Raw genomic sequence first — 115,343 nt, 5'->3', positions numbered from 1 at the left:
CGGTGGATATTTCCCAGGACGCGCTGGCCGTAACCGAGCTGAACGTCGAAGAGCATGGTTTAATTCACAATGTTACGCCGATTCGTTCCGATCTTTTCCGCGACCTGCCGAAGGTGCAATACGATCTGATCGTAACCAATCCGCCGTACGTTGATGAAGAAGATATGTCCGACCTGCCGGGCGAATACCGTCATGAACCGGTGCTAGGCCTGGCTTCCGGCAGCGATGGTTTGAAATTGACTCGCCGGATTCTGGCCTGCGCGCCGGATTATCTCAGCGATGACGGTATCCTGATTTGTGAAGTCGGTAACAGCATGGTACATCTGATGGAGCAGTATCCTGATGTACCGTTTACCTGGCTGGAGTTTGAAAACGGCGGCGATGGCGTCTTTATGCTGACCAAACCGCAGCTGATTGCCGCCCGCGCGCATTTCGGCATCTATAAAGACTAAAAACAACACGCAAACATAACGACAAGAACGGAGCCGTGATGGCAGGAAATACAATAGGACAACTCTTTCGCGTGACCACTTTCGGCGAGTCGCACGGCCTGGCGCTTGGCTGCATCGTCGATGGTGTGCCGCCGGGCATTCCTTTAACCGAAGCCGATCTGCAGCACGATCTCGATCGTCGTCGTCCGGGAACGTCACGCTATACCACCCAGCGCCGCGAGCCGGATCAGGTTAAGATCCTTTCCGGCGTATTTGAAGGCGTGACGACCGGGACCAGCATTGGTCTGCTGATTGAGAATACCGATCAGCGCTCTCAGGACTACGGCGCTATTAAGGATGTTTTCCGTCCCGGACACGCTGATTATACCTACGAACAAAAATACGGTCTGCGCGACTATCGCGGAGGCGGTCGTTCCTCCGCGCGCGAAACCGCTATGCGCGTGGCCGCCGGGGCGATAGCCAAGAAGTTCCTCGCTGAAAAATTTGGCATCGTGATCCGCGGCTGCCTGACCCAGATGGGCGATATTCCTCTGGCTATCAAAGACTGGGAGCAGGTAGAACAAAACCCGTTCTTTTGTCCGGATCCGGACAAAATTGAAGCGCTTGATGAACTGATGCGCAGCCTGAAAAAAGAGGGCGACTCCATTGGAGCGAAGGTGACCGTCGTGGCCGACGGCGTACCGCCGGGGCTCGGCGAGCCGGTGTTCGACCGTCTGGATGCCGATATCGCGCACGCGCTGATGAGCATCAATGCGGTGAAGGGAGTGGAAATTGGCGATGGTTTTGAGGTGGTCAAGCTTCGCGGCAGCGAAAACCGCGACGAAATTACCAATGCGGGTTTCCTGAGCAATCATGCGGGCGGTATTCTCGGTGGTATCAGCAGCGGTCAGCAGATCGTCGCGAATATTGCCCTGAAGCCAACCTCCAGCATTACCGTTCCGGGGCGCACGATTAATCGCTTTGGCGAAGAAGTTGAGATGATCACCAAAGGGCGTCACGATCCTTGTGTCGGTATTCGTGCAGTACCTATTGCCGAAGCGATGCTGGCGATCGTGCTAATGGATCACTTTATGCGTCAGCGCGCGCAAAACGGCGACGTGACGACATCAATTCCACGCTGGTAACAGATGAAAAAAACCGTTATCGCACTGCTGGCGCTCCTCGCCAGCGGTACCAGCCTGGCGGCGACGCCGTGGCAGAAAATCACCCAGCCCGTCAGCGGGAGCCCGCAGTCCATCGGCGCATTTGCGAATGGCTGTATCGTTGGCGCGCAGGCGCTGCCGCTAAACGCTACCGGCTATCAGGTCATGCGTACCGATCAGCGTCGCTACTTCGGTCATCCGGATCTCGTCCAGTTTATTCAGCGTCTGAGCGATCGGGTGCACAATAAAGGCATGGGAACGGTACTGATTGGCGATATGGGAATGCCGGCAGGTGGCCGTTTCAACGGCGGGCATGCCAGCCATCAGTCCGGGCTGGATGTCGATATTTTCCTGCAACTACCGCAATCCCGCTGGACTTCCGCACAGTTGCTGAAACCGCAGGCGCTGGATTTGGTGGCCCGCGACGGTAAACGCGTGGCGCCGTCTCTGTGGAGCCCGCAAATCAGTCAGCTGATTAAGATGGCGGCGCAGGATAGTGAAGTTACGCGCATTTTCGTCAACCCGGCGATTAAACAGCAATTATGCCTGGATGCCGGTGGCGATCGCGACTGGTTACGTAAAGTGCGCCCGTGGTTCCAGCACCGGGCGCATATGCACGTGCGTCTGCGCTGTCCGGCCGGCAGCCTCGAATGTGAAGACCAGGCTCCGCCTCCGGCAGGAGACGGCTGTGGTGCCGAATTGCAAAGCTGGTTTGAACCACCTAAGCCAGGATCAACCCCTCCTGTGAAGAAGGCGCCGCCTCCGCTGCCGCCTTCCTGCCAGGCGCTACTGGATGAGCATATTCTTTAATGGATAGTTTTATCGACCTTTTTATGGTGTCACCGACGGTTCTTGTCGTGCTGTTCTTTGTGGCTATTCTGGCGGGATTTATTGATTCGCTGGCGGGCGGCGGTGGGCTATTAACCGTCCCGGCCCTGATGGCGGCGGGCCTGCCTCCCGCGCAGGCGCTGGCAACTAACAAGCTGCAGGCCTGCGGCGGGTCGCTGTCCGCTTCGCTTTATTTCATTCGCCGCAAGGTAGTGAATCTGGCCGATCAGAAGCTTAATATTCTGATGACCTTTCTCGGTTCGACCGGCGGCGCGCTGCTGGTCCAGCACGTCCAGTCCGACGTTCTTAAGCAAATACTGCCTATTCTGGTGATCGGCATCGGTCTCTATTTTCTGCTGATGCCGAAGCTCGGTGAGGAGGACCGGCAGCGCCGTCTGTACGGACTGCCGTTCGCCCTGGTCGCTGGCGGCTGCGTTGGTTTTTACGATGGTTTTTTTGGCCCGGGGGCCGGATCTTTTTACGCGCTGGCTTTCGTCACGCTGGCCGGGTTCAATCTGGCGAAATCGACCGCGCATGCCAAATTGCTTAACGCGACCTCTAACGTTGGCGGCCTGCTGCTGTTTATCATTGGCGGCAAGGTGATTTGGGCTACTGGTTTTGTGATGATGGCCGGGCAGTTTATCGGCGCGCGCGCGGGATCGCGTCTGGTGCTGAGCAAAGGACAGTCACTGATTCGACCGATGATCGTTGTGGTGTCGGCGGTGATGAGTGCAAAACTTCTCTATGACAGCCATGGACAGGAGATCCTCCACTGGTTGGGGATGAGCTAATGAACAGTACGCATAATTACGAACAGCTGATTGAAATTTTCGACGGCTGTTTTGCCGATGAATTTAATACTCGTCTGATCAAAGGCGATGACGAACCGATCTATCTTCCGGCAGATGATGACGTGCCTTACAACCGCATCGTCTTTGCCCATGGTTTTTATGCCAGCGGGCTACATGAGATATCGCACTGGTGCATTGCCGGGAAGGCGCGCCGCGAGCTGGTTGATTTCGGTTACTGGTACTGCCCGGACGGGCGCGACGCGATGACCCAGTCAAAATTTGAAGACGTCGAGGTGAAGCCTCAGGCCTTCGACTGGCTGTTTTGCGTGGCGGCGGGATATCCGTTTAACGTTAGCTGCGACAACCTGGAAGGAGATTTTGAGCCTGACCGGATAGCTTTTCAGCGGTGCGTGCATGCCCAGGTAATGACCTATCTGGAGCAGGGTATCCCCGAGCGTCCCGCACGTTTTATTCAGGCGCTGCAAGAATATTACCAAACGCCGCCTTTGACGGCAGAACAGTTCCCGTGGCCGGAAGACCTGCACTAAGGCCACGCTTTATATACTATGAGGAAAGATGATGATCGCGGAGTTTGAATCACGCATTCTGGCGTTAATTGACAATATGGTAGACCACGCCAGTGATGATGAACTGTTTGCCGGCGGTTATCTGCGCGGCCACCTGACGCTGGCGGTGGCCGAGCTGGAGGGAGAAGAAGCGCATACCGCGCAGGCGGTACACGAGAAAGTGGCCCAAAGCCTGGAAAAAGCCATCAGCGCAGGTGAACTGTCGCCGCCGGACCAGATTCTGGTGCAGGGAATGTGGGAAAGCTTGTATCAGAAAGCGATGCAGCAGTAGTACTCCTCAGCTGCAGCCCGGTGTTTGCTCCGCCGGGCCGATTTTCCCCGCTTATTTCACCGCCTTACCTTTCAGCAGCTTTCTTACCCATAAACGGTTCGGATTCAGCGCCGCTAGCGTTTCTTTGTCCATTGGTAATGGCTCATTGCTCATTTGCGCCGCCAGAATCTCTGCTGCCAGCGGAGCGGAGCATAGGCCGCGTGAACCCAGCGCTCCCAGCATAAACAGATTGTGGTAAACCGGCGCTTCTCCTGCCTGTTCATGATGTTCGGCCAGCGAGGCGTATTCACTTAAGGTGGCGTCATAATCCGGCACGTTACCCACCATCGGCAAATGATCGCGGGTTGCACAGCGCACGCCGCTGCGGGCTTCATTCGCGCTAACGTCAACCTCCCGCGCCCATTCCGCCTGCGGGAAACAGTCTATCAAGCGCTGCCGATTCTGTTGCTGATCGTCGGCGCTAAACGCGGTATCCGTCTGTCCGCGATGGTAGCTTGCGCCAATGCAGTGCTGCCGGTTGTGCGGGTTTTGCGGCGTCAAATAGCCGTTGTAGCACAGGACCTGCCGCAGTGATGATAGCCCGGGCGTGGTCGGAATATGGCTGACCTGGCCGGAGACCGGATACATGGGGAGATGCTCCGTCTGGCTGAAGCTGGTCAGCTGATGGCCATTAGCCAGCACGACTACCTCATGGTACTGACGCTGGTTTAATTGCCAACCGCTATTCTCAGCGCAGATTGCCTCTACAGGATGATTATAGTGAACGCGCAGTCCGCGAGCCGCGGCAAGAGCCAGTAGTTCAGTCGTTAACTGCTGAGGACAGAGCCAGCCTCCGGCAGGATAGGTTATTCCTCCGCAGCCGGTTTCGACGCCGGTTTGTTCGGCTGCGGCCTGTGCGTTAACGGCAACGGCGATTTCCGCAGGTAGATTCAGCTCAACCATCTGGGCGATTTTCTGCGCGCTTTTGACATCCCAGCCCAGCTGCGTCACTCCGCACCAGTCATGATCGAACATGACCGGAAGATGGTCGTAGAGGCGGCGGGCGAAAGTAAACGCCGCCGGGAAAAATTGAGCCAGAGCGGGATCGTGCTGGCTGAGCAGCGGATAGAGCGCTCCCTGGCGGTTTCCGGATGCCCCTTCTGCCGGAGCGCCGTCGGCGCAATATAGTGTCACCTGCCATCCGCGGCGCAGCAGCGACAGCGCGAGCAGGGCGCTGGCGATCCCCCCGCCGATAATCGCCGCATCGCGCTGCTCCGTGCCGCTGCGGGTAAACCACGGCGTACGCCCGGGAAAGGTCAGCTGCTGGTTCATTTCGCCGATGAGCATTTCGCGCTTGCGGCCAAAACCTTTGCGTTTCTGCATACTGAAACCGGCTTCCTGCAGGCCGCGGCGCACAAAGCCTGCGGAAGTGAAGGTGGCCAGGGTACAGCCGGGTCTTGCCAGACGAGCCATTGCCGCAAAGAGTTCCGCCGTCCACATATCCGGATTTTTTGCTGGTGCAAAACCATCAAGAAACCAGGCATCCACCTGCTGGTTCAGCGAATCATCAAGCCGATCGGTCAGCTCGTTGATATCGCCAAACCATAAATCCAGCGTTATGCGTCCGTCGTCCAGCAGCAGACGATGGCAGCCGGCGACAGGCAGAGGCCACTGCGCCTGAAGCTGCTCGGCCCATGGCGTCAGTTCTGGCCAGCTCTGATGCGCAAGGCGCAGGTCGTCTGCTTTCAGCGGAAATTTTTCGAAACTGATGAAATGTAATCTTTGCAGGGTAGCTTGTGGATGATGGCGAAGAAAAACGTCAAATGCCTGCCATAGCGTCAGGAAATTTAATCCGGTGCCGAACCCGCTTTCGGCCACGATAAATAACGGGCGTGAATGAGTTGGGAAGCGTTCATTGAGCTGGTTTCCGTCAAGGAAAACGTAACGGGTCTCTTCCAGACCGTTGTCATTGGAAAAATAGACATCGTCAAAATCTCGGGAAACAGGTGTACCCTCAGCGTTGAATTCCAGGTTGGCAGGTTGTATGGCGTTTTGTTTCACGTAAGTTACTCGAATCACAAGGCGTAGAACGATCTTAACGATGTGTGTCTGAGGGCGCAAATTTATACACAAATTGGCTGATCGGACTTGTTCGGCGTACAAGTGTACGCTATTGTGCGACTCGAAACTTAATATAGTGCGACTTACAGAGGTATTGAATGAAACGTGCAGTGATTACTGGCCTGGGCATCGTTTCCAGTATTGGTAATAACCAGCAGGAAGTCCTGGCATCTCTGCGTGAAGGACGCTCCGGGATCACTTTCTCTGAAGAGTTTAAAGATTCAGGAATGCGCAGCCACGTATGGGGCAACGTCAAACTGGATACCGCCGGTTTGATCGACCGTAAAGTGGTTCGTTTCATGAACGATGCCTCTATCTATTCCTATCTTTCCATGCAGCAGGCAATTGAAGATGCTGGCCTGAAAGATGAGGTCTATCAGCAAAACCCACGCGTGGGCCTGATTGCCGGTTCTGGCGGTTCTTCGAAATCTCAGGTTTTCGGCGCTGATGCTATGCGCAGTCCGCGCGGTCTGAAAGCCGTTGGTCCTTATGTGGTCACCAAAGCGATGGCGTCAGCGGTATCCGCTTGCCTGGCCACACCGTTCAAAATCTACGGCGTGAACTACTCTATCAGCTCCGCATGTGCGACTTCCGCGCACTGCATCGGTAACGCAGTTGAACAAATTCAGCTGGGCAAACAGGACATCGTGTTTGCTGGCGGCGGTGAAGAACTGTGCTGGGAAATGGCGTGCGAATTCGATGCGATGGGCGCACTGTCTACCAAATACAACGAAACGCCGGATAAAGCGTCCCGTACTTATGATACCCACCGTGATGGTTTCGTTATCGCGGGCGGCGGCGGTATGGTCGTGGTTGAAGAACTGGAACATGCCCTGGCGCGCGGCGCGCACATCTATGCGGAAATCGTTGGCTACGGCGCAACGTCCGATGGCGCAGATATGGTTGCCCCATCAGGTGAAGGCGCGGTTCGCTGCATGAAGATGGCGATGCACGGCGTTGATACTCCGATTGATTACTTGAACTCACACGGTACTTCAACGCCGGTTGGCGACGTGAAGGAGCTGGGTGCGATCCGTGAAGTCTTTGGCGATAACAGCCCGGCAATCTCCGCCACGAAAGCGATGACCGGCCACTCCCTGGGCGCAGCTGGCGTACAGGAAGCAATCTACTCCCTGCTGATGCTGGAACACGGCTTTATCGCTCCGAGCATCAACATTGAAGAGATGGACGAACAGGCCGCCGGTCTGAATATCGTGACCGAGACTACCGAGCGCGCGCTGACTACCGTAATGTCTAACAGCTTCGGCTTCGGCGGTACTAACGCCACGCTGGTAATGCGTAAATACAGCGCATAACGAGCATGCTTTGCAAGAGGGGGCCTGTTGGCCCCCTTTTTTGTATTCTTGACAGACCCCTGCGGGAAAAGGCAAACTCCTGCCACATTATTATGTTCCCAGATAATGCGTAAGCGTTTAACGTCATCCAACGCGCCTTAACCCTGATTATCAGGTGGAGAGGACGTGGCTATCACCTCGCCTTACTCTGCGAACTGGAGTAAAGCATGTCCGCAGTCACTGAAACAAAAAATTCCCCTTCAGCGAATGGTTCCCTGTTTCGGATCACTTTCGCCGTTTTTCTGACCTATATGACCGTTGGGTTGCCGTTACCGGTTATCCCCTTGTTCGTCCATCATGAACTGGAATTCGGCAATACTATGGTAGGCATCGCCGTCGGTATCCAGTTTCTGGCGACCGTATTAACCCGCGGCTACGCCGGTCGTCTGGCCGATCAGTACGGCGCGAAGCGCTCTGTGCTACAGGGGATGCTGGCCTGTGCGCTGGCGGGAGGCGCCTGGTTATGCGCCGCGCTGCTGCCGGTGCCCGTTATGGCAAAGTTTGGCCTGCTGGTACTGGGGCGCCTGATCCTCGGTTTTGGTGAGAGCCAGCTGCTTACCGGTAATTTAAGCTGGGGAATGGGCCTGGTAGGCCCCATGCGTTCCGGGAAAGTGATGTCGTGGAACGGCATGGCGATATACGGCTCGCTGGCGGCGGGGGCTCCGCTGGGGTTGCTGATTTACAGCCATTTTGGCGTCGCGGCGCTGGCCGGCGTCACCATGGTACTGCCGCTTGTGGCCTGGGCGATTAACGGCACGGTGCGTAAAATTCCGGCCCATGGAGGCGAGCGCCCGTCGCTGTGGAGCGTGGTGGGCATGATCTGGCGGCCCGGTATCGGTCTCGGATTACAGGGCGTCGGTTTCGCGGTGATCGGTACATTCGTCTCTTTGTATTTCGCCAGCAACGGCTGGGCGATGGCCGGTTTTACGCTGACCGCGTTTGGCGGAGCGTTTGTGCTGATGCGCATACTGTTTGGCTGGATGCCGGATCGCTTTGGCGGCGTGAAAGTGGCCATCATTTCACTGGTGATTGAAGCAATAGGGCTGGCTCTGCTGTGGCAGGCGCCAAATGCCTGGATTGCGCTGGCTGGGGCCGCACTAACCGGCTGCGGTTGTTCGCTTATTTTCCCGGCGCTGGGCGTTGAGGTCGTAAAACGGGTACCGCCGCAGGTACGAGGTACGGCGCTTGGCGGATACGCTGCGTTTCAGGATATCTCCTACGGCATCAGCGGCCCGCTTGCCGGGCTGCTCGCCACTTCTTTAGGCTACTCTTCCGTTTTCCTGGCTGCGGCAATATGCGCAGTACTGGGGATTCTGATTACGCTGCTTTCGCTGCGCAAATAGGTCACCGCTTCGGCCCGACACGCGGGCCGACTCTCGATGTCTAAATCACCAGCCACAGCAGAATAAGCACCACGAGCAACGCCAGCGCGATAGCCCACGGCTTTTTAAACGCTTGCCACGGTGATGAAGGTGGCTCCTGAACCGGCGGAATTGCCAGCGTCTCCTGCGCTCTGGCGACCCTGAGCACGAAAATTTTGTTAAGCAGCGTCAACAACTGCGCGGCGCTGAGCGGCGTTTGCGCCGTCGCATGCCAGCTGGTTTGCGCAAAATCCATCACTTTTTGCCACTCTGCGGCTTCAAGCGGCTGCTTCAACGCAGCCTGCAATGACGTCAGCGTCGGCGTAGCCTGCGTGCTGAGCGTTTGCCGCGCGTGGAGCCAGTAAGAGAGGGGGGTGAAATGGGTCGCCGGGATCAGCTCTCCGCTTTTGACGCCGCTTAGTTCCAGCATCGACTGCCAGATAAGCTTGCTGGACTCGCCGGTGGCAGCGGCAAGTTTGGTCACCTGTTGATTGAGCGTATTGTGCTCCGCTGGCAGCAGCGGGCGATGGGTTGGCGGACGCTGCTGGGGCTGAGGAATCGAGAGTTGACCGCTTTGCAGCAGCTGCAGAATATTCTCCAGCTGCGGCAGGGTTAAGCCGTGCAGCGCGGTTTGACCGTCATGCTGACGAATGTAATCGCTAACCGCCTGACGGTTGTTACCCTGATTCAGCAGATCGCTCAGCTGCGCCAGAATTTGCCGACGGTGATGATTTTGTTGGGCGAGGATTAAGCGCTGATTCAGGCTGGACTCGGCGGCGGCAAAATGGCTTGCCAGCAGCGGGGCGTCATTTTTCAGGCTCAGATCGTGTCTCACGCAGGCCCATACTTCCGCATTCTGCTGCGATGTTAAGGCCACCAGGCGCGTAATAAGGCGCTCAAGCGCGGTACGCTGCTGAGTGGTGAGCGGAGGTTCGCCTGTCCCCGGAGGGCGATCGGACATACCTGAAACGGGATGCGTCATGATTAATCCTTTGCGTATTGCTGTACTAAATTACTGTACTAAGGGCCGGGTGGTGATGTTCCTGGCGGGCAGATTATGGCACACTTCCCCGGTTTACTCTCGCTCTCAGACAGGTACTGAACCGTGAAAATCCTCGTTGATGAAAATATGCCCTATGCGCGTGAGCTTTTTAGCCGCCTGGGGGAAGTGAAGGCCGTTGCTGGTCGTCCTGTCCCGGTCGAAGCGTTGAATAATGCCGATGCGCTGATGGTTCGCTCGGTCACAAAAGTTAACGAAGCGCTGCTCTCCGGCAAGGCTATCAAATTTGTTGGCACTGCGACGGCAGGTACCGATCACGTCGATCAGGCGTGGCTGCAGCAGGCGGGAATCGGCTTTTCCGCGGCGCCGGGCTGTAACGCTATTGCGGTGGTGGAATATGTCTTTTCAGCGCTGCTCATGCTGGCTGAACGCGATGGTTTCGCGCTGAACGACCGTACCGTCGGGATCGTGGGCGTCGGCAACGTGGGCGGGCGTTTGCAAAAACGCCTTGAGGCTTTGGGAATTAAAACGCTGCTTTGCGATCCGCCGCGTGCCGATCGTGGCGATGAAGGCGATTTCCGTACCCTTGACGAGCTGGTGCAGGAAGCGGACATCCTGACTTTCCATACGCCGCTTTATAAAGAAGGGCAGTATAAAACGCTACACCTGGCGGATGAGGCGCTGATAAGCCGCCTGCAGCCGGGGACGATTTTAATCAACGCCTGCCGTGGGGCGGTGGTGGATAACGCCGCGTTGCTTAAACGATTACAGGCAAATCAGTCGTTAAGCGTGGTACTGGATGTCTGGGAGCCGGAGCCGCACTTAAATACCGAATTGCTCCAGCGGGTTGATATCGGTACTCCGCATATTGCCGGTTACACCCTTGAAGGAAAAGCGCGCGGTACGACGCAGGTTTTTGAAGCCTATAGCGCGTTTATTGGCCACCCGCAGCAGGTGGCGCTGGACACGCTGCTACCGGCGCCGGAGTTTGGCCGCATTACGCTGCACGGGCCGCTCGATCAGGCAACGCTAAAACGGCTGGCGCATTTGGTGTATGATGTGCGCCGCGATGATGCGCCGCTGCGAAAAGTCGCGGGCGTTGCGGGCGAGTTCGACAAGCTGCGCAAGAATTACCAGGAACGCCGAGAATGGTCTTCGCTGTACGTGCAGTGCAGCGATGCCCAGGCGGCGACGCTGCTGCGCCAGCTGGGCTTTAACGCCGTACATCATCCTGTTCGTTAATATCATCTTAATGCTCCTGCCGGATAATCCGGCAGGGCCGCTTTTTTCTGGAGTACACCACCATGTCTGAAGGCTGGAATATTGCCGTACTGGGCGCAACGGGCGCCGTAGGCGAAGCCCTGTTCGAAACGCTTGCCGATCGTCAGTTCCCGGTGGGGGATATTTATGCCCTGGCGCGTAGCGATAGCGCCGGTGAACATCTGCGTTTTTCAGGCAAGTCGGTTATCGTTCAGGACGCCGCCGAGTTTGACTGGACCCAGGTCCAGTTGGCCTTTTTTGCCGCCGGTGTCGAAGCGACTGCCGCGTATGTTGAAGAGGCTACGAATGCGGGCTGCCTGGTCATTGATTTAAGCGGTCTGTTTGCGCTGGAGCCGGACGTGCCGCTGGTGGTGCCGGATGTTAACCCATTTGTATTGGCGGATTACCGCAATCGTAACGTTATTGCTGTGCCAAACAGTCTGACCAGCCAGCTGCTGTCGGCGTTGAAACCGCTGATCGATCGGGGCGGCCTGGCGCGCATCAGCGTGACCAACCTGCTGTCTGCCTCCGCTCACGGAAAAAAAGCGGTTGATGCGCTGGCGGGTCAGAGCGCCAAATTGCTTAACGGCATTCCGATCGATGAAGATGATTTCTTTGGTCGCCAGCTGGCGTTCAATATGTTGCCGCTGCTGCCCGATCGTGAAGGAAGCGTGCGCGAAGAGCGCCGTATCGTCGATGAAGCCCGCAAAATTTTGCAGGATGACGGCCTGATGATCTCCGCAAGCGTCGTTCAGTCGCCGGTGTTCTACGGCCACGCGCAGATGGTGAGTTTTGAAGCGCAGCGGCCGCTGGCGGCCGAAGAGGCGCGCGATGCCTTTAGCCGCGGCGAAGATATCGAGCTGTCCGAAGAAGGCGAATTCCCGACTCAGGTTGGCGATGCTTCCGGTAACGCGCGTCTTTCCGTCGGCTGCGTACATAATGATTACGGTATGCCGGAGCAGGTACAGTTCTGGTCAGTCGCCGATAACGTCCGTTTTGGCGGCGCGCTGATGGCGGTGAAAATTGCTGAGAAGCTGGTTCAGGAGTATCTGTACTGATGTCGGAGATGGAGCTGCCGCCGGTTTATAAAATCGCGCTGGGCATCGAATATGATGGCAGCAAGTACTATGGCTGGCAGCGGCAGAATGAAGTACGCAGCGTGCAGGAGAAGCTGGAAAAGGCCCTTTCGCAGGTGGCGAATGAGCCAGTGAACGTCTTTTGTGCGGGCCGTACGGACGCCGGCGTTCATGGTACCGGTCAGGTAGTGCATTTTGAAACGCGCGCGCAGCGTCAGGATGCCGCATGGACGCTGGGCGTCAATGCGAATCTACCCGGCGATATCGCGGTTCGCTGGGTGAAGCGTGTTCCGGAAGATTTTCACGCCCGCTTCAGCGCCACGGCGCGGCGCTATCGTTATGTTATCTATAATCATCGTCTGCGGCCGGCGGTATTAAGTCGCGGCGTAACCCACTATTATCTCCCGCTGGATGCTGAGCGAATGCAGCGCGCCGCGCAGTGTCTGCTGGGAGAAAATGATTTCACCTCGTTTCGTGCGGTGCAGTGCCAGTCGCGCACGCCGTGGCGTAACGTGATGCACATTAACGTCACTCGTTATGGTGCATATGTGGTGGTGGACATCAAAGCAAACGCTTTTGTACATCATATGGTAAGGAATATTGTTGGCAGTCTGATGGAAGTAGGTGCCGGTAACCAGCCAGAGAGCTGGATTGCAGAACTTCTGGCGGCAAAAGACAGGACGCTTGCCGCCGCAACGGCAAAGGCGGAAGGATTGTATCTGGTGTCGGTGGACTACCCGGCACGCTACGACCTCCCGGTGATGCCGATGGGCCCGCTGTTTTTGGCGGACTAACCGGGTTATTAAGGGCTAACGCAAACTATGGACCTGATTCACTTTGTAATTGATTTTATCCTGCACATTGATGTGCATCTGGCTGAACTGGTCGCGGAGTACGGTATTTGGGTATACGCGATTTTGTTTTTGATTTTGTTCTGCGAAACCGGTCTGGTGGTCACGCCGTTTCTGCCGGGAGACTCTCTGCTGTTTGTGGCGGGCGCGATCTCTGCGCTGCCGACTAACGATCTCAACGTACATTTAATGGTGCTGTTGATGGTCATTGCGGCGATTATTGGCGATGCGCTGAACTACACGATTGGCCGGTTGTTTGGTGAAAAGCTCTTCAGCAATCCCAATTCGAAAATTTTCCGCCGCAGCTATCTCGATAAGACCCACAGCTTTTACGAACGTCACGGCGGTAAAACCATCATTCTGGCGCGCTTTGTGCCGATCGTCAGAACTTTTGCGCCGTTTGTGGCGGGAATGGGGCATATGTCCTATCGTCATTTTGCGATGTATAACGTCGCCGGCGCGCTGCTTTGGGTACTGCTGTTCACCTATGCGGGTTACCTGTTCGGCGATTTGCCGATCGTTCAGGAAAACCTTAAGCTGCTGATTGTGGCGATTATCGTCCTGTCCGTATTGCCTGGCGTCATTGAAGTCATCCGCCACAAGCGGGCGGCAGCAAAACAGGCCAAATAACGCGACAATTAACTTCGGACGGTATGCCGCCGTCCGAAGAGTGAAGTGTGAGCGGTTCGACCACTTTTTTATCCCATGTTACGGGATGTTATGATTTAATGTGCAACATTCATGGTCTGTGAGGGGCAAAAATGGCATTATGCGCCCCTTGCGACAAAACTGGCATCGACCAGGTTCAGGTAGAAAGGTTATCAATGAGCTGGATTGAACGAATTAAAAGCAATATAACCCCCACCCGTAAGGCAAGTATCCCTGAAGGTGTATGGACCAAGTGCGACAGCTGCGGTCAGGTATTGTACCGCGCAGAGCTGGAGCGCAACCTGGAGGTTTGCCCTAAGTGCGATCACCACATGCGTATGACGGCGCGCAACCGCCTGCATAGCCTGCTGGACGAAGGTTCCCTTGTGGAACTGGGAAGCGAGCTCGAGCCGAAAGATGTGCTGAAGTTCCGCGATTCGAAAAAGTATAAAGACCGTCTGGCATCAGCCCAGAAAGAGACTGGCGAAAAAGACGCGCTGGTGGTGATGAAAGGCACCCTGCATGAGATGCCGGTTGTTGCCGCTGCTTTCGAATTCTCCTTTATGGGTGGTTCAATGGGTTCCGTGGTCGGCGCGCGCTTTGTTCGTGCGGTTGAACAGGCACTGGAAGACAACTGCCCGCTGATTTGCTTCTCTGCATCCGGCGGCGCGCGTATGCAGGAAGCGCTGATGTCGCTGATGCAGATGGCGAAAACCTCTGCTGCGCTGGCGAAAATGCAGGAGCGCGGGCTGCCATATATCTCCGTGCTGACCGACCCAACCATGGGCGGCGTATCGGCGAGCTTTGCGATGCTGGGCGATTTGAACATCGCGGAGCCGAAAGCGCTGATCGGTTTTGCCGGTCCTCGCGTTATCGAACAGACCGTTCGTGAGAAGCTGCCGCCGGGATTCCAGCGCAGTGAGTTCCTGATTGAGAAAGGGGCGATCGATATGATCGTTCGCCGCCCGGAAATGCGTCTGAAGCTGGCCAGTATACTGGCGAAGCTAATGAACCTTCCGGCGCCAAATCCGGAACCCGTTCACGAAGGCGAGGTGGTGCCACCGGTGCCGGATCAGGAACCAGAGGCCTGATAATGGAGAGGGCAGGCCTGACGGCGCTGCCCTTTTTTATACGCATAGTTATCTTAACGCTTGCCGGACATCATGGAAAAACAACCTATTCCTCAGGCCACGTCGCCCCTGGCTACGTGGCTTTCTTATCTGGAGCATCTGCACAGCAAAACTATCGATCTCGGGCTGGCGCGCGTCAGCGAGGTAGCGAAGCGGATGGCGGTGTTAAAACCGGCGCCGTTTGTGTTTACGGTGGCGGGAACCAACGGTAAAGGCACCACCTGCTGTACCCTGGAATCGGTACTGATGGCGGCGGGTTTTAAAGTTGGTGTGTACAGCTCACCGCATCTGGTGCGCTACACCGAGCGGGTGCGCATACAGGGGGAAGAGCTGTCGGAGCTGGCGCATACGACCTCTTTTGCCGAAATTGAGGCCGCGCGCGGCGAGATTTCCCTGAGCTATTTTGAGTTTGGTACGTTATCCGCGCTGTGGCTGTTTCAGCAGGCGCAGCTGGATGTGGTGATTCTTGAGGTGGGCCTTGGCGGCCGGCTTGATGCGACCAATATCGTCGATGCTGATACGGCGGTAGTGACCAGTATCGCGCTCGATCATACGGACTGGCTGGGGCCCGATCGCGAAAGCATCGGCCGGGAAAAAGCGGGTATTTTCCGCGCCGGTAAACCGGCTATCGTCGGTGAGCCCGATATGCCGCAGACCATTGCCGAGGTGGCGAGCGAAAAAGGCGCGCAGCTCCTGCGCCGCAACGTTGACTGGCGGTATGACGCCGGGGAACAAAGCTGGTCCTTCCACGATAGGCTCGGCGCGTTGAACGACCTGCCGCTGCCGCAGGTGCCGATGCCGAACGCGGCAACCGCGCTCGCCGCTATACGCGCCAGCGGGCTTAAGGTGAGTGAGCAGGCGATTCGCGACGGCATTCAGAATGCGATGCTGCCGGGACGTTTCCAGATAATCAGCCACCATCCGCGGCTGATCCTTGACGTTGCCCATAACCCGCACGCGGCGGCATATCTCGCCGGCCGTCTCAAAACCTTATCGAAAACGGGGCGCGTGCTGGCGGTTGTTGGTATGCTGCATGATAAGGATATCGCAGGTACGCTGGCAAATTTGCAGGCGGAAGTTGACGCGTGGTACTGCGCACCGCTGGAAGGGCCGCGCGGCGCTACGGCGGAGCAGCTGCTGGAACATTTACGCGCAGGCAAAGCTTATATCAGCGTTGCGCAGGCGTGGCATGCCGCAATGGCGGATGCCAGGCCTGAAGATACGGTGCTGGTCTGTGGTTCATTCCACACGGTAGCGCATGTAATGGAAGAGATAGACGCGGGGAGAATCGGTGGCGAGTAAGTTTCAGAACCGTTTAGTCGGGACAATTGTACTGGTGGCGCTGGGGGTGATTATCCTGCCAGGGCTGCTGGATGGGCAGAAAAAACATTATCAGGATGAGTTCGCTGCGATCCCTCTGGTGCCAAAGCCGGGGGACCGCGATGAGCCGGATATGCTACCAGCAGCGACTCAGGCGTTGCCTTCTCAGCCTCCGGAAGGGGCGGCTGAAGAGGTAAGAGCCGGCGATGCCGCCGCGCCATCGCTGGATCCGTCGCGGATACCGGTGAACAACAATAGTTTTGCAGTGGCCCAGGAGCCGGTTGTGACGCCTAAGCCACAGCCGAAACCTAAGCCGAAGCCGGTTGAGAAAGCGCAGCCACAGCCGCAGCAGCAGGTCGCGGCGCAGACGCCGCCGCCTAAACCACAGCAGCAGGCCGAAATTCCGGCGCCGACCGGTAAGGCCTACGTTGTACAGCTGGGGGCGCTCAAGAACGCCGATAAGGTCAACGAGATTGTGAGTAAACTGCGCGCTTCCGGCTTTAAGGTTTACACGTCGCCTTCAACGCCGGTGCAGGGTAAAATCACCCGTATCCTCGTGGGGCCAGATACCTCGAAAGATAAGCTGAAAGGCCAGCTTGGTGAACTGAAGCAGCTTTCGGGACTCAGCGGTGTGGTCATGGGCTATAGCCCAAACTAACGCTCTCTTTTTTAAAACGGAAGAGTGCTGAAACCCCTGTCTGACGCGCCCTGAAGAGGCGAAAGGCAGTATGGCGTTGAATGTTTTTTCAGCGCCATTTTTATTTATGTAGGGCACGGAAATCCCTACGCAAACGTTTTCTTTTTCTGTTAGAATGCGCCCCGAACCGGACGACAGGGCGTAAAATCGTGGGACGTATATGGTCTGGATTGATTACGCCATAATTGCGGTGATTGGTTTTTCCTCTTTGGTCAGCCTGATCCGCGGCTTTGTTCGTGAAGCTTTATCACTGGTAACCTGGGGATGCGCTTTCTTTGTTGCCAGTCATTACTACACTTACCTGGCTGTCTGGTTCACGGGCTTTGAAGACGAACTGGTCCGAAATGGGATTGCTATCGCGATACTGTTTATCGCGACGCTTATCGTCGGCGCTATCGTTAACTTTGTGATAGGCCAGCTGGTGGAAAAAACCGGCCTGTCGGGTACCGACAGGGTGTTAGGGATCTGCTTTGGCGCCCTGCGTGGGGTACTAATCGTCTCAGCGATTCTGTTCTTTCTCGATAGCTTTACCAGCATGGCGAAAAGCGAAGACTGGCAAAAGTCTGAGCTTATCCCGCAGTTCAGTTTCGTTATCAGATGGTTCTTTGACTATCTGCAGAGCTCGTCAAGTTTCTTGCCCAAAGCATAAGCGTTGGGATGTAGCTTAACGAGGAAAAGACGTATGTGCGGTATTGTCGGTATCGCCGGTGTTATGCCGGTAAACCAGTCGATTTATGACGCGTTAACGGTGCTTCAGCATCGTGGCCAGGATGCCGCAGGCATCATTACCATTGATGCGAACAACTGTTTCCGTTTGCGTAAGGCGAACGGACTGGTGAGCGACGTATTTGAAGCTCGTCATATGCAGCGTATGCAGGGCAATATGGGTATTGGTCACGTTCGTTACCCGACGGCTGGCAGCTCCAGCGCCTCCGAAGCTCAGCCTTTTTACGTCAACTCGCCGTACGGCATTACGTTGGCGCACAACGGTAACCTGACTAACGCTCACGAGCTGCGTAAAAAGCTGTTTGAAGAAAAACGCCGCCACATCAACACCACCTCTGATTCCGAAATTCTGCTGAATATCTTCGCCAGCGAGCTGGACAATTTCCGCAATTATCCGCTGGAAGCAGACAACATTTTTGCGGCGATTGCCGCCACTAACCGTCAGATTCGCGGCGCTTACGCCTGCGTGGCGATGATTATCGGCCACGGTATGGTCGCCTTCCGCGACCCGAACGGCATCCGCCCGCTGGTGCTGGGCAAGCGCGATATCGGCGATGGCCGCACCGAGTATATGGTCGCCTCGGAAAGCGTGGCGCTGGATACGCTGGGCTTTGAATTTCTGCGCGACGTAGCGCCTGGCGAAGCGGTGTATATCACCGAAAAAGGCCAGCTGTTTACTCGCCAGTGCGCAGAGAACCCGGTCAGCAACCCGTGCCTGTTCGAGTACGTCTACTTTGCGCGTCCGGACTCCTTCATCGACAAAATTTCCGTTTACAGCGCCCGCGTCAATATGGGCACGAAGCTTGGCGAGAAGATTGCCCGCGAGTGGGAAGATCTGGATATCGACGTGGTTATTCCTATTCCGGAAACCTCCTGCGATATCGCGCTGGAAATTGCCCGTATCCTCGACAAGCCGTATCGCCAGGGTTTTGTTAAAAACCGCTACGTTGGCCGCACCTTTATCATGCCGGGCCAGCAGCTGCGCCGTAAGTCCGTGCGCCGTAAGCTGAACGCCAACCGCGCCGAATTCCGCGATAAGAACGTGCTGCTGGTGGACGACTCCATCGTCCGCGGCACTACTTCTGAGCAGATTATCGAAATGGCGCGCGAAGCCGGAGCGAAGAAAGTGTATCTGGCTTCCGCTGCGCCGGAAATTCGCTTCCCGAACGTGTATGGCATCGATATGCCGACCGCCAACGAGCTGATTGCTCACGGGCGTGAAGTCGATGAGATTCGCCAGATCATCGGTGCAGATGGCTTGATTTTCCAGGATCTGGACGATCTGATTGACGCGGTTCGCGCTGAGAATCCGGATATTCAGCAGTTTGAGTGCTCGGTGTTCAACGGTATCTACGTGACTAAAGATGTCGATCAGCAGTATCTGGATTATCTCGACTCCCTGCGTAACGACGATGCGAAAGCGGTTCAGCTGCAGAACGAAGTCGAAAATTTAGAGATGCACAACGAAGGGTAATCCTTTGATTTGTTAAAAGCCCGCGGTCTGATGGCCGCGGGCTTTTTGTTTATAGAGGTCAGGCCTCGTTGAGCCAAATCCGCATTTCGCCTTCGCCACGGTTGGCCCAGCTGAACCATGGAATGAAGGTTAAGGTCTGTTTCTCCACCTCCGTCTGGCGCTGGTCGAAGCTGTACAGCGGTTTATCCTCCTGCGCGGTCAGCAGGCGAAGTCCCTCCGCCTGCAGCACTATTTTGTCCTTTAGTAAGCCTGTGCCCCGGGTTGCATGCAGTACGCTCTCTTTCGGCAGCGACAGATTGTGCAGTTCGGCACCGTTATCCGCCTCTTCCAGGCAGTAAACCAGCGGTCCGCGCTGAATGGCGACTTTACCCGCATTGTGGCGCACCAGCGGGTTAGCGTAGACGCGGCGAATAGTCATCGGCAGACGCAGCGTAATAACGTCTCCCTGTCGCCACTGGCGTGTAATATGCAGATAGCCTTTCAGCGTTTCGCCCTGTGCGGCATCCCCGTTGACGAGCACCAGCGGGGCTTCGCACCACTCCGGCAGACGCAGCGCCAGCGTATGCTGAACGGCCTGCGGGTGGCTGAATGTGATGTTAACCTCGTCATCCCACGGATAGTTACCGCTGATTTTTAGCATCAGCCGCTGGTCGTTAATGGTGAACTGCGCTTCGCTCCTGGCGTAGAAATTGATAAACAGCGCGTCACGGCGTGGCGTAAACAGGTAGTGACCGATTGCCACCAGCGTGCGTGCGATGTTCGGCGGACAGCAGGCGCAGCCAAACCAGCGCTGGCGAACCGGTTTGATATGGTCATAAATATGATTATGCGGGATGCTTTTCGGGTAAGTTTCCAGCGGGTTAACATAAAAAAAGTGTTTACCGTCCAGCGCCATCCCGCCGAGTACCGTATTGTAAAAAGCGCGTTCCATCACGTCGGCATAGTGCGCATCGCCTTTCATTTCCAGCATCCGACGGGCGAACATCATCAGGCCAATTGATGCGCAGCTCTCGCCGTAGGCAGTATCGTTGGGTAAATCGTAGTCGCTGGTAAAAGCTTCGCCGATCCCCTGCGAGCCGATTCCTCCGGTGATATACATCCGCCGCTGTACCATGTTGTTCCAGACTCGCAGGCAGGTCTGTCGTTTCTCTTCGTCACGCGTTATGCGGGCGATATGCGCCAGGCCGGTCATCAGGTAGACCGAACGTACGGCATGGCCGACCGCTTCGTGCTGTTCGGAGAGCGGTTTGTGCGCATGAGTGTAAGTTTTATCTTTTATCATTCCCGGCCAGGCGTCGCCCCAGCCGATCCAGTGCCGGGTGCCGCCGCGTTTTTCGAACTCAATATCGTAATAGTAGGGCTGCTTGCCACGCTCCTCGACGAAGAAGCAGGCCAGTGCCTGATAGCGGGGTTCCCGGGTGACTTCATACAGGCGCATCAGCGCCAGTTCGATTTCCGGGTGTCCGGGATAGCCGCGAAGCTGTCCGGGATTAGGCCCGAAGACGGTAGCAATGTAGTCGGCAAAGCGGCAGGCAATTTCCAGCAAACGTCGTTTACCGGTGGCGTTGTAAAAAGCGACCGCGGCTTCAAAAAGATGCCCGGCGCAGTAGAGCTCGTGGCATTCCGCAAGGTTAGTCCAGCGCTGACCCGGTTCTTTGACGGTGTACCACGTATTTAAGTAGCCATCTTCGCACTGCGCTTGCGCCAGCAGTTCAATCACTTCGTCAGCGGTCTGTTCCAGAGTTGCGTCAGGTTTTTGGCTTAACGACCAGGCAACCGCCTCCAGCCATTTAGTGACATCACTATCCTGAAAAACCATACCGTAAAATTGGCCATCCTCAAATCCCGCGGCAATGCGGTAGTTGGCCAGCGCGTGGCTTGGCTCCGCATCGGGAATGTTGTCGTTCAGCGCTTGCCACTGATAAGGAATGACGACATCGCGAATCAGACGCTGATACTCCCCCAGGAAAGGGTCGGTCACGGTAATTCGGTTCAGGTCGGCTTCAATTACATCGGACTGCATCATGTTTACCTCAGGAGATTTGGCTATGTCTTTGGTTAAGATCGGTAGAGATACGTTTCATCATTGGGCCGTTCAGTCGGCACTTCAGCAGGCACAGAGCCAGAATCAGATGGAAAATCGCGGGTACGACGCTTTGCAGCAGGGTGATGGCCTGAATCGAAGCGGCGGTCTGGTTTTCCAGGCCAGGACGGTAGGCGACCAGCAGCAATAGCAGGCTGATAATGCCGCCGGATGAGGCCCAGGAGAGCTTGATAAAAAAGAGATTAAAGGCGAAGTTCATACCTGAAGAGCGCACGCCGTTCTTCCATTCGCCGTAATCATCGGCGAAGGCCATGATTGAAAAGTGCAGCGGTAGGGTGAAACCCAGCACAATGTTGTTGGTAAGGATACAGACCAGCCAGAGCGTCTGGTGCTGCGGACCGGTGGGCAGGAACCACATCGCCAGACCAAAAACAACCAGAACCAGGTTGGTGTGAAAGTAGAGTTTGACCATATCGACGCGGCGGGAAAGCGGGTTAACGATTACCGCGCCGATAATCGCAGCCAGCGTGACGATGGCAAAAAACAGCGACATAAAGCCTGCGCTCCCCTGTAGAGCGTAGGAGATAAAGTACATGTAGCCACCGCCGCGAATACACAGAATATTGACCAGCAGAAAGGACATCACCAGCATCAGCAGTAGCTGGTCGTTCTTACGCAGTCCTTGCAGATGCTGGCGCAGGGTGAATTTTCCGGCAAGCGATAGAGGGATCCGCTCTTTAACCCAGAAGAAGCACAGTAAAAACATAATCATGCCGGCGCAGAGCACGGCCACGCCGTACTGATAGCCCTTAGCCAGATTACCCTGGCCAAAAAATTCAACCATCCACGGCAGCCCAACGGAGACCAGGAAGCCGGCGATACCGCTTAAGACGAAGCGCCAGGACTGGCAGGACATCACCTGATCGTGACGGTTGGTCATGGCGTTAATAAGCGCGCAGTAGGGGACGTTGTTGGCGGTATAGCCCACGGAGAGCAGGAAGTAGGTGCCGAAGGCCCAGGCGATTTTCATATTTGGGCTCATTTCCGGGACGGTAAACGTCAGGATGCCGATAACCGCGAGCGGAGCGGCAGTCCATAGCTGCCACGGTCGAAAGCGGCCCCAGCGGCTACGGGTTCTGTCAGCGATAACGCCCATAACCGGGTCTGATACCGCATCAACAATTCTTAAGGTAAAAAACATCGTACCGACGATGGCTGGGCTCAGACCGAACACATCGGTGTAGAAAAAAAGTAGAAAGCCGCTGATCAAATCTGAGATGCAATGCCCGCCGGCATCTCCCAGCCCATAGCCTATTTTTTCGCGGGTGGAGAGCGTTTCGCCCGCATCAACTATCTGCACATCAGTGTCCAGATTATCGACTGTAGCCATAACCAATCCTTCTTTGCTTAGCAGGGTCTTAGGGATCAAAATTCATTACGACGTATTTTGATTTTTTTAGTAAACGTATAGCGATGGAAAGATTAGATCTGAACGCTTTTTGAGGTACATGCTTCATTTCATCATGTGTGATTTCGATCTTTATTTTTACTAAAAATAAATTTTTAATGTCGATTTGAGTCACATTTATTTGTTGTGGCAACAATGCCAGCGCCTGTTATTGAATAAAGTAAACGTGCTTTTTACGAGAAAAAGTCAGACGGGAATGCCTTCACGAGTAGAGGTTGGCGGTACTCACATTGAGGGCGTTCCGCTGAGCAGAGCGGGAGAGTGACGCCGAAAGCGAGCGTTGAACTCTTCTTACAGGCCATCAGAAGTGAAATTTTGCGTGTGCAGAATGGTACGGTAGAGGTCCGGTATGGTTTTTTTCCGCAAATATTAATTTTTTTTAGTAAAAAAAGATATTCAGATTGTGAATGGGCATCTATTGCGAGATATTCTTAGTGAATAATCGTTAATGCGCTCGAGCCGAATGTGTTTGTGCCCGGTGGACATTTTTCAGGCGTTGACAAGCGAGATAGCGATCTTGCGGCTGAGATGGCAAAGTACTTACTCGACATACGCGGCGCGGGCTGGCGATCGGGTACTGTATGGATAATTGGTATAAATCCCCGTACATCAGGTGAAAACGAACGGAATGGTAAAAAAGACCAGAATTAAAGATATTGCAGCGGCCTGCGGTGTGTCGATTGCCGCGGTCTCAAGGGCATTGAAAGGACAGCCAGGGCTTAGCGAAGAGACTCGCCAGCGTATACTGTCAATAGCGGAAGCTGAAGGCTATGATTTCAGCCGCTTACGCAGCGGGCGTATTAAGCGACTGCTTTTTTTAATGCACCGGGAACACAATATCGCCAGCGCGCTACCGTTCTATTCGAGCGTGATGCTCGGCGTTGCCGATGCCTGTAGAGAACATGAAATTGCCATGAGCTTCCAGCCCGTGGGGCCGGGGGATTCAGTTAGCGAGTTAATTACCCTTCACCAGCCTGATGCGCTTATTGGCGCCGGTTATCTGGAAGCGGAGGTTCTGGCGGAGCTGAGCAAAACGGCGCTACCCGTTGCGCTGGTTGATCTGTGGGCGGCTGATTTCCCCTGCGTCAATCCCGACAACTATCACGGCGGTTTTATCGCCACCCGTCATCTGCTTGAACAGGGAAGAAAGCGCATAGCATTACTTGGCCATTCACAGCGTCATTACAGTATTCGTCAGCGCACAGAAGGGTATCAGCAAGCGCTGTTTGATGCAGGAATCACTCTTTCTGCGGATTATAAGGTTGAGGTTCCGCCGGTTAAGGAGATAGAACAGGCGCTGATCGAGGGGATGGATAAACTGCTGGCGTTGCCGCAGCCGCCGGATGCTATCTTTGCTTATAACGATATGGCGGCGCTGGTGGCTATGCGGGTTTGTATGCGTAAAGGTATTAAGGTTCCCGACGAGATGGCGATTGTTGGTTTTGACGACATTGAGGCCGCTGCCTGGGCCTGGCCGCCGTTAACTACAGTGGCGATTGATAAGCGTGAGCTTGGTCGCGATGCGTTCCGCCTCTTGCTAAGCGATGAGGGGGAGCGAAATTTGTTGCTGCCGGTGCGGCTGGTGGTGCGTGAAAGTTCGTTGCGGTTGCGCCCGGAGGCATAATCCGGCAAAGTCTGCGCCATTGTGTAAGGGGGCAATTATCGTGAAGCGACTCATTATTGGGATTTCTGGCGCCAGCGGCGCAATTTACGGGGTACGCTTGCTCCAGGTTTTGCGCGATGTCCCTGATGTCGAAACCCATCTTATTTTAAGCCAGGCGGCGCGACAGACGCTGGCGCTGGAGACGGATTTTTCGCTGCGCGAGGTGCAGGGGTTAGCCGATGTGGTGCACGATGCGCGTGACATCGCCGCCAGCGTCTCTTCCGGTTCTTTTAAAACCGCCGGAATGGTCATTTTACCGTGCTCAATGAAGACCCTTTCAGGCATTGTTCATAGCTATACCGATGGGCTGCTAACCAGGGCGGCAGACGTGGTGCTTAAAGAGCGCCGTCCGCTGGTACTTTGCGTCAGGGAGACGCCGTTCCACCTTGGTCATTTGCGTCTATTGGTTCAGGCGGCAGAAATGGGCGCGGTGATTATGCCGCCGGTTCCTGCCTTCTATCATCGCCCAAAGACCCTTGATGATGTGATTAACCAGACGGTCAATCGCGTTATCGATCAGTTCGATATTTCCCTTCCGCAAGAGCTCTTTACCCGCTGGCAGGGGGCGTAGGGCGCACTGACATAGTGCGCTTTATTCACATCTGCGCTCCCGCAGTGCAATTTTGTCGCCTCGATCAAATCCTCAACATTTAATTTGTTTTTTTGCGCTCCGGCACTGCGGTTTATCCGTTATTGCTGGTATCTTCCCTCTTAAGACAAACTTGCAACCTTTATTTAACAAATTTAACGCCGTTTCCAGCACGCACTGAGAAAATGGCATAAAAGATGCAGCACAAAACGGACAAGCTTTGTCGGCAGTACACATAACAAGACAACGCACCACATAACAACATCACGACACTTAAGGGTAACCTATGAAGAAGACGGTTCTGGCTCTCTCTTTAATGATGGGAATTTGCAGCACATCCAGCGCCTTCGCCGCGCTGCCGCAGAGTATTCGCATTGGTACCGATGCCACCTACGCGCCATTCTCTTCTAAGGATGCGAAAGGGGATTTTGTGGGTTTTGATATTGATTTAGGCAACGAGCTTTGTTCGCGTATCAAAGTGAAATGTACCTGGGTCGGTAGCGATTTCGATTCGTTGATCCCGTCGCTGAAGGCTAAGAAAATCGACGCCATCATCTCTTCGCTGTCGATTACTGAAAAACGCCAGCAGGAAATTGCGTTCTCTGACAGGCTTTACGCGGCTGATTCCCGTCTTATCGCCGCCAAGGGCTCGCCAATTCAACCGACCCTGGAGTCCCTGAAGGGTAAACACGTCGGCGTGCTCCAGGGCTCCACCCAGGAAGCCTATGGTAACGAGCGCTGGCGTAGCCACGGCGTGGATGTTGTGGCTTATCAGAACCAGGATTTAATCTACTCAGACCTCGCCGCTGGTCGTCTGGACGCCGCATTGCAGGATGAAGTGGCGGCGAGCGAAGGTTTCCTCAAGCAACCCGCCGGTAAAGATTTTGCGTTTGCCGGTCCTTCCGTTAAAGACAAAAAATTCTTCGGTGATGGTACCGGCATCGGCCTGCGTAAGGACGAGAGCGAGCTGAAAGCCGCTTTTGATAAAGCGCTGGCTGAAGTTCGTAAAGACGGCACCTATGACAAAATGGCGAAGAAATACTTCGACTTCAACGTTTACGGTGATTAAGACGCCCGTGGCCCGGACTCCGGGCCACGCGTATGTATTGCTGCACATTATTGGTGCAGCATTGGTGCGGCCGCGTTTTTTATGGATCAATTTGGTGCAAGAAAGCCCGTGCGGCACGATAAAAACTGCATAGTTAAGCGTTTCTGATGCGAGAAAATTTGCTTTCCAGCGTAGAATGTTTTGCCTTTCCGGGGCTAATAATGGCACGATAACTGCCGTAAGTACTTCTAATAAATCCGTTAGAATGACAGTCTGTTGAGGATAGTTATGAAAAAACTGGCGTTGTCTCTCTCTTTAGCGCTGGCCCTTTCCAGCGTTTCCACTGTATTCGCAGCAATTCCGCAAAAAATCCGCATCGGTACCGATCCTACTTATGCCCCGTTCGAATCGAAGAATGCACAGGGTGAATTGGTTGGTTTTGACATCGAACTGGCGAAAGAGCTATGTAAGCGTATCAATACACAATGTACCTTCATTGAGAACCCGCTCGATGCGCTGATCCCATCTTTAAAAGCGAAGAAAATCGACGCCATTATGTCTTCGCTGTCGATTACTGAAAAACGCCAGCAGGAAATTGCTTTCACCGACAAACTTTACGCGGCTGATTCTCGTCTGGTGGTGAAAAAAGGCAGCGACATCACGCCAGACCTTGCGAAGCTGAAAGGTAAACGCGTTGGCGTTCTGCAGGGGACGACTCAGGAAACCTACGGTAATGAACACTGGGCGCCGAAGGGGATTGAAATCGTTTCTTATCAGGGGCAGGACAATATCTATTCCGACCTGACCGCCGGACGTATTGATGCAGCCTTTCAGGATGAAGTTGCCGCCAGCGAAGGTTTCCTCAAACAGCCGATCGGCAAAGATTATCAGTTCGGCGGTCCGTCGATTAAAGACGTGAAGCTGTTTGGCGTCGGCACCGGTATGGGGCTGCGCAAAGAAGACAACGAGCTGCGTGAAGCATTGAATAAAGCCTTTGCCGAGATGCGCCAGGACGGCACTTACGACAAACTGGCGAAGAAATATTTCGATTTTAACGTGTACGGCGACTAATCATCACGCGTACCCCATTGCGCGTCACTCGGCGCGCGATGGCAGATGACAGACAGGGCAGACAGCATGCTGTACGGGTTTTCACAGGTTATTTTTCAGGGCGCGCTGGTCACCCTTGAGCTGGCGTTAAGCTCGGTCGTTCTGGCGGTGCTTATCGGCCTGGCGGGCGCCGGGGCGAAACTTTCCAGCAATCGTCTTTTAGCGCTGATTTTTGAAGGTTACACCACCTTAATCCGCGGCGTACCCGATCTGGTGCTGATGCTGCTGATTTTCTACGGGCTGCAGATTGCGCTTAACGGCGTGACCGATGCGCTTGGCCTGGCGCAGTTCGATATCGACCCAATGGTGGCGGGGATCATCACGCTGGGCTTTATTTATGGCGCCTACTTCACCGAAACTTTCCGTGGAGCTTTCCTGGCGGTGCCGAAGGGGCATATTGAAGCGGCTACGGCTTTTGGTTTCAGCGGCGGGCAAACCTTTCGTCGCATTCTGTTCCCGGCAATGATGCGCTACGCGCTGCCAGGAATAGGCAACAACTGGCAGGTTATCCTCAAAGCGACCGCGCTGGTCTCACTGCTGGGGCTGGAAGATGTGGTGAAGGCAACCCAGCTGGCGGGTAAAAGCACCTGGGAGCCGTTCTACTTCGCTATCGTCTGCGGCCTGATTTATCTCGTATTTACCACGGTTTCCAATGGTGTGCTGCTCATGCTCGAACGCCGTTATTCTGTAGGCGTGAAGAGGGCTGACCTGTGATTGAAATTATTCAGGAGTACTGGAAATCTCTGCTGTGGACCGACGGCTACCGCTTTACCGGGGTGGCGATTACGCTCTGGCTGCTGATCTCTTCAGTGGTGATGGGCGGCATACTCGCGGTTTTTCTGGCGATAGGCCGGGTATCGAGCAATAAATTTATCCAGTTTCCAATCTGGCTTTTTACCTACGTCTTTCGCGGCACGCCGCTGTATGTGCAGCTGCTGGTGTTCTATTCCGGGATGTACACGCTGGAAGTCGTTAAGGGGACTGAACTGCTGAACGCTTTCTTCCGCAGCGGCCTGAACTGTACCGTGCTGGCGCTGACGCTGAATACCTGCGCTTATACCACGGAGATTTTCGCCGGCGCGATTCGTTCGGTGCCGGCCGGAGAGATTGAGGCCGCGCGGGCGTACGGCTTTTCATCGGTGAAAATGTATCGCTGCATTATTTTGCCTTCCGCGTTGCGGATTGCTCTACCTGCGTACAGCAATGAAGTGATTTTGATGCTGCACTCCACCGCGCTGGCTTTTACCGCCACGGTGCCGGATTTGCTGAAAATTGCCCGCGATATTAACTCGGCAACCTACCAGCCGTTTACCGCCTTTGGTATTGCCGCAGTACTCTATTTAATTATTTCGTATGTGTTGATTAGCCTGTTCCGCAGGGCGGAAAAGCGCTGGCTGCAGCATATCAAACCTTCTTCGACGCACTGAGAACGCCATGTCCGACAATAAATTAAATGTAATCGATCTGCATAAACGCTACGGCGAGCATGAGGTACTGAAAGGCGTCTCACTGCGGGCGAAAGCCGGAGATGTGATCAGTATTATTGGCTCATCCGGTTCCGGGAAAAGCACCTTTTTGCGCTGCATTAACTTTCTTGAAAAACCCAGCGAAGGGACGATTGTTGTTAATGGGCAAAACATTGGCCTGGTCCGCGATAAAGACGGTCAGTTAAAGGTGTCTGATAAGAACCAGCTGCGTCTGTTGCGCACTCGTCTGACGATGGTGTTCCAGCATTTCAACCTGTGGAGCCACATGACGGTGCTGGAAAACGTGATGGAAGCGCCAATTCAGGTGCTGGGGCTAAGCAAACCGGAAGCGCGCGAACGGGCGGAAAAATACCTGGCGAAGGTGGGTATTGACGAACGCCAGCAGATTAAATATCCGGTGCATCTCTCCGGCGGCCAGCAGCAGCGCGTTTCAATTGCCCGCGCGCTGGCAATGGAACCTGATGTACTGCTGTTTGATGAGCCCACCTCGGCGCTTGATCCTGAACTGGTTGGCGAGGTTCTGCGTATTATGCAGCAGCTGGCGGAGGAGGGGAAAACCATGGTTGTGGTCACCCATGAGATGGGCTTTGCCCGCCACGTCTCTTCGCACGTGATCTTCCTGCATCAGGGGAAGATAGAAGAAGAAGGGCACCCTGACGACGTCTTCGGCAATCCAAAAAGTCAGCGCCTGCAGCAGTTCCTGAAAGGCTCTTTGAAGTAAAAGCTGCCCATGTCCCGGCGGAACATCCGCCGCCGGGAAGGCTAACGTTCCAGCCGGTATACCCAGTCGTCATAATCCACTCCATTCAGATGATAAGCTTTTTCAAGCACCTGAATGCGAATGAAACCGTGTTTTTCCAGCAGTCGGGAAGAGCCGAGGTTGTTGCCCAGCACCCAGGCGTTTATCGCGTGAACGCCGAGCTGGCTAAAGCCGTAGTCGCAAACCGCCTTCAGCGCTTCGCTGGCGTATCCCATTCCCTGAGCCTCGGGCAGAAGGGCGTATCCAACATCCGCTTCGTGCGGGTTTTTGCTGCTGATACGCAGGCCGATATCGCCAATCGCCGCGCCGCTGACGTCACGCAGTACGAATACGCCAGAGTCAGCGCAGCGTAACTCAAACACAGTCCGCAGCGCTGACTCGTTAAGAACCTCGCCCATGTAACGCATCACTTGCGGATCCCGTCGTAAACGCAGGAAAAAAGGCCAGTCGGATGCGTTAAACGACGAGAGGCGCAGGCGCGGGGTGGTAAGCGTAATCATAAAGCAGGCCATAAAGATGAATTGTTTAGCCACCTTAACACCATAAGGCACCGGGTTGTATGGCCTCAGAAAACAGGGTTAGCCAGCCGTCAGCGAAGACTGCTGCTGATTTTCGAGCCCGTGAAGATAATGCAGCACGGTTTTGCTCTGTCGCGTAGCCCTCAGCTGCAGCGCCAGATTGAGATCGTCCAGCACTTCGGCGTGGGCCACCAGCGGTGAGTCTTCGGCAAGCCGTCCCTCCGTTACCAGCCAGCCAACGATGGTTTTCCAGCGCCACAGCGGCGAATTGCCTTTTACGCGCTGCACCGGTCCCGGAAACTGGCCCGATCCTCGTGCGCCATCTTTCAATAAGGCGACGGCCTGTCGCGTCAGGCCGGTGAGTTCAGCAATATCGCTTAACCCTACCAGCGCGGAATCGACGGATTCGACTCGCGCATTCAGAGCCGGAGTGGATTCGATATCAGCAATGGCTGACAGAATAGCCTGATCGAGAGAGTCGCTTTCGCGATCGAACTCCAGATAGACCGCCGTTCCGTAAAAACAGACCAGGGCGTCAGAGCAGCCTGCGGCATATAGCGCATCTTCCAGACCCACGGTACGAGCAGTAACGCCGGAGAGAGTGAGCGTAAAATTATACAGCGCCATCGTTTAATCCTTCTTGTGGTTAATCTGACCTGAGGCAGGCGGCTGGCAGCGGTCGACCATTCTGATAATTTGCCTGGCGTGGTTAATGGGTACCGCAGGCGTTGACCAGATGCTCATCATATGTTCCCGGTGCCGGGCCGTCCCGCACATCAACCTGCCAAAACAGTGAGCGCTTTTGCCGCCAGTGATAAAAATCCAGCCTCGTGCCAGCGCGTAGTCAATAGCTGCTCTGATATGTTTATCCGGATGTTCCTTCATTAATTAGTCCTGGTAATATGAATAGATCGTTGACGAATGTCAACGGTTTGATGATGTTAAATTACACACAGGGGTTATGGCAGAGTGAAAGGCATATCACTGGAATGAGATTCACAGTTAAGGCGACACAGGATGGGGAATTGGCGAGCGTTGCGAGGCGGGTTCCATATCATAATAAATCAGGGAGCTCGCTACGATCTCCCTGCTGGTTCTGAACTACTTGAGTACATCCGCAAGCGCTTCTTCCAGGTCATACCACCGAAAGCCAAAGCCGGCGGCTTCCAGCCTTTTTGGCAGCGCGCGCTGGCCGCCGAGTACCAGAACGGAAGACTCGCCCATCAGCAGGCGAATCGCCGCCGCCGGGACGCGAAAAATAGCAGGACGATTGAGCGCATGCCCCAGCGCGTGGGCGAACTGCTCGTTGCGCACCGGATAAGGGGAGACCATATTAAACGGTCCGCGCAGGTCGTTATCCAGCAGCCACAGAATGCCGTTGACCATGTCGTCGATATGGATCCAGGGCAGATACTGCCTGCCGCTGCTAATAGGGCCGCCGAGACCAAGTTTAAATGCCGGCGTCATTTTGGCCAGGATACCGCCTCGCGGAGCAAGCACCACCCCGGTTCGCAGCAGGCAAACGCGGGTGCGTTCGCTCTGCGCTTCGCAGGCAATTTGCTCCCAGCGGGCGCAAAGTTTGTGGGTAAACTCGTTATGCGGCGGTTCTTCCTCGGTGACCACGACCTCGCCGGAATCGCCATAATAGCCGGTGGCGGAACCGCTAATCAGCACCGAGGGTGGATTATCGCTGGCGTTGATTAACTTGACCAGCCTTTGGGTGATATCCCAGCGGCTGTGGCAAAGGCGCTGTTTCTGCTCTACCGTCCAGCGTTTGTCGGCGATGGGCTCGCCTGCGAGGTTAATGACGGCGTCAAAGCCGTTAAGGTTTGCCTGATGCTCGAAATCGCGCCACAGAGTGACGCGAGAGTCGAGGCGGGTTTTTGCCTTTTCAGGGCTGCGCGTCGAAACCGTAACATGATGCCCCAGTTCAAGTAGCCGAGGTATCAAATGTCGGCCAATCAGGCCGGTACCGCCAGTAAGCAGAACGTTCATCGCGCCTCCCTAAGATGCGTCTAACGCCTCCAGCTCATGGTCATGGATACTGAATCGGCGTAGCGCAGTGCATGTAGTTTATCGATCTCTACTTCAGCATATGTGACCCAGTGATGTTCGCGTGCGATGTCGAGTACATCCTGAGTTAATTTTTCCAGTAGAGAGAAACGGTTATTCTCAATGTGGCTAATAATGCGTTTGGTGATGGTGCGGTAGTTCAGCGCGTCGTTAATATCTTCGCTGTTGCGTGATTTCTCCGCCGGATAGTGGATAGCGACGTTGACCACCACGTCCTGGCGGTTGGCGATCTCTTCCTCTTTAATTCCGATAAAAGTACGCAGGCGCAGGTTCTTAATTCGAATAATAGCGTCTGGTTGTGACATGGCAGGCTTCCTCCGTGTAATTATTTCCGCAATCATACATCAAAGCTTCCCGGGCGAGCAGGGGGTTAATGAGCTTCAGTTTTCAGCAGCGCCTCAACGGTGGCCGGGCGCTGGCGAATGCGTTCAAACCAGTTGTGTACCGCCGGATACAGGGCCAGATCGATGCGCTGGCGCTGATGCGCATTAACCCACGGCCAGCAGGCTATATCGGCGATGCTGTAATGGTTTCCGCCAAGCCAGGGGCTCTCGCCAAGGCGCCGATTGAGGACGCCATAAAGACGCTGTGTTTCTACCTGATAGCGCTCAATGGCGTAGGGAACCGCCTGCGGAGCGAAATGATTGAAATGGTGATTCTGACCGAGCATCGGCCCTAGTCCACTAACCTGCCAGAACAACCACTGTAACGTCATGTGGCGCTCACGGAATTCACCACTCAGTAGCTGGCCGGTTTTTTCTGCCAGATACAGCAGGATCTCCCCGGATTCAAACAGTTTTAACGGGCCGCCGCCGTCAACCGGATCATGGTCAACGATCGCCGGGATCTTGTTATTCGGTGAGATGGCGAGAAACTGCGGTTGAAACTGCTCTCCTTTACTGATGTCGACGCGGAGTAGACGGTAGGCCAGCTGTGCCTCTTCAAGGAAAAGCGTAATTTTGTGGCCGTTAGGGGTGGGTGCGTAGTAAAGATCGATCATGGAATCTCCCGCCATCACAGGTCGCAAACCTTTTGAGTATAGGTGAAGCTGGACGATTCGCAGTTTGGCTCGCCGTGAGATGGCTTTTTTCCGGTAAAACCTGCAGCTTAAGAGAAATGCAAAATCCCATGGCGGCGGCAAGTGACTTCGCCGAAAAGACAGGATATGTTGACTCATCGCCCCATTACCTTAGCCATTGAGGAAGCTATGAGCCAGCCCGCTATTACCCTGTGGTCCGATGCCGATTTTTTCTCGCCGTATGTGATGTCCGTTTACGTTGCCCTGCAGGAAAAGAGCCTGCCTTTTAGCCTGAAAACCGTCAACCTCGACCGCAGCGAGCATCTGCAAGATGTCTGGAAAGGCTACAGCGCGACGCGACGCGTGCCGTTGCTGGAGATTGGCGAGTTCTCCCTGAGTGAATCTTCCGCGATTACTGAATATCTCGATGAGCGCTTTGCGCCGCCGGAGTGGGAGAGGCTTTATCCACATGACCTGCAAAAGCGCGCGCGGGCGCGTCAGATACAGGCGTGGCTGCGTAGCGATTTGATGCCGATTCGGGAAGAGCGCTCAACAGACGTGGTCTTTGGCGGAGCAAAGAAACCTCAGCTTAGCGAATCCGGGCAAAAAAGCGCCGCGAAACTGTTTGAAATCGCTGGCGTGCTGCTGTCCCATGGCGGGCAGAATTTATTTGGCGAGTGGTCTATTGCCGATACCGACCTGGCGTTAATGATCAATCGACTTGTGCTTAACGGCGATGAGGTCCCCGCGGCGCTGGCGGATTACGCTACTTTTCAGTGGCAGCGCGCATCGGTTCAGCGCTACGTCGCACTCTCAGCCAAACGAGCGGGCTGATAACCCTCAGCGCTTCCGTTATCATAGGCATCTCGTTATGCGTGGAGATGAAATGTATGAAGCTGATGTTTGCCTCGGATATCCACGGTTCGCTGCCCGCCACCGAACGCGTTCTTGAACTGTTCGCACGGAGTGGGGCGCAGTGGCTGGTTGTCCTTGGCGATGTACTCAATCACGGGCCGCGCAACGCCCTTCCCGAAGGCTATGCTCCCGCCCAGGTTGCTGAGAAGCTAAATAGTGTGGCGGAGCGGGTGATTGCCGTACGCGGCAACTGCGACAGCGAGGTCGATCAGATGCTGCTCCATTTCCCCATCACCGCTCCCTGGCAGCAGGTTTTGCTCGAGCGAGCCCGCCTGTTTTTGACCCACGGACATCTGTACAGCCCTGAGAATTTGCCTCCGCTTGCCGCTGGCGATGTGCTGGCTTACGGCCATACTCATATTCCGGTAGCCGAGAAACGCGGCGAGATTTTTCTCTTCAACCCCGGCTCGGTCAGTATCCCTAAAGGGGGATATACCGCCAGCTACGGGCTTCTGAACGGTGGGCAATTGCAGGTTTTAGCACTTGATGATCATCAGGTTATTGCAGAGGTCGCAATTTACCCGTAATTTACCCCTCAACCGAATATACGCGCCGCGAGAGCGCTTTAAAAAAGTAAGGTTTCCTGATGGCGGAACAGAATCATTTGGCAAGCACAGAATGGGTCGATATTGTTAATGAAAACAATGAGGTGATAGCACAATCCAGCCGCGAACAGATGCGTGCTGAGTGTTTGCGTCACCGCGCGACCTACATTGTTGTTCATGATGGGATGGGCAAAATCCTGGTGCAGCGTCGTACCGAAACTAAAGATTTCCATCCGGGAATGCTGGACGCTACCGCCGGCGGCGTGGTGCAGGCTGATGAGCAAATGCTGGAGTCTGCGCGCCGTGAAGCGGAAGAGGAGCTCGGTATTGCCGGAGTGCCGTTCGCTGACCACGGGCAATTCTACTACGAAGATAAGCATTGCCGCGTCTGGGGCAGTCTGTTCAGCTGCGTATCGCACGGGCCGTTTGCTCTGCAGGAAGAAGAGGTGAGCGAAGTGTGCTGGCTGACGCCGGAAGAGATCACCGCCCGCTGCGATGAGTTCACCCCTGATTCACTGAAAGCGCTGGCCCTGTGGATGACCCGCAATGCCAATAATGAGTCGGCAAAAACCGAAAAAGAGGAAGAGGCGGAGTAGCTTTTAGCAGCTATCCCGCATACATAAGCTGGAGGCGATAGGCCTTCTGTCGCTCCAGTTTCCCTCATTAAGACGCTCCAGAAGGGCCCGACCGGCTTCGATGCCAATCTTCTGGTGCGGGACCGCCATTGTGGTTAACGGCGGCTGGCAGACCCGGCTCACATCATTGTCCCCAAAGCCGACGACGGCTAAATCATCAGGCACTTTAATGCGCCGACGCTGGCATTCATACAGCGCTCCGCATGCCAGCTCATCGGAAACGCATACCAGAGCATCCAGTTCCGGCCAGGCCAGCAAAAACTCCGGCAGCTGTGAAGCGCCGGTAGAAAAGTTGGCAGGCAGCGCGGCGTTAATTACCCGGTTAGGCGACATATGATGGCGCAGCATCGCTTTGTACCAACCCTGTAAATGCTGCTGAAAAATCCACTGTTCCTGATTAGCGCACAGCAGGCCAATATTCTGATAGCCACGGTGGATGAGCATCTCCGTCAGTTCGAACATCGCCGCCACGTTATCAATGCCGATATTCATGTCGATGGGGTCGGCGCGCATCGCGCCCATCTCCACTACTGGAATTGAGGCGTTCTTCAGCCAGTTTCGTACGGTATCGCTGTGTTCAACGCTCAGCAGAATGGCGGCCGCAATATTAGAGGCGAGCAGCGTTTCCAGCAGCTTTTCTTCCTGCTCCAGACGGTGCTGCGATTCCGCCAGCATGATTTGATAACCCGCTGGCTGTAGGATCTGCTGAAGTCCGGCAAACATCGCCGAACAGCCCGCTTCGGCAAGATTCGGTACCACCATGGCGATGGTTCTTGACGAGGCAGACGCCAGCGCGCTGGCGGCGAGATTAGGCATGTAGCCCAGCTCCTGCACCGCCGCTTCGATTTTTTCACGTAGCTTCTCGGAAACCTGCTCCGGCGTGCGAAGCGCGCGGGACACGGTCATCGTACCGACACCAGCCAGCTGGGCAACATCGGCGATCGTGACTTTGCCGGTACTACGTCGTTTTCGGGTAAGAGACATACATGTTCCTGCTAAACAGACGTTTTTATTATCATCCATTACTTCACGTGTCAGCGAGTATACGCCTTAAAAGGGGGTTTTTGCTGCGTTTTCATATGATGATTGCGAATTGATAGCGCTATCACAAATCTGAATGTTATCTGTTGATAGCGCTATCTTTGTGATCGCTCTCGCAGATAACTCTTGCCTGCTTGCATAAAGTTTGCCCATCTTTTGCTAACAGAAGAGGGACAAAATGCTCAACACATGGCTATCTGACGCCACCATCGCGCTGCGACAGAATGTCGAAACCTGGCAACAGGCGCTGGATATCTGTGCTCGACCGCTGCTTGAGGCTGGCGTGATTAAACCTGAATACGTCAAAGCTATCGTGGAGCAGCACCACCGGCTGGGGGCGTACTATGTGCTGGCTCCGGGTCTGGCGATGCCGCATGCGCGGCCAGAGGAGGGGGCGAAGGGCTTAGGGTTATCGTTGTTGAAACTGGAACAGGGCGTGGCCTTTGGCGCTGAGGAGTTCGACCCGGTTGATATTATCATTATGCTTGCGGCGCCGGATAAACATAGCCATATCGAAATGATCTCTGCGCTGGCGGAATTATTTTCCAGCGACGAAGATATGAATAAATTACATCAGGCTTTAAGCCTCGAGGAGATTAAAACAATCATCGCACGTTTCTGATTCAATTTTATTATCCGACTAATAACACATTACGCGTCAGCGTAATGCGGACGTACTCTACCCAAAAAAGGTGATAACAATGAAAATTATGGCAATTTGCGGTTCTGGCCTGGGCAGTAGTTTTATGGTTGAGATGAATATTAAAAAGGTGCTTAAAAAACTTGATATTGAGGCCGAGGTGGAGCACTCCGATCTGTCATCGGCGACCCCTGGCGCGGCAGATTTATTTGTGATGGCAAAAGATATTGCCGCCAGCGCCAGCGTACCGGAAAGCCAGCTGGTGGTGATTACCAACATCATCGATATTAATGAACTCGAAGCGCAGCTGCGCGCGTGGTTCGCCAGACAATAACTATTTATAGCGAGGCGGATATGTTTATCCTTGAAACGCTGAATTTTGTTGTTGATATTCTAAAAGTACCTTCTGTGCTGGTCGGTTTAATTGCATTGATTGGCCTGGTGGCGCAAAAGAAATCATTTTCCGATGTTGTCAAAGGAACGATTAAAACTATTCTCGGCTTTATTGTTCTCGGCGGTGGCGCGACGGTATTAGTTGGCTCGCTAAACCCACTGGGCGGAATGTTTGAGCACGCTTTTAATATTCAGGGAATTATTCCTAATAATGAAGCGATTGTTTCTATTGCGCTGGAAAAATATGGTGCTTCAACCGCGCTGATTATGGCGTTTGGCATGGTAGCAAATATTCTGGTCGCCCGGTTTACGCGCCTTAAGTACATCTTCCTGACCGGCCATCATACTTTTTACATGGCCTGTATGATTGGCGTGATTCTTACCGTGGCGGGCTTTGAAGGCATTGGGCTGGTCTTTACCGGCTCCCTGATCCTCGGGCTGGTGATGGCGTTTTTCCCGGCGCTGGCCCAGCGCTATATGAAGCGTATTACCGGTACCGATGATATCGCTTTCGGCCACTTCGGTACCCTGGGATATGTGCTTTCGGGGTGGATTGGTAGCGTCTGTGGTAAAGGTTCTCGTTCAACCGAAGAGATGAACCTGCCTAAAAATCTGAGCTTCCTGCGCGACAGCTCCATCTCTATTTCGCTGACCATGATGATTATCTACCTGATTATGGCGGTAAGCGCTGGCCGGGAATACGTTGAGAGCACCTTCAGCGGCGGTCAGAACTACCTGGTTTACGCCATCATTATGGCGATTACCTTCGCGGCCGGGGTATTTATCATTCTGCAAGGGGTACGTCTGATCCTCGCGGAGATCGTACCGGCCTTTACCGGATTTTCGGAAAAGCTGGTGCCTAATGCCCGTCCGGCGCTGGACTGTCCGGTGGTGTATCCCTATGCGCCAAATGCGGTGCTGATTGGCTTCCTGTTTAGCTTCCTTGGTGGCCTGGTCGGGCTATTTCTCTGCGGGCAGTTTAAGTGGGTGCTGATTCTGCCGGGCGTGGTGCCGCATTTTTTTACCGGGGCGACCGCAGGCGTGTTCGGCAATGCCACCGGTGGACGGCGCGGGGCGATGATCGGCGCGTTTGCTAATGGTCTGCTGATCACCTTCCTGCCGGTGCTCCTGCTGCCGGTGCTGGGAGCGATTGGCTTTGCCAACACCACTTTCTCGGATGCTGATTTTGGCGCCGTCGGTATCGTGCTGGGCAACCTGGCTCGCTATCTGTCGCCGTATGCGATTACCGGACTTATTGTGGCGTTGTTCGTGCTGTTGGTGGCGTACAACGTTTTTGCAAAAAAGAAATCTGTGGGCGGTGGCGCGCAGGAGAACAGCGGAGCTAAATCATGAATGTGCAAGAAGTGACCAGACTGGCGCGCGATATCCGCATCGCCACTCTTAAATCGCTGACCAATCTTGGTTTTGGTCACTACGGCGGCAGCATGTCGGTGGTGGAAACCCTGGCGGTGCTGTACGGCGCGGTGATGAAAATTGACCCCGCAGACCCGGACTGGCCGGATCGAGACTACTTTGTGCTGTCGAAAGGCCATGCCGGCCCGGCGCTGTACAGCACATTAGCGATTAAGGGATATTTTCCGGTAGAGGAGCTGAATACGCTGAACCAGAACGGTACGCGGCTGCCAAGCCACCCGGACCGACTGAAAACGCGCGGCGTGGACGCCACTACCGGCTCGCTGGGGCAGGGGATTTCTATCGCCGCCGGGATAGCGCTGTCGCATAAGCTGGCGGGACGTGTGAATCGCGTATTCTGCATCGTTGGCGACGGTGAGCTGAATGAAGGCCAGTGCTGGGAGGCATTCCAGTTTATTGCCCATCATCGCCTGAATAACCTGACCGTGTTTGTTGACTGGAACAAGCTCCAGCTTGACGGCAAGCTGGACGAAATCATTCGCGCTTTCAATCTGGAAGATAAATTCCGCGCCTTTGGTTTTGACGCCGTTATCGTAAAAGGCGATGACATTGCCGGGCTGCTGGCTGCGGTACAGCCCGTTCCGCCCGCCGATGCGCGGCCGAGGGTAGTCATTCTCGATAGCGTGAAAGGCCAGGGCGTGGCGTATCTCGAAAATCTCAGCAACAACCACCATTTGCGCCTGACGGGCGAGATGAAAGAGACGCTAAACGAGGCTATTCGCCAACTGGAGGCCGAACATGATTAAGGTTGCACCCGCAGGACAAAAAGACGCTATTGAGATGCGCAAAGTGTATGCCGGATTTGTGGCGCAGCAGATTGCCGACGGGAGCCCGATTATCGCTCTGGAAGCGGACCTGATGAGCTCGATGGCGATGGACAGCGTGGCGCGGGAGTATCCCCAACACGTCATCAACTGCGGCATTATGGAAGCCAACGTGGTTGGCACCGCCGCCGGACTATCGTTGACCGGACGCAAGCCGTTTGTGCACACCTTTACCGCGTTTGCCAGCCGCCGCTGTTTCGACCAGCTGTTTATGTCACTGGATTATCAGCGCAATAACGTCAAGGTGATTGCCTCTGACGCGGGGATTACCGCCTGCCATAACGGCGGAACCCATATGTCGTTTGAAGATATGGGGATTGTCCGCGGTCTGGCGCATTCGATAGTGCTGGAAGTGACCGATGCGGTGATGTTTGAGGATATTCTCCGTCAGCTTATCGATCTCGAGGGCTTCTACTGGGTACGTACGATCCGCAAACAGGCGCCGAGCGTCTATGCCGAAGGGGCAACGTTTACCATTGGCAAAGGTAATGTGCTGCGCGAAGGTGAAGATATCACGCTGATTGCCAACGGGATTATGGTAACGGAAGCGCTGGAGGCGGCCCGTCAGCTTGAGCAAGAAGGAGTCAGCGCGGCGGTAATTGATATGTTTACCCTGAAGCCTATAGATCGCATGCTGGTGAAGAACTATGCCGAAAAAACCGGGCGTATTGTGACCTGCGAAAACCACAGTATTCATAACGGACTCGGCTCTGCGGTGGCGGAGGTGCTGGTGGAAAACTGTCCGGTACCGATGCGTCGCGTGGGGGTAAAAGAGCGTTACGGTCAGGTGGGAACGCAGGATTTCTTGCAGAAGGAGTATGGCCTGACGGCGTATGACATTGTTTCGGCGGCGCGGGAGCTGCTGTAAATAAAAAGGCGACCAGATGGTCGCCTTTTTTCACGCTACAGGCAGATTATGCTTGTTGCTGAGAAGACTGAATCGCGGTCAGGGCGATGGTATAGACGATATCGTCAACCAGCGCGCCGCGGGACAGGTCGTTCACCGGCTTACGCATTCCTTGCAGCATCGGCCCGATGGAGATCAGGTCGGCAGAGCGCTGTACGGCTTTGTAAGTGGTGTTACCGGTGTTCAGATCCGGGAAGATGAACACGGTAGCGCGGCCGGCAACCGGAGAGTTCGGCGCTTTGGACTTCGCTACGTCGGCCATTACCGCAGCATCGTACTGTAGCGGGCCATCGATCATCAGGTCAGGACGTTTTTCCTGCGCCAGACGAGTTGCTTCACGTACTTTCTCTACATCGCTGCCTGCGCCAGAGGTGCCGGTGGAGTAGGAGAGCATCGCAACGCGCGGCTCGATGCCGAAGGCAATCGCCGAGTCCGCAGACTGGATAGCGATTTCAGCCAGCTGTTCAGCGGTCGGATCCGGGTTGATCGCGCAGTCGCCGTAAACGTAAACCTGTTCCGGCAGCAGCATGAAGAACACGGAAGAGACCAGAGAGCTGCCCGGGGCAGTTTTGATCAGCTGCAGCGGTGGACGGATGGTGTTGGCGGTGGTGTGAACCGCGCCGGAGACCAGACCGTCGACTTCGTCCTGTTCCAGCATCAGCGTGCCGAGAACCACGTTATCTTCCAGCTGCTCGCGGGCAACCGCTTCGGTCATACCCTTGCTCTTACGCAGTTCGACCAGGCGAGCCACGTAGCTTTCACGAACCACTTCTGGATCGACGATTTCGATACCGGCACCCAGTTCGACGCCCTGAGAGGCGGCAACGCGGGTGATTTCATCCGGGTTCCCCAGCAGAACACAGGTTGCGATCCCGCGCTCGGCGCAGATAGCCGCCGCTTTTACGGTACGCGGTTCGTTGCCTTCCGGCAGAACCACGCGCTTGCCTGCTTTACGCGCCAGCTCGGTGAGCTGATAGCGGAAGGCTGGCGGGGAGAGACGACGGCTGCGCTCAGAAGTTGCGGTCAGAGATTCGATCCAGTCGGCGTTAATATAGTTAGCCACGTATTCCTGAACTTTCTCGATGCGCTCGTGATCGTCAACCGGAACTTCCAGGTTGAAGCTCTGCAGGCTCAGGGAGGTCTGCCAGGTGTTGGTGTTGACCATAAATACCGGCAGGCCGGTAGCGAAAGCACGTTCACACAGTTTGCTGATGCGCTCGTCCATTTCATAGCCGCCGGTCAGCAGAATGGCGCCGATTTCCACGCCGTTCATCGCAGCCAGGCAGGCGGCGACCAGCACGTCAGGACGGTCTGCGGAAGTCACCAGCAGAGAGCCCGCGCGGAAGTGCTCCAGCATGTGCGGGATGCTACGGGCGCAGAAGGTCACGGACTTCACGCGGCGGGTATTGATATCACCTTCGTTGATGATGGTGGCGTTCAGGTGATGCGCCATATCAATCGCACGAGTAGCGATCAGATCGAAGCTCCACGGCACTGCGCCCAGAACCGGTAACGAACTTCCTTTCTGCAGCTGAGCCGGATCGATCTTCACAACTTTCGCTTTAGAAGAGTCGTCAAAGATTTCAGACAGGTCAGGACGAGTGCGGCCCTGTTCGTCAACCGGCGCGTTCAGCTTGTTGACGATAACGCCGGTAATATTGGTATTTTTCGCGCCGCCGAAGCTGCTGCGAGTCAGTTCGACGCGCTCGTTCAGCTGTTCCGGGGTATCAGTACCCTGGGACATGACGAAAACGATTTCAGCGTTCAGCGTTTTAGCGATTTCGTAGTTCAGAGACTGGGCAAACTGATGCTTACGAGTCGGGACCAGACCTTCAACCAGTACCACTTCGGCATCCTGAGCGTTGGCGTGGTAGTTGGCGATGATCTCTTCCATCAGCACGTCTTTCTGGTTGCTGGAGAGCAGCGACTCAACGTGGCTCATCTTCAACGGTTCTGCGGCTGGCAGACCGGAGTTCGCGCGAATGATGGTAGTGGTCTGGTCTGGCGCATCGCCACCGGCGCGCGGTTGAGCGATGGGTTTAAACACGCTCAGGCGAACGCCTTTGCGTTCCATAGCACGGACAACACCGAGGCTGACGCTGGTCAGGCCGACGCTGGTTCCGGTAGGGATAAGCATAATTGTACGGGACACGATATATCCTCTTTCGTTACCGCCTGTATCAGGCGGGAGACAAAACTGCACCACCAGCTTCCCGTCATACTTCAAGTTGCATGTGCGTTAGCTTTGTTACTTGGCTCATCCATGAGCCTCGCCCTTACGGGCCGCCATACACGGCGTTCAAATCTGTTTCAGACAGATTTGTCGCTCACCCCAGTTACGTACTACTCGTACGCTCCTGGGGATTCTCTGCGTTGCCGCCTTCCTGCAATTCGAATTATTTAGGGTTATCGCTGGCGGTGTGGAATCAGGCGGTCAGACGGTGGGCGTCTTGCGCGATGACCAGCTCTTCGTTGGTCGGAATGACGACAGCCGGGCGAGTGCCTTCTTTGTTGATGAAGCCAGACTTGCCGAAACGGGCTGCCAGGTTACGTTCGTGATCAACTTCGAAGCCCAGTACGCCCAGTTTGCCCAGAGACAGTTCGCGTACCATCGCTGCGTTCTCACCGATACCGCCGGTGAACACCACGGCGTCCAGACGACCGTCCATCAGCGCGGTGTAGGAGCCGATGTATTTTGCCAGGCGATGGCAGTAAACGTCCATTGCACGTTTCGCATCCGCTTTTTCCTGGTAGTTGTCTTCAACGTAGCGGCAGTCGCTGGTCACTTCGGTCAGGCCGAGCAGACCGGACTCTTTGGTCAGCATCTTATTGATTGCATCTACGCTCATGCCCAGGGCATCGTGCAGATGGAAAATGATTGCCGGGTCGATATCGCCAGAGCGGGTACCCATAACCAGGCCTTCCAGCGGGGTCAGACCCATGGAGGTGTCAACGCATTTACCGTTGCGGATAGCGGAAACGGAACCACCGTTGCCCAGATGGCAGGTGATGATGTTCAGCTCTTCAACCGGTTTGTTCAGAAGTTTCGCCGCTTCCTGAGTCACATAGAAGTGGCTGGTGCCGTGTGCGCCGTAGCGACGTACGCCGTGTTCTTTGTACAGGTTGTACGGAAGGGCATAGAGGTAAGATTCTTCCGGCATGGTCTGATGGAAAGCGGTGTCGAATACGGCAACGTTTTTGTCTTTCAGATGAGGGAAAGATTTCAGCGCTTCAGCGATACCGATCAGGTGCGCAGGGTTATGCAGCGGAGCGAAAGAGGCGGAGTCTTTAATTCCCTGGATAACGGAGTCATCGATAACCACGGAACTGGTGTATTTCTCACCACCGTGAACGATGCGATGGCCGATTGCGGTCAGCTGTGCAGACAGTTCTGGTTTTTGTGCCAGAATAGTGTTAACGATAAAGTTCAGCGCTTCACTGTGAGCAGCGCCAGCGCCTAAATCGGCCTCTTGTTTGCTGCCGTCCATTTTCCATTTGATACGGGCTTCAGGAAGATGGAAACATTCTGCTAAACCGGACAGGTATTCATCACCGTTGACGGCGTCAATGATAGCGAATTTCAGAGAGGAGCTACCGCAGTTCAGAACCAGTACTAACTTACTCGACATGGAAGTACCTTTTATGATACGTGGCTAAAAAAACGTCAGTGTGTCACAAAGCGTAGCGCAGGATGACATCGACATTTATGATTAACATCATGCCTTGCACTGTTTTCGGCACGATGGGAGAAGTACATTTGATTTTATGTCATTTTGCATAATTTTCAGCCAGTGGCAGAATATGCGATAATTTGACTAACCTGGTAAAAGGGTCTAACCGCCCCTCAGGTGCGCACAGAATACCTGATTGAGGCGTTCATTGCCAAAATCTTTTGAACGTTGTCATACATAGTTGGTGTTTTGCACAATTTTTTTAAGTTTTATATGTAAAGTTGAGGTAAGCCATGTCTGGTCCTGAGAATCGCCCTGTGAGTTTTTTTGGCTTGTTTCGCCACGGGCAGCACTATGCCAAGACTTGGCCTCTGGATAAGCGTCTTGCCCCGGTGTTTATCGAAAACCGTATTATTCGCGCTACTCGCTATGCGATTCGTATTATGCCGCCGGTGGCTATTTTTACGCTGTGCTGGCAAATTGCCCTCGGTGGTCAGCTGGGTCCAGCGGTTGCAACCGCGCTGTTCGCGCTGAGCCTGCCAATGCAGGGGTTGTGGTGGTTGGGTAAGCGTTCGGTAACGCCTCTGCCGCCCTCAGTGCTTAACTGGTTTTATGAAGTACGCGGTAAACTGCAGGAGGCTGGCCAGGCGCTAACGCCGGTTAACGGTAAGCCTGATTACCAGGCTTTAGCTGACACGCTTAAGCGCGCTTTCAAACAACTGGATAAAACTTTCCTGGATGATTTGTAATTGCCCCGGGAAAACGCATATAAAAGAAGGCGCATAATTGATGCGCCTTCTTTTTTCACGCCGTAAAAAGTGCAACAGGAGTCAAAAATGGAAATGACCAATGCGCAGCGTCTGATTTTATCGAATCAGTACAAGATGATGACGATGCTCGATCCGGACAACGCCGAACGCTACCGCCGCCTGCAGACCATCATCGAGCGAGGCTATGGCCTGCAGATGCGTGAACTGGACCGCGAGTTTGGCCAGCTCTCCGAGGAAACGTGCCGCACCGTCATTGATATTATGGAGATGTACCACGCGCTGCACGTTTCCTGGACGAACCTGAAGGACGCCAGCGGAATCGACGAGCGTCGGGTGACTTTCCTTGGTTTTGACGTGGCGACGGAAGCCCGTTATCTCGGCTATGTCCGCTTTATGGTTAACGTTGAGGGGCGCTATAGCCACTTTGACGCCGGAACTCACGGCTTTAACTCCCAGACGCCGATGTGGGAAAAATATCAGCGTATGCTCGCGACCTGGCACTCCTGCCCGCGCCAGTATCACTTAAGCAGTAACGAAATTAATCAAATTATCAACGCCTGATGGAGGTTCCCGTGCAGTGTAAAGGTTTCCTGTTTGATCTTGACGGGACATTAGTCGATTCGTTGCCGGTAGTGGAACGTTCGTGGTGCAAATGGGCGGATCGATTCAGTATCCCGCACGATGAAGTGCTGAACTTCATTCATGGCAAACAGGCGATAACCTCGTTGCGTCATTTTCTTCCCGGCCGCAGCGAAGACGAAATTCAGGCCGAGTTCGTCTGGCTGGAAGCGGTAGAAGCGGCTGATACGAATGGCGTAACGGCGCTGCCCGGAGCCGTGGCATTGCTTAATACTCTCGATGAAGCCGGTATACCGTGGGCGATTGTGACTTCGGGGTCGATTCCCGTTGCTCATGCTCGTCATCGTGCTGCTGGTCTGCCTGATGTTGACGTTTTTGTTACCGCCGAGCGCGTCAAGCACGGGAAACCTGCGCCGGACGCCTATCTGCTGGGAGCTGAACTGCTGGGGCTGGCGCCAAAAGAGTGTGCCGTCGTGGAGGATGCTCCTGCCGGTCTGCTCTCCGGGCTGAATGCTGGATGTCGCACGATCGCGGTAAATGTGCCCGCAGATGCGCCGCGTCTCAATGAAGCCGACCTGGTGTTAACAACGCTGGAGAGTCTGCTGGTTGAGCGTCTGCCCGATGGCAATGTGAATGTCAGCCTTAACAACTAAACTCATGATTTAGCCCCGCGCTGGCGGGGTCTTTTTATGCCAAACTTCCAACTCCATCTTCTGACAAGGATAAGTTGTGAACGGTGAATTGATTTGGGTTTTAACCCTTCTTGCCGTAGCGGTCGTACTCTTTGCCACCGGAAAAGTGCGCATGGACGCTATCGCATTGCTGGTGATCGTCGCTTTTGTCCTCAGCGATACCTTAACTCTCAGCGAGGCCTTCTCGGGTTTTAGCGATCCTAACGTTATCCTGATCGCCGCTCTTTTCATCATTGGCGATGGGCTGGTGCGTACCGGCGTCGCCACCAAAATGGGCTCCTGGCTGGTGAAGGTTGCCGGCAACAGCGAAACCAAAATGCTGGTCTTTTTAATGCTGACCGTGGCCGGATTGGGCGCTTTTATGAGCTCGACGGGCGTGGTGGCCATTTTTATTCCGGTAGTGCTCAGCGTGTCAATGCGCATGAACACGTCGCCTTCGCGGCTGATGATGCCGCTCAGCTTTGCCGGGCTTATCAGCGGGATGATGACCCTGGTAGCCACGCCGCCTAACCTGGTCGTCAACAGTGAACTTGTGCGCGAAGGGTTACAGGGATTCGGCTTTTTTAGCGTCACGCCGATTGGCCTTGTGGTACTGGTACTGGGCGTTTTCTATATGCTGGTGATGCGCTTTATGCTTAAGGGAGAGGAAGGCGAGCAGGTACGCGATGGGCGTAAAAGAAGCACCTTCCGCGATTTAATCAAAGATTATCACCTGACGGGTAGAGCGCGTCGCCTGGCCATCCGTCCCGGTTCGCCGATGATAGGCCAGCGTCTGGATGACCTGAAGCTACGCGAACGCTACGGGGCGAACGTTATCGGCGTTGAACGCTGGCGGCGATTTCGGCGGGTTATCGTTAACGTCAACGGGGTCTCTGAATTCCGCGCCCGCGACGTTCTGCTGATCGATATGTCGGCCTCGGAGATCGATTTACGCCAGTTTTGCGGCGAGCAAATGCTGGAGCCGATGATATTACGCGGTGAATATTTTTCCGATCAGGCCCTTGATGTGGGGATGGCCGAAGTCTCCCTGATTCCGGATTCCGAACTGATTGGCAAGACGGTCCGCGAAATCGCCTTTCGTACCCGTTTTGATTTGAACATCGTCGGCCTGAAACGCGATGGTAAAGCGCTGGATGGCGCGGTTACCGATGAAGCCCTGCAGCTGGGCGATATCATGCTGGTGGTGGGTAACTGGCGGCAGATAGCCCTGCTGGCCAAGCGGGGTCGAGACTTTGTGGTGCTGAATATGCCCATTGAGGTCAATGACGCCTCGCCGGCGCACAGCCAGGCGCCGCACGCCATTTTCTGCCTGGTGCTGATGGTGGCGCTCATGCTGACTGACGAAATACCTAACCCTATAGCGGCCATCATTGCCTGCCTGCTGATGGGCAAATTTCGCTGTATTAACGCCGAAAGCGCCTATAAAGCTATTCACTGGCCGAGCATAATTTTGATTGTCGGCATGATGCCGTTTGCCCTGGCGTTGCAGAAAACCGGCGGGGTGGATTTGGTGGTGAAAGGGCTAATGGACGTCGCGGGAAGTAAAGGGCCTTATCTGATGCTTGGCTGCCTGTTTGTGATGTGCGCGGCTATCGGTCTGTTTATTTCCAACACCGCTACCGCGGTGCTGATGGCGCCTATTGCGCTGGCTGCCGCGAAGTCGATGGGCGTATCACCCTATCCCTTTGCGATGGTGGTGGCCATGGCGGCCTCGGCGGCGTTTATGACGCCTGTCTCTTCGCCGGTAAACACACTGGTGCTGGGGCCGGGTAAATATTCGTTCAGTGATTTTGTTAAAATCGGCGTGCCGTTTACCATTATGGTTATGGTGGTATGCGTACTGCTGATCCCGGTGCTGTTTCCGTTCTGAATAGGTCGTTAATTTCCCCGGTCAGAATGACGCTGGCCGGGGAGTGGTTCAGAGAGGCGAATCCTGGCTGATTTCATCGAGGGAGAGATGGAAGCTCGGCACAAATACCCGCATAAAATAGTCCATCTCTGCGCTGCGGCGCGATTCCAGCGTTTTCTCAAGGCGGCCTTTGGCCAGCAGAAATTCATTATTCCCCGCAGATAGCTCTTCCAGACACTTCAGGTAAGCACAGAGCGCATCTGCCTGCTTGACGAGGGATTTTTCCTCTTCGCTATAGCGATGTTCATCGATTAGCGGTTCGAAAATATCGCGGAGCTCGTCAGGAACCATCTCGATCAGTTTCTGCTGGGCGATTTTTTCGATAGCTTTGTACTCTTGCGCTATCTGCGAATTGAAATATTTCACCGGCGTCGGCAGGTCGCCGGTCAGCACTTCCGAAGCATCGTGATACATCGCCAGCAGCGCGATTCGCTCGGCGTTAACCTGACCGCCGAATTTACGGTTTTTAATCGCCGCCAGCGCATGGGCCACCATTGCGACCTGCAAACTGTGTTCGGAGACGTTTTCGGTGCGCACGTTGCGCATCAGCGGCCAGCGGCCGATCAGTTTCAGGCGGGAGAGATGGGCAAAAAAATGACTCTGACTCATAGGAACCCTTAATCAGTTACAACGTCGGGTGCCATTGTGCGCAGGGATTGCCGCCGGATGCAAATCCCGGCGGCAGGGCAGGTCACATCAGAGCTGGTGATAGCCGGAAAGGAAGCGCCCGAAACGGGTAATCGCCATTTCAAGATCGTCTTCGCGCGGCAGGGTCACGATACGCACGTGGTCCGGCCATGGCCAGTTAAAGGCGGTCCCCTGAACCAGCAGCACTTTTTCCTGCAGCAGAAAATCGAGCACCATCTTCTGGTCATCGTGAATATTAAAGCGTTTAGCGTCGATTTTCGGGAACATATACAGCGCGCCTTGCGGCTTAGTGCACGACACGCCAGGAATTTCGTTAATCAGCTCCCAGGCGCGGTTACGCTGTTCATATAAGCGCCCGCCGGGAACAATAAATTCACTGATGCTCTGATAGCCGCCGAGAGCCGTCTGGATCGCATGCTGGGCCGGGACGTTAGCGCACAGGCGCATTGAGGCCAGCATCTCCAGGCCCTCGATATAGCCTTTTGCGTGTTTCTTCGGTCCGTTAAGAACCATCCAGCCCTGGCGGAAACCGGCAACACGATAGGTTTTCGACAAACCGTTAAAGGTAATAGTCAGCAGATCCGGGGCCAGCGGGGCAATCGAGTGGTGTTGCGCCTCATCGTAGAGGATCTTGTCGTAGATCTCATCGGCGAAAATGATGAGGTTATTCTGACGGGCGATCTCAACGATCTCCATCAGCAGCTCCTTTGAGTATACCGCGCCGGTTGGGTTATTCGGATTAATAATCACGATACCGCGGGTACGCGGGGTAATCTTGGCGCGAATATCGTCGAGGTCCGGGAACCAGTCGGACGACTCATCGCAGAGATAATGCACTGCTTTGCCGCTGGAAAGCGCTACTGCGGCAGTCCAGAGCGGGTAATCTGGCGCCGGAACCAGCATCTCATCGCCGCTGTTCAGCAGCGCCTGCATGGCCTGGACGATAAGCTCAGAAACGCCGTTCCCGATATAAATATCCTCTACCGTCACATCACGCATACCGCGGGCCTGGTAGTGCTGCATGATGGCCTTACGAGCGGAATACAGTCCTTTGGAATCGCAGTAGCCCTGGGCGGTAGGAAGATTGCGGATGACATCAACGAGGATTTCGTCAGGCGCGTCAAAGCCAAACGGCGCTGGGTTGCCGATGTTCAGCTTCAGGACTTTGTTGCCTTCTTCTTCAAGGCGTTTCGCCTCTTTCAGAACCGGGCCGCGGATGTCATAACAAACGTTGTCTAACTTGCTGGATTTTTCGATGGGGGACATGAACCTTGACCTTTTAGCTGTTATCGCCACTCCCTGCCGTGGAAGTCAGCACGGAATAATGTACTCCGCATCCCCGCTGTTTTGAAGGGTTAGCAGGAGAAGATTTTGCTATCCATCTTTTTTTGGTTTAATCAATTTATCTGGTAGCAAAGCTTTTTGTTTATATATTATGCCTTTTATGGTTTTATTTATGGTCTTATGTTGTGCCTTGTGTCATTTTTGTAAACGTTTATATGGTTTATTGATCGATAAAGATGACTCGATTATTTTTTGTGCGTAAACCAGTCATCTGCACAATGAACTTTTAATTCACAATACCGAGGAGCTTGTAACAACTTCTCTAGATATTTTTAATGAAAGTATTTAATAAATTCATGACTTTTTATTTTAGCTACGGAATATTCTTAGGTTTGTTAATTTAATTTAAACCCTACACAGTATTATCAATCGCCTGAGATAATACTGAATAACGCTTATAAATATTGTGGATTTCGGTTAGAATATCACCGTTAATACCGACATATGGCTATACCAGGTAGCCTGTTTGTTTATTAATACATTGTTATTGCAGGTTTTTGTTGTATTCCTGATAGCTATGGCAAGGTTTGCCGCTGGTGGGGTCGCCCGGGAAGGCCATCAATGGCTATTTTGTGTGATGTCACTAAAAGCATAATCGTCATAATTAAAAGCGATTAGGTGTACTAGCAAATTATTACTCAGAAATTCTGCACATTTGCTGCGGATGAGTGCTTTCTAATGCAATAACGTTCATCCAGTCGTTCATTCGTCTGTTTTTGGCGGATAACGCGAAGCTTATGGAATAGCCGGAAGCCTGGAGCACAGCATTAACGAGGCAGGTATGCATTAGCCGCCTGAAAGTGAAGCAAATATGATAAATGAAAATCGTTCGATACTAAATTTAGACCTCGATCTCTTGAGAACCTTTGTTGCCGTCGCCGATCTTAATACATTTGCCGCTGCCGCCGTTGCGGTGTGCCGGACTCAGTCAGCGGTAAGCCAGCAAATGCAGCGGCTGGAACAGTTGGTTGGAAAAGAACTTTTTGCTCGCCACGGGCGCAATAAACTCCTGACAGAGCAGGGCATTCAGCTACTGGGCTATGCGCGGAAAATTCTGCGTTTTAATGATGAAGCCTGCATGTCCCTCATGTACAGCAGCCTGCAGGGAACTCTTACCGTTGGTGCTTCCGATGAGACAGCAGAGACTATTTTACCGTTCCTGTTAAATCGGATTGGCAGTTTTTATCCCAAGCTCACGCTGGAAATCAAAGTCCTTAACCATCTCGATATTGTCGATATGCTGGCAAACGGGACCATCGATCTTGCGTTGACCACTCGTCAGACGAATGATTTTGAGATGCTGACGCTACGCACTTCGCCAACGCTATGGTACTGCGCCGCGGATTATGTCCTCCCGCAGGGGGAGTCTGTCCCGCTCATTCTGCTGGATGCTCCGGATCCATTCCGCGAAGATATCATTACGGTACTCAACGCCGCGCGGGTTACCTGGCATCTTTCCCATGCCGCATCCTCAATGGCCGGAGTGAAAGCCGCCGTGAAGGCCGGGCTTGGCGTGACGGCGCAGCCGGTAGAGATGATGAGTCCTGAGTTTCGCGTGCCGGGGAGGAGCGATGGCTTACCCGAGCTCCCGGATACCCGTTATATGTTGAGCTGTAATCCTCAGAAGGCAAGCGAGCTGACCCGGGCTATTTTTCAGTCGTTGAGTGCTGAGCATGAGCCGTGGTCTTCACCGCGAGTTTATACCCCGGAAGGGGGAGATAGTTCCTTTGTTTCCTGAAGGAAAAACGCTAACAAACGTCACAAAAACTGGTAACAAAATGTAAGTGCAAAAAAGAACCACAGACGAACAAAATGGTCGCTGTGGTTCTTTTTTTTCAAATTTTATTGATGAATTGAATGTTTTGTTTGGCTATTTTCATCTAAATCAGGGGATTAGACCTGCTCTTCCTCTCACTTCTACACTTTTTTCTGCACTTTCAATACTTCCTGCTAATGTTAAAAAACCGTCTGGTTTGTTGCTGTTTTCTTGGCTGAATTAACAAAAGCGTGTCGTAGATCAAGAAAATACCCCTCCTTAGGGGGAGGAATCGTGTCTGAATCCTGTCAAAATAGGCGAGCAATTTAGATTTACGTCCGAAACGGACACGATTCAACAACACTAAATCCGAATAGTATGCAAGGTTATTCCGTATGAAAGGGCATTTAATGTTAATGAAAAAAATTCGATGTAAATTAATGTTGTGAAAACTTTTGTTAAAGTTGACAAAAGGTTAATGAAAGGAGTAAAAAGCCACCGCAACTGGCCTTCCACATTACCCAGGGACGCTTTTTTGCGCGGCTATTTTTTTATTCCTCCCCGTGAAACGCTGTGGCGTTCATCTGCCAGTAAGAGCAGAGGGTATTAGCGCTACACTTTTTTGGTTAAGCAATGCGTATGTCAACATCCACTGAAGTCATCGCTCATCATTGGGCATTCGCTTTATTTCTCATCATCGCTATCGGCCTGTGCTGCCTGATGCTTGTCGGCGGCTGGTATCTTGGCGGTCGCGCACGCGCACGTAGCAAAAACACGCCGTTTGAATCAGGGATTGACTCCGTTGGTTCGGCTCGCTTACGTCTTTCTGCGAAGTTTTATCTGGTTGCCATGTTCTTCGTTATCTTCGACGTGGAAGCCCTGTATCTCTACGCATGGTCGACTTCAATCCGCGAAAGCGGCTGGGTCGGCTTTGTGGAAGCCGCAATTTTCATTTTAGTGTTACTGGCTGGTCTGGTTTATCTCGTTCGCATCGGCGCACTGGATTGGACGCCTACGCGCTCCCGTCGCACGCTGGTTAACCCGGAAACAGACAGTCCCACTAACCGTCATACGCAGTAAAAGCGAGGCAATAAGATGGATTATACGCTCACCCGCATCGATCCCAACGGTGAGAACGACCGTTACCCCCTGCAAAAACAGGAGATCGTAACCGACCCCCTGGAGCAAGAAGTCAACAAAAGCGTGTATATGGGGAAACTCGAACATGCTTTGCATGACATGGTGAACTGGGGCCGTAAGAACTCAATCTGGCCTTACAACTTTGGCCTTTCTTGCTGCTACGTGGAAATGGTGACGTCATTCACTGCGGTACACGACGTTGCGCGTTTTGGTGCTGAAGTCTTGCGTGCTTCCCCGCGTCAGGCGGACCTGATGGTGGTTGCGGGTACCTGCTTTACCAAAATGGCTCCGGTCATTCAGCGTCTTTATGACCAGATGCTGGAGCCGAAGTGGGTTATCTCGATGGGCGCATGCGCCAACTCCGGCGGAATGTACGATATTTATTCTGTTGTACAGGGCGTGGACAAGTTTATTCCGGTTGATGTTTACATCCCGGGCTGTCCGCCGCGTCCGGAAGCGTATATGCAGGCGCTGATGCTGCTGCAGGAATCCATTGGTAAAGAGCGCCGTCCGCTGTCCTGGGTGGTTGGCGATCAGGGCGTTTATCGCGCCAATATGCAGTCGGAACGCGAGCGTAAACGCGGCGAACGTATTGCAGTGACCAATCTGCGGACTCCGGACGAGATTTAATTTGCGCCTGCGGGCGGGAATAAAACTTCGCAAATCAATCTACTACAGCGCGAAGCCTCGCCAGCAGTCACCACGGACCTTTTGCAATGGTGAACAATATGACCGATTTAACCGCGCATGACGCCGCACCAGCCTGGCAAACCCGCGATCACCTTGATGACCCGGTGATCGGCGAACTGCGCAACCGTTTTGGGCCGGACGCCTTTACCATTCAGCCAACCCGCACCGGCGTTCCGGTAGTTTGGGTGAAGCGTGAACAGCTGCTCGAGGTGGGTGATTTCCTGAAGAAATTACCGAAGCCTTACGTCATGCTGTTCGATCTGCACGGCATGGACGAACGACTGCGCACGCACCGTGACGGTTTACCCGCCGCGGATTTTTCCGTTTTCTATCACCTGATTTCAATAGACCGCAACCGCGATATCATGCTCAAGGTTGCGTTGTCTGAAAACGATCTGCATCTGCCGACCTTTACCAAACTTTTCCCTAACGCCAACTGGTATGAGCGTGAAACCTGGGAGATGTTTGGCGTGACCTTCGACGGCCACCCGAACCTCAGGCGCATCATGATGCCGCCGACCTGGGAAGGCCACCCGCTGCGTAAAGACTACCCGGCGCGCGCCACCGAATTCGATCCGTTTGAGCTGACCAAAGCCAAGCAGGATCTGGAAATGGAGGCGTTGACCTTTAAGCCGGAAGAGTGGGGCATGAAGCGCGGAACCGAAAATGAGGACTTTATGTTCCTTAACCTCGGCCCGAACCACCCGTCCGCCCACGGTGCGTTCCGTATTATTCTGCAGCTTGATGGTGAAGAGATTATCGACTGCGTACCGGATATCGGTTACCACCACCGCGGCGCGGAGAAGATGGGTGAACGCCAGTCCTGGCACAGCTACATCCCGTATACCGACCGTATTGAATACCTCGGCGGCTGCGTTAACGAAATGCCGTACGTGCTGGCAGTGGAAAAACTGGCGGGGATTACCGTACCGGATCGCGTCAACGTGATTCGCGTGATGCTCTCCGAGCTGTTCCGTATTAACAGCCACCTGCTGTATATCTCTACCTTCATTCAGGACGTCGGGGCGATGACGCCGGTGTTCTTCGCCTTTACCGATCGCCAAAAAATCTACGACCTGGTGGAAGCGATTACCGGTTTCCGTATGCACCCGGCCTGGTTCCGCATCGGCGGCGTCGCGCACGACCTGCCTCGCGGCTGGGATCGTCTGCTGCGCGAATTCCTCGAATGGATGCCGAAGCGTCTGGATTCCTATGAGAAAGCCGCGCTGCGCAACACTATCCTGATTGGTCGTTCGAAAGGCGTCGCCGCCTACAATGCCAAAGAAGCGCTGGAGTGGGGTACCACCGGTGCGGGCCTGCGTGCAACCGGTATCGGTTTCGACGTACGTAAATGGCGTCCCTATTCTGGCTATGAAAACTTCGACTTTGAGATCCCAACCGGCGGTGGCGTTTCCGACTGCTACACCCGCGTGATGCTGAAAGTCGAAGAGCTGCGCCAGAGCCTGCGCATTCTTCAGCAGTGCCTCGATAACATGCCGGAAGGCCCGTTCAAGGCGGATCATCCGCTGACCACGCCGCCGCCGAAAGAGCGCACGCTGCAGCATATCGAAACCCTGATTACGCACTTCCTGCAGGTTTCCTGGGGCCCGGTGATGCCGGCTCAAGAATCTTTCCAGATGATTGAAGCGACGAAGGGTATTAACAGTTACTACCTGACCAGCGACGGCAGCACCATGAGCTACCGTACCCGTGTGCGTACGCCAAGCTTCGCGCACCTGCAGCAGATCCCGGCCGCTATTCGCGGCAGTCTGGTCTCTGACCTGATTGTCTATCTGGGTAGTATCGATTTTGTTATGTCAGACGTGGACCGCTAATTATGCACGAGAATCAACAACCACAAACCGAGGCTTTTGAGCTGAGTGCGGCAGAGCGTGAGGCGATTGAGCACGAAAAGCACCACTACGAAGACCCGCGTGCGGCGTCCATTGAAGCGCTGAAAATCGTTCAGAAGCAGCGCGGCTGGGTGCCGGATGGCGCAATCTACGCTATCGCCGATGTGCTGGGGATCCCGGCCAGCGACGTAGAAGGCGTGGCGACGTTCTACAGCCAGATTTTCCGCCAGCCGGTGGGGCGTCACGTGATTCGCTACTGCGACAGCGTGGTGTGCCATATCACCGGTTTCCAGGGCATTCAATCGGCTATTGAGAAGAAGCTGGATATCAAACCGGGTCAAACCACGTTTGATGGCCGCTTCACTCTGCTGCCGACCTGCTGCCTTGGCAACTGCGACAAGGGGCCGACGATGATGATTGATGAAGATACGCACAGTTATCTGACGCCGGAAGCGATTCCTGACCTCCTGGAGCGGTATAAATGAAAACCATTATTCGTACTGCCGAAACCCATCCGTTAACCTGGCGTCTGCGCGACGACAAACAGCCGGTATGGCTGGATGAATACCAGAGTAAAAACGGCTACGCCGGGGCGCGTAAGGCGCTATCCGGGATGGCGCCGGATGAAATCGTCACGGCGGTAAAAGACGCTGGCCTGAAAGGGCGCGGCGGCGCGGGCTTCTCCACCGGTCTGAAGTGGAGCCTGATGCCGAAAGACGAATCCATGAACATCCGTTACCTGCTGTGTAACGCCGATGAAATGGAGCCGGGTACCTATAAAGACCGCCTGCTGATGGAGCAGCTGCCGCACCTGCTGGTGGAAGGCATGCTGATCTCCGCATTCGCGCTGAAAGCCTGGCGCGGCTACATCTTCCTGCGCGGCGAATATATCGAAGCGGCCCAGCATCTGCGCCGGGCGATAGCCGAAGCCACCGAAGCGGGCCTGCTGGGCAAAAACATTCTCGGCACCGGTTTTGACTTCGAACTGTTCGTGCATACCGGGGCAGGGCGCTATATCTGCGGCGAAGAAACTGCATTGATTAACTCCCTCGAAGGCCGCCGCGCGAACCCGCGTTCTAAGCCGCCGTTCCCGGCCAGCTCCGGCGTATGGGGTAAACCGACCTGCGTGAACAACGTCGAAACCCTGTGTAACGTCCCGGCGATTCTGGCCAACGGCGTCGAGTGGTATCAGAACATTTCTACCAGTAAAGATGCCGGCACCAAGCTGATGGGCTTCTCTGGCCGCGTGAAAAACCCGGGCGTCTGGGAGCTGCCTTTCGGCACCACCGCGCGCGAAATCCTCGAAGATTACGCCGGCGGCATGCGCGATGGCCTGAAGTTTAAAGCCTGGCAGCCGGGCGGCGCGGGCACCGACTTCCTGACCGAAGCGCATCTTGACCTGCCGATGGAGTTCGAAAGCATCGGTAAAGCGGGTAGCCGCCTGGGCACCGCGCTGGCGATGGCCGTCGACCACGAGATCGGCATGGTTCCGCTGGTGCGCAACCTGGAAGAGTTTTTCGCCCGCGAATCCTGCGGCTGGTGTACGCCTTGCCGCGATGGCCTGCCGTGGAGCGTGAAAATTCTGCGCGCTCTCGAGCGTGGCGAAGGCCAGCCGGGGGATATCGAGACGCTTGAGCAGCTGTGTCGATTCCTCGGACCGGGTAAAACCTTCTGCGCGCACGCGCCGGGTGCGGTTGAGCCGCTACAGAGCGCGATTAAATATTTCCGCGAAGAATTCGAGGCTGGCATTAAGCAGCAGTTCAGCAATACCCATGCAATTAACGGTATTCAGCCGAACCTGCTTAAGACGCGCTGGTAATCTAAAGGTTTTTTATTTTTGGAAGCACGCTAATGGCTACGATTCATGTAGACGGCAAAGAGTACGAGGTTAATGGAGCGGACAACCTGCTAGAAGCTTGTCTCTCTCTGGGCCTTGATATTCCATACTTTTGCTGGCATCCGGCGCTGGGAAGCGTTGGTGCTTGCCGCCAGTGTGCGGTTAAGCAATATCAGAACGCGGAAGACACGCGTGGCCGCCTGGTGATGTCCTGTATGACACCGGCATCCGATGGCACTTTTATTTCTATCGACGACGCAGAAGCGAAGCAGTTCCGCGAAAGCGTGGTGGAGTGGTTGATGACCAACCACCCGCACGATTGTCCGGTATGCGAAGAGGGGGGCAACTGCCACCTGCAGGATATGACCGTGATGACCGGTCATAGCTTCCGTCGCTATCGTTTCACCAAGCGTACCCACCGCAACCAGGATCTTGGGCCGTTTATCTCCCACGAAATGAACCGCTGCATCGCCTGCTATCGCTGCGTTCGCTACTACAAAGATTATGCTGACGGCACCGATCTGGGCGTTTATGGCGCTCATGACAACGTCTACTTCGGCCGCCCGGAAGATGGCACGCTGGAAAGCGAGTTCTCCGGCAACCTGGTTGAAGTCTGCCCGACCGGCGTATTTACCGATAAAACCCACTCCGAGCGCTATAACCGTAAGTGGGACATGCAGTTTGCGCCAAGCATCTGCCAGCAGTGTTCCATCGGCTGCAACATCAGCCCCGGCGAACGCTATGGCGAGCTGCGTCGTATCGAAAACCGCTATAACGGTACCGTTAACCGCTACTTCCTCTGCGACCGCGGTCGTTTCGGCTATGGCTACGTAAACCTGAAAGACCGTCCGCGTCAGCCGGTACAGCGCCGTGGCGACGATCTGATCGCTCTCAACGCCGAGCAGGCGATGCAGGGCGCCGCGGATATTCTGCGCCAGTCGAAGAAGGTGATTGGTATCGGCTCCCCGCGCGCCAGCATCGAAAGCAACTTTGCGCTGCGCGACCTGGTGGGTGCCGATAACTTCTACACCGGCATCGCGAAGGGCGAACAAGAACGTCTGCAGATGATGCTGAAAGTGCTGCGCGAAGGCGGTATTCACACCCCGGCGCTGCGCGAAATCGAATCCTACGATGCGGTGCTGATCCTTGGTGAAGATATCACCCAGACCGGCGCGCGTATCGCGCTGGCGGTGCGTCAGGCGGTGAAAGGCAAAGCGCGCGAAATGGCGGCGGCGCAGAAGGTCGCCGACTGGCAGATCGCGGCGATCCTTAACATCGGCCAGCGCGCGAAGCATCCGCTGTTCGTCACCAACATCGACGACACTCGTCTTGATGATATCGCCGCGTGGACCTATCGCGCGCCGGTGGAAGATCAGGCGCGCCTTGGCTTTGCTATCGCCCACGCGCTGGACGAAAGCGCACCGGCGGTAGACGGTCTGAGCAACGAGCTGAAAGGCAAAATCGACGTGATCGTTCAGGCGTTAGCCGGAGCGAAAAAGCCGCTGATTGTTTCCGGCACTAACGCCGGTAGCATGGAAGTGATTCAGGCGGCGGCCAACGTGGCGAAAGCCCTGAAAGGCCGCGGCGCTGATGTCGGCTTGACCATGGTCGCCCGCGCGGTGAACAGCGTTGGCCTCGGTATGATCGGCGGCGGCTCGCTTGAAGAGGCGCTGAGCGAACTGGAAACCGGCGCAGCCGATGCGGTTATCGTGCTGGAAAACGACCTGCACCGCCACGCTTCAGCCGCCCGCGTTGATGCGGCGCTGGCGAAAGCGCCGCTGGTGATGGTGGTTGACCATCAGCGCACCGCGATTATGGACAAAGCACACCTGGTGCTCTCCGCGGCAAGCTTTGCGGAAAGCGATGGTACAGTGGTCAACAACGAAGGCCGCGCCCAGCGCTTCTTCCAGGTCTACGACCCGGCTTACTACGATGCGAAAACGGTGATGCTGGAAAGCTGGCGCTGGCTGCATTCGCTACACAGCACCGTCAATAACCGTCAGGTTGACTGGACTCAGCTGGACCACGTGATTGACGCCGCCATTGCCGCGCTGCCTCAGCTGGCCGGTATTAAAGACGCCGCGCCGGATGCGGCCTTCCGCATTCGCGGTCAGAAGCTGGCCCGTGAACCGCACCGCTACAGCGGCCGTACGGCGATGCGCGCTAATATCAGCGTGCACGAACCGCGCCAGCCGCAGGATAAAGACACCATGTTCGCCTTCTCTATGGAAGGGAACAACCAGCCGTCCGCGCCGCGCTCGCAAATTCCGTTTGCCTGGGCACCGGGCTGGAACTCCCCGCAGGCGTGGAACAAGTTCCAGGATGAAGTGGGCGGTAAACTGCGTCACGGCGATCCGGGCGTGCGTCTGATCGAAGCCTCCGCCAGCGGGCTGGAGTACTTTACCGCGGTGCCGGCAAGCTTCCAGGCGGAAGAAGGTAAATGGCGTATCGCCCCTTACTACCATCTGTTCGGCAGCGACGAACTGTCTCAGCGCGCTCCGGTATTCCAGAGCCGGATGCCTGAGCCGTACGTCAAGCTGAACCCGGCCGATGCCGCAAAGCTTGGCGTCAATGCCGGAACGATGGTCTCCTTCAGCGTAGAAGGGCAGACGCTGAGTCTGCCGCTGGTTATCTCTGAAGGTCTGACCGCAGGACAGGTTGGCTTACCGATGGGCATGCCGGGCATTGCGCCGGTACTGACAGGCGCGCGTATTGATTCACTGCAGGAGGCGAAAGCATGAGTTGGTTAACGCCGGATCTTATCGACATTCTGTTAAGCATCCTGAAGGCCGTGGTCATTCTGCTGGTGGTCGTCACCTGCGGCGCGTTTATGAGCTTCGGCGAACGTCGTCTGCTCGGCCTGTTCCAGAACCGCTACGGACCTAACCGCGTGGGCTGGGGCGGTTCGCTGCAGCTCGTCGCCGACATGATCAAGATGTTTTTTAAAGAGGACTGGGTTCCGCGTTTCTCGGATCGCGTAATCTTTACTCTGGCGCCGGTTATTGCCTTTACTTCGCTGCTGCTGGCCTTCGCTATTGTGCCGGTCAGCCCGACGTGGGTCGTAGCCGATCTGAACATCGGTATCCTGTTCTTCCTGATGATGGCAGGCCTGGCGGTTTATGCGGTGCTGTTCGCCGGCTGGTCGAGCAACAACAAATACTCGCTGCTTGGCGCGATGCGTGCTTCTGCCCAGACCCTGAGCTACGAAGTGTTCCTCGGGCTTTCCCTGATGGGCGTGGTGGCGCAGGCCGGTTCATTTAACATGACCGATATCGTCAACAACCAGGCGCATTTGTGGAACATCGTTCCTCAGTTCTTTGGCTTCGTAACCTTTGCGATTGCGGGCGTGGCGGTGTGTCACCGCCATCCGTTTGACCAACCGGAAGCGGAACAGGAGCTGGCCGACGGTTACCACATTGAATATTCCGGCATGAAGTTCGGTCTGTTCTTCGTCGGTGAATATATCGGGATTGTCACCGTGTCGGCGCTGATCGTGACGCTGTTCTTCGGCGGCTGGAATGGCCCATGGTTACCTCCTTTCATCTGGTTCGCGCTGAAAACCGCGTTCTTTATGATGATGTTCATTTTGATCCGCGCATCATTACCGCGTCCGCGCTATGACCAGGTAATGTCCTTTGGCTGGAAGGTATGCCTGCCGTTAACGCTGATCAACCTGTTGGTAACGGCGGCTGTCATTCTCTGGCAGGCGCAATAAGGGGTGAATTGACCATGACCTTAAAAGAATTATTGGTAGGGTTTGGCACCCAGGTCCGCAGTATCTGCATGATCGGGATGCACGCCTTTGCCAAACGTGAAACTCGGATGTATCCGGAAGAGCCGGTATATCTACCGCCGCGCTATCGTGGCCGCATCGTGCTGACGCGCGATCCGGACGGCGAAGAACGCTGCGTTGCCTGTAACCTGTGTGCGGTAGCTTGTCCGGTAGGCTGTATCTCGCTGCAAAAAGCCGAGACCAAAGATGGCCGCTGGTACCCGGAGTTTTTCCGCATCAACTTCTCACGCTGCATTTTCTGCGGCCTGTGCGAAGAAGCGTGCCCGACCACGGCGATTCAGTTGACCCCGGACTTTGAGCTGGGCGAATACAAACGTCAGGATCTGGTGTACGAAAAAGAGGATCTGCTGATTTCCGGTCCGGGTAAATACCCGGAATATAGCTTCTACCGGATGGCGGGTATGGCAATCGACGGCAAAGATAAGGGCGAAGCGGAGAACGAAGCTAAGCCTATCGACGTCAAGAGCCTGTTACCGTAAGGAGAGGGCAATGGAATTCGCTTTTTATATCTGTGGCCTGATAGCCATCCTCGCAACCCTGCGGGTGATCACCCACACCAATCCGGTGCACGCGCTGCTGTACCTGATCATTTCGCTGTTAGCGATTGCCGGGGTGTTCTTCTCGCTGGGCGCTTACTTCGCCGGTGCGCTGGAAATTATCGTTTACGCCGGGGCCATTATGGTGCTGTTCGTGTTCGTGGTAATGATGCTCAACCTGGGCGGCAGCGAAATCGAGCAGGAGCGTCAGTGGCTGAAGCCGGGGATCTGGATTGGCCCGGCTATCCTCTCCGCGGTGCTGCTGGTAGTGATGGTTTACGCCATCCTCGGTATTAACGACCAGGGTATCGACGGCGCGGCGATTAACGCTAAAGAAGTCGGTATCGCGCTGTTTGGTCCGTATGTTCTGGCGGTGGAGCTGGCCTCCATGCTGCTGCTCGCGGGCCTGGTTGTCGCCTTCCATATCGGCCGCGAAGAGCGCGTCGGGGAAGTGCTGAGCAATCGCCCGAACGACAGCGATAAAAGAAAATCGGAGGAACACGCATGATCCCCTTAACACATGGACTGATCCTCGCCGCTGTCCTGTTTATTCTCGGCCTGACGGGGCTGATTATCCGCCGCAATCTGCTGTTTATGCTGATTAGCCTGGAGATCATGATCAATGCCGCGGCGCTGGCTTTTGTGGTTGCAGGAAGCTACTGGGGCCAGACCGATGGCCAGATAATGTATATCCTCGCCATCACTCTCGCCGCCGCGGAAGCGAGTATCGGCCTGGCGCTGCTGCTGCAGCTCCATCGTCGTCGCCAGAATCTGAACATTGATTCAGTAAGTGAGTTGCGCGGATGAACATGCTTGCCTTAACTATTCTTTTGCCATTGATTGGCTTTATTTTGCTGGCCTTCTCCCGCGGCCGCTGGTCGGAGAATTTATCCGCCACCGTAGGGGTTGGCTCGGTAGGCCTGGCGGCGCTGGTGACGGCGTTTGTCGGCGTCGACTTCTTTGCTAACGGAAAACAGGCGCTCAGCGTTCCGCTGTGGACCTGGATGTCGGTGGGTAACTTCAACATCGGTTTTAACCTGGTGCTGGACGGTCTCTCTCTGACCATGCTCTCCGTGGTCACCGGCGTTGGTTTCCTGATCCACATGTTCGCCTCCTGGTATATGCGCGGTGAAGAGGGCTATTCCCGCTTCTTCGCCTATACCAACCTGTTTATCGCCAGCATGGTGGTTCTGGTGCTGGCCGATAACCTGCTGCTGATGTATCTCGGCTGGGAAGGCGTGGGCCTGTGCTCGTATCTGCTGATCGGTTTCTACTATACCGATCCGAAGAATGGCGCTGCGGCGATGAAAGCGTTTGTGGTGACCCGCGTCGGCGACGTATTCCTGGCGTTCGCGCTGTTCATTCTCTACAACGAGCTGGGCACCCTGAACTTCCGTGAAATGGTCGAGCTGGCGCCTGCGCACTTTGCCGCCGGTAACAATATGCTGTGGTGGGCGACCCTGATGCTGCTTGGCGGCGCGGTAGGTAAATCTGCGCAGCTGCCGTTGCAGACCTGGCTTGCTGACGCGATGGCTGGTCCAACCCCGGTCTCCGCGCTGATCCACGCCGCGACGATGGTCACCGCCGGCGTCTACCTGATTGCGCGTACCCACGGCCTGTTCCTGATGACCCCGGAAGTGCTGCATCTGGTAGGGATCGTCGGGGCGGTGACGCTGGTACTGGCAGGTTTCGCCGCGCTGGTGCAGACCGATCTCAAACGCGTACTCGCGTATTCCACCATGAGCCAGATTGGCTACATGTTCCTTGCGCTCGGCGTACAGGCGTGGGATGCGGCGATTTTCCATCTGATGACCCATGCGTTCTTTAAAGCGCTGTTGTTCCTGTCGTCCGGTTCGGTGATTCTCGCCTGCCACCACGAACAGAACATCTTCAAGATGGGCGGCCTGCGCAAGTCTATTCCGCTGGTGTACGTCTGCTTCCTGGTGGGGGGCGCGGCGCTGTCCGCACTGCCGCTGGTGACCGCAGGCTTCTTCAGTAAGGATGAGATTCTGGCGGGAGCGATGGCCAATGGTCATCTGAATCTGATGATTGCCGGTCTGGTCGGGGCGTTTATGACCTCCCTGTACACCTTCCGTATGATTTTCATCGTGTTCCACGGTAAAGAGCAAATTCACGCTCACGCAGGGAAGGGGATTACCCATCATCTGCCGCTGATTGTGCTGCTGGTTCTGTCGACCTTCGTTGGCGCGCTGATTGTGCCGCCGCTGGAAGGCGTACTGCCGCAGACTACCGAGCTCGAACACGGACGCGTAATGACGCTGGAGATTGCCTCCGGAGTGATTGCCATCGCCGGCATTCTGATTGCCGCCTGGCTGTGGTTAGGTAAACGCACTCTGGTAACGTCGATTGCCAACAGCGCGCCGGGCCGTCTGCTCGGTACCTGGTGGTATAACGCCTGGGGCTTTGACTGGCTGTACGACAAAGTGTTCGTTAAGCCGTTCCTCGGCGTGGCGTGGCTGTTGAAGAGCGATCCGCTGAATGCGCTGATGAACATTCCGGCAATCCTTTCCCGCTTCGCAGGCAAAGGCCTGGTCGTCAGCGAGAACGGCTATCTGCGCTGGTATGTGGCTTCAATGGGCATTGGGGCGGTTGTCGTGCTGGCGCTGCTGATGGTACTGCGTTGAGTTTGAGGATTGTGGGCGTTGTCGGGTAATCCGACCTATGAGCAGTAGGCCCGGCAAGCATAGCGCCGCCGGGCAATAACACCCGCAATCCGAAGTGAATTTTCTGTGAGAATTCGTTGAAAATCGGTCCTGAACGGGACTTTAACAAGGAATAAAAATCGCCATGTTACTACCCTGGCTAATATTAATTCCCTTTATCGGCGGCTTCCTGTGCTGGCAGACAGAACGCTTCGGCGTGAAACTGCCGCGCTGGATCGCGCTGATCACTATGGGATTGACGTTTCTGCTTGGCCTGCAGCTGTGGATGCAGGGCGGCTATTCTCTGACGCAATCCGCCGGTATTCCGCAGTGGCAGTCGGAATTCGTCATGCCGTGGATCCCGCGATTCGGCATTAGCATTCATCTGGCGATTGACGGTTTGTCGCTGCTGATGGTGGTGCTGACCGGGCTGCTCGGCGTGCTGGCGGTACTCTGTTCATGGCGCGAAATCGAGAAATATCAGGGTTTTTTCCATCTTAACCTGATGTGGATCCTCGGCGGCGTCATCGGCGTATTCCTGGCTATCGACCTGTTCCTGTTCTTCTTCTTCTGGGAAATGATGCTGGTGCCGATGTACTTCCTGATCGCGCTATGGGGCCATAAGGCTTCCGACGGTAAAACGCGTATCACGGCGGCAACCAAGTTCTTCATCTATACCCAGGCGAGCGGTCTGATAATGCTGATTGCCATTCTGGCGCTGGCATTTGTCCACTTTAATGCGACAGGCGTATGGACCTTCAACTATGAACAACTGCTGAAGACGCCGATGTCCCACGGGGTGGAATATCTGCTGATGCTGGGTTTCTTTATCGCTTTCGCGGTAAAAATGCCGGTGGTTCCGCTGCACGGCTGGCTGCCGGACGCGCACTCTCAGGCGCCGACCGCGGGTTCCGTTGACCTGGCGGGCATCTTGCTGAAAACCGCGGCCTACGGTCTGCTGCGCTTTGCGCTGCCGCTGTTCCCGAACGCTTCCGCCGAGTTTGCGCCAATCGCCATGTGGCTGGGCGTTATCGGTATCTTCTACGGCGCGTGGATGGCCTTCGCCCAGACCGATATCAAGCGCCTGATCGCTTATACCTCCGTTTCCCATATGGGCTTTGTGCTGATTGCTATCTACACCGGCAGCCAGCTGGCCTATCAGGGCGCGGTGATTCAGATGATTGCCCACGGTCTTTCGGCCGCTGGCCTGTTCATCCTGTGCGGCCAGCTGTACGAGCGTCTGCATACCCGCGATATGCGTCAGATGGGCGGTTTGTGGAGCAAGATTAAGTGGCTGCCTGCGCTGTCGATGTTCTTTGCCGTCGCGACGCTTGGGATGCCGGGTACCGGTAACTTCGTCGGCGAATTTATGATTCTGTTCGGCAGCTACAAATCCGTACCGGTAATAACCATTATCTCCACCTTTGGTTTGGTATTCGCCTCTGTTTATTCGCTGGCGATGCTGCATCGCGCCTACTTTGGTAAAGCAAAAAGCGAAATTGCCGCGAAAGAGTTGCCGGGAATGTCCCTGCGTGAAATGTCGATCATCCTGCTGCTGGTTGTGCTGCTGGTGCTGCTGGGCTTCTACCCTCAGCCGATTCTGGACACTTCCCACTCTGCGATGAGCAACATTCAGCAGTGGTTTGTTAATTCTGTTTCTACTACAAGGCCGTAATTCGCCATGACAATAACTCCACAACAACTGATCGCACTGCTACCGTTGCTGATCGTCGGCTTGACGGTGGTGGTTGTGATGCTCTCCATTGCGTGGCGACGCAATCATTTCCTTAATGCCACGCTGTCGGTACTTGGTCTTAACGCCGCGCTGCTCTCTCTCTGGTTCGTGGGTCAGAACGGGGCGATGGACGTCACGTCGTTGATTCGCGTTGATGGCTACGCCATGCTTTATACCGGGCTGGTGCTGCTGGCGAGTCTGGCGACCTGCACTTTCGCCTACCCGTGGCTTGAGGGATACAAGGACAATAAAGAAGAATTCTACCTGCTGGTGCTGATTGCCGCACTGGGTGGTATTCTGCTGGCGGGGGCTAACCATCTGGCCTCGCTGTTCCTTGGTATTGAGCTGATTTCGCTGCCGCTGTTTGGCCTGGTCGGCTACGCTTTCCGCCAGAAACGCTCGCTGGAAGCCAGTATCAAATACACCATTCTGTCCGCTGTTGCCTCTTCGTTCCTGCTGTTCGGTATGGCGCTGGTGTATGCAAATTCTGGCAACCTGTCCTTTCTGGCGCTCGGTAAGAGCCTTACGGAAGGGATGCTTCACGAGCCGCTGCTGCTGGCAGGTCTCGGCCTGATGATTGTCGGTCTCGGCTTTAAGCTGTCGCTGGTGCCGTTCCATCTGTGGACGCCGGATGTTTACCAGGGCGCGCCTGCGCCGGTCTCCACCTTCCTCGCCACCGCCAGCAAAATTGCTATCTTTGGCGTGGTCATGCGTCTGTTCCTGTATGTCCCGGTGGGCGGCAGCGAGGCAGTACGTATAGTACTGGGGCTGATCGCCTTTGCGTCGATTATCTTCGGTAACCTGATGGCGCTTAGCCAGACGAATATCAAACGTCTGCTTGGTTACTCTTCTATTTCCCATCTTGGTTACCTGCTGGTGGCGCTGATTGCTCTGCAGAGCGGTGAGATGTCGATGGAAGCGGTGGGCGTTTATCTGACCGGTTACCTGTTCAGCAGCCTTGGCGCGTTTGGCGTTGTGAGCCTGATGTCCAGCCCGTACCGTGGCCCGGATGCAGACTCGCTCTATTCCTACCGCGGTCTGTTCTGGCATCGTCCGATTCTGTCGGCGGTGATGACGGTAATGATGCTGTCTCTGGCCGGTATTCCGATGACGCTGGGCTTTATTGGTAAGTTTTACGTGCTGGCCGTCGGTGTGCATGCCCACCTGTGGTGGCTGGTTGGTGCGGTGGTTGTGGGTTCGGCGATTGGTCTCTACTACTACCTGCGCGTAGCGGTGAGCCTCTATCTGAGCGCGCCGGAGAAACTGAATCGCGATGCGCCGTCTGACTGGCAGTACAGCGCCGGAGGGATTGTGGTACTGATCTCCGCGCTGCTGGTGCTGGTACTCGGGGTATGGCCGCAACCGTTAATCAGCATCGTACAGCTGGCGGCTCCGCTGATGTAACGATGTCTGCTGGTTGAGAAAAGGATCGCTTCGGCGGTCCTTTTTTATTTCCGTCCGACAAGGGGACTTTTTGTTTAATATTTTTCGTATTATCTATGCTTTTTGTCATATTAACCTCACTTTACGTTTCCACTCTCCCTGTTATTTTCCGTACTATTATTAATAAGCACACTGTTGTGTTTTGCTGATGGAGAAAGTTAATGAAAACAAGGCGTAAGCATTTAACCGTTGGGGAAGTCCAGCGTTTGGTTGATGCGGCCAGGAGGGGGGCAAATCCGGAGCGCGATGCCTGTTTATTATGGATGTGTTTTAATCATGGATGCCGGGTCAGCGAAATTCGCCACTGGCGGCTATCTGATATCGATATTCAAAGCGGGGTTATTTATATTCGACGACTGAAAAATGGTTTTTCCACCACTCATCCTGTTTATAAAAAAGAGGAGAAGGTCCTCAGCGAGTGGCTGAGAGTACGTAAGGATTATCCAGGGAATAATTCTGAATGGTTTTTTTTATCGCGTAATGGTCAGCCTTTATCGAGGCAGCGTATATATCAAATGATGCAGAACCTTAGCCGCGATGCGCAGCTGGAGATCAGCGCCCATCCGCATATGCTGCGCCATGCCTGCGGCTTTGCGTTGGCAAATAACGGCGTCGATACGCGATTGATTCAGGATTTTCTTGGCCACAGAAATATTCAGCATACGGTCATATATACCGCCAGTAACGATGCGAGATTCAGGGAGGTTTGGTAAATGAAATAGTCATTTTGTATCAAACTGACTCCTATGCTATCTACAGGCGGTAACAATGTCAATTTAGGGTTAACAATATTTTTCGTTATGTTTTTCATGTTGTTATATTATATATGAGTGAAATTTATTTTTTGCATTGTTTAAATTTGTTTTATGTATGATTTGTTTCACGTCGCGCTCCTCAGTTTTTTATCATGTTTATTAGGCTTTCTTCTGGTAAATATAAAATTACAAACGCCTTCCCTGGCAATTTATATTTTAATTAATTGAAGTGGTCAAATTGATACAAAATGACCACTTCAAAATATTATATCCATTTCATGGGTCAATGTTTTGTTTCGTTATTAATATCAAACGTAAATAAAAGGATGCGCACGGTATTGCGCTTTTAAGTTAATGCATTGACTGCATTGAAAAGGATAAATCATGAAAAAAACATTACTTGCTGCTGTTGTTGCCGGTTGCGCGACATTCTCTGGTGCTGCGCTGGCAGATGATGGTCAGGTGAAGTTTATTGGCGACATCATTGATGCGGGCTGTGACGTGGTTAACGACCTGTCTAACCCGCTGGAAGTCCAAATGGGGCAGATCGCCAAGACGGCGTTTACCGGTACCGGTTCTACCGCGGCTGAGCAAGGTTTTGATATCCAACTGAAAAACTGCCCGACTACGGTTACTAAAGCATCGGTACTGTTCTCCGGCACTAACGTTGGCGGCGACAATAGCAAACTGCAACTGACCGCAGAACCTAATGTCGCTACAGGCGTGGCTCTGCAGCTGGTTGATGGCAGCACTAACAGTACCCTGCCGCTGTTCACCCGTTCTACCAGCCTGACCATCCCATCTACCGGCGATATCGATCTGCCGTTCCGCGTTCGTTATATCCAGACCGATACCACCGTTGTGGCCGGTAAAGCTAACGGTACCGCTAACTTCACTATCAGCTACAACTGATCCTCCGTCTATTAAGACCATGCCAGCGAGCCGAAATCGGCTCGCTTTTCCAGGGAGCTGGAGATGAAACCATACCTGAAATTGCTGATGGCTGGATGGCTGCTGGTAGGCGCAGCCGCACAAGCGGGCGTTGTCACCGGCGGCACTCGCCTGATTTATCCCGGCGGCAAAAAAGAGTCCTCTCTGAGCGTGACTAATAATGATGCCACGCCCTATCTCATTCAAAGCTGGGTTGAGGCGAATAACGGATCTTCTCCCTTTTTGTTAACGCCGCCTTTATTCCGTCTGGAAGGCGAGCAGCAGACCCGTTTGCGGGTGATTTATAGCGGCGGATTGCCGGAAAACAAAGAAAGCATGTTCTGGATGAATATTAAAGCGATCCCATCCTCACAGGCTAAAGCTGGCGCGAATACGCTACAGATCGCGATTAAAACCCGCATCAAATTAATTTATCGGCCGAAATCCATTCAGGGAACGCCGGAAATGGTGACGGAACAGCTTCGCTGGACGCGCAGCGGCAATACGTTACAGGTCACAAATCCTACCGCGTTTTATATGAATTTTGCCGAGGTGAAAATCGGTGGTGCAGAAGTTAAAGAGGCCAATTGGGTGGCGCCTGGCGCGACGGCGCGCTTTGAACTGCCGCGCGGCAGCACAGGATCATTGCGCTGGAAACTGATCAATGACTACGGCGGTATTGGCGCGCAGCACAGCGCAAATTTGTAAAGGCTATCAGGCTAGGGAGTTCCAGAGAGAATGCAAAATAATCATAACAAATGGCGGCTTAACCGGATAGCCGGGGCTCTGGCCGTTGCCTTGATTCCGTGGAGTGATGATGCGCTGGCTCGCGATGTGTTTAACCCGGCATTATTGGAAATGGATGGCCCACAAACCGGCGTCAGGGATCTATCGGCTTATGAACAGGTGGGTGGGCAGCAGCCGGGCACCTACCGGGTTGATATTTACCTCAATAATGTCTTTATGGATACCCGTGACGTCGTTTTCAAGCCAGGCCGCGCGCCGGGAGCAGAGGTATTGCAGCCTTGCCTGAAGGTCGAGGAGCTTGCCGAATGGGGCGTGCGCGTCAAGCAGTTCCCAGAATTAGGCCGTAAATCGGCGGAATGCGCGGATTTTGGCGTTATACCCCAGGCAAAGGCTGACTTCCGTTTTAGCCAGCAGCGCCTGTTATTAAGCTTCCCCCAGGCGGCGGTTTCCAGCGCAGCCCGGGGCTGGGTTGACCCGAAGCTATGGGATGACGGAATTACGGCTCTTCTGTTGAACTACTCTTTTAGCGGCGCTAATAACTGGTCGCGTAAGAACGATATAGCGGACAGCGACAATCAATACGTTAACCTGCGCCCCGGTATCAATATTGGCCCGTGGCGTTTGCGCAACTATACAACCTGGAACCGCAGCAGCAGCGCAGGCGAGTCAAGTAACAGCTGGGATACGGTTTATACCTACGCTCAGCGCAATATTAATGCGCTCCAGGGCGTGATGACGCTGGGCGACAGCAGTACCGATGCTGACGTTTTCGAAGGCATCCCTTTCCGCGGCGCGATGCTGGCTTCCGACGACGATATGCTGCCGGAAAGCCTGCGCGGCTATGCGCCGGTCGTTCGTGGGATCGCGCGGACTAATGCCCAGGTCATTATCCGTCAAAATGGCTATGAGATTTACCAGACCTATGTCTCTCCAGGCGCTTTTGAAATCACCGATATGTATCCAACCGGCGGCTCGGGCGATTTATCCGTCACCATTAAGGAATCCGATGGCAGCGAACAGAACCTGATCGTGCCTTATGCATCGCTCCCTGTTCTGCAGCGTGAGGGGCGTCTGAAATATAGCGTGACCTCCGGTGTCTACCGCGCCTACGACAATAGTATTGATGAAACACCGCTCACTCAGGCGACGGCAATCTACGGTCTCCCCTGGGGAATAACCCTCTATGGCGGTGGTCAATTTAGCAGCAAATATCAGGCGCTGGCGCTGGGAATGGGGAAAAATCTCGGGGAATTTGGCGCGGTATCAACGGATGTCACCCAGGCCTGGTCGAACCGCCAGGATCAAGATAAAGAGAGCGGGCAGTCGGTTCGGGTCCGTTACAGCAAGGATCTGCCGGGTCTGGGAACAAACGTTGCCCTTGCGGGATATCGTTACGCGACCAGCGGCTACTGGGATATGCAGGAGGTGCTGGATACCTATCGTGATGATAGCTATACCCCTTCCATTGAGCGGCGGCGTAACCGGGGGGAAGTGACGCTCAGCCAGAGCCTTGGCGAAGAAATGGGATCGCTGTCGTTGAGCTATATCCGTGAAGACTACTGGAGCACCGGACGCTCGATGGAATCCGTCGGGGTGGGATATAACAACAGCTGGCGCGGTATCAGCTATAGCATGAATTACAGCTATAACCGCAATACGACCGACCAGAATAGCGGCGAGCGTAATGACGAAGATCATCTGTTCGCGCTGAGCATCAGCGTTCCTCTGGGAGAATGGCTACCAAAACCGGTCTATGCCAGCTACTCCCTCAACAGCAGTAAAAATGGCTCAACCAGCAATAATCTGGGTCTCTCCGGTACTTTGCTGGAGCGTAATAACCTGAGCTGGAGCGTACAGGAAGGATATGCCAGCCAGGGAAGAGGGGAGAGCGGCAGTATTAATGGCGACTGGCGGGCAACCTATGCGGAACTTACCGGCGGCTACAGCCATGATAGGTATAGTCATCGTCTGAACTATGCCCTGCGCGGTGGAGTGCTGGCGCATGAAAATGGCCTGACGCTGGGGCAGCCTTTTGGCGAAACGCTGGCATTAATAAAAGCGCCGGGCGCTTCGGGCGTTGGCGTTAGCAACCAAACCGGCGTCAGGACCGACTGGCGTGGCTACGCCGTTGTGCCCTATACCTCGCCGTATCGTAAGAATACGCTGACCCTTGATACCAGCACGATGCCGGATGAGGTTGACCTTGAGTTAACAACCCAGACTGTCGTGCCCACCCGCGGAGCGGTAGTGCGCGCAAGTTACATCACCAGCGTCGGTAGTCGGGTGTTGATGACGATGCGTCGGGCCGATGGTCAGCCAGTGCCTTTCGGCGCGGTGGTCAGCGATTCGGAAGCCGCTACGTCAGAGCAGGCATTTATCGTTGGCGACGGCGGGCAGGTCTATTTAACCGGTCTGGGATCGAGCGGCGTACTCAATGCTAAATGGGGCTCGGGGGCGCAAGAGCGCTGTCAAATTCAGTATGCGCTGCCGTCAGGCAAAACCCTCACCGGGATTATTGTAGCCCAGGGGCTATGCCGTTAATCGAAAGGATGCAGAGAGAATGAAACGATTTTCATGGGGAATAGTAGCAGGCCTAATGGCGCTGGTCATGCCAGTACAGGCGCTGGCCGCCACCGGATGGTGCCAGAATAACAGCGGTACTCCTTTTCAGGACAGTTTTTCATTTATAGAAACCTTTACTAACCCGGCACAAAACCAGGCCGGGATGGAGTTTAATCGTTTGTACCAGTGGAATACCGGGGGAACCTATCAGGCGAAGTGCGATTGTGACAGCGCCAGTGGCGTAACCTATTTTAAAGCCACGATCCCCGGGCTGGTTGCGACACAAACGCGCAGCGGATTGAATTTTTACCAGCTTAATAAATATCTGGAGATTGCCAGCGAGCTATATATTGCCGGAGGCGTGAATGACTATATTCCTACGCCAATCCATGATAAGAGCAACCAAAATAACCAGGGTTATGCCTGTAATACCGGCGGTACCATTTTTAATACGGGGTCAAAAGGGTATATTTCACTCTATTTTACCCGGCCATTCGTCGGTCAGGTGATGATCCCTCCGACGATAATCCTTAATGTCTACGGGACGCGGAAAACGGGAAGCTACAGCGGTACTCCTCTGACACAGATCTCAATGAGCGGGTCGGTAACGGTACCTCAGTCCTGTGAAATAAATTCGGGTCAGCCGATTAATATTAATTTTGGTGACATTGCTGGCAATGACTTTAAAACTATCAATCAGATGCCAACGGGCTTTACCCCACATGTGGTAAATATGACCGTGGCCTGTACAAATATCTCCGCAGGGGTAAAAATCTCGCTCTCTTTTCAGGGAACAAAAGATATACATGATGGTACCGCTCTGGCAACGACCAATAACGATATTGCAGTGCGCATTGAAAATATAACTGGTGTTAAAATTCCAGTCCTTTCGGGGCTGCTTCCGGTGAATCTGAACTACTCGACTCAGACCGGAGATACGACCATGAAAATCTATCCGATAAATACCACCGGTAATTTACCTACCGGCGGTGGATTTACCGCTACGGCAACCATTCAGGCAGAAATTGAATAACAGGAGTAAATAATGAGAAAAGCACTGTGGATGGTATTATTACTGCCCGTTTTTTCATCCTGGAGCGGAGTGCCTTTAAATGTAAAAGGGAATATTTATTTTCTGCCCTGCGATGTAAGTACTGATACCCAATATCAGGAGGTCGATTTCGGCACGCTGGTAAAAGCTAATTTGCAAGCGGCCGGAAACGCCTCGGAGTGGAAAACGTTTAGTTTAAATGTTGAAAACTGTCCGGCAGGAACGAGCAAAGCGACGGTGAAATTCGATGGCGTCACTGATAGCGAGGATTCAACGCATTTCGCCAATATGGCGGCCAGCGATGCGGCGCAGCATATCGCGCTGCAAATAACCAATAGCGATCATTCTACTACCTACAAAAATCAGGACCAGATGACGATTACGATTAACAACAGTAGCAAAAAGGGTGTGTTCCCTCTGGCCGCGCGTTTATATTCAACTCACGGAGGGACGACGGCGGGTAACTTTGCGTCGGTGGTACAGCTGACGTTTACCTATCAATGACCTTATTCGCTACATGGATGAAAAGGAATGACGTATGCAGGAAGAGAGGGAATATCTGAGCCTGAAAGACGTTGAGCGGCTGGTGCTGGCCGCACGCTATTGTGCCCATCCGGAAAGAAACAGCTGCATGATTCAAATGTGCTTTCTGCACGGCTGCCGAATTAATGAAATAACGGCGTTAACTTTACGGGATATCGACCTGTCGGGAAGACGTATTTATATTCGCCGGGCGCGTCACGGTGTCTCGGGTTATCACCCTTTGCAGCCGAAGGAGGTTATCTCACTGCAGCGCTGGCTGCTGGCCAGAGAGTGTTATCCGGCCCGTAACGATCTGCTGTTTATCTCCTCGCGGGGAAATAAAATGACCCGCCAGCGTTTCTATCAAATTATTCGTGAATGCTGTGAGCTGGCGAAATTAAAGCAAAACATTCATCCGCGAATGTTGCGCCACGCTTGCGGTTATGAGCTGGGTAAAAAAGGCATTGACCACGACACTATCCAGGATTATCTGGGCTATCGCAATGTAAAATCGATTCTGCGTTATAACAGTTCTGTTGAGGAGTAATTGCGGGCGTAATCGCGGCTTATTTTATCCGCCGCGTTACGTTCTTTTTTACACCGTATAAACCAGGAAATCTTCCGCCAGCACCGTGGAGGGAAATATCTCCCGGCACTCGGCCAACAGGCGCCGACAGCCCTCGGCATCATAGCGAGAGCTAAAGTGAGTGGCGATAAGCGTACCGACGCGGGCGTTCTCCGCTAACGTCGCCGTTTGCTGGCTGGATGAATGCCCGCGGCTGTTGGCCTTTTCCGCCATCGCCTGTTCGAGCGTCACCTCGTGAACCATGACATCTACACCGCGCGCCAGCTCCAGCGCCTCGGGACAGGGGGCGGTATCGCCGAAAATAGCCAGCTTTTTACCCGGCGTTGATGGGCCAAGATAGCTGCTGCCGTCAATGATTCGGCCATCCTCCAGCTCAACCGTTAATCCCTGTTTCAGGCGGTGGAACACCGGACCAGAAGGCACGCCGTCGGCGATAAGCTGAGCGGCATCCAGAGTTCCGGGTTTATCATGCTGTTCGATACGATAGCCGTAGCACTCAACCGGATGGTTTAACGGCCAGGCGGTGACCCGGAAACCCGCTTCATCAAACACCAGACCCGGTTCGACTTCAACGATAGTCAGCGGATAATCGGTCCAGGAACCGCTAAGGCGCAGTGCGGTTTCGACAAACTCTCTTAATCCTTTAGGCCCGTAAAGCGTCAGCGGCAGAGAATTACCCTGCATCGAGCGGCTGCACAGTAGGCCGGGAAGACCGAACAGATGATCGCCATGTAAATGAGTGATAAAAATCTTATTCAGTTTGCCGGGATGATAAGGGGTACGTAAAAATTGATGCTGGGTTCCTTCCCCACAGTCGAACAGCCACATCTCAGACATTGTTGGCTGTTGCAAATTCAGCACTATCGACGTCATATTACGCGTACGGGTAGGCACGCCAGCGGATGTCCCCAAAAATAGTAATTCCATCGTCCAGTGTCCTCAGGGCGTATGAGTCAAAAATGAAGTATATCAATTAAGGAAGCGCAGATGATTATATGGCAGGATCTTCACCACGCCGAACTGACCGTGCCGCAGCTATATGCCGCGCTAAAATTACGCTGCGCGGTGTTTGTTGTCGAACAAAACTGCGTCTATCAGGATGTCGACGGCGACGATTTGGTGGGTGAAAACCGCCATATTTTAGGCTGGCGCGGCGATGAGCTGGTGGCCTACGCGCGCATCCTCAAGAGCGATGATGAGTTTGAACCGGTAGTCATTGGGCGGGTGATTGTCAGCCCGGCGGTTCGCGGCGAGAAGCTGGGCTATCAGTTGATGGAGCACGCACTGGCCAGCTGCCGCCTGAACTGGCCGCAAAAGGCGATTTATCTCGGAGCCCAGGCGCACCTGCAAAAATTTTACGCCAGCTTTGGCTTTGTGCCGGTGACCGAGGTCTACGACGAGGACGGCATCGATCATATCGGCATGGCGTGCGAAATCGCCACCCACTAACCGTTGTGCTGGTGAAAAACCGCTCCCTCATCGTGGGTACTGCTATTTATCAGTTGTACCTCGTATAATGTGGGGTTTTTACTCCGTGGAGGTTTGCGTGCTGTCTGTTTCCACCGCGCTGGAATGCCTGTACGGCTGCCTGGCTGAAGATTTCCCGCCATCGCCCGGCACGCGAATATTCGATATCCCCTTTGCGCTGAATGACGCTTTTGACCCTCTGTTATGGTGTTGTCATCAGCGACAGTGGCCGCAGTTCTACTGGCAGCAGCGTAGCGGTGATGAAGAACTTGCCGCGCTGGGCGCGGTAAGAACCTTTTCTTCAATGGCGCAGGCGCACGCTTTTTTACTGCAACAAGGGCGCGACGACCTGCGAATTTGCGGCCTTAATGCCTTTGATCCCCGACAGGGTATGCTGATATTGCCGAGGCTTGAATGGCGTCGGCTGGGCGGCAACGCCACGCTACGTCTGATATTACAGAGCGATACTTCACTATATGATGACGCCTGCGCAGCGCGTGAATTTCTCCATTCGCTGGTAACGAAACAGGCGCAGCCGACGACGATGCCCTCTCTGCTTAGCGAGCAGCACTTCCCGCCTTATCCACAGTGGCGGGAGCTGATTATGCAGGCCACGCAGGCGATAGCGGCGGGAGAAATGGACAAAGTAGTGCTGGCCCGCGCCACCGATTTACATTTTGCCGCGCCGCTGAACGCCGGAGCGATCATGGCTGCCAGCCGCCGCAGCAATCTCAGCTGCTTCCACTTCCTGATGGCTTTTAATCCCCGAGAGGTCTTCTTTGGCTCAACGCCGGAAAGGCTGTGGCGCCGCCGCGGTGCGCTGCTGCGTACCGAAGCGCTGGCGGGGACCGTTGCCAGCCATAGGGATGAACGTCAGGCGCAGCGTCTGGGGGAATGGCTGATGGCCGACGATAAGAACCAGCGCGAAAATATGCTGGTGGTGGAAGATATTTGTCAGCGTATGCAGCAGGAGACTCACGCGCTGGAGGTACTTCCGCCGCAGATTGTTCGCCTGCGTAAGGTACAGCATCTGCGGCGCTGTATATGGGCCGAGCTGAATAAACCTGATGATGTACGCTGTTTGCATCGGCTCCAGCCCACCGCCGCGGTCGCCGGCCTGCCGCGACAAGCGGCGCTGGATTTCATCATCCGCAACGAGCCTTTTACCCGCGACTGGTATGCCGGATCCGCGGGCTATCTGTCGCTGACGCAGAGCGAATTTTGCGTTTCGCTGCGCTCGGCGAAAGTGGAATACGATACGCTCCGATTGTACGCCGGCGCGGGGATTGTCAGCGGTTCTGACCCTGAACAAGAGTGGCAGGAAATAGAAAATAAAGCGGCAGGATTGCGGTCGTTACTGCTGGCAGAAACATAGATAAAACGATGCATATCAAAACGGCAACAGTTTGCTTTATCTATACTTAGCGTCAATATTTGATACCGGACAAATTCATGTCAGTAAGTGCATTTAACCGACGCTGGGCGGCGGTAATCCTTGAAGCTTTAACGCGCCACGGCGTGCGGCACATCTGCATTGCGCCCGGCTCGCGCTCGACACCCTTGACCCTGGCGGCAGCGGAAAATCGCGCGTTTATCCATCATACCCATTTTGACGAACGCGGCCTCGGCCATCTGGCGCTGGGGCTGGCGAAAGCCAGCGGTCAGCCGGTGGCGGTGATAGTTACCTCCGGTACCGCAACGGCCAACCTTTATCCGGCGCTAATTGAAGCCGGGCTGACCGGTGAAAAACTCATTTTACTGACCGCCGACCGGCCGCCGGAGCTGATCGATTGCGGCGCGAATCAGGCTATCCGCCAGGCTGGCATGTTTGCCTCGCATCCGTCACAGGCGATCTCCCTGCCGCGCCCGTCGCAGGATATTTCTGCCCGCTGGCTGGTATCGACCCTTGACCAGGCGCTCGGCGCGCTCCACTCAGGCGGCGTGCATATCAACTGTCCCTTTGCCGAACCGCTGTATGGCGATATGGATGACACCGGCGTTGAGTGGCAGCAGCAGCTGGGAGAGTGGTGGCAAAGCGATAAGCCCTGGCTGCGCCAGTCTCTGCATCTTGAGAGCGAAAAACAGCGCGACTGGTTTTTCTGGCGGCAAAAACGCGGTGTGGTAGTCGCCGGCCGGATGAGCGCGGAAGAAGGCTTAAAAGTTGCCGAGTGGGCGAAAACGCTCGGCTGGCCGCTGATTGGCGATGTTCTCTCGCAAACCGGACAACCGCTTCCCTGCGCCGACCTGTGGCTCGGTAACGGCAAAGCGGTTAGCGAACTTGAACAGGCCCAAATCATTGTTCAACTGGGCAGCAGTCTGACCAGTAAACGCGTTTTGCAGTGGCAGGCGACCTGCGAACCTGAAGAGTACTGGCTGATCGACAACCTGACGGGGCGTCTGGATCCGGCCCAGCATCGCGGTCGCCGACTGGTCTGCGCCATCGACCGCTGGCTTGATCTGCATCCGGCGGAAAAACGGCAGCCGTGGGCTGGCGTCATTCCCGTACTCGCGCGCCGGGCATGGCAGGCGGCGGTCGCCAGCAGCGAGGGTTTCGGCGAAGCCCAGCTGGCGCAGCGTCTGTGCCGCTACCTGCCGGATCAGGGGCAGCTTTTTGTCGGTAACAGCCTGGCGGTGCGCCTGATTGACGCGCTGTCGCAGCTACCCGCAGGGTACCCGGTCTATAGCAATCGCGGGGCCAGCGGGATTGACGGTCTGCTGGCGACAGCGGCGGGAGTGCAGCGCGCCAGCGCGCGTCCGACGCTGGCAATCGTCGGCGATCTGTCTGCGCTTTACGACCTCAACTCGCTGGCGCTGCTGCGTCAGGCCTCTGCGCCGCTGGTGCTTATTATCGTCAACAATAACGGCGGGCAGATTTTCTCTCTGCTACCAACGCCGCAGGAGCAGCGAAGCCAGTTCTATCTGATGCCGCAAAATATCCATTTTGAACATGCGGCGGCGATGTTCAATCTCACTTATCATCGCCCAACGGCGTGGAATGAGCTGGAACTGGCGCTGGACGCGGCCTGGCGAGGGCCCGGCGCGACGCTGATTGAGCTGGTGGTGAATGAAACCGATGGGACGCAAACTTTGCAGCAGCTGCTGGCGCAGGTGAGTCAGCTATGATCCTGCACGCGCTGGCTGAACGCGGCCAGCCGGGGTATCCCTGGCTGGTTTTTTTGCACGGATTTTCCGGCGACAGCCAGGAATGGCGAACGGTGGGGCAGGCATTCGGGGCATATTCCCGTTTGTATATCGATCTGCCGGGCCACGGCGGCTCAGCGCATATTGCCGTCAACAGCTTCGCTGATGTCAGCCATCTTCTTAAGAATACGCTCAATAGTTACAACATACTAAAGTACTGGCTGGTGGGGTACTCCCTTGGCGGACGGATGGCGATGTTCTATGCCTGCCAGCTGCATGAAGGGCTCTGCGGGCTGGTGGTAGAGGGCGGGCATCCTGGTTTAACCGACCAAAACCAACGTTTGCTGCGCCAGCGCAGCGACGCGGCCTGGGCTGAACGCTTTCGCCGCGAGCCGCTGACGCAGGTCTTTGCCGACTGGTATCAGCAGCCGGTATTTGCTTCCCTTGATGAAGCGCAGCGCGCGGCGCTGGTGGCGCTGCGCAGCCGCAATAACGGCGCAGCGCTAGCGGCGATGCTGGAGGCCACCTCGCTGGCCGCACAACCCGATCTCCGTGAGTCGTTACGGGCTCGCTATTTCCCTTTTCATTACCTTTGCGGCGAAAGCGATGGTAAGTTTCGCGCTATTGCGGATGAGTTATCCGCCACCACTCACCTGATTAATCATGCCGGGCACAACGCGCATCGGGAAAACCCCGCCGCTGTCGTGTCTTGTCTGGCGCAGTTTTTAGCGAGTTAACTGAAGGACTTTTTATGATCTCTCTTGATGAAGCAATGCTTTACGCCCCGATTGAATGGCAGGACTGCTCTGAAGGCTATACCGATATTCGTTACCAAAAATCGGCGGATGGGATTGCTAAAATCACCATTAACCGCCCGCAGGTACGCAACGCGTTCCGCCCGCTGACCGTCAAAGAGATGATTCAGGCGCTGGCGGATGCCCGATATGACGACAATATCGGCGTCATCGTTCTGACCGGTGAAGGCGACAAAGCGTTTTGCGCCGGCGGCGATCAGAAAGTCCGCGGCGACTACGGCGGCTATCAGGATGATTCCGGCGTCCACCATCTCAACGTTCTTGATTTCCAGCGCCAGATCCGCACCTGCCCGAAACCGGTGGTGGCGATGGTTGCGGGCTATTCCATCGGCGGCGGTCACGTCCTGCATATGATGTGCGATCTGACCATCGCGGCGGAAAACGCAATTTTCGGCCAGACCGGTCCGAAAGTCGGCTCCTTCGACGGCGGCTGGGGCGCATCCTATATGGCGCGCATCGTCGGGCAGAAAAAAGCCCGCGAAATCTGGTTCCTGTGCCGTCAGTACGATGCGCAGCAGGCGCTGGATATGGGACTGGTTAATACCGTTGTGCCGCTGGCGGATCTGGAAAAAGAGACCGTACGCTGGTGCCGCGAAATGCTGCAAAACAGTCCGATGGCGCTGCGCTGCCTGAAGGCGGCGCTGAACGCCGACTGCGACGGTCAGGCCGGTCTGCAGGAGCTGGCGGGTAACGCCACCATGCTGTTCTACATGACGGAAGAAGGGCAGGAAGGCCGCAACGCCTTCAACCAGAAGCGCCAGCCGGACTTCAGCAAATTTAAACGGAATCCGTAATGCGGCAGGCGCAGGTCTACCGCTGGCAGCTACCGATGGACGCGGGAGTGGTGCTGCGTGAACGGCGGTTAAAAACCCGCGATGGTTTGCTTCTGCGCCTTCGTGACGGCGAGAGCGAAGGCTGGGGGGAAATATCTCCCCTGCCGGGATTTAGCCTGGAAACGCTGGATGAAGCACAGTCGGCGCTGCTGGCGTGGGCGAGCGGCTGGCGCGATGGCGAAGACGCCGCGCTGCCGACGCCGCCCTCAGCGGCCTTCGGCGCGAGCTGCGCACTGGCGGAACTGCGCGGCGAACTACCGCAGGCGGCGGATTATCGCGCGGCGCCGCTGTGCTCCGGCGACCCGGATGAGCTGTTTGCAAAACTGTCGCTGATGCCCGGAGAAAAAGTAGCGAAAGTTAAAGTCGGCCTGTATGAGGCGGTGCGCGATGGTATGGTGGTGAATCTGCTGCTTGAGGCGATTCCCGATCTGACGCTACGCCTCGACGCTAACCGCGCCTGGACGCCGCTAAAAGCGCAGCAGTTCGCTAAATACGTTAATCCGCACTATCGCAGCCGCATCGCTTTTCTCGAAGAGCCCTGCAAAAATCGTGATGATTCGCGGTTTTTTGCCCAACAAACGGGGATCGCTATCGCCTGGGATGAGAGCCTGCGTGAGGCTGACTTTACCTTTGCCGCCGAACCGGGAGTGCGGGCGGTGGTGATTAAACCAACCTTGACCGGCAGTCTGCAGAAAGTACGGCAGCAGGTGGCCGAAGCTCACGCGTTGGGGCTGACGGCGGTGATCAGTTCAGCCATTGAGTCGAGCCTGGGTCTGACGCAGCTGGCGCGGATAGCCGCCTGGCTGACGCCGAATACCATCCCTGGTCTCGATACCCTGAGCCTGATGCGCGCTCAGCTGGTACGGCGCTGGCCGGAAAGCGACCTGCCGTGTCTTACCGTTGATGAGCTGGAGCCGCTGCTGTGACCTTTAGCGACTGGCCATGGCGGCACTGGCGGCGGCAGCAAGGAGAGATGCAGGCGCTGCGGCTCAACGAGCGGCCGCTTAGCTGGCGACAACTGTGCACGCAAGTTGATGCGCTAGCGAAAGGGTTTTACGCGCAGGGGGTCGGAGAGGGCGATGGCGTGCTGCTTCGCGCCTACAATCAGCCCGATGCGTTACTGGCCTGGCTGGCGCTGTTGCAGTGCGGCGCTCGCGTTCTGCCAATCAATCCGCAGCTTCCCGCTCTGTTGTTAGCTGAACTACTGCCGTCCCTGAGCCTGCACCACGCGCTGGTGCTCAACGACGGGGATCTTCCTGTTGCGCTGAATCCATTAGCTTTGTGCCCGGCCAGCGGTGAGTACGCGGTGGACTGGCGGGAAGATCGTCTCGCTTCCATGACGTTAACCTCGGGATCGACGGGACTACCGAAAGCGGCAGTGCACGCTTTTCGCGCCCATCTTGCCAGCGCAGAAGGCGTGCTGGCGATGATACCGTTTGCCCGGTCAGACGACTGGCTGCTATCGCTACCGCTGTTTCACGTTTCCGGTCAGGGCATTCTCTGGCGCTGGTTGTTTGCGGGGGCGGGACTGACGGTGCGAGATAAGCAGCCTCTGGAGCAGGCGCTACGCGGCTGTACCCACGCATCTCTGGTACCCACCCAACTCTGGCGCCTGCTTAACAGTGGTGCCGACGTATCGTTAAAAGCGGTTTTGCTCGGCGGCGCAGCGATCCCGGTGGCGCTCACCGAGCAGGCCCGCCAGCGTGGTATTCGCTGCTGGTGCGGGTACGGATTGACCGAGTTTGCCTCCACGGTCTGCGGCAAAGAGGCGGACGGTCTGGCCGACGTCGGGCAGCCTCTGCCGGGGCGTACGCTGCGGATTGTCGATGGTGAAGTCTGGCTGCGGGCTGACAGCATGGCTGAAGGCTACTGGCGAGATGGGCAAGTGATGCCGTTAATCAACGAAGACGGCTGGTTCGCCACTCGTGACCGGGGCCAGCTTGATAACGGCAGGCTGACCATTCTCGGAAGAATGGATAATCTCTTTTTCAGCGGTGGCGAAGGCATTCAGCCAGAGGAGGTCGAGCGGGTAATCAGCACTCATCCGCAGATTCAGCAGGTCTTTATCGTGCCGCAAGAGGATAAGGAGTTTGGCCAGCGCCCGGTAGCGGTAGTTGAGTGCAGCGAGCATTTCGACCCGTCCGTCTTCGCCGGGTGGTGCGCCGATAAGCTGGCGCGATTTCAGCAGCCGGTTCGCTGGCTGGCGCTGCCCGAAACGCTGAAAACCGGCGGAATAAAAATTTCCCGCCGGGCGCTGCGCGACTGGGTAAATCAGCAAGCGACAGCGTAAGTTACCAGCGCTGGACGTTCAGTAGCTGCTTTGTATGCCAGCGCCCAAGCGCAAAGACGGTGGTCAGCGCGCCGAGAAGAGCGCAAAACATATCCGACTGGGTATCCCAGGGATCGCCCTGGGTGCCGAGAAACTCATCGGCGCCTTGTCCCAGCGCCAGCGCTGCCCACCATTCGATTAGTTCATAGACGGCGCTGATCGCCAGCGCAATACAGCAGACGACGAAGGCGAGCATTTTACGTCCATGCACGTAGCCGCCGCGCAGCAAGATTTCCCGCGCCGCCAGCGCCGGCACCAGCCCCTGGAAAAAGTGTCCCAGCTTGTCGTAGGGGTTGCGGCTCAAATCAAGCTAGGACTGAATCTCAAAGCCGATGGGCACTTTGGCGTAGGTGTACATACCCCCGACCATCAAAATGATGGCATGCCAAAAAATCAGCACATAAAGCAGCGGCGTCAGCGGATAGCGCGAGTGCGTGGCCAGCAATAGCGGAACGATAATAATCACCGGCGTCACTTCCATTAGCCAGGTGAGTTTGTCGCCTGCGCTGATGCCGGTATAAACCAGAATAAGCACCAGCGCCAACGCTGCGAATTTTATCCCCGAGCGGGATGCCTGGAGGGTCATAATAGATCACCAAAAAGTTAAAACGATAACTATCAGGCAGAGGCGGGGAAAACTCAATATCAGCTCCCTGATGCAAAAAGGTGAACGGCGGGCGAGCAGAATACTCGCCTGTTATGGCGAAAGTTTGCTCAGAGTAGTCCCTTCAGAGCCAGCGTCTTACGGGTGGCGATGTTCAAATCATAGTGAGGGAGCTCTTCGGCTTTCACCCAGGCATACTCCTGAAACTCTTCGTTGATCGTCACTTCACGATTGGCGCTGATGCAGTCAAAGATGAGATAAATCATGTAGATTTCTTCCTGGCGACCGTCGGCGTAGGTTTTAACCCGTACGTCATCGCTAAAGGTCCACGGCGTAATGCTCACCAGCTGAAGCGCGTCTCCCAGCTCTTCACGAATTTCTCGTCTCAGCGCTTCTTCAATGCGTTCGCCGGGCTCAACGCCGCCGCCGGAGAGCGCCCACTGGCCGGGAAATACGCCGCGATCGTCAGCCATTTTGCACAGCAGATAGTGGCCTTCATGTTGAATAAGCGGGCAAACGATAGTCCTTTGACGCATAGGTTCTCCTTACTAATGATGAAGATAAAGATTGTGATGGCTCAGTTTGCGAGCCGCCTCGGCAAACCGCAAGCGAAAACGCGCGCCTGACGCAAGTGGTGGTAGGGTGAGCGCAGGTTAATTGGTCAGGGGCCATCATGGAACAGATAGCAAGCCACTCACCGCATGATGCGGTCTTTAAACATCTTTTGTCCCAACGCGCAACGGCGCGCGATTTTTTACTTATTCATTTGCCGGCGCATCTGCGGGAGCTCTGCGATCTGCGAACGCTGCAGCTGGAGTCCGGCAGTTTTATTGAAGAGGACTTACGCTCCAGCCACTCGGATATTCTTTATTCGCTGAAAACCCAGGGCGGTGAGGGGTATATCTACATTTTGATTGAACATCAAAGCTCACCCGACAGCCATATGGCGTATCGTCTGATGCGCTATGCTATCGCGGCGATGCAGCGCCATCTTGATAAGGGGCATCGTCAGCTACCGCTGGTTATTCCTCTGCTTTTTTATCACGGCAGAACCAGCCCTTATCCGTATTCGACGCGCTGGCTGGACGATTTCCCACAGCCGGAAGTGGCTGAGCGGCTGTATAGCCAGAATTTTCCACTGATAGACGTCATAGAGATCCCTGATGACCAGCTAATACAGCACCGGCGGGTCGCGATGCTGGAACTGCTGCAAAAACATATCCGTCAGCGGGATATGATGGAAATCGCTGAGCAACTGGTCAGAATATTATCTCTGGGATACACTACGCGTCGGCAGTTTAAAACGTTGCTCAATTATATGCTTTAGGCGGGTAACGCCGCCGATCCCGTGGCCTTTTTACGTAAGTTAGCGCGAAAGACGCCACTCAAGTCGCATAAGGAGACGCTGATGAATATTGCTCATTTTCTGGAAGAGCGTGGTCGTAAAGAGGGGGTCCTTCAGGGAATGAAGGTGGGGATGGAAAAAGGTTTGCAAAAAGGCCGACAAGAAGGTCTGAATGAAGGCCTGCAGGAGGCGACCGAACGCATTGCTCAGGCGATGCTGAAGGATGGGATCGCGCCTTCACAGGTCGCAAAGCTGACCGGTTTGTCACTGCGGCAGCTTGCTAAGCTCCCGCACTAAACTCCGGCATATCTACCCTTCATACTTCAAGTCGCTTGTGCGTTGGCTTTGTTACTCGGTTAATCTATGAGCCTCACCCTTATGGGTCGCCGCGTGATTCGCCCCTAAGGGACTCACCCTTTCAGGGCCAGCGCAAGCGCTGTTCAAAACGGTTAACCGTTTTGCCCTGCAACTCGAATTATTTTGGCTATAAGCGTAAAATGGCAGCCGGATAACGGCTGCCGTAAGCATTTATTCCGCTGGTTGTAAGGCTTTCAAGGCCGCTGCCACGCCCGCGCCGTAGTCGGGGTGGACCTGGCTGAACAGGCCAATTTGCCGTTGCTGAATAAACTCCGGGACATCCCGCATATCATCGGCGATACGCTGGAACATACGCTGATGCTCCTCTTTGCTTAATAGCTCAAACAGCTTGCGCGGCTGGCTAAAATAGTCGCTATCTTCCCGATGATTCCAGTGGGCCGCTGCGCCTTCAAGGCTTATAAGTGGCTCGCTAAAGTCCGGCTGTTCCTGAAATACGCCAAAGCTGTTTGGCTCATAGGTGGCGCCGTTGCCGCTATTGCCGTCTACGCGCATCGCGCCGTCGCGGTGATAGTTATGGAACGGGCAGCGAGGAGCGTTTACCGGAATCTGATGATGATTAACGCCGAGACGATAGCGCTGAGTATCGCCATAGGAGAACAGCCGGCCCTGCAGCATGCGGTCCGGGGAGAAGCTTACGCCGGGTACCACGTTTGCCGGATTCATCGCAACCTGTTCAACTTCTGCGAAGTAGTTATCCGGGTTGCGGTTTAGCTCCAGTACTCCGACTTCAATTAACGGATAATCGGCGTGCGGCCAGATTTTGGTCAGGTCGAACGGGTTATACGGCACCCGGCTGGCGTCCGCTTCCGGCATGATCTGCACGTAGAAAGTCCAGCGCGGGAAATCGCCTTTTTCAATCGACTCATAAAGATCGCGCTGCGAACTTTCGCGGTCCTCGGCCACCAGGCGTTTTGCTTCATCATCCATCAGGTTGGCGATCCCCTGCTGGGATTTGAAGTGGAATTTCACCCAAAAACGTTCATTTTCAGCGTTGATAAAGCTGAACGCGTGGCTGCCGAAACCGTGCATATAGCGATACGAGCGCGGTATGCCGCGGTCGCTAAAGTCGATGGTTAACTGATGCAGCGTTTCGGGAAGCAGGGAGAAAAAATCCCATTTCCAGGTGGGGTTGCGCAGGTTAGTTCTTGGGTCGCGCTTCACTACATGATTAAGATCGGGGAACTTCAGCGGGTCGCGAAGGTAGAAAATCGGCGTATTGTTGCCAACCAGATCCCAGTTACCCTCTTCGGTATAAAATTTGATTGAAAAGCCGCGAATATCGCGCTCGGCGTCAGCGGCGCCGCGTTCTCCGGCGACGGTTGAGAAGCGCAGGAACAGGTCGGTGGTTTTACCGACTTCGGAAAAAAGCTTTGCTCGGGTATAGCGGGTAATATCGTGAGTGACGGTTAGTTTGCCGTATGCCCCGGAGCCTTTAGCGTGCATTCGGCGCTCCGGGATAACTTCCCGGTCGAAGTGGGCCAGTTTTTCCAGAAACCAGACATCCTGCAGCAGCATAGGGCCGCGTGGTCCGGCGGTGACGACATTATTATTATCGACAACCGGTACGCCGGAGCCGGTAGTTAATCCTTTCTTGCTCATCTTTATCTCCTGACAAAGTTTTATGTAACTTATTCATTTCCCTGAAGGGGAGAAATAAGCCCAGCGATATTTGTAGGCTAATTAGCCAGTACGGACAATCTGGCCCTGACTATCGAATTGATATCTGAAGTCATAAATAAAAGTCCGGTAGTAACTGGTTACAATCGCAATGCTAAAGGTCGCGTCAGCGCATTGATTCCTCGGCGTTCGGCAGTACAATCTCGCGGTTTTTCGGGATTTCCTTGTTCCTTTTTCTGGATAGATAAAAATGAAAAAATGCATACTTACGGCCTTCGCTGGCATGATGTTCGTCTCGACGGCGGCAAATGCGATCAGCGTCAGCGGTCAGGCAGGTGAGCACTACACTAACCTTGGCGTCGGATTTGGCACGGAATCTACCGGCCTTGCGGTAACCGGTAACTGGCTGCATAACGATGATGACGGCGATGCGGCGGGTTTAGGACTGGGCATGAATATCCCGTTGGGGCCATTCCTGGCAACTGTCGGCGGTAAAGGCGTTTATACCAACCCGAACAACGGCGATGAGGGATATGCGGCGGCGGTTGGCGGCGGCCTGCAGTGGCAAATCGGCGACAGCTTCCGCCTGTTCGGCGAATATTATTACTCTCCCGACTCACTCTCCAGCGGAATCGACAGCTATCAGGAAGCGAATGCCGGCGCGCGTTTTACCATTATGCGTCCTCTGAGCATCGAAGCCGGTTACCGCTACCTCAACTTGGCGGGCAAAGACGGCAACCGCGACAACGCTGTCGCTGACGGTCCGTATATCGGCGTCAACGCCAGCTTCTAATCTCTTCGGCGCGGGGTTCCGCCGCGCCTGTTTTTCGCCGGCCACTTTGCGATATAGTATCCCGACTTATCAGGCTGGAGCTCACAATGTTAAACGTGGAAATGCTGTCCACCGGCGATGAAGTGCTGCATGGGCAAATCATCGACACCAACGCCGCGTGGCTGGCGGATTTCTTTTTTAATCAAGGATTACCCTTAACACGTCGCAACACCGTTGGTGACGATCTTGACTCCCTGGTGGCGATTTTACGCGAGCGTAGCGAGCATGCCGACGTGCTGATCGTCAACGGTGGTCTGGGGCCGACCAGCGACGATCTCAGCGCGCTGGCCGCAGCGACCGCTAAAGGCGAAGGATTGGTTCTGCATGAAGAGTGGCTGGAAACGATGACCCGTTTCTTTGCCGAGCGCGGAAGGCCGATGGCCGCCAGCAACCGTAAACAGGCGGAAATTCCGCAAAGCGCCGAGATGATCAACAACCCGGTCGGAACCGCCTGCGGCTTTGCCGTGCAGCTAAACCGCTGCCTGATGTTTTTCACTCCCGGGGTGCCTTCCGAATTTAAGGTGATGGTCGAACAGGAGATATTACCGCGGCTGCGTGAACGTTTTCCGCTGCCTGCTGCGCCGCTGTGCCTGCGTCTGACCACCTTCGGACGTTCCGAAAGCGAACTGGCGCAGAGCCTTGACCATCTACAGCTGCCGCCGGGCGTGGTGATGGGCTATCGCTCTTCAATGCCGATTATCGAACTGAAGCTGACCGGGCCCGCAGAGCAGCGCGAGGCGATGCTGGCGCTGTGGCCTGAAGTGCAGAAAGTGGCCGGAGAGAGCATCATCTTCGAAGGCACCGAAGGCCTGCCTGCGCAGATCGCCCGTCGCCTGCAGGAGCGTCAGCTAAGTCTGACGCTGAGCGAACAGTTTACCGGCGGCCTGCTGGCGCTGCAGCTTTCCCGCGTTAATGCGCCGCTGTTGGCCAGCGAGGTTATTCCCGCACAGGAAGAGACCCTGGCACAGTCCGCGCGCTGGGCGGCGGAAAGGCGTGAAAAACACTTTGCCGGACTGGCGCTGGCGGTTAGCGGCCACGAGAACGAACATCTGAATTTTGCGCTTTCCGCACCGGACGGTACCCATGCGCTGAGGGTGAAATTCGCCACCAACCGCCACAGCCTGCAGGTGCGTCAGGAGGTCTGCGCGATGATGGCCCTGAACATGCTGCGCCGCTGGTTGAATGGTCAACCGGTGGCCGGTGAGCACGGCTGGATTGACGTCGTCGAATCTCTTTCAGTTTAACCCATCCTCTGCGTCGGGAGCTCTCCCGACGCGCTTTGAGTCCAGCCCGCTGTACTTGCTTTTAAATATTCTGTGCGTTACCTCCCATTTTTATCCCTCTGTACGTCCACCTTGCTGGAATAGCGCCGTCATTTGAAGTCGCTCACAATTTGCTGGCCCGACAACCGCAACACTGATTCCAGTATTCAGGATTGGAGTCCAGTATGTTGGAATCAAGCAAAGTCCCGGCGCTGACCCGCGCTATAGATATTCTCAATTTGATCGCCCGTATCGGCCCCTGCAGCGCGGCGACCATCATTGAAGAACTGGGTATTCCTAAAAGCACCGCCTATTTGCTGCTGGGAGAGCTGAAAAAACAGCGTTTCCTCAGCATGGATAATCAGGATAACTACTGCCTGTGGACCAAACTGGTTGAGCTGGCCGGGCAGGCGCTGAGCAAAATGGACCTGCGCGAACTGGCGCGTCCGCGCCTGACGCAGCTGATGGATCAGTGTGGGCTGCTCTGCCACCTGGGCATTATCGACAGCGGCAACGCCTACTACATTCTGAAGATTGAATCCCCGGCGACCATCAGCGTGCGCTCACACGAAGGAAAAAGCCTGTCGCTGTATCGCTCCGGTATCGGTAAATGCCTGCTGGCCTGGCAGCCTGAGCGAGTACAGGAGGCGATTATCAGCGAGCTGCAGTGGGAGCAGGCGACGCCAACCACTATCAGCAGTGCCCAGCAGCTTCGCGATGAGCTGGGGCGTATTCGCGCCCGCGGCTGGAGCTTCGATAACGGTGAAGATTATCCCGACGTTCGCTGCGTAGCTGCGCCGGTTTTTAACGCCAACAACGAACTGACCGCCGCCATTTCAGTGGTGGGTACCCGTCTGCAAATCAATGAAGACAATCGCGATTACCTCGCCAGCAGGGCGATTGCCTGCGCCAAAGATATTTCCCGTCTGTTGGGGTGGAAGAGCCCCTTCGAACAACAAGCCTCATAACAAGGAGAAGATCATGACCCTACCGAAAATTAAACACGTCCGCGCCTGGTTTATTGGCGGTGCTACCGCAGAGAAAGGCGCTGGCGGCGGTGATTATCATGACCAGGGCGCCAACCACTGGATTGACGATCATATCGCTACGCCAATGAGCAAATATAAACAGTATGAACAGTCCCGCCAGTCGTTTGGCATCAACGTTCTCGGCACGCTGATTGTGGAAGTGGAAGCTGAAAACGGCCAGACCGGCTTTGCGGTATCCACCGCGGGCGAGATGGGCTGCTTTATTGTGGAAAAGCATCTCAACCGCTTTATCGAAGGGAAGTGCGTCAGCGATATCAAACTGATCCACGACCAGATGCTCAACGCCACCATGTACTACTCCGGCTCCGGCGGCCTGGTGATGAATACCATTTCCTGTATCGACCTGGCGCTATGGGATCTGTTCGGCAAAGTGGTTGGACTGCCGGTTTACAAACTGCTGGGCGGCGCGGTGCGCGATGAAATTCAGTTTTATGCTACCGGGGCGCGTCCGGACCTGGCGAAAGAGATGGGCTTTATTGGCGGCAAGATGCCGACCCACTGGGGGCCGCACGACGGCGACGCGGGGATCCGCAAAGATGCCGCGATGGTGGCCGATATGCGCGAAAAATGCGGCCCGGATTTCTGGCTGATGCTGGACTGCTGGATGAGCCAGGACGTTAACTACGCCACTAAACTGGCCCACGCCTGCGCCCCTTATAACCTTAAATGGATCGAAGAGTGCCTGCCGCCGCAGCAGTACGAAGGCTATCGTGAACTTAAGCGCAATGCGCCTGCCGGGATGATGGTCACCAGCGGCGAGCACCACGGCACGCTGCAATCCTTCCGTACGCTGTCGGAAACCGGTATCGATATTATGCAGCCTGACGTAGGCTGGTGCGGCGGCCTGACCACGCTGGTAGAGATTGCGGCGATTGCTAAATCGCGCGGTCAGCTGGTGGTTCCGCACGGTTCATCGGTCTATTCGCACCATGCGGTTATTACTTTTACCAACACGCCGTTCAGCGAGTTCCTGATGACCAGCCCGGACTGCTCAACGATGCGCCCGCAGTTTGATCCGATTCTGGTTGACGAGCCGGTACCTGTAAACGGACGCATCCATAAAACCGTGCTGGATAAACCGGGCTTCGGCGTCGAGCTGAACCGGGACTGCAATCTGAAACGCCCTTATAGCCACTGATCCCGTCGTGCCGCACAGCGCTGATGTGCGGCCCAATTTTGAGGATATTACGATGAGCAACACCTTGCTTGAGAGCGTGGTGAAGAAAAACCGCGCCCGTTTGATCCCCTTTATGCTGGCGCTATATGTGCTGGCGTTTCTTGACCGCTCGAATATCGGCTTCGCCAAAGAGACCTATCAGCTGGACACCGGCCTCAGCAATGAAGCTTATGCGCTGGGGGCAGGGATTTTCTTTGTGGTGTACGCCTTTCTCGGGGTGCCCGCCAACCTGCTGATGCGCAAATTCGGCGCAAGAAAATGGATCGGCTGTACTACGCTGCTGTGGGGCTTGCTGTCCGCGGCGATGGCGTGGGCGGATACCGAAGCGAAGTTTCTGCTGGTGCGCACTCTGCTCGGCGCTGCCGAAGCGGGCTTTTTCCCCGGGATGATCTACCTGACCTCCCAGTGGTTCCCGCAGCAGAACCGCGCCAGCATTATGGGGCTGTTTTATATGGGCGCGCCGCTGGCGCTGACCCTGGGGTCGCCGTTATCCGGCGCGCTGCTGGAAATGCACGGTTTTATGGGGCATCCCGGCTGGTTCTGGATGTTTATCATTGAAGGTCTGCTGGCCGTCGGCGCGGGATTCTTCACCTTCTTCTGGCTCGACGATACCCCGCAAAACGCGCGTTTCCTTAGCGCTGCTGAAAAACAGGCGTTGATCGACGAACTGGCCAGCGAAGAGCAGAAAAAAGTCACTTCGCGGCTGTCCGATGCGCTGCGCAACGGCCGCGTCTGGCAGCTGGCCATTATCTATCTGACTATTCAGGTGGCAGTTTACGGCCTGATTTTCTTCCTGCCGACCCAGGTCGCCGCGCTGCTCGGCACCAAAGTAGGGTTTGTGGCATCGGTTGTCACCGCTATTCCGTGGGTGGCGGCGCTGTTCGGTACCTGGCTGATTCCACGCTACTCTGACCGCACCGGCGAGCGGCGTAATATTGCGGCATTCACCCTGCTGGCGGCGGCAATCGGCATTGCCGTCTCCGGCCTGGTATCGCCGGTACTGGCCATTATCGCACTGTGCGTGGCGGCGGTTGGGGTGATTGCCGTCCAGCCGGTGTTCTGGACCATGCCGACGCAGCTGTTGTCCGGCACGGCGCTGGCGGCGGGTATCGGCTTCGTCAACCTGTTTGGCGCGATTGGCGGTTTCCTGGCACCCATTATCCGGGTTCAGGCTGAAACTATTTTCGCTAACGATTCTGCCGGATTATTGACCCTCGCCTGCGTGGCGATTGTTGGGGTGGTTATTATTTTTTCACTGCGCGTGAGCCGCACGGTGCCGCAGGCTGATAGCGTACAGCATTAATGTAAGGGAGAACTATGAACGCAATTTTATCGAACCCATTTAAAGCGGGATTATTGCAAGGGGAAGCGCAAATTGGCCTGTGGCTGAGCTCAACCTCTTCTTATATGGCTGAGATTGCCGCCACTTCAGGCTACGACTGGCTGCTGATTGACGGCGAACATGCGCCCAATACTATTCAGGACCTTTATCATCAACTGCAGGCCATCGCGCCCTACGCCAGCCAGCCGGTGATTCGCCCGGTGGAGGGCAATCGCAGCCTGATTAAACAGGTGCTGGATATCGGCGCCAGAACGCTGCTGATCCCGATGGTCGATACCGCCGAACAGGCGCGGGAGATTGTCTCGGCTACCCGCTATCCGCCGTCAGGTACCCGCGGCGTCGGCGCCGGGGTAGCCCGCGCCGCGCGCTGGGGACGGGTAGAGAACTATATGGCGCGGGCCAACGATGAGCTGTGCCTGCTGATTCAGGTGGAGAGCAAAACGGCCCTTGATAATCTGGACGCGATCCTCGAAGTGGAGGGGATTGACGGCGTATTTATCGGTCCGGCTGATTTATCCGCGTCGCTGGGCTATCCGGACAATGCCGGTCACCCGGAGGTTCAGCGCGTTATTGAACAGAGTATTCGCCGCATTCGCGCGGCGGGCAAAGCTGCCGGTTTCCTTGCCGTTGACCCGGAAATGGCGCATAAAGCGCTGGCGTGGGGGGCGAATTTTGTCGCCGTTGGCGTCGATACCAACCTCTATACCAGCGCGCTGGATAAACGACTGGCGATGTTCAAGCCGGTCGCCGAACAGGCGCAGGGAAAGGGGAGCTACTAGCCCCCCGGTGTTGGCGTGGGCGTCAGGCCAGCGCCTGCGCCAGTACAGAGATGGGATGTTCACAACGTTTGCTGGTGGACATCTCAATCTGCCATTTGCAGGTTTCACAATCGGTCACCACCAGGTCAGCGTCGCTCTCCTCAATTTGCCGGAACAGCGGCGCGCCAATGGCCTGTGATGAATCGTAGTTCTCCGACTTAAACCCAGAGGTTCCGGCAATTCCGCAGCATTGCGAGTCGAGCACCTCCAGCTGCAGTCCGGGGATCAGGCGTAATAGTTCAAGGGTATACAGCGACCAGCCCATTTTCTCCATATGGCAGGGCGTGTGGTAAACCACCTTCAGCGGCAGCGCTTTTAGCGCCAGCGGCCGGCCGGAATCCAGCTGACGCCAGAGCCAGCGGGTCGCCAGCTCAACGCGATCGCGGATATCATGATTATCAATATCCAGCACGTGAGGATATTCATCGCGCAGCGTAAAAGTACAGGTCGATGACGTCGCGATAATCGGCAGATTATTTTCCCGCATCGCGCTGACGTTGCTGAACGCCTGCTTACGCGCTTTTGCAAAAAAGCCGTTAGCGATCAGCGGTACGCCGCAGCATTTCTCTTTGCTCAATAGCTGCATGCCGATACCCATCGTGTTCAGCACCCGGATAAGGTCCTTGCCCAACTGCGGGTTGTTGTAGTTCACATAGCAACCGTGAAAGAACGCTACCTGCTCGGCATACTGCGCCTGCTGCGCAGCCAGCTGACGATAAGCGCGGCGGAAGGTCCCAAAACCATATTTGGGCAACGTGCGGCGGTGATCGATTTTGAGCGCGGCATCAAGCACCCGGCGTACCGGCATCAGTCCGGTAGCGGCGTTCACCAGCGGAGCAAACGGTGTGGAAAGGGTGCCCATCAGGTCGGTATGGCTGAGGATCGCATCGCGCAGCGTGGGCTTTTGTCGGCTGTACTCAATGCGCGCCCGCTGGATAATATCGCCAATTTTAACGTCCGACGGGCAGGCGACTTCGCAGCGTTTGCAGTTAATGCAGTATTTTAACGCCTCATCGTAGAGCGCTCCGTCCTTCAGGCGCAGGCGCTCGCCGTCCGGTCCGGCCTGTTTTGGCCCCGGGTAGCGCGGGTTGACCCGGCTGACCGGGCAGGCGGTGGTGCAAACGGTGCATTTAATGCAGTGCTCAAAGCGCGTATCGTTCATAACTCCCCTCCGGCAAGCTCACCGATCAGCCTTGCAGCATGCAGCGCCGTGACCACGCAAACGCCGCCCCCACATCCCAGGGTGATGGCATCAAAACCGCCGAGTATTGAACCAACGGCGAACAGATTCTCCAGCGTCTGTCCCTGAATCTGCGGGCGCAGGGCCGCATCGGTTTTCAGGCCGAAACGCTGCCAGGGCTGTGAGGCAAAAAAGTCTTGCTGATACCAGCTCTCGCGCGGCAGCGCCTGCTGCAGATCGAGGCCCAGTATTGGCTCACGTACGCCGTTTCTTTCGGCAATCAGCCCATTGCTGAAAAAGCTGCCGCTGGCCAGTACCGTAAAGCGCGGGCGCAGCGGGATATCGCCGTGGTTGCGCGTCCAGATGGCGTTAACAACCCCGTTGTGGTGGCTGATATTGATGGCTTCATCCCCGGCAAGCCAGGTGCCGCCGCCGCGAATAAAGCGCCGTTGAAGCTGGGCGTGCAGGCGCATTCCCGGCACCGACGGCGGCAGCGTAGGCAGCAGGCGCAGCGGGCAGGGCAGACGCTGCTGCAGCCACTGATACAGACGATCGTCAGCGAGGCCGAAGCAGGCGGGCATAATGATTAAATTATACTGCTGCGCCAGCGGGCGCAGCGCCGCCAGCAGAGCAGGCCAGTGGGCTTCATCATCCAGTCGGCGGGCGATATTGGCGGCGCGAAATTCGGATGGGCTATCGCGCAGAACATCAAGCAGCGGTAAATCAATCTCATGGGCTTCAGCGGTAACGCCGTTCTGCTGCAGAGAGGCGGCCGCAAGATGCGGCTGGAAGTCACCGAACCCGCTGATGCCGACCACGCCGACGCCGCCTGCTGGCAGCGGCGCAGTGGCTATTTCCTGCGGAGAAAGCCAGGCCGAACGGAAGGTGCCTAGCGGCGTCACGCGCAGATGTGGCTGGCTGGCATCGCCCTGCATGGCGATACCGCAGTCGGCAAACAGGGTCTGAGCCTGGCCTGCGTAAGCCATCACCCGTTCCGCGCCAAGTCTGGCATAAGGGTGCTCGGGAAGCTGGCGGGCCAGCTGGCTGATACCGTGAGCAACATCGGTAACGGTTTCGCCATTCGGCAGCGTGGAGAGTAAATCCAGCGAGGCGGAAGAGAAATGCAGGGCGCTTTGACCGCGGCTGATAATGACGCTGCGCAGGCCGCGCTGGTTGAGCGCCAGCCCGCAGAGCAGACCGGCAAGCCCGCCGCCGATAATGGCGCAATCAAACTTCATCCTGATGCTCCTTTTGTAATCCGCACAGGCCGAGATAGACCCAGCGGGTGAACTCGCTTTCGCGCAGCGCGTCTCCCCAGGCCACCGGCTGTACGCCTTTCCAGCGCTCGTTCAGAAATTCGGATAACTGGGTGAGGGAGCGTGCGGAGGTTGTGACGTTGAAACGCGCGAGCAGCCCGGCGGCGCGACAGGCGCACAGCTCGCCCTGACAGGTGCCCATGCCGACGCGGGTACGGCGGCGTAAATCGAGCAGATCTTTCACCGCCAGATTTTCAACCGCGTACTGAACCTCGCCTGCGGTAACCGCCTCGCATTCGCAGACCAGACTGCGGTGCTGGCGGCTATCGCCAAGCCAGGCGGGAGTGCGGTCGCCGTGGCGATAAATAGCTGATCCGCGCAGCGGGGCGGGTAAAGAGATAATTTTGCGTAGCGTGGTTTCCGCTGGCTCCTGCGAGCCGGGCAGCGGCGTGTCGGCGGTTGTACAGGAGACGGTGTTGCCGAGCTTACGGCATACCGCATCCGTGGCCCATTCCGCCATCAGTCGATAGGTCATCAGCTTACCGCCGGTAATCGTTATGAAGCCTTCCATGCCGTCGCGCCGTTCATGGTCGAGCAGCACAATGCCGCGGCTGACGCTACGTCCGCTGGGATCGTCATCGCTGGCGACCAGCGGACGTATGCCGGAGTAGGCGCGCAGTACTCGCGTCCGTCCCATAATCGGCGCCAGCTTTTCCCCTTCGCGCAGTAACGTATCGACTTCCTCGGTCGTCACCCGGTTATCATCAATTTCGTCATAGGGGATATGCATGGAGGTGGTGCCAATCAGCGAAATGGTATCGCCCGGCACCAGGATATCGGCGTCAGCCGGTTTGCGGCAGCGGTTGATGACCTGGCGATTAATTCGGTGGTCGAGGATCAGCAGCGATCCCTTAGCCGGAAACATAGAAATGCGCAGGTCGGCATACTCTGCGATCCGCTGGCCCCAGATCCCGGCGGCGTTAACCACCACGCTGGCGCGTAGCGTTTGCGTCCGGCGCTGGGCATGATGGTATACATGTACGCCGCTGATGGTAGCACCGCTGCGCAGCAGGCCGGTAACTTCGTAACCGGTGAGGATGACGGCGCCATGCTCGCGGGCATCGAGCATATTTGCGGCGGTAAGGCGGAAAGGATCGACCGTGCCGTCGGGGACTTTTACCGCGCCGAGCAGAGCCGGGTTCACCGTAGGCTCGATGCGCAGCGCTTCCGCGGTGGTCAGAGGCTCGGCGTCAATACCCGCCTGCTGGCACGCGGTAATAAAGGTCTGCTGATACGCCAGATCGTCTTCCGGTAGGGTGATAAAGAGTCCGTTGGTGGGTTCAATGCAGTGGCGGGCGATGCGGCGTAAGATGCGGTTTTCGCTAATGCACTCCCGCGCTGATTCGCTATCGGTTACCGCATAGCGCGCGCCGCTATGCAGCAGACCATGGTTGCGACCGGTCGCGCCGGTGGCGATATCATAGCGTTCAACCAGCGCTGCCTTCAGTCCGCGCAGCGCGCAGTCGCGGGCAATTCCGGCACCGGTTGCGCCGCCGCCAATAATAATGACGTCATATTCACAACTATCGGCCATCTCCCTGTCCTCTGTTTCGTTTTTTACCATTTAGCCATATCAATGGCTTTTAATGTTTGATTTCGAGCATATTTGCGCGCAATTCGAACATTTGTTGTGACTTTGTGCGCATATTAGAAAGTGCTGTCATATTCCTGTAACAAACTGTGCTACATTTCACAGTATTAGACTTACGCTTTGCCTAACATCGCGACCAAATCAGAAGTTAGTGAATAAATTACGTTTTTTTGCGTCGATGTCAGAAAAACTGCAATGGCCACGGAGGCTGATATGTTGAGTATATTCAAACCCGCCGCGCATAAAGCGCGTTTGCCAACGGCGGAAATCGATCCGTTGTATCGTCGATTACGCTGGCAAATTTTTATCGGTATTTTCTTCGGATATGCCGCTTACTATCTGGTTCGTAAGAACTTTGCTTTAGCGATGCCTTATCTTATCGAGCAGGGTTTCTCCCGTGGCGACCTCGGTTTTGCGCTTTCCGGCATCTCTATTGCCTACGGTTTCTCGAAATTCATCATGGGTTCGGTTTCTGACCGCTCGAATCCGCGCATTTTTTTACCAGCAGGTTTGATTCTTGCGGCATTGGTGATGCTGGTGATGGGCTTCGTGCCGTGGGCTACTTCCAGCATCATGATAATGTTCGTGCTGCTGTTCCTCTGCGGATGGTTCCAGGGGATGGGGTGGCCGCCGTGCGGCCGTACGATGGTGCACTGGTGGTCGCAGAAAGAGCGCGGCGGAATCGTCTCGGTGTGGAACTGCGCGCATAACGTCGGCGGCGGTATTCCGCCGCTGCTGTTCCTGCTGGGAATGGCGTGGTTGACTGGCACGCGGCGCTGTACATGCCGGCTTTCGGCGCGATCCTGCTGGCGATTTTCGCCTTCGCGATGATGCGTGATACCCCGCAGTCCTGCGGTCTGCCGCCGATTGAAGAGTATAAAAACGATTATCCTGATGACTACAGCGAGAAGCACGAAGAAGAGCTGACCGCGAAGCAGATCTTCATGCAGTATATCCTGCCAAACAAGCTGCTGTGGTATATCGCAGTCGCTAACGTGTTTGTGTATCTGCTGCGCTACGGCATCCTCGACTGGTCGCCGACTTACCTGAAAGAGGTTAAGCATTTCGCGCTGGATAAATCCTCCTGGGCTTACTTCCTCTATGAGTATGCGGGGATCCCCGGCACGCTGCTGTGCGGCTGGATGTCGGATAAAGTGTTTAAGGGCAACCGCGGCGCGACCGGCGTCTTCTTTATGACCCTGGTGACCATCGCTACCATCGTTTACTGGCTCAATCCGCCGGGTAATCCGGGTGTGGATATGGCCTGTATGATTGTCATTGGCTTCCTGATCTACGGTCCGGTGATGCTGATTGGTCTGCATGCGCTGGAGCTGGCGCCGAAAAAAGCCGCCGGTACCGCCGCAGGCTTCACCGGTCTGTTCGGCTATCTCGGCGGTTCCGTGGCCGCGAGCGCTATTGTCGGCTATACCGTCGATTTCTTCGGCTGGGACGGCGGCTTTATGGTGATGATTGGCGGCAGCGTGCTGGCGGTGGTGCTATTGATTATCGTGATGCTGGGTGAACGACGTCACCATCAACAGATCAAACAGTCCTGAGGAGCGGTGATGAAAAGCAAATTAACCGCTCTGATGAGCGGCATGCTCCTGGCCGCCACGGCGCTCTCTTTTAGCGCCGTGGCGGGGGAGAAAATCGTCATCGCCCATCGTGGCGCCAGCGGCTATCTTCCGGAGCATACCTTGCCGGCGAAAGCGATGGCCTACGCTCAGGGGGCCGATTACCTCGAGCAGGACCTGGTGATGACTAAAGACGATCGGCTGGTGGTCCTGCATGACCACTATCTGGATCGGGTGACCGACGTGGCCCAGCGTTTCCCACAGCGGGCGCGTAAAGATGGCCGTTTTTACGCCATCGACTTTACCCTCGCCGAGATTAAGTCGCTGAAGTTTACCGAAGGTTTTGAGCCGAAAGATGGCAAGAACGTGCAAACCTATCCCGGGCGTTTCCCGATGGGCAAATCCGACTTCCGCATTCATACCTTTGAAGAGGAAATTGAGTTCGTGCAGGGGCTGAACCATTCGACGGGGAAAAACATCGGTATCTATCCGGAAATCAAAGCGCCGTGGTTTCACCATCAGGAAGGTAAAGATATTGCTGCCAGCACGCTGAAAGTGCTGAAGGAATATGGCTACACCAGCAAGCAGGATAAGGTCTATCTGCAGTGTTTTGACGCCAACGAGCTCAAACGAATCAAGAATGAGCTGGCGCCAAAGATGGGCATGGATCTCAATCTGGTGCAGCTCATCGCCTATACCGACTGGAATGAAACGCAGCAGAAACAGGCTGACGGAAAATGGGTGAACTACAGCTATGACTGGATGTTCAAGCCGGGAGCGATGGCGCAGATTGCGCAGTACGCTGACGGCATTGGTCCGGACTATCACATGCTGGTGGCGGAAGGCTCGAAGCCGGGGGATGTGAAGCTGACGGCAATGGTGAAAGAAGCGCACGCCAGCGGCATGCAGGTTCATCCGTATACGGTCCGGGCGGATCTGCTCCCGGAGTACGCCATCGACGTTAATCAGCTCTACGATCTGCTGTATGACCAGACGGACGTTGACGGCTTGTTTACCGATTTCCCGGATAAAGCGGTGCAGTTTCTGAAGGATAAGCGCTAAAAAGCCGGGTGGCGGCTTCGCCTTACCCGGCCTGTGAACGGCAGTTTTGTCGGTCGGGTAAGGGTAGTGCCGCCCGACAAAACTTACATCTCGATCTCAATATCGCCTTTCGCCCGACAGCAGCAGGGCAAAATCTCTCCCGGCTGGACAAACGCCAGCGGCTCGGTTAGCCAGTCAACCTGCCCGGAAACCAGCCGTATACGACAGGAGCCGCAGTAGCCTTCCCGGCACTGATACTCCACGTCGATATTATGCGATTCCAGGGCTGCCAGCAGGGAGGGGTGTTCATCCTGACACTCAAGACGAGTGTCAGAAATCCGCAGAAAAATGCTTTTCATCAGAGCTGGAAGTTGCTCAGATCGTCAGCGTCGACTTCGGAGTCGATCTGTCCGACCAGGTAAGAACTGACTTCTACTTCCTGTGGCGCAACCTGCACGTTATCAGACACCAGCCAGGTGTTGATCCACGGGATCGGGTTGGAGCGAGTCTGGAACGGCAGATCGAGACCTACCGCCTGCATGCGGATGTTAGTGATGTACTCAACGTACTGGCAGAGAATATCTTTGTTCAGGCCGATCATCGAGCCGTCACGGAACAGATAATCCGCCCACTCTTTTTCCTGCTGCGCCGCCAGCACAAACAGGTCGTAGCACTCCTGTTTACACTCTTCGGCGATTTCCGCCATTTCCGGATCGTCAACGCCGGAGCGCAGCAGGTTCAGCATGTGCTGAGTGCCGGTCAGGTGCAACGCTTCGTCACGGGCGATCAGGCGGATAATTTTAGCGTTACCTTCCATCAGCTTGCGCTCGGCAAAGGCGAAAGAGCAGGCGAAGCTAACGTAAAAACGAATAGCTTCCAGCGCGTTTACGCTCATCAGGCACAGGTAGAGTTTCTTCTTCAGCTCGCGCAGGTTCACGGTAATCGTTTTACCGTTCACGCTGTGTGTGCCTTCGCCCAGCAGATGCCAGTAGCTGGTCAGCTCAATCAATTCATCGTAGTAGCTGGAAATGCCTTCCGCGCGTTTCTGAATCTGCTCGTTGGTGACGATATCGTCAAATACCATCGCCGGATCGTTAACGATATTGCGGATGATATGGGTATAGGAGCGCGAGTGGATAGTCTCGGAAAACGCCCAGGTTTCCACCCAGGTTTCCAGCTCCGGAATCGAAATCAGCGGCAGCAGGGCAACATTCGGGCTGCGGCCCTGGATCGAATCCAGCAGCGTCTGATATTTCAGATTGCTGATAAAAATGTGTTTTTCGTGTTCCGGCAGCGCTTGGTAGTCGATACGGTCGCGAGAAACGTCAACTTCTTCCGGACGCCAGAAGAAGGAGAGCTGTTTTTCAATCAGCTTTTCGAAGATGTCATATTTTTGCTGATCGTAGCGGGCGACGTTCACCGGCTGGCCAAAGAACATAGGCTCGAGCAGCTGATCGTTTTTCGTCTGTGAAAAAGTGGTATATGCCATTGAAGTGAGTCCTGTTGAGATTGTATCGCCCGGCGGCGTTTCGTTTGCCGGGCCTACAAAACCGTAGGCCGGGTAAGCGTTGCGCCACCCGGCAAAAATAACTTAGATCTTACATGCGCCGCTTTCGCAGCCGTCGTCCTGAATAGACGGCGCCAGGTCATCCTGGGAATCCTCTGCGCCATCACGGGTGTTGTGATAGTACAGCGTTTTTACGCCGAACTTATAGGCATTGAGCAAGTCTTTGAGCAGCTGCTGCATCGGCACTTTTCCGGAAGGGAAACGCGTCGGGTCGTAGTTGGTATTGGCGGAAATCGACTGATCGATGAACTTCTGCATAATACCGACCAGCTGTAAATAGCCGTCGTTGTTCGGCATTTCCCACAGCAGCTCGTAGCCGTTCTGCAGTTTTTCGTAATCCGGCACCACCTGGCGCAGGATCCCGTCTTTCGACGCTTTGATACTGACGTGGCCGCGCGGCGGCTCAATGCCGTTGGTGGCGTTGGAAATCTGCGAAGAGGTCTCGGACGGCATCAGCGCGGAGAGGGTTGAGTTGCGCAGGCCGTGCGTTTTGATCGATTCGCGCAACGCTTCCCAGTCGTAATGCAGGGATTCATTGACGATCGCATCCAGGTCTTTTTTATAAGTATCGATCGGCAGAATGCCTTTGGCATAGGTGGTTTCGTTAAACCACGGGCACGCGCCCTGCTCGATAGCCAGTTCGTTGGAAGCCTTCAGCAGATAGTACTGAATCGCCTCGAACGTTTTGTGCGTCAGATTGTTGGCGCTGCCGTCGGAATAGCGCTTGCCGTGTTTCGCCAGGTAGTAGGCAAAGTTAATCACGCCAATACCCAGGGTACGACGGCCCATGGCGCCGCGTTTGGCTGCCGGGATCGGATAGTCCTGGTAATCCAGCAGGGCATCCAGCGCGCGAACCGCCAGTACCGCCAGCTCTTCCAGCTCATCAAGGCTATCGATCGCGCCAAGGTTGAAAGCGGACAGGGTACACAGGGCGATTTCGCCGTTTTCGTCGTTAACATCTTCCAGCGGCTTGGTCGGCAGTGCGATTTCCAGGCACAGGTTGGATTGACGCACCGGCGCGACAACCGGATCGAACGGGCTGTGGGTGTTGCAGTGGTCAACGTTCTGGATATAGATACGACCAGTGGAGGCGCGCTCCTGCATCATTAACGAGAACAGTTCTACCGCTTTAATACGCTGTTTACGAATGCTGGAATCCTGCTCGTATTGAGTATAAAGACGCTCGAACTCGTCCTGGTCGGCGAAAAACGCATCGTAGAGGCCAGGGACGTCTGACGGGCTGAACAGCGTGATATCGCCGCCTTTCAGCAGACGGGTGTACATCAGCTTGTTAATTTGTACGCCGTAATCCATATGACGAACGCGGTTGGCGTCAGTGCCACGGTTATTTTTCAGCACCAGCAGGCTTTCAACTTCCAGATGCCACATCGGGTAGAAGAGCGTCGCCGCACCGCCGCGAACGCCACCCTGTGAACAGGATTTTACCGCCGTCTGGAAGTGCTTATAGAACGGGATGCAGCCGGTGTGGAAGGCTTCACCGCCGCGGATCGGGCTACCCAGCGCGCGGATGCGGCCGGCGTTAATACCGATACCGGCGCGCTGAGAAACGTATTTAACAATGGCGCTGGAGGTGGCGTTAATAGAATCCAGGCTATCACCGCACTCGATCAGCACGCAGGAGCTGAACTGACGCGTCGGGGTACGTACGCCGGACATAATCGGCGTCGGCAGCGAAATTTTAAAGGTGGACACCGCGTCGTAGAAACGCTTGATGTAGTCCAGGCGCGTTTCGCGCGGATAGTTGGAGAACAGGCATGCGGCAACCAGGATGTAGAGGAACTGGGCGCTTTCGTAGATCTCACCGGTGACGCGGTTTTGAACCAGATATTTTCCTTCCAGCTGCTTAACCGCAGCGTAGGAGAAGGTCATATCGCGATCGTGCTCGATAAACGAATCCATCTGCTTGAACTCTTCTTCCGTGTAGTCTTCCAGCAGATGAGTATCGTATTTGCCGTTTTTCACCATTTTCGAGACGTGATCGAACAGCGCCGGCGGCTCGAACTGACCGTAGGCTTTTTTGCGCAGGTGAAAAATCGCCAGACGGGCGGCCAGATACTGGTAGTCCGGAGCATCGCGCGAAATAAGGTCCGCTGCAGCTTTGATAATGGTTTCGTGAATGTCGGCGGTTTTGATGCCGTCATAGAACTGAATGTGAGAGCGCAGTTCTACCTGGGAGATGGATACGTTATTCAGCCCTTCTGCCGCCCAATCCAGCACGCGGTGGATTTTATCGAGATTGATACGCTCGGTGCTACCGTCGCGCTTTGTCACCAGCAGACTCTGATTCATGTGGATTATACCTGTCCGTGAAAGAAAATATTCCCCACTTATCCACAGATCGTCGTTGTGACTAACTCTGTGGATAAATACTATATGTAGGGGGTTGTCGATAAAAGAAACGCTATATGGTGAGTATTCTAGTAAGGATTCTTTTGAGCACAAGAGTTGATTTTGACGTTAAATTGAGGTTGCGGAAGAGTAATGATCGCGAAATCCACGCCACATAAGGCCTGGAGAAGATGTCAATAAATCAGAAAAAAAAATGAAATTTTGATCGAGTGCTGATTTCTTCATCGCCAGGAATAATCACGCGGCTTGACGCCGCGCAATCATCATATGAAATACAGCTGACGTTATGCGTTTTTCGCCGTTGTATGCAACATATAGTTAACATCAACGCCCGGCGCCAGCTTGAAGGTATTGGTCAACGGATTGTAGTGAAGACCGGTAATATGCTGCTCTTTCAGAATTGTCTCATCAACCCAGCCAATAAGCTCCGCAGGCTTAATGAATTTCTTCACGTCATGGGTGCCTTTTGGCACCATTTTCATGATGTACTCGGCGCCCACTACCGCCATCAGCCAGGCTTTACCGTTACGGTTAATGGTAGAGAAGAAAACCTGGCCGCCCGGTTTAACCAGCCGCGCGCAGGCGTGGACCACCGACTGCGGGTCCGGTACGTGCTCCAGCATTTCCATGCAGGTAACGACATCATACTGCTGAGCATGTTTCGCCGCGTGCTCTTCAACGGTTTCCTGAACATACTCAACCTGAATCCCGCTCTCCAGAGCGTGCAGTTTTGCCACCTGTAGCGGCTCAAACCCCATATCCAGACCGGTTACCGTTGCGCCTTCCCGGGCCATGCTTTCTGCCAGAATGCCGCCACCGCAGCCGACATCGAGCACTTTCTTGCCAAACAGTCCGCCTGAACGCTCCGCAATATAGCCAAGGCGTAGAGGGTTGATACGATGTAACGGCTTGAATTCGCCCTCTAAATCCCACCAGCGCGAGGCGACGGCTTCAAATTTAGCGATTTCATTATGATCAACGTTGTGGGCCACCGACGGTTTTTCGGCATTCATGGGCGCTTTTACTCCTGTTCAGTTCAGACCGGCAAGTATATCAGGCCTCAGGGATGAATAAACCGTCTATCCCTGCCGCCTTTTATCGCGCGAAATTCATTGGGTATAGGTTTACCCGTATCACCGCGGCTGTGTTATAATTTGCGACCTTTGAATCCGGGATACAGTAGAGGGATAGCGGTTAGATGAGCGACCTTGCGAGAGAAATTACACCGGTCAACATTGAGGAAGAGCTGAAGAGCTCATATCTGGATTACGCGATGTCGGTCATTGTTGGCCGTGCGCTGCCGGATGTCCGAGATGGCCTGAAGCCGGTACACCGTCGCGTACTATACGCCATGAACGTATTGGGCAATGACTGGAACAAAGCCTATAAAAAATCTGCCCGTGTCGTTGGTGACGTAATCGGTAAATACCACCCTCATGGTGATACTGCCGTATATGACACCATTGTCCGTATGGCGCAGCCATTCTCCTTGCGTTATATGCTGGTAGATGGCCAGGGTAACTTTGGTTCGGTCGACGGCGATTCCGCCGCAGCGATGCGTTATACGGAAATCCGTATGTCGAAGATCGCTCATGAGCTGATGGCCGACCTGGAAAAAGAGACGGTGGATTTCGTCGATAACTATGACGGCACGGAGAAGATCCCTGACGTTATGCCGACCAAAATCCCGAACCTGCTGGTTAACGGTTCGTCCGGTATCGCGGTGGGTATGGCGACCAACATTCCGCCGCACAACCTCACCGAAGTGATCAACGGCTGCCTGGCCTATGTCGAAAACGAAGACATCAGCATTGAAGGGCTGATGGAACATATTCCTGGCCCGGACTTCCCGACCGCCGCGATCATCAACGGTCGCCGCGGCATTGAAGAGGCCTATCGTACCGGTCGCGGTAAAGTGTACATTCGCGCCCGCGCGGAAGTCGAAGCTGATGCGAAAACCGGTCGCGAAACCATTATCGTGCATGAAATTCCGTATCAGGTGAATAAAGCGCGCCTGATTGAGAAAATCGCTGAACTGGTTAAAGACAAGCGCGTTGAGGGCATCAGCGCGCTGCGCGACGAGTCTGATAAAGACGGTATGCGCATCGTGATTGAAGTGAAGCGCGATGCCGTGGGCGAGGTGGTTCTTAACAACCTTTATTCACAGACTCAGCTCCAGGTCTCCTTCGGTATTAACATGGTTGCCCTGCACCATGGTCAGCCGAAGATCATGAACCTGAAAGAAATTATTGCCGCGTTTGTGCGCCACCGCCGCGAAGTGGTAACCCGGCGTACGATTTTCGAACTGCGCAAAGCCCGCGATCGCGCGCATATCCTTGAAGCGCTGGCGATTGCCCTGGCCAACATCGATCCGATTATCGAACTGATTCGCCGCGCGCCGACCCCGGCGGAAGCGAAAGCAGCATTAATCGCCCGTTCATGGGATCTGGGTAATGTTTCCGCGATGCTGGAACGCGCAGGCGATGACGCCGCCCGTCCGGAATGGCTGGAGCCTGAGTTCGGCGTACGCGACGGTCAGTACTACCTGACCGAACAGCAGGCGCAGGCGATTCTGGATCTGCGTTTGCAGAAGCTGACCGGCCTTGAGCATGAAAAACTGCTCGATGAATACAAAGAGCTGCTGGAACAAATTGCTGAACTGCTGCACATACTGGGCAGCGCCGAGCGTCTGATGGAGGTTATCCGCGAAGAGCTGGAGCTGGTCCGTGAACAGTTCGGCGACGCGCGTCGTACCGAGATCACCGCTAACAGCGCGGATATCAACATCGAAGACCTGATCAACCAGGAAGATGTTGTCGTGACCCTTTCGCACCAGGGTTACGTGAAGTACCAGCCGTTAACCGACTACGAAGCACAGCGTCGTGGCGGTAAAGGTAAATCTGCGGCGCGGATTAAAGAAGAAGACTTTATCGACCGCCTGCTGGTGGCCAACACCCACGACACGATCCTCTGCTTCTCCAGCCGCGGCCGTCTCTACTGGATGAAGGTTTATCAGCTGCCGGAAGCCAGCCGCGGCGCCCGCGGTCGTCCGATCGTCAATCTGTTGCCGCTGGAAGCCAACGAACGTATCACCGCGATTCTGCCGGTACGCGAGTACGAAGAGGGCGTGAACGTCTTTATGGCCACCGCCAGCGGTACGGTGAAGAAAACGGCGCTGACTGAATTCAGCCGTCCGCGTTCTGCCGGTATTATCGCGGTTAACCTCAATGAGGGTGATGAGCTGATTGGCGTCGACCTGACCTCCGGCCAGGACGAAGTCATGCTGTTCTCCGCCGCCGGTAAAGTGGTGCGCTTTAAAGAGGACGCCGTCCGTGCGATGGGCCGTACCGCTACCGGCGTACGCGGTATCAAGCTGGCCGGTGAAGACAAAGTGGTTTCGTTGATCATTCCGCGCGGTGAAGGGGCCATCCTGACCGTCACGCAGAATGGCTACGGTAAACGTACCGCAGCAGAAGAGTATCCGACCAAGTCGCGTGCGACTCAGGGCGTTATCTCTATCAAAGTTACCGAACGTAACGGTTCCGTTGTGGGCGCGGTGCAGGTTGATGACTGCGACCAGATCATGATGATCACCGATGCCGGCACGCTGGTTCGAACTCGCGTATCTGAAGTCAGCATTGTGGGCCGCAACACGCAGGGCGTCATTCTGATCCGCACAGCGGAAGATGAAAACGTGGTCGGGCTGCAGCGCGTTGCTGAGCCGGTTGATGATGAAGAGCTGGATGCTATCGACGGTAGCGTGGCCGAAGGCGATGATGATATCGCTCCGGAAGCCGATACTGATGATGACATCGCCGAAGATGAAGAGTAATTCTCTGCGGTAATTGTTCTGAAAGGGTCGGGATTATCCCCGGCCCTTTTTGTTTTCCCGTTGCGGGAGCGTTGTTTTATCGTTACCTTAACGCCATTCTGTTGAGCCCCTGACGGCCGAGCATCGCCACATTGAAATATCTAGCTTCCTTCCATACCACATTAAAGGTTTCACGCTATCTGTTCAGAGCGCTGGCGGTACTGCTGTGGACGCTCATTGCTTTTGTCTCGGTGTTTTACATCGTCAATGCTCTGCACGATCGTGAGTCGGAAATTCGCCAGGAATTTAACCTCAACGCCGACCAGGCGCAGCGCTATATCCAGCGTACGTCCGATGTAATTAAAGAGCTGAAGTATGTGGCGGGTAACCGGCCGATGGATGGTAGCGAAGGCGGTGATACGCCTGTCCAGCACGGCGATATCGCAACCCCTAATTTTGAACCGCTCTACCCGGATTCCGACTGTTCGCTGATGAGCTCTACCTGGCGTAATTCGCTGCAGTCGCTGGCGTGGTTTATGCGCTACTGGCGGGATAATTTCTCGACGGCCTACGATCTCAATCGTATTTTTTTGATCGGCAGCGACAATCTGTGTATGGCCAACTTCGGCCTGCGTGATATTCCTCTGGAGCGGGACCAGGCGCTAAAAGTTCTGCATCAGCGCATTGAGCAGTATCGCGATGCTCCGCAAAACGAGCGCGGTAACAATCTGTTCTGGATAAGCCAGGGCGTCCGTCCGGGCGTTGGATATTTTTACGCGCTGACGCCAATCTATGTGGCGAATCGCCTGCAGGCGATGCTCGGCGTGGAGCAAACCATTCGTATGGAGAGTTTCTTTACCCCGGGCAGTTTGCCGATGAACGTGACAATCCTTGACGATAACGGCCAGTCGCTGATCTCGCTGGTCGGCTCGAATAATAATCTTAAACCGGACGCGAAGTGGATGCAGGAGCGTCTGTGGTTTGGCTATACCTCCGGCTTTCGCGAGCTGGCGATGAAAAAAAGCCTGCCGCCGTCATCTCTGAGCATCGTTTATTCGGTATCGGTCGATCAGGTTCTGGAACGTATCCGGATGCTGATACTGAATGCGGTGGTGCTCAATATCCTTACCGGGGTGCTCCTTTTTGCTCTTGCCCGGATGTATGAGCGACGGATTTTTATTCCGGCAGAAAATGATGCTCAGCGGCTGGAAGAGCATGAGCAGTTCAACCGAAAAATCGTTGCTTCCGCGCCGGTGGGGATCTGTATTCTGCGGACGCTCGATGGTACCAATATTCTCAGTAACGAGCTGGCGCATAACTATCTCAACATGCTGACGCACGAAGACAGGCAGCGGCTGACGCAGATTATCTGCGGTCAGCAGGTGAACTTTGTCGATGTTCTGACCAGTAACAATACCAACCTGCAAATTAGCTTTGTGCACTCGCGCTATCGTAATGAGAACGTGGCGATATGCGTACTGGTTGATGTCTCGGCGCGCGTCAAAATGGAGGAGTCGCTGCAGGAGATGGCTCAGGCTGCCGAGCAGGCCAGCCAGTCGAAATCAATGTTTCTCGCCACCGTCAGCCACGAACTGCGTACGCCGCTATACGGGATTATCGGTAACCTGGATTTATTGCAGACCAAAGAGCTACCGAAGGGGGTCGATCGTCTGGTGACGGCGATGAACAACTCTTCCAGCCTGCTGCTGAAAATCATTAGCGATATCCTCGATTTCTCAAAAATTGAGTCCGAGCAGCTGAAAATTGAGCCGCGGGAATTTTCGCCGCGTGAGGTGATGAACCATATTTCCGCCAACTATCTGCCGTTGGTGGTACGTAAACAACTTGGTCTCTACTGCTTTATTGAACCTGACGTGCCGCAGCTGATGTCAGGCGACCCGATGCGCCTGCAGCAGGTTATTTCAAACCTGTTAAGTAATGCGATTAAGTTTACCGATACCGGCTGCATTATCCTGCACGTCGAGCGGGCGGATTATTATCTACAAATCAGCGTCCGCGATACCGGGGAAGGGATCCCGGCGAAAGAGGTTGTGCGGCTGTTCGATCCATTCTTCCAGGTTGGTACCGGCGTGCAGCGCAATTTTCAGGGAACCGGGCTCGGGCTGGCGATCTGTGAAAAGCTTATCAGCATGATGGATGGCGATATCGCCATTGAAACCGAACCTGGCATAGGCAGTCGGTTCACCATCCGCATCCCGCTTTATGGCGTACAAAATACGCCACCGCTGATTATTGATGGCCTGGCTGAAAAATGCTGCTGGCTGGCGATTAACAACAGCTCGCTGGCGCTGTTTGTTGAGCAGCTGTTGAAATATCACGGTATTCCGGTTCGTCGTTTAGATGGGCAACAGCCGGGAACGGAAGATATTCTGCTAACCGATAACGAGATGCATGCGGCCTGGAGCGGCGGGGCGGTAGTCATATTCTGTCGTCGGCATATTGGTATTCCGCAAGAACGAGCGCCCGGCGAGTGGCTGCATAGCGTGGCTACGCCGCATGAACTGCTGCCGCTGCTGGGGCGCATTTTCCATATTGCCGTGGCTAACGATGAAAACGGGCCCGCGCTTTCGGCTACGGATGGGCAAACCGCCAGCAATGATGACATGATGATTCTGGTGGTTGACGACCATCCGATTAACCGGCGCTTGCTGGCCGATCAGCTCGGCTCGCTGGGCTATCAGTGCGTGACGGCAAACGACGGGGTCGATGCGCTGAACGTTCTGAGCAAACAGCATATTGATATTGTGCTTAGCGACGTCAACATGCCAAATATGGATGGTTATCGCCTGACCCAGCGTATTCGCCAGTTAGGTCTCACGCTGCCGGTTATTGGGGTCACCGCCAATGCCCTGGCGGAGGAGAAACAGCGCTGTCTGGAGTCCGGGATGGACAGCTGCCTTTCTAAGCCGGTCACTCTGGATATTATCAAGCAGACCCTGGCGGTCTACGCTGTGCGGGTACGTAAGGGAAGGGAGTAAAGCAGCATCCCGGATAGCATGCGCTATCCGGGAAGAAAGACGTTAGTCTTTATCCGTTGAGCTCAGGGAAACGGAAGAGAGGTAGTTCAGCAGGGCGATGTCATTTTCCACGCCGAGCTTCATCATCGCCGATTTTTTCTGGCTACTGATGGTTTTAATACTGCGGTTGAGCTTTTTGGCAATCTCGGTAACCAGGAAACCTTCGGCGAACAGGCGCAGTACTTCACTTTCTTTTGGCGACAAGCGTTTGTCACCGTAGCCGCCGGCGCTGATTTTTTCCAGCAGACGCGAAACGCTTTCCGGAGTGAATTTTTTACCTTTCTGCAGCGCGGCCAGCGCTTTTGGCAGGTCGGTCGGCGCACCCTGTTTCAGAACGATCCCTTCAATATCCAGATCCAGAACCGCGCTCAGGATCGCCGGGTTGTTATTCATCGTCAGGACAATGATAGACAGCTCCGGGAAATGACGTTTGATATATTTGATAAGCGTAATGCCATCACCGTATTTATCGCCTGGCATGGATAAATCGGTAATCAGGACATGTGCGTCCAGTTTTGGCAGATTGTTGATTAATGCAGTGGAGTCTTCAAACTCGCCAACAACGTTCACCCACTCAATTTGCTCAAGTGACTTACGAATACCGAACAGTACGATCGGATGGTCATCGGCAATAATTACGTTCATATTGTTCATGTATTAGGCTACCTTGCTACAGCAAGCTCTTGACGTAGACGTCAATGTCGCTGATATATTTTTCTATGCCTTGCGCATCTTTTTCACGAATCAGATGCTCAAGCGTTTCACATAACTGCTTGCCGGGAACCAGATTTAGCATAGCAAACGCCCCTTTGAGGCGGTGAGCGGTCTGCGCCAGCGCGGCGAAATCGCCCATTGCCAGTTCATTATACAGCCTCTTAACATCATCTGGTACCGTGTCAGCAAACAGCGAGTAATAGCCGCTGGCATGCAGTTCGGCGTTACTTTCATTACCTTGAGAGGAAGGTTGTTCCTCCTCGTCGGCAAGCTGCTGCTCAATCAGCTGCAGAATCGCTTCCTGCATTGCAGCGCTGATATTGAAATTTACCCGGAATTGGCCAGGACCAATCTTATGAACCCGAACTTCATCATCGCTTAAAAGCAAGCCCGAAGCAGTAAGATTAGACGGATTATCCGTTAAAAAGAGATCATATTGTTGACTTGTGATTCTGTCATCCGGCGTGATGCAGGTGGCTCCCCAGCTTTCGAGCTTACGAGTAACAATGCGGCGTACTTCATTGGCGGTCACATCAAGCAATATCACGACTTCATCCAGCAGATGCTCACCGGACTCACTCTCTTCTGCGCTGGCCGCCATTTTTAGATGCAGGGAGTAGCGGGTTCCCAGCGACTCGCGCGCTTTGATGTTTAGCTGCCCGCCTAGCTTACGCGACAGGCGATCGCAGAGCCAGAAGGTGAGGGCATTCGCTTTGCCGTAAAGATCGGACTGCGTATCGTTGAGGAACGGGAAGTGCATATTATCGATTTCGCTGGCGGAAATGCCGTTACCAGTATCGAGGATACGGAAGGTCAGACGATCCTCCTCTGACTCATCTTTACTCACTTCCAGGGTTATCTTGCCAATCGATGTGGTGGTAATTGAATACTGGATGAGCAGTAAAAGCGTGCGGCGCAATGCGTCACGATCGCCATAGCGCTGCTCATTGGCCGGCAGTGAGTTGTTAATCAGCAGCTGAAGACCTTTGCGTTTGATGATGGGCAGAACTTCAGGTACCACTTCATCTATCAAATCCTGAATTGAGAACAGGCCCTGAGCGCTCTTCCAGCTATCATTCTCCAGCATATTTGCCAGCTGTATTTCATCTATCAGCTGCACCAGTTCATCCGCGTGCTGGGCCAGCTTACGGCTTTCGGCAATACCAAGCGCTGCGGCTTCTTCCGCCAGCGTTTGCGCAGGCTGCTTCAGCGCTGTGCCGATGTGCTGCATAAACGCAGTACGCCCCTGCTGATTTTTCTCATACAGGCGCTGGGCCTGCTTAAGCTTCTTATTGACCAGTACCTCACGGTCCTGATCGCGAATAATAAAGATTTGCGTACGTGGTGAAACCTGGCTGCGGAATTGCCGAATTTCATACAGTTCATTATTCACCGTCGCCTGAATCACGCCCTGGTGCTGATCGGCCATATTGATGATGTTCTGCAGGTTCAGATGCGGCAGGAGATGATCGGCAATCGGATTGCTAATTACCGTACGGTTAGCCTCCTGATCGTGCACCAGCAGCCCTAGCGGCAGAAGAGAGACGATTTCTTCATGAATAGCACGCTGGGCGCGTAATTCACTATTTGCTGCCGAGGAGAGGGCCGTTCCTGGTACGTCCCTACGACCGCTGTAGTGACGGAAGGTGGTAAAGCCAAATAGCGCCAGCGCCAGCAGCCCAATATTCAGCAACAGAGGCAGTAAAATATTCTGCAAGGACTCGAGAATCAGCTCACTAAAGGGCACCATCCAGACCAGCCGCATCCCGGTGGTATTAATGGTGGTGATGATTTCAATCTGGGGGCCGTTGAAGTTAATGCTGACGATGTCGGCGGCTTCTTTATCCGGATTACTGGCAACGCTCTGCGACGGGTCGGGCTCAAGACGGAAACTCTCCAGCGACATACCTGGGGGGATAAGATCGTTAATGGGGAGATCGAAAGCGACAACCGTTGCCAGATGACCGGGCTGGTTGAAAGTGGTACGTAAAGTAAAGTAGAAGCCGTTTTGCCAGGCAAGGTGGCGAAGGGACGAAAACGTCTCTCTTTCATCTAACGTATTAGCCTGGAGCAGCATCTCTGCCCGTCGTGATTCGACGACGCTGCTGATGGTCGACTCTTTAAAACTGGATGAAAGATCTTTTAATGGCAGCGTTGAAATCAGAATCAAGCTGTTATCAAGGCCGTTGAGGTAATACATCGACCAGGGGATCGTCTCGGCACCCCACAGGATATCAAGATAGTTGGAGATTTTTTGCGTCATTTCCAGCGTTGAGCCGTCATGAGAGCCAAAAATCAGCGCCTCCGTCTTGCGACGGGGTTTTTCCAGATAGTAAACATCCTGCTTTAAACGCGTTTCCTGTAGCCCTGCTTCGGCTGTTGAACTCGAAGAGGTCGCGGCGATGTTGTCATAAATTTGCCAGGTAGCGTAGCGCCAGGCATCGATGCGTTTGTGTAAGTCGTAGCTGATATTGACAACCTGATAGCTTTTATCTTTAAGCCAGGCGTTGACGGCGCTTTGAACCATGACTCCCATCGTCGCCAGCAGGACAATGACCATGAGAATGAAGAAGCGGGTGATATTGCCGGGTATCAGGGAAAATTTTTTCGGGGTCATCGTGTGAGAGTACGACTCATCAGTGTTTGTAAACGGACTGTTGCACCAAGTTAACCGGGGGCAGCGCAGATGCTGCTAACAGTATAAAGGTTAACGACGAAAATCCATACATCTGAATATCATACAAAGACTTTTTAGCCTTGAGATTTATCTTAAACCTGTAAGAGATGCAAAGATGTACGACCAGATTGATTTTGTACAATTATTGACAGATCTAATAAGAGAAATAGCACTAAATAACAAGAAATTGGAGAAATAACCATCAAACGATGGCGTAAATTGTTTGATTAATAGCCGTTATTTTTTTCGTGAAGTAGCATGAAATAATTAAAGATGTGTAAAGAAGGGTAAAAAAAACCGGATGCGAGGCATCCGGTTGAAATAGGGGTAAACAGACATTCAGAACTGAATGACGGTAATAAATAAAGTTAATGATGATAGCGGTATTAATTCTAGTCTCAGAGAAGAGTTTTGTTTTACCATTCAGTGCTATAGAGTAGTAAATGAATAACTCATTGATATAAATGTATAATTTTTATTACTTGATTATTAGTGCTTATTTTATATCGCTTTTGAGGCATATAAAAAGTTCCCTTTTATTTACAATTTGAAACACCTTGTGCGCATTTTGAAACATCTTATGAGTTTTAGTATCATATTCTTGTTGGATTATTCTGCATTTTGCAGCACAATGAAATAGCCGACTGATTAGAAGGGTAATCAGTAAGCAGTGGCAATAATAAAAGGCATATAACAAACAGAGGGTTAATAACATGAAAGTTAAAGTACTGTCCCTCCTGGTACCGGCTCTGCTGGTAGCAGGCGCAGCAAATGCGGCTGAAGTCTATAACAAAGATGGCAACAAATTAGACCTGTACGGTAAAATCGACGGTCTGCACTATTTTTCTGACGACAAAGGTCAAGATGGCGACCAGACCTACATGCGTCTGGGCATCAAAGGCGAAACTCAGATCAACGACCAGCTGACCGGTTACGGCCAGTGGGAATACAACGTTCAGGCTAACAACGTTGAAGGTTCTGATAAGCAGTCCTGGACCCGTCTGGCGTTTGCTGGTCTGAAATTCGGCGACGCGGGTTCTTTCGACTACGGTCGTAACTACG

General features: G+C 54.9%; 102 protein-coding genes and 3 pseudogenes (2 of these 105 only partly in view). 77 read left to right on the top strand and 28 right to left on the bottom strand.

Annotation, left to right across the window (positions count from 1 at the left end; genetic code table 11):
• The 6 genes in view from prmB to GJ746_RS17840 are tightly spaced (at most 38 nt apart) and all read left to right on the top strand, a layout consistent with a single transcriptional unit that may run on beyond the window.
• On the top strand, window positions 1-452 hold the final stretch of the coding sequence (gene prmB, locus GJ746_RS17865) for a 50S ribosomal protein L3 N(5)-glutamine methyltransferase (RefSeq protein WP_154681403.1). 481 nt of this gene lie to the left of the window's left edge; only the last 452 of its 933 coding nucleotides appear in the window; its start codon lies beyond the left edge, outside the window; its stop codon occupies window positions 450-452.
• A 38-nt stretch (window positions 453-490) separates the two neighbouring features.
• Window positions 491-1,576, top strand: coding sequence for a chorismate synthase (gene aroC, locus GJ746_RS17860; RefSeq protein WP_154681402.1), 1,086 nt, complete (start codon window positions 491-493; stop codon window positions 1,574-1,576).
• A gap of 3 nt (window positions 1,577-1,579) precedes the next feature.
• The gene (gene mepA / locus GJ746_RS17855) at window positions 1,580-2,404 is read left to right on the top strand and encodes a penicillin-insensitive murein endopeptidase (RefSeq protein ID WP_154681401.1); all 825 of its coding nucleotides are present in this window, start codon (window positions 1,580-1,582) and stop codon (window positions 2,402-2,404) included.
• Window positions 2,404-3,213 carry a sulfite exporter TauE/SafE family protein gene (locus tag GJ746_RS17850; protein ID WP_154681400.1) on the top strand — a complete coding sequence of 270 codons (810 nt, stop codon included), beginning with the start codon at window positions 2,404-2,406 and terminating at the stop codon, window positions 3,211-3,213. The genes mepA and GJ746_RS17850 overlap by 1 nt, the downstream gene beginning before the upstream one ends.
• A complete protein-coding gene (locus GJ746_RS17845; protein WP_154681399.1) occupies window positions 3,213-3,761 on the top strand; it encodes an elongation factor P hydroxylase in 549 nt (182 codons plus the stop codon). The genes GJ746_RS17850 and GJ746_RS17845 overlap by 1 nt, the downstream gene beginning before the upstream one ends.
• 31 nt (window positions 3,762-3,792) lie before the next feature.
• Complete coding sequence (locus GJ746_RS17840) at window positions 3,793-4,071, top strand: YfcL family protein (protein ID WP_154682767.1); 279 nt, start codon at window positions 3,793-3,795, stop codon at window positions 4,069-4,071.
• Window positions 4,072-4,122: 51 nt separating this feature from the next.
• On the opposite strand, the gene mnmC is transcribed toward GJ746_RS17840, so the two are convergent.
• Window positions 4,123-6,111 carry a bifunctional tRNA (5-methylaminomethyl-2-thiouridine)(34)-methyltransferase MnmD/FAD-dependent 5-carboxymethylaminomethyl-2-thiouridine(34) oxidoreductase MnmC gene (gene mnmC, locus GJ746_RS17835; protein ID WP_154681398.1) on the bottom strand — a complete coding sequence of 663 codons (1,989 nt, stop codon included), beginning with the start codon at window positions 6,109-6,111 and terminating at the stop codon, window positions 4,123-4,125.
• Between the two features lie 158 nt (window positions 6,112-6,269).
• Between mnmC and fabB the strand changes: the two genes are divergently transcribed.
• Window positions 6,270-7,487: a beta-ketoacyl-ACP synthase I gene (gene fabB / locus GJ746_RS17830; protein ID WP_154681397.1), complete on the top strand. Its 1,218-nt coding sequence runs from the start codon at window positions 6,270-6,272 to the stop codon at window positions 7,485-7,487.
• 206 nt (window positions 7,488-7,693) lie between these two features.
• Complete coding sequence (locus GJ746_RS17825) at window positions 7,694-8,869, top strand: MFS transporter (RefSeq protein WP_154681396.1); 1,176 nt, start codon at window positions 7,694-7,696, stop codon at window positions 8,867-8,869.
• Window positions 8,870-8,909: 40 nt separating this feature from the next.
• Here GJ746_RS17825 and flk read toward each other — a convergent pair whose 3' ends face one another.
• On the bottom strand, window positions 8,910-9,869 hold the full coding sequence (flk, locus tag GJ746_RS17820; RefSeq protein WP_154681395.1) for a flagella biosynthesis regulator Flk: 960 nt from the start codon (window positions 9,867-9,869) through the stop codon (window positions 8,910-8,912).
• 123 nt (window positions 9,870-9,992) lie between these two features.
• Between flk and pdxB the strand changes: the two genes are divergently transcribed.
• The 9 genes from pdxB (at window position 9,993) to purF (ending at window position 19,069) form a co-directional block, all read left to right on the top strand.
• On the top strand, window positions 9,993-11,129 hold the full coding sequence (gene pdxB, locus GJ746_RS17815) for a 4-phosphoerythronate dehydrogenase PdxB (RefSeq protein ID WP_154681394.1): 1,137 nt from the start codon (window positions 9,993-9,995) through the stop codon (window positions 11,127-11,129).
• Between the two features lie 62 nt (window positions 11,130-11,191).
• Window positions 11,192-12,205, top strand: coding sequence for an aspartate-semialdehyde dehydrogenase (locus tag GJ746_RS17810; protein ID WP_154681393.1), 1,014 nt, complete (start codon window positions 11,192-11,194; stop codon window positions 12,203-12,205).
• The gene (gene truA, locus GJ746_RS17805; protein WP_154681392.1) at window positions 12,205-13,017 is read left to right on the top strand and encodes a tRNA pseudouridine(38-40) synthase TruA; all 813 of its coding nucleotides are present in this window, start codon (window positions 12,205-12,207) and stop codon (window positions 13,015-13,017) included. The genes GJ746_RS17810 and truA overlap by 1 nt, the downstream gene beginning before the upstream one ends.
• Window positions 13,018-13,044: 27 nt before the next feature.
• On the top strand, window positions 13,045-13,704 hold the full coding sequence (locus GJ746_RS17800) for a DedA family protein (protein ID WP_154681391.1): 660 nt from the start codon (window positions 13,045-13,047) through the stop codon (window positions 13,702-13,704).
• 194 nt (window positions 13,705-13,898) lie between these two features.
• On the top strand, window positions 13,899-14,813 hold the full coding sequence (gene accD, locus GJ746_RS17795; protein WP_154682766.1) for an acetyl-CoA carboxylase, carboxyltransferase subunit beta: 915 nt from the start codon (window positions 13,899-13,901) through the stop codon (window positions 14,811-14,813).
• A gap of 72 nt (window positions 14,814-14,885) precedes the next feature.
• The gene (folC, locus tag GJ746_RS17790) at window positions 14,886-16,154 is read left to right on the top strand and encodes a bifunctional tetrahydrofolate synthase/dihydrofolate synthase (RefSeq protein WP_154681390.1); all 1,269 of its coding nucleotides are present in this window, start codon (window positions 14,886-14,888) and stop codon (window positions 16,152-16,154) included.
• Window positions 16,144-16,830: a cell division protein DedD gene (gene dedD, locus GJ746_RS17785; RefSeq protein ID WP_154681389.1), complete on the top strand. Its 687-nt coding sequence runs from the start codon at window positions 16,144-16,146 to the stop codon at window positions 16,828-16,830. The genes folC and dedD overlap by 11 nt, the downstream gene beginning before the upstream one ends.
• A 199-nt stretch (window positions 16,831-17,029) precedes the next feature.
• Window positions 17,030-17,518, top strand: a complete 489-nt coding sequence (gene cvpA / locus GJ746_RS17780) for a colicin V production protein (protein WP_139539191.1) — start codon at window positions 17,030-17,032, stop codon at window positions 17,516-17,518.
• Window positions 17,519-17,551: 33 nt separating this feature from the next.
• Window positions 17,552-19,069 carry an amidophosphoribosyltransferase gene (purF, locus tag GJ746_RS17775; protein WP_154681388.1) on the top strand — a complete coding sequence of 506 codons (1,518 nt, stop codon included), beginning with the start codon at window positions 17,552-17,554 and terminating at the stop codon, window positions 19,067-19,069.
• Window positions 19,070-19,127: 58 nt separating this feature from the next.
• On the opposite strand, the gene GJ746_RS17770 is transcribed toward purF, so the two are convergent.
• Together GJ746_RS17770 and GJ746_RS17765 are read right to left on the bottom strand one after the other, a co-directional pair.
• Window positions 19,128-21,095: a glycoside hydrolase family 127 protein gene (locus tag GJ746_RS17770; protein ID WP_154681387.1), complete on the bottom strand. Its 1,968-nt coding sequence runs from the start codon at window positions 21,093-21,095 to the stop codon at window positions 19,128-19,130.
• A 7-nt stretch (window positions 21,096-21,102) separates the two neighbouring features.
• Window positions 21,103-22,503: an MFS transporter gene (locus GJ746_RS17765; RefSeq protein WP_154681386.1), complete on the bottom strand. Its 1,401-nt coding sequence runs from the start codon at window positions 22,501-22,503 to the stop codon at window positions 21,103-21,105.
• 706 nt (window positions 22,504-23,209) lie between these two features.
• Here GJ746_RS17765 and GJ746_RS17760 point away from each other — a divergent pair.
• The 7 genes from GJ746_RS17760 (at window position 23,210) to hisP (ending at window position 29,199) form a co-directional block, all read left to right on the top strand.
• Window positions 23,210-24,205 carry a LacI family DNA-binding transcriptional regulator gene (locus GJ746_RS17760; protein ID WP_154681385.1) on the top strand — a complete coding sequence of 332 codons (996 nt, stop codon included), beginning with the start codon at window positions 23,210-23,212 and terminating at the stop codon, window positions 24,203-24,205.
• A gap of 40 nt (window positions 24,206-24,245) precedes the next feature.
• Window positions 24,246-24,815, top strand: a complete 570-nt coding sequence (locus GJ746_RS17755) for a UbiX family flavin prenyltransferase (RefSeq protein ID WP_154681384.1) — start codon at window positions 24,246-24,248, stop codon at window positions 24,813-24,815.
• 304 nt (window positions 24,816-25,119) lie between these two features.
• On the top strand, window positions 25,120-25,902 hold the full coding sequence (gene argT, locus GJ746_RS17750) for a lysine/arginine/ornithine ABC transporter substrate-binding protein ArgT (RefSeq protein WP_154681383.1): 783 nt from the start codon (window positions 25,120-25,122) through the stop codon (window positions 25,900-25,902).
• A 267-nt stretch (window positions 25,903-26,169) separates the two neighbouring features.
• Entirely contained in the window at window positions 26,170-26,952 is a 783-nt protein-coding gene (gene hisJ / locus GJ746_RS17745; protein ID WP_154681382.1) for a histidine ABC transporter substrate-binding protein HisJ, read from the top strand.
• A gap of 66 nt (window positions 26,953-27,018) precedes the next feature.
• Window positions 27,019-27,705: a histidine ABC transporter permease HisQ gene (locus GJ746_RS17740; RefSeq protein WP_154682765.1), complete on the top strand. Its 687-nt coding sequence runs from the start codon at window positions 27,019-27,021 to the stop codon at window positions 27,703-27,705.
• Window positions 27,702-28,418 carry a histidine ABC transporter permease HisM gene (gene hisM, locus GJ746_RS17735; protein ID WP_154681381.1) on the top strand — a complete coding sequence of 239 codons (717 nt, stop codon included), beginning with the start codon at window positions 27,702-27,704 and terminating at the stop codon, window positions 28,416-28,418. The genes GJ746_RS17740 and hisM overlap by 4 nt, the downstream gene beginning before the upstream one ends.
• A gap of 7 nt (window positions 28,419-28,425) precedes the next feature.
• Window positions 28,426-29,199, top strand: a complete 774-nt coding sequence (gene hisP / locus GJ746_RS17730) for a histidine ABC transporter ATP-binding protein HisP (protein WP_154681380.1) — start codon at window positions 28,426-28,428, stop codon at window positions 29,197-29,199.
• A 41-nt stretch (window positions 29,200-29,240) separates the two neighbouring features.
• Here the strand turns inward: hisP and GJ746_RS17725 are convergent, their stop codons facing one another.
• The 6 genes from GJ746_RS17725 to yfcG all read right to left on the bottom strand — a co-directional run bounded on the left by GJ746_RS17725 (window position 29,241) and on the right by yfcG (window position 32,829).
• Window positions 29,241-29,738, bottom strand: a complete 498-nt coding sequence (locus tag GJ746_RS17725; protein ID WP_154682764.1) for a GNAT family N-acetyltransferase — start codon at window positions 29,736-29,738, stop codon at window positions 29,241-29,243.
• Between the two features lie 78 nt (window positions 29,739-29,816).
• Window positions 29,817-30,383 (bottom strand): DNA-binding protein, encoded by a 567-nt coding sequence (locus tag GJ746_RS17720; RefSeq protein WP_154681379.1) that lies wholly within the window; start codon window positions 30,381-30,383, stop codon window positions 29,817-29,819.
• Between the two features lie 3 nt (window positions 30,384-30,386).
• Complete coding sequence (locus GJ746_RS17715; RefSeq protein WP_004114258.1) at window positions 30,387-30,641, bottom strand: hypothetical protein; 255 nt, start codon at window positions 30,639-30,641, stop codon at window positions 30,387-30,389.
• Window positions 30,642-30,857: 216 nt separating this feature from the next.
• The gene (locus GJ746_RS17710) at window positions 30,858-31,751 is read right to left on the bottom strand and encodes a TIGR01777 family oxidoreductase (RefSeq protein ID WP_154681378.1); all 894 of its coding nucleotides are present in this window, start codon (window positions 31,749-31,751) and stop codon (window positions 30,858-30,860) included.
• A 20-nt stretch (window positions 31,752-31,771) separates the two neighbouring features.
• Window positions 31,772-32,134 (bottom strand): dihydroneopterin triphosphate 2'-epimerase, encoded by a 363-nt coding sequence (gene folX, locus GJ746_RS17705; RefSeq protein ID WP_004104107.1) that lies wholly within the window; start codon window positions 32,132-32,134, stop codon window positions 31,772-31,774.
• Between the two features lie 65 nt (window positions 32,135-32,199).
• Window positions 32,200-32,829, bottom strand: a complete 630-nt coding sequence (yfcG, locus tag GJ746_RS17700) for a GSH-dependent disulfide bond oxidoreductase (protein WP_154681377.1) — start codon at window positions 32,827-32,829, stop codon at window positions 32,200-32,202.
• Window positions 32,830-33,036: 207 nt separating this feature from the next.
• Here yfcG and yfcF point away from each other — a divergent pair, with 207 nt between their 5' ends.
• From yfcF to yfcD, 3 genes are read left to right on the top strand one after another with little or no spacing between them, the layout of a single operon-like run.
• Complete coding sequence (gene yfcF / locus GJ746_RS17695; protein WP_154681376.1) at window positions 33,037-33,681, top strand: glutathione transferase; 645 nt, start codon at window positions 33,037-33,039, stop codon at window positions 33,679-33,681.
• A gap of 56 nt (window positions 33,682-33,737) precedes the next feature.
• The gene (gene yfcE, locus GJ746_RS17690) at window positions 33,738-34,289 is read left to right on the top strand and encodes a phosphodiesterase (RefSeq protein WP_154681375.1); all 552 of its coding nucleotides are present in this window, start codon (window positions 33,738-33,740) and stop codon (window positions 34,287-34,289) included.
• Between the two features lie 59 nt (window positions 34,290-34,348).
• The gene (gene yfcD, locus GJ746_RS17685; protein ID WP_154681374.1) at window positions 34,349-34,903 is read left to right on the top strand and encodes an NUDIX hydrolase YfcD; all 555 of its coding nucleotides are present in this window, start codon (window positions 34,349-34,351) and stop codon (window positions 34,901-34,903) included.
• 3 nt (window positions 34,904-34,906) lie between these two features.
• Here yfcD and GJ746_RS17680 read toward each other — a convergent pair whose 3' ends face one another.
• Complete coding sequence (locus tag GJ746_RS17680) at window positions 34,907-35,926, bottom strand: LacI family DNA-binding transcriptional regulator (RefSeq protein WP_154681373.1); 1,020 nt, start codon at window positions 35,924-35,926, stop codon at window positions 34,907-34,909.
• Between the two features lie 235 nt (window positions 35,927-36,161).
• On the opposite strand from GJ746_RS17680, the gene GJ746_RS17675 reads away from it, so the two are divergent.
• The 5 genes from GJ746_RS17675 to GJ746_RS17655 all read left to right on the top strand — a co-directional run bounded on the left by GJ746_RS17675 (window position 36,162) and on the right by GJ746_RS17655 (window position 40,142).
• Complete coding sequence (locus tag GJ746_RS17675; protein ID WP_154681372.1) at window positions 36,162-36,605, top strand: PTS sugar transporter subunit IIA; 444 nt, start codon at window positions 36,162-36,164, stop codon at window positions 36,603-36,605.
• Between the two features lie 79 nt (window positions 36,606-36,684).
• A complete protein-coding gene (locus GJ746_RS17670) occupies window positions 36,685-36,957 on the top strand; it encodes a PTS sugar transporter subunit IIB (RefSeq protein WP_004870916.1) in 273 nt (90 codons plus the stop codon).
• A 20-nt stretch (window positions 36,958-36,977) separates the two neighbouring features.
• Window positions 36,978-38,369: a PTS ascorbate transporter subunit IIC gene (locus tag GJ746_RS17665; protein ID WP_154681371.1), complete on the top strand. Its 1,392-nt coding sequence runs from the start codon at window positions 36,978-36,980 to the stop codon at window positions 38,367-38,369.
• Complete coding sequence (locus GJ746_RS17660) at window positions 38,366-39,196, top strand: transketolase (RefSeq protein WP_154681370.1); 831 nt, start codon at window positions 38,366-38,368, stop codon at window positions 39,194-39,196. The genes GJ746_RS17665 and GJ746_RS17660 overlap by 4 nt, the downstream gene beginning before the upstream one ends.
• Complete coding sequence (locus tag GJ746_RS17655) at window positions 39,189-40,142, top strand: transketolase family protein (RefSeq protein ID WP_154681369.1); 954 nt, start codon at window positions 39,189-39,191, stop codon at window positions 40,140-40,142. The genes GJ746_RS17660 and GJ746_RS17655 overlap by 8 nt, the downstream gene beginning before the upstream one ends.
• A gap of 46 nt (window positions 40,143-40,188) precedes the next feature.
• Here GJ746_RS17655 and pta read toward each other — a convergent pair whose 3' ends face one another.
• A complete protein-coding gene (gene pta / locus GJ746_RS17650; RefSeq protein ID WP_154681368.1) occupies window positions 40,189-42,333 on the bottom strand; it encodes a phosphate acetyltransferase in 2,145 nt (714 codons plus the stop codon).
• Between the two features lie 274 nt (window positions 42,334-42,607).
• Window positions 42,608-43,810 (bottom strand): acetate kinase, encoded by a 1,203-nt coding sequence (gene ackA, locus GJ746_RS17640; RefSeq protein WP_154681367.1) that lies wholly within the window; start codon window positions 43,808-43,810, stop codon window positions 42,608-42,610.
• A 335-nt stretch (window positions 43,811-44,145) separates the two neighbouring features.
• Here ackA and yfbV point away from each other — a divergent pair, with 335 nt between their 5' ends.
• From yfbV to GJ746_RS17620, 4 genes are all read left to right on the top strand, one after another.
• Window positions 44,146-44,601 carry a terminus macrodomain insulation protein YfbV gene (gene yfbV, locus GJ746_RS17635; RefSeq protein ID WP_154681366.1) on the top strand — a complete coding sequence of 152 codons (456 nt, stop codon included), beginning with the start codon at window positions 44,146-44,148 and terminating at the stop codon, window positions 44,599-44,601.
• 87 nt (window positions 44,602-44,688) lie between these two features.
• Complete coding sequence (locus tag GJ746_RS17630) at window positions 44,689-45,183, top strand: YfbU family protein (RefSeq protein ID WP_154681365.1); 495 nt, start codon at window positions 44,689-44,691, stop codon at window positions 45,181-45,183.
• 11 nt (window positions 45,184-45,194) lie between these two features.
• Entirely contained in the window at window positions 45,195-45,854 is a 660-nt protein-coding gene (locus GJ746_RS17625; RefSeq protein WP_154681364.1) for a sugar phosphatase, read from the top strand.
• Between the two features lie 76 nt (window positions 45,855-45,930).
• Window positions 45,931-47,763: an SLC13 family permease gene (locus GJ746_RS17620; protein WP_154681363.1), complete on the top strand. Its 1,833-nt coding sequence runs from the start codon at window positions 45,931-45,933 to the stop codon at window positions 47,761-47,763.
• A 48-nt stretch (window positions 47,764-47,811) separates the two neighbouring features.
• On the opposite strand, the gene yfbR is transcribed toward GJ746_RS17620, so the two are convergent.
• Together yfbR and alaA are read right to left on the bottom strand one after the other, a co-directional pair.
• Entirely contained in the window at window positions 47,812-48,411 is a 600-nt protein-coding gene (gene yfbR, locus GJ746_RS17615) for a 5'-deoxynucleotidase (protein WP_154681362.1), read from the bottom strand.
• Window positions 48,412-48,498: 87 nt separating this feature from the next.
• On the bottom strand, window positions 48,499-49,716 hold the full coding sequence (gene alaA, locus GJ746_RS17610; protein ID WP_154681361.1) for an alanine transaminase AlaA: 1,218 nt from the start codon (window positions 49,714-49,716) through the stop codon (window positions 48,499-48,501).
• Between the two features lie 889 nt (window positions 49,717-50,605).
• On the opposite strand from alaA, the gene GJ746_RS17605 reads away from it, so the two are divergent.
• The 22 genes from GJ746_RS17605 to GJ746_RS17500 all read left to right on the top strand — a co-directional run bounded on the left by GJ746_RS17605 (window position 50,606) and on the right by GJ746_RS17500 (window position 74,354).
• Window positions 50,606-51,532 (top strand): LysR family transcriptional regulator, encoded by a 927-nt coding sequence (locus GJ746_RS17605; protein WP_154681360.1) that lies wholly within the window; start codon window positions 50,606-50,608, stop codon window positions 51,530-51,532.
• Between the two features lie 46 nt (window positions 51,533-51,578).
• Entirely contained in the window at window positions 51,579-51,794 is a 216-nt protein-coding gene (locus GJ746_RS17600; protein ID WP_154681359.1) for a hypothetical protein, read from the top strand.
• A 389-nt stretch (window positions 51,795-52,183) separates the two neighbouring features.
• Window positions 52,184-52,630 carry an NADH-quinone oxidoreductase subunit NuoA gene (gene nuoA / locus GJ746_RS17595; RefSeq protein WP_154681358.1) on the top strand — a complete coding sequence of 149 codons (447 nt, stop codon included), beginning with the start codon at window positions 52,184-52,186 and terminating at the stop codon, window positions 52,628-52,630.
• A 15-nt stretch (window positions 52,631-52,645) separates the two neighbouring features.
• Window positions 52,646-53,320 carry an NADH-quinone oxidoreductase subunit NuoB gene (nuoB, locus tag GJ746_RS17590; protein WP_002913178.1) on the top strand — a complete coding sequence of 225 codons (675 nt, stop codon included), beginning with the start codon at window positions 52,646-52,648 and terminating at the stop codon, window positions 53,318-53,320.
• Window positions 53,321-53,406: 86 nt separating this feature from the next.
• On the top strand, window positions 53,407-55,215 hold the full coding sequence (gene nuoC / locus GJ746_RS17585; RefSeq protein ID WP_154681357.1) for an NADH-quinone oxidoreductase subunit C/D: 1,809 nt from the start codon (window positions 53,407-53,409) through the stop codon (window positions 55,213-55,215).
• Window positions 55,216-55,217: 2 nt separating this feature from the next.
• Window positions 55,218-55,718: an NADH-quinone oxidoreductase subunit NuoE gene (gene nuoE / locus GJ746_RS17580; RefSeq protein WP_004104075.1), complete on the top strand. Its 501-nt coding sequence runs from the start codon at window positions 55,218-55,220 to the stop codon at window positions 55,716-55,718.
• Window positions 55,715-57,052 carry an NADH-quinone oxidoreductase subunit NuoF gene (gene nuoF, locus GJ746_RS17575; protein WP_049076672.1) on the top strand — a complete coding sequence of 446 codons (1,338 nt, stop codon included), beginning with the start codon at window positions 55,715-55,717 and terminating at the stop codon, window positions 57,050-57,052. Before nuoE ends, nuoF begins: the two co-directional genes overlap by 4 nt.
• Before the next feature lie 32 nt (window positions 57,053-57,084).
• The gene (nuoG, locus tag GJ746_RS17570) at window positions 57,085-59,811 is read left to right on the top strand and encodes an NADH-quinone oxidoreductase subunit NuoG (protein ID WP_154681356.1); all 2,727 of its coding nucleotides are present in this window, start codon (window positions 57,085-57,087) and stop codon (window positions 59,809-59,811) included.
• Window positions 59,808-60,785: an NADH-quinone oxidoreductase subunit NuoH gene (nuoH, locus tag GJ746_RS17565; protein WP_154681355.1), complete on the top strand. Its 978-nt coding sequence runs from the start codon at window positions 59,808-59,810 to the stop codon at window positions 60,783-60,785. The genes nuoG and nuoH overlap by 4 nt, the downstream gene beginning before the upstream one ends.
• 14 nt (window positions 60,786-60,799) lie before the next feature.
• Window positions 60,800-61,342 carry an NADH-quinone oxidoreductase subunit NuoI gene (gene nuoI / locus GJ746_RS17560; protein WP_154681354.1) on the top strand — a complete coding sequence of 181 codons (543 nt, stop codon included), beginning with the start codon at window positions 60,800-60,802 and terminating at the stop codon, window positions 61,340-61,342.
• Between the two features lie 10 nt (window positions 61,343-61,352).
• Window positions 61,353-61,907: an NADH-quinone oxidoreductase subunit J gene (gene nuoJ, locus GJ746_RS17555; RefSeq protein WP_154681353.1), complete on the top strand. Its 555-nt coding sequence runs from the start codon at window positions 61,353-61,355 to the stop codon at window positions 61,905-61,907.
• A complete protein-coding gene (gene nuoK, locus GJ746_RS17550) occupies window positions 61,904-62,206 on the top strand; it encodes an NADH-quinone oxidoreductase subunit NuoK (protein ID WP_154681352.1) in 303 nt (100 codons plus the stop codon). The genes nuoJ and nuoK overlap by 4 nt, the downstream gene beginning before the upstream one ends.
• The gene (nuoL, locus tag GJ746_RS17545; protein ID WP_154681351.1) at window positions 62,203-64,044 is read left to right on the top strand and encodes an NADH-quinone oxidoreductase subunit L; all 1,842 of its coding nucleotides are present in this window, start codon (window positions 62,203-62,205) and stop codon (window positions 64,042-64,044) included. The genes nuoK and nuoL overlap by 4 nt, the downstream gene beginning before the upstream one ends.
• A gap of 163 nt (window positions 64,045-64,207) precedes the next feature.
• Window positions 64,208-65,737, top strand: coding sequence for an NADH-quinone oxidoreductase subunit M (nuoM, locus tag GJ746_RS17540; RefSeq protein ID WP_154681350.1), 1,530 nt, complete (start codon window positions 64,208-64,210; stop codon window positions 65,735-65,737).
• 6 nt (window positions 65,738-65,743) lie between these two features.
• Entirely contained in the window at window positions 65,744-67,201 is a 1,458-nt protein-coding gene (gene nuoN, locus GJ746_RS17535) for an NADH-quinone oxidoreductase subunit NuoN (RefSeq protein ID WP_154681349.1), read from the top strand.
• Between the two features lie 200 nt (window positions 67,202-67,401).
• Window positions 67,402-67,953 (top strand): tyrosine-type DNA invertase, encoded by a 552-nt coding sequence (locus tag GJ746_RS17530; protein ID WP_154681348.1) that lies wholly within the window; start codon window positions 67,402-67,404, stop codon window positions 67,951-67,953.
• 426 nt (window positions 67,954-68,379) lie between these two features.
• Window positions 68,380-68,907, top strand: coding sequence for a fimbrial protein (locus tag GJ746_RS17525; RefSeq protein ID WP_154681347.1), 528 nt, complete (start codon window positions 68,380-68,382; stop codon window positions 68,905-68,907).
• Between the two features lie 63 nt (window positions 68,908-68,970).
• Window positions 68,971-69,633 (top strand): molecular chaperone, encoded by a 663-nt coding sequence (locus GJ746_RS17520; RefSeq protein ID WP_154681346.1) that lies wholly within the window; start codon window positions 68,971-68,973, stop codon window positions 69,631-69,633.
• 30 nt (window positions 69,634-69,663) lie between these two features.
• Window positions 69,664-72,213: a fimbria/pilus outer membrane usher protein gene (locus GJ746_RS17515; protein ID WP_154681345.1), complete on the top strand. Its 2,550-nt coding sequence runs from the start codon at window positions 69,664-69,666 to the stop codon at window positions 72,211-72,213.
• A 19-nt stretch (window positions 72,214-72,232) separates the two neighbouring features.
• Complete coding sequence (locus GJ746_RS17510; protein WP_154681344.1) at window positions 72,233-73,267, top strand: fimbrial protein; 1,035 nt, start codon at window positions 72,233-72,235, stop codon at window positions 73,265-73,267.
• A gap of 12 nt (window positions 73,268-73,279) precedes the next feature.
• Entirely contained in the window at window positions 73,280-73,789 is a 510-nt protein-coding gene (locus tag GJ746_RS17505) for a fimbrial protein (protein ID WP_154681343.1), read from the top strand.
• Between the two features lie 34 nt (window positions 73,790-73,823).
• Window positions 73,824-74,354: a tyrosine-type recombinase/integrase gene (locus GJ746_RS17500; RefSeq protein ID WP_154681342.1), complete on the top strand. Its 531-nt coding sequence runs from the start codon at window positions 73,824-73,826 to the stop codon at window positions 74,352-74,354.
• Window positions 74,355-74,402: 48 nt separating this feature from the next.
• Here the strand turns inward: GJ746_RS17500 and rnz are convergent, their stop codons facing one another.
• Window positions 74,403-75,320 carry a ribonuclease Z gene (rnz, locus tag GJ746_RS17495; protein WP_154681341.1) on the bottom strand — a complete coding sequence of 306 codons (918 nt, stop codon included), beginning with the start codon at window positions 75,318-75,320 and terminating at the stop codon, window positions 74,403-74,405.
• A gap of 60 nt (window positions 75,321-75,380) precedes the next feature.
• Here rnz and GJ746_RS17490 point away from each other — a divergent pair, with 60 nt between their 5' ends.
• From GJ746_RS17490 to menE, 7 genes are all read left to right on the top strand, one after another.
• Window positions 75,381-75,842: a GNAT family N-acetyltransferase gene (locus tag GJ746_RS17490; protein WP_154681340.1), complete on the top strand. Its 462-nt coding sequence runs from the start codon at window positions 75,381-75,383 to the stop codon at window positions 75,840-75,842.
• Between the two features lie 97 nt (window positions 75,843-75,939).
• Window positions 75,940-77,235: an isochorismate synthase MenF gene (gene menF, locus GJ746_RS17485; RefSeq protein WP_154681339.1), complete on the top strand. Its 1,296-nt coding sequence runs from the start codon at window positions 75,940-75,942 to the stop codon at window positions 77,233-77,235.
• 77 nt (window positions 77,236-77,312) lie between these two features.
• Complete coding sequence (gene menD / locus GJ746_RS17480; protein WP_154681338.1) at window positions 77,313-78,983, top strand: 2-succinyl-5-enolpyruvyl-6-hydroxy-3-cyclohexene-1-carboxylic-acid synthase; 1,671 nt, start codon at window positions 77,313-77,315, stop codon at window positions 78,981-78,983.
• Window positions 78,980-79,738 (top strand): 2-succinyl-6-hydroxy-2,4-cyclohexadiene-1-carboxylate synthase, encoded by a 759-nt coding sequence (gene menH, locus GJ746_RS17475; RefSeq protein ID WP_154681337.1) that lies wholly within the window; start codon window positions 78,980-78,982, stop codon window positions 79,736-79,738. The genes menD and menH overlap by 4 nt, the downstream gene beginning before the upstream one ends.
• Window positions 79,739-79,752: 14 nt before the next feature.
• Entirely contained in the window at window positions 79,753-80,610 is an 858-nt protein-coding gene (gene menB, locus GJ746_RS17470) for a 1,4-dihydroxy-2-naphthoyl-CoA synthase (RefSeq protein WP_004123101.1), read from the top strand.
• On the top strand, window positions 80,610-81,575 hold the full coding sequence (gene menC, locus GJ746_RS17465) for an o-succinylbenzoate synthase (RefSeq protein WP_154681336.1): 966 nt from the start codon (window positions 80,610-80,612) through the stop codon (window positions 81,573-81,575). The genes menB and menC overlap by 1 nt, the downstream gene beginning before the upstream one ends.
• Window positions 81,572-82,939 carry an o-succinylbenzoate--CoA ligase gene (gene menE, locus GJ746_RS17460; protein WP_154681335.1) on the top strand — a complete coding sequence of 456 codons (1,368 nt, stop codon included), beginning with the start codon at window positions 81,572-81,574 and terminating at the stop codon, window positions 82,937-82,939. The genes menC and menE overlap by 4 nt, the downstream gene beginning before the upstream one ends.
• 1 nt (window position 82,940) lies before the next feature.
• Here menE and GJ746_RS17455 read toward each other — a convergent pair.
• Both GJ746_RS17455 and nudI read right to left on the bottom strand, forming a co-directional pair.
• Window positions 82,941-83,564: pseudogene (locus tag GJ746_RS17455) on the bottom strand (DUF2238 domain-containing protein).
• Window positions 83,565-83,692: 128 nt separating this feature from the next.
• Complete coding sequence (gene nudI, locus GJ746_RS17450) at window positions 83,693-84,118, bottom strand: nucleoside triphosphatase NudI (RefSeq protein WP_154681334.1); 426 nt, start codon at window positions 84,116-84,118, stop codon at window positions 83,693-83,695.
• Between the two features lie 137 nt (window positions 84,119-84,255).
• Here nudI and GJ746_RS17445 point away from each other — a divergent pair.
• Window positions 84,256-85,224 (top strand): annotated as a pseudogene (locus tag GJ746_RS17445) (Rpn family recombination-promoting nuclease/putative transposase).
• A 231-nt stretch (window positions 85,225-85,455) separates the two neighbouring features.
• Here GJ746_RS17445 and GJ746_RS17440 read toward each other — a convergent pair.
• Complete coding sequence (locus GJ746_RS17440; protein WP_154681333.1) at window positions 85,456-86,904, bottom strand: catalase; 1,449 nt, start codon at window positions 86,902-86,904, stop codon at window positions 85,456-85,458.
• Window positions 86,905-87,172: 268 nt separating this feature from the next.
• Between GJ746_RS17440 and GJ746_RS17435 the strand changes: the two genes are divergently transcribed.
• The 6 genes from GJ746_RS17435 to yfaU all read left to right on the top strand — a co-directional run bounded on the left by GJ746_RS17435 (window position 87,173) and on the right by yfaU (window position 93,363).
• Entirely contained in the window at window positions 87,173-87,715 is a 543-nt protein-coding gene (locus tag GJ746_RS17435; RefSeq protein ID WP_154681332.1) for a YfaZ family outer membrane protein, read from the top strand.
• An 86-nt stretch (window positions 87,716-87,801) separates the two neighbouring features.
• A complete protein-coding gene (locus tag GJ746_RS17430; protein WP_154681331.1) occupies window positions 87,802-88,998 on the top strand; it encodes a nicotinamide mononucleotide deamidase-related protein YfaY in 1,197 nt (398 codons plus the stop codon).
• Between the two features lie 203 nt (window positions 88,999-89,201).
• Entirely contained in the window at window positions 89,202-89,984 is a 783-nt protein-coding gene (locus GJ746_RS17425) for an IclR family transcriptional regulator (RefSeq protein WP_154681330.1), read from the top strand.
• Window positions 89,985-89,997: 13 nt separating this feature from the next.
• Window positions 89,998-91,203, top strand: a complete 1,206-nt coding sequence (gene rhmD / locus GJ746_RS17420) for an L-rhamnonate dehydratase (RefSeq protein WP_004104015.1) — start codon at window positions 89,998-90,000, stop codon at window positions 91,201-91,203.
• Window positions 91,204-91,255: 52 nt separating this feature from the next.
• The gene (locus GJ746_RS17415) at window positions 91,256-92,545 is read left to right on the top strand and encodes an MFS transporter (protein WP_154681329.1); all 1,290 of its coding nucleotides are present in this window, start codon (window positions 91,256-91,258) and stop codon (window positions 92,543-92,545) included.
• Between the two features lie 14 nt (window positions 92,546-92,559).
• Window positions 92,560-93,363, top strand: coding sequence for a 2-keto-3-deoxy-L-rhamnonate aldolase (gene yfaU / locus GJ746_RS17410; RefSeq protein WP_154681328.1), 804 nt, complete (start codon window positions 92,560-92,562; stop codon window positions 93,361-93,363).
• Window positions 93,364-93,385: 22 nt separating this feature from the next.
• Here yfaU and glpC read toward each other — a convergent pair whose 3' ends face one another.
• The 3 genes from glpC to glpA are packed head-to-tail and all read right to left on the bottom strand — an operon-like array spanning window position 93,386 to window position 97,432.
• Window positions 93,386-94,564: an anaerobic glycerol-3-phosphate dehydrogenase subunit GlpC gene (gene glpC / locus GJ746_RS17405; RefSeq protein WP_154681327.1), complete on the bottom strand. Its 1,179-nt coding sequence runs from the start codon at window positions 94,562-94,564 to the stop codon at window positions 93,386-93,388.
• Entirely contained in the window at window positions 94,561-95,820 is a 1,260-nt protein-coding gene (gene glpB, locus GJ746_RS17400) for a glycerol-3-phosphate dehydrogenase subunit GlpB (protein ID WP_154681326.1), read from the bottom strand. The genes glpC and glpB overlap by 4 nt, the downstream gene beginning before the upstream one ends.
• Window positions 95,810-97,432 (bottom strand): anaerobic glycerol-3-phosphate dehydrogenase subunit A, encoded by a 1,623-nt coding sequence (glpA, locus tag GJ746_RS17395; protein WP_154681325.1) that lies wholly within the window; start codon window positions 97,430-97,432, stop codon window positions 95,810-95,812. The genes glpB and glpA overlap by 11 nt, the downstream gene beginning before the upstream one ends.
• 270 nt (window positions 97,433-97,702) lie before the next feature.
• On the opposite strand from glpA, the pseudogene glpT reads away from it, so the two are divergent.
• Together glpT and glpQ are read left to right on the top strand one after the other, a co-directional pair.
• Window positions 97,703-99,045 (top strand): annotated as a pseudogene (glpT, locus tag GJ746_RS17390) (glycerol-3-phosphate transporter).
• A gap of 9 nt (window positions 99,046-99,054) precedes the next feature.
• Window positions 99,055-100,125: a glycerophosphodiester phosphodiesterase gene (gene glpQ, locus GJ746_RS17385; RefSeq protein ID WP_154681324.1), complete on the top strand. Its 1,071-nt coding sequence runs from the start codon at window positions 99,055-99,057 to the stop codon at window positions 100,123-100,125.
• Window positions 100,126-100,208: 83 nt separating this feature from the next.
• Here the strand turns inward: glpQ and yfaE are convergent, their stop codons facing one another.
• The 4 genes from yfaE to ubiG form a co-directional block, all read right to left on the bottom strand.
• Window positions 100,209-100,463, bottom strand: coding sequence for a class I ribonucleotide reductase maintenance protein YfaE (gene yfaE, locus GJ746_RS17380; RefSeq protein WP_154681323.1), 255 nt, complete (start codon window positions 100,461-100,463; stop codon window positions 100,209-100,211).
• A complete protein-coding gene (nrdB, locus tag GJ746_RS17375) occupies window positions 100,463-101,593 on the bottom strand; it encodes a class Ia ribonucleoside-diphosphate reductase subunit beta (RefSeq protein WP_004104001.1) in 1,131 nt (376 codons plus the stop codon). The genes yfaE and nrdB overlap by 1 nt, the downstream gene beginning before the upstream one ends.
• A 102-nt stretch (window positions 101,594-101,695) precedes the next feature.
• Entirely contained in the window at window positions 101,696-103,981 is a 2,286-nt protein-coding gene (gene nrdA / locus GJ746_RS17370) for a class 1a ribonucleoside-diphosphate reductase subunit alpha (RefSeq protein WP_154681322.1), read from the bottom strand.
• Between the two features lie 344 nt (window positions 103,982-104,325).
• Window positions 104,326-105,054, bottom strand: a complete 729-nt coding sequence (gene ubiG / locus GJ746_RS17365) for a bifunctional 2-polyprenyl-6-hydroxyphenol methylase/3-demethylubiquinol 3-O-methyltransferase UbiG (protein ID WP_154681321.1) — start codon at window positions 105,052-105,054, stop codon at window positions 104,326-104,328.
• Window positions 105,055-105,239: 185 nt separating this feature from the next.
• Here ubiG and gyrA point away from each other — a divergent pair, with 185 nt between their 5' ends.
• Window positions 105,240-107,873, top strand: a complete 2,634-nt coding sequence (gene gyrA / locus GJ746_RS17360; RefSeq protein WP_154681320.1) for a DNA topoisomerase (ATP-hydrolyzing) subunit A — start codon at window positions 105,240-105,242, stop codon at window positions 107,871-107,873.
• Between the two features lie 131 nt (window positions 107,874-108,004).
• On the top strand, window positions 108,005-110,851 hold the full coding sequence (gene rcsC / locus GJ746_RS17355; protein WP_154681319.1) for a two-component system sensor histidine kinase RcsC: 2,847 nt from the start codon (window positions 108,005-108,007) through the stop codon (window positions 110,849-110,851).
• Window positions 110,852-110,893: 42 nt separating this feature from the next.
• On the opposite strand, the gene rcsB is transcribed toward rcsC, so the two are convergent.
• Both rcsB and rcsD read right to left on the bottom strand, forming a co-directional pair.
• A complete protein-coding gene (rcsB, locus tag GJ746_RS17350) occupies window positions 110,894-111,544 on the bottom strand; it encodes a response regulator transcription factor RcsB (protein WP_154681318.1) in 651 nt (216 codons plus the stop codon).
• 16 nt (window positions 111,545-111,560) lie between these two features.
• Window positions 111,561-114,221 carry a phosphotransferase RcsD gene (gene rcsD, locus GJ746_RS17345; RefSeq protein WP_154681317.1) on the bottom strand — a complete coding sequence of 887 codons (2,661 nt, stop codon included), beginning with the start codon at window positions 114,219-114,221 and terminating at the stop codon, window positions 111,561-111,563.
• Window positions 114,222-114,994: 773 nt separating this feature from the next.
• On the opposite strand from rcsD, the gene GJ746_RS17340 reads away from it, so the two are divergent.
• Window positions 114,995-115,343, top strand: the 5' portion of a protein-coding gene (locus tag GJ746_RS17340) for a porin OmpC (protein WP_154681316.1). It continues 779 nt past the right edge of the window; 349 of the gene's 1,128 nt are visible here — the first part of the coding sequence; its start codon is at window positions 114,995-114,997; its stop codon lies off the right edge, out of view.

It is taken from the genome of Klebsiella oxytoca, assembly GCF_009707385.1.
Classification (GTDB): domain Bacteria; phylum Pseudomonadota; class Gammaproteobacteria; order Enterobacterales; family Enterobacteriaceae; genus Klebsiella; species Klebsiella oxytoca_C.
The sequence above is the reverse complement of the archived record's forward strand: the minus strand, read 5'-3'. Positions and strand labels throughout refer to the sequence as shown.

Bases quoted from the DNA above. Each gene is read 5' to 3' on its own strand.
- aroC (WP_154681402.1), top strand. From the start codon at position 491: ATGGCAGGAAATACAATAGGACAACTCTTTCGCGTGACCACTTTCGGC.
- mepA (WP_154681401.1), top strand. From the start codon at position 1,580: ATGAAAAAAACCGTTATCGCACTGCTGGCGCTCCTCGCCAGCGGTACC.
- GJ746_RS17850 (WP_154681400.1), top strand. From the start codon at position 2,404: ATGGATAGTTTTATCGACCTTTTTATGGTGTCACCGACGGTTCTTGTC.
- GJ746_RS17845 (WP_154681399.1), top strand. From the start codon at position 3,213: ATGAACAGTACGCATAATTACGAACAGCTGATTGAAATTTTCGACGGC.
- GJ746_RS17840 (WP_154682767.1), top strand. From the start codon at position 3,793: ATGATCGCGGAGTTTGAATCACGCATTCTGGCGTTAATTGACAATATG.
- fabB (WP_154681397.1), top strand. From the start codon at position 6,270: ATGAAACGTGCAGTGATTACTGGCCTGGGCATCGTTTCCAGTATTGGT.
- GJ746_RS17825 (WP_154681396.1), top strand. From the start codon at position 7,694: ATGTCCGCAGTCACTGAAACAAAAAATTCCCCTTCAGCGAATGGTTCC.
- flk (WP_154681395.1), bottom strand. From the start codon at position 9,869: ATGACGCATCCCGTTTCAGGTATGTCCGATCGCCCTCCGGGGACAGGC.
- GJ746_RS17810 (WP_154681393.1), top strand. From the start codon at position 11,192: ATGTCTGAAGGCTGGAATATTGCCGTACTGGGCGCAACGGGCGCCGTA.
- truA (WP_154681392.1), top strand. From the start codon at position 12,205: ATGTCGGAGATGGAGCTGCCGCCGGTTTATAAAATCGCGCTGGGCATC.
- GJ746_RS17800 (WP_154681391.1), top strand. From the start codon at position 13,045: ATGGACCTGATTCACTTTGTAATTGATTTTATCCTGCACATTGATGTG.
- accD (WP_154682766.1), top strand. From the start codon at position 13,899: ATGAGCTGGATTGAACGAATTAAAAGCAATATAACCCCCACCCGTAAG.
- folC (WP_154681390.1), top strand. From the start codon at position 14,886: ATGGAAAAACAACCTATTCCTCAGGCCACGTCGCCCCTGGCTACGTGG.
- cvpA (WP_139539191.1), top strand. From the start codon at position 17,030: ATGGTCTGGATTGATTACGCCATAATTGCGGTGATTGGTTTTTCCTCT.
- purF (WP_154681388.1), top strand. From the start codon at position 17,552: ATGTGCGGTATTGTCGGTATCGCCGGTGTTATGCCGGTAAACCAGTCG.
- GJ746_RS17770 (WP_154681387.1), bottom strand. From the start codon at position 21,095: ATGATGCAGTCCGATGTAATTGAAGCCGACCTGAACCGAATTACCGTG.
- GJ746_RS17765 (WP_154681386.1), bottom strand. From the start codon at position 22,503: ATGGCTACAGTCGATAATCTGGACACTGATGTGCAGATAGTTGATGCG.
- GJ746_RS17760 (WP_154681385.1), top strand. From the start codon at position 23,210: ATGGTAAAAAAGACCAGAATTAAAGATATTGCAGCGGCCTGCGGTGTG.
- argT (WP_154681383.1), top strand. From the start codon at position 25,120: ATGAAGAAGACGGTTCTGGCTCTCTCTTTAATGATGGGAATTTGCAGC.
- hisJ (WP_154681382.1), top strand. From the start codon at position 26,170: ATGAAAAAACTGGCGTTGTCTCTCTCTTTAGCGCTGGCCCTTTCCAGC.
- GJ746_RS17740 (WP_154682765.1), top strand. From the start codon at position 27,019: ATGCTGTACGGGTTTTCACAGGTTATTTTTCAGGGCGCGCTGGTCACC.
- hisP (WP_154681380.1), top strand. From the start codon at position 28,426: ATGTCCGACAATAAATTAAATGTAATCGATCTGCATAAACGCTACGGC.
- GJ746_RS17725 (WP_154682764.1), bottom strand. From the start codon at position 29,738: ATGATTACGCTTACCACCCCGCGCCTGCGCCTCTCGTCGTTTAACGCA.
- GJ746_RS17720 (WP_154681379.1), bottom strand. From the start codon at position 30,383: ATGGCGCTGTATAATTTTACGCTCACTCTCTCCGGCGTTACTGCTCGT.
- GJ746_RS17715 (WP_004114258.1), bottom strand. From the start codon at position 30,641: ATGAAGGAACATCCGGATAAACATATCAGAGCAGCTATTGACTACGCG.
- GJ746_RS17710 (WP_154681378.1), bottom strand. From the start codon at position 31,751: ATGAACGTTCTGCTTACTGGCGGTACCGGCCTGATTGGCCGACATTTG.
- folX (WP_004104107.1), bottom strand. From the start codon at position 32,134: ATGTCACAACCAGACGCTATTATTCGAATTAAGAACCTGCGCCTGCGT.
- yfcG (WP_154681377.1), bottom strand. From the start codon at position 32,829: ATGATCGATCTTTACTACGCACCCACCCCTAACGGCCACAAAATTACG.
- yfcF (WP_154681376.1), top strand. From the start codon at position 33,037: ATGAGCCAGCCCGCTATTACCCTGTGGTCCGATGCCGATTTTTTCTCG.
- yfcE (WP_154681375.1), top strand. From the start codon at position 33,738: ATGAAGCTGATGTTTGCCTCGGATATCCACGGTTCGCTGCCCGCCACC.
- yfcD (WP_154681374.1), top strand. From the start codon at position 34,349: ATGGCGGAACAGAATCATTTGGCAAGCACAGAATGGGTCGATATTGTT.
- GJ746_RS17680 (WP_154681373.1), bottom strand. From the start codon at position 35,926: ATGTCTCTTACCCGAAAACGACGTAGTACCGGCAAAGTCACGATCGCC.
- GJ746_RS17675 (WP_154681372.1), top strand. From the start codon at position 36,162: ATGCTCAACACATGGCTATCTGACGCCACCATCGCGCTGCGACAGAAT.
- GJ746_RS17670 (WP_004870916.1), top strand. From the start codon at position 36,685: ATGAAAATTATGGCAATTTGCGGTTCTGGCCTGGGCAGTAGTTTTATG.
- GJ746_RS17665 (WP_154681371.1), top strand. From the start codon at position 36,978: ATGTTTATCCTTGAAACGCTGAATTTTGTTGTTGATATTCTAAAAGTA.
- GJ746_RS17660 (WP_154681370.1), top strand. From the start codon at position 38,366: ATGAATGTGCAAGAAGTGACCAGACTGGCGCGCGATATCCGCATCGCC.
- GJ746_RS17655 (WP_154681369.1), top strand. From the start codon at position 39,189: ATGATTAAGGTTGCACCCGCAGGACAAAAAGACGCTATTGAGATGCGC.
- ackA (WP_154681367.1), bottom strand. From the start codon at position 43,810: ATGTCGAGTAAGTTAGTACTGGTTCTGAACTGCGGTAGCTCCTCTCTG.
- yfbV (WP_154681366.1), top strand. From the start codon at position 44,146: ATGTCTGGTCCTGAGAATCGCCCTGTGAGTTTTTTTGGCTTGTTTCGC.
- GJ746_RS17630 (WP_154681365.1), top strand. From the start codon at position 44,689: ATGGAAATGACCAATGCGCAGCGTCTGATTTTATCGAATCAGTACAAG.
- yfbR (WP_154681362.1), bottom strand. From the start codon at position 48,411: ATGAGTCAGAGTCATTTTTTTGCCCATCTCTCCCGCCTGAAACTGATC.
- alaA (WP_154681361.1), bottom strand. From the start codon at position 49,716: ATGTCCCCCATCGAAAAATCCAGCAAGTTAGACAACGTTTGTTATGAC.
- GJ746_RS17605 (WP_154681360.1), top strand. From the start codon at position 50,606: ATGATAAATGAAAATCGTTCGATACTAAATTTAGACCTCGATCTCTTG.
- nuoA (WP_154681358.1), top strand. From the start codon at position 52,184: ATGCGTATGTCAACATCCACTGAAGTCATCGCTCATCATTGGGCATTC.
- nuoB (WP_002913178.1), top strand. From the start codon at position 52,646: ATGGATTATACGCTCACCCGCATCGATCCCAACGGTGAGAACGACCGT.
- nuoC (WP_154681357.1), top strand. From the start codon at position 53,407: ATGGTGAACAATATGACCGATTTAACCGCGCATGACGCCGCACCAGCC.
- nuoE (WP_004104075.1), top strand. From the start codon at position 55,218: ATGCACGAGAATCAACAACCACAAACCGAGGCTTTTGAGCTGAGTGCG.
- nuoF (WP_049076672.1), top strand. From the start codon at position 55,715: ATGAAAACCATTATTCGTACTGCCGAAACCCATCCGTTAACCTGGCGT.
- nuoG (WP_154681356.1), top strand. From the start codon at position 57,085: ATGGCTACGATTCATGTAGACGGCAAAGAGTACGAGGTTAATGGAGCG.
- nuoH (WP_154681355.1), top strand. From the start codon at position 59,808: ATGAGTTGGTTAACGCCGGATCTTATCGACATTCTGTTAAGCATCCTG.
- nuoI (WP_154681354.1), top strand. From the start codon at position 60,800: ATGACCTTAAAAGAATTATTGGTAGGGTTTGGCACCCAGGTCCGCAGT.
- nuoJ (WP_154681353.1), top strand. From the start codon at position 61,353: ATGGAATTCGCTTTTTATATCTGTGGCCTGATAGCCATCCTCGCAACC.
- nuoK (WP_154681352.1), top strand. From the start codon at position 61,904: ATGATCCCCTTAACACATGGACTGATCCTCGCCGCTGTCCTGTTTATT.
- nuoL (WP_154681351.1), top strand. From the start codon at position 62,203: ATGAACATGCTTGCCTTAACTATTCTTTTGCCATTGATTGGCTTTATT.
- nuoM (WP_154681350.1), top strand. From the start codon at position 64,208: ATGTTACTACCCTGGCTAATATTAATTCCCTTTATCGGCGGCTTCCTG.
- nuoN (WP_154681349.1), top strand. From the start codon at position 65,744: ATGACAATAACTCCACAACAACTGATCGCACTGCTACCGTTGCTGATC.
- GJ746_RS17530 (WP_154681348.1), top strand. From the start codon at position 67,402: ATGAAAACAAGGCGTAAGCATTTAACCGTTGGGGAAGTCCAGCGTTTG.
- GJ746_RS17525 (WP_154681347.1), top strand. From the start codon at position 68,380: ATGAAAAAAACATTACTTGCTGCTGTTGTTGCCGGTTGCGCGACATTC.
- GJ746_RS17520 (WP_154681346.1), top strand. From the start codon at position 68,971: ATGAAACCATACCTGAAATTGCTGATGGCTGGATGGCTGCTGGTAGGC.
- GJ746_RS17515 (WP_154681345.1), top strand. From the start codon at position 69,664: ATGCAAAATAATCATAACAAATGGCGGCTTAACCGGATAGCCGGGGCT.
- GJ746_RS17510 (WP_154681344.1), top strand. From the start codon at position 72,233: ATGAAACGATTTTCATGGGGAATAGTAGCAGGCCTAATGGCGCTGGTC.
- GJ746_RS17505 (WP_154681343.1), top strand. From the start codon at position 73,280: ATGAGAAAAGCACTGTGGATGGTATTATTACTGCCCGTTTTTTCATCC.
- GJ746_RS17500 (WP_154681342.1), top strand. From the start codon at position 73,824: ATGCAGGAAGAGAGGGAATATCTGAGCCTGAAAGACGTTGAGCGGCTG.
- rnz (WP_154681341.1), bottom strand. From the start codon at position 75,320: ATGGAATTACTATTTTTGGGGACATCCGCTGGCGTGCCTACCCGTACG.
- GJ746_RS17490 (WP_154681340.1), top strand. From the start codon at position 75,381: ATGATTATATGGCAGGATCTTCACCACGCCGAACTGACCGTGCCGCAG.
- menD (WP_154681338.1), top strand. From the start codon at position 77,313: ATGTCAGTAAGTGCATTTAACCGACGCTGGGCGGCGGTAATCCTTGAA.
- menH (WP_154681337.1), top strand. From the start codon at position 78,980: ATGATCCTGCACGCGCTGGCTGAACGCGGCCAGCCGGGGTATCCCTGG.
- menB (WP_004123101.1), top strand. From the start codon at position 79,753: ATGATCTCTCTTGATGAAGCAATGCTTTACGCCCCGATTGAATGGCAG.
- menC (WP_154681336.1), top strand. From the start codon at position 80,610: ATGCGGCAGGCGCAGGTCTACCGCTGGCAGCTACCGATGGACGCGGGA.
- nudI (WP_154681334.1), bottom strand. From the start codon at position 84,118: ATGCGTCAAAGGACTATCGTTTGCCCGCTTATTCAACATGAAGGCCAC.
- GJ746_RS17440 (WP_154681333.1), bottom strand. From the start codon at position 86,904: ATGAGCAAGAAAGGATTAACTACCGGCTCCGGCGTACCGGTTGTCGAT.
- GJ746_RS17435 (WP_154681332.1), top strand. From the start codon at position 87,173: ATGAAAAAATGCATACTTACGGCCTTCGCTGGCATGATGTTCGTCTCG.
- GJ746_RS17430 (WP_154681331.1), top strand. From the start codon at position 87,802: ATGTTAAACGTGGAAATGCTGTCCACCGGCGATGAAGTGCTGCATGGG.
- GJ746_RS17425 (WP_154681330.1), top strand. From the start codon at position 89,202: ATGTTGGAATCAAGCAAAGTCCCGGCGCTGACCCGCGCTATAGATATT.
- rhmD (WP_004104015.1), top strand. From the start codon at position 89,998: ATGACCCTACCGAAAATTAAACACGTCCGCGCCTGGTTTATTGGCGGT.
- GJ746_RS17415 (WP_154681329.1), top strand. From the start codon at position 91,256: ATGAGCAACACCTTGCTTGAGAGCGTGGTGAAGAAAAACCGCGCCCGT.
- yfaU (WP_154681328.1), top strand. From the start codon at position 92,560: ATGAACGCAATTTTATCGAACCCATTTAAAGCGGGATTATTGCAAGGG.
- glpC (WP_154681327.1), bottom strand. From the start codon at position 94,564: ATGAACGATACGCGCTTTGAGCACTGCATTAAATGCACCGTTTGCACC.
- glpB (WP_154681326.1), bottom strand. From the start codon at position 95,820: ATGAAGTTTGATTGCGCCATTATCGGCGGCGGGCTTGCCGGTCTGCTC.
- glpA (WP_154681325.1), bottom strand. From the start codon at position 97,432: ATGGCCGATAGTTGTGAATATGACGTCATTATTATTGGCGGCGGCGCA.
- glpQ (WP_154681324.1), top strand. From the start codon at position 99,055: ATGAAAAGCAAATTAACCGCTCTGATGAGCGGCATGCTCCTGGCCGCC.
- yfaE (WP_154681323.1), bottom strand. From the start codon at position 100,463: ATGAAAAGCATTTTTCTGCGGATTTCTGACACTCGTCTTGAGTGTCAG.
- nrdB (WP_004104001.1), bottom strand. From the start codon at position 101,593: ATGGCATATACCACTTTTTCACAGACGAAAAACGATCAGCTGCTCGAG.
- nrdA (WP_154681322.1), bottom strand. From the start codon at position 103,981: ATGAATCAGAGTCTGCTGGTGACAAAGCGCGACGGTAGCACCGAGCGT.
- ubiG (WP_154681321.1), bottom strand. From the start codon at position 105,054: ATGAATGCCGAAAAACCGTCGGTGGCCCACAACGTTGATCATAATGAA.
- gyrA (WP_154681320.1), top strand. From the start codon at position 105,240: ATGAGCGACCTTGCGAGAGAAATTACACCGGTCAACATTGAGGAAGAG.
- rcsB (WP_154681318.1), bottom strand. From the start codon at position 111,544: ATGAACAATATGAACGTAATTATTGCCGATGACCATCCGATCGTACTG.
- rcsD (WP_154681317.1), bottom strand. From the start codon at position 114,221: ATGACCCCGAAAAAATTTTCCCTGATACCCGGCAATATCACCCGCTTC.